The organism is Bacillus cereus group sp. Bc031 (assembly GCF_027716265.1).
Lineage (GTDB): Bacteria > Bacillota > Bacilli > Bacillales > Bacillaceae_G > Bacillus_A > Bacillus_A paranthracis.
In genome coordinates this window covers 57,672-173,014 of record NZ_JAQFUL010000001.1, presented here as the reverse complement: position 1 = coordinate 173,014, position 115,343 = coordinate 57,672, and the positions used below count along the sequence as shown (strand labels likewise).

Below are 115,343 nucleotides of genomic sequence, written 5' to 3'. Positions count from 1 at the left end.
GGTAAAACACGTGGTGAAACGCCATCTTCTGTTACTTCATAACGCTTGAAGTATGCTTTATTTTCACGTTCTGGTAATTCCGCTTCTAAATCAAGCTTACCACGACGAATTTCCACTTTATCTAACTTAAGTGGTTCTACTGTCTGTTTCCCTAAAGAAAGCTGTAAATCTGTTAAGAAAATAACAGGTACTTGATATTCTTCAGATAAGTTAAACGCTTCTACAATATCATAGAAAGCTTCTTCCACTGTACTTGGCGCCATTACGATTTTTGGAATTTCACCGTGCGTACCGTAAATCATTGCCATTAAATCAGACTGCTCTTGTTTCGTTGGTAATCCTGTACTTGGACCACCACGTTGTGTATCAACAATTACTAATGGCGTTTCTGTAATGCCTGCTAAACCAATCGCTTCCATCATTAAAGATAGACCTGGACCAGCAGATGCAGTTAATGTACGAACACCAGCATAGTTTGCACCGATTGCCATTGTACAAGCTGCAATTTCATCCTCAGTTTGGATTACTGTTCCGCCGACTTTTGGCAATTTTTTAATTAAGTATTCCATAATTTCAGATGCAGGTGTAATTGGATATGCAGACATAAAGCGAGCACCACCAGCTACTGCACCAAATGCGATCGCATCGTTCCCAATCATAAACATGCGCTTCTGACCATCAGCTTTTTCAAGCTGCATCATGTTTACTTTCTCACCTAGTAACTCTTTCATATATTGAGAGCCGCGCTTAATTGCTTCCATGTTCTTTTGAACGACTTGCTCTCCTTTACGACCAAAGATCTCTTCAACAACATCTAAATAAGCTGTTTCATCTAATCCTAATACCGCACTTGATGCTCCAACAGCAACCATGTTTTTCATTAATGATGTGCCTAATTCTGAAGCAATATCTGTAAACGGTATCACATATAGATTTACATCTGTATTGTCAGGTATTGTCGGATTAAATTTCGCATCTGCAACTACAATCCCGCCCGGACGTAGTTCGTGGAAGTTAAACTCAATTGTTTCTTGATCAAAAGCAATTAAAATATCTAAATCATCTGAGATCGCGCGTACTTCTGTTGTACTTACACGAATTTTATTATTTGTATGGCCGCCTTTTATACGTGATGAGAAGTGGCGGTAACCGTATAGGTAATATCCTAATCGGTTTAATGCAATACAGAAGATTTCTCCTGTACTTTCAATTCCTTCACCTTGTTGGCCTCCAACTTTCCATGAAAGTTGACTAATCATCTCCTACACCCCTTTTGGCTGCATTCATTGTAGTGTATTTTTTTACAGTAATAGTTTAGCATTTTTTATGCAAATAAACTACAATGGACGCAAATTATGCCTCTTCTGATTTCCCTGAATCTTTAGTATAAAGCTATTTTGTTTTTCATTCTAGTATTAGGTCTTAAAAAAAGCAATAATATCAAATGAATTAATTCTAATTTTTCTGGATTTTTAAAACAAAAATTTTAAAAGCTTATATGTTCAACAAAATTATCATATAAAAATCGCTCTACAGTAGATGCAGCATAGTGTTTACAAAGCTCGTTCATTACATTTTCATAATCTCGATACGCTGATACATTTACAACTGTTTCTACTATCCCATCAAAATCCGAACCAAACCCTATATTGTTCTCTCCACCTAATGAACAAATATATTCGATATGTCTTACTATATCTGCTACATTCGCTTGTTTTTCATTTGTTAGAAACTGCGGTACAAAAGTGACACCGATCATGCCATTTCGCTTTATAAGAGCTTTAAGTTGTTCATCGTTTAAATTACGTGGGTGCTGACAAAGTTTCATACAATTTGAGTGGGAAGCAATAGGATTTTTTGCAATTTCAATCACATCCCAAAAACTTCTTTCATTCAAATGAGACACATCAGTCCATACATGTAACGCATTCAGTTCTTGTACAACATGTTTACCAGAAGTCGTTAAACCTGCCCCACGTGTCTCTAGCGCACCATCAGCTAATAGATTGGCATAATTCCATGTTAGTCCAAAAGAACGTACTCCTAGGCGATACAACAACCGTAATTTCATTGCATCTTTTCCAATTGCTTCGCATCCTTCTAATGTTAATATCGCTCCAATCTCGTCCTGTTTTAACATGTTCATATCATCTTTTGTCTGAATAAACTTCACACCTGGTAAGGATAAAATTTCATTATAAAAAATATCTACCATTTGCAATGCTACTTCAAATCGGTTTTCATATGCCACTGTTTCTGGCACATATATAGCAAAACATTGTATACTTCCTTTTCTGTTCTTTAACTGTTCAAATGTAATATGTAATTGCGAATCATGTTTAAAATCCTTTTTCCCTTGTGCACTCCATAACTGAAGAAGCACATCACAATGAGCATCAAAAATTTTCATTTTCATTCCTCCATTATAAAAACAACCTGTTTGCATACTGCAAACAGGTTGTTTAAACTTAACGAGGTTCTACAATTAATTTTATTGCTGTACGTTCTTCCCCATCAATCATGATATCCGTAAACGCTGGGATACAAATCAGGTCCAAACCACTAGGCGCTACAAATCCTCTTGCAATTGCTACTGCCTTTACCGCTTGGTTCAATGCACCTGCACCAATGGCTTGAATTTCTGCTGTTCCGCGTTCGCGAATAACACCTGCAAGTGCACCAGCTACAGAATTAGGGACCGACGTTGCTTTAACTTTTAATATTTCCATTCCGCGTTTCCTCCTCGTTTCTATAAAAAGTATTAGCAATTATTTCACTTTAACTTATATTCACGAGGAATGACACGTATTCCTGCTAAATTTCTGTAATTTTTCTAAAAAATTAAAAAATAATAATTTATCTAAATTTTAATAGGAATTACTCAAAAAATGGCTGATCATCATTAATTAAGATACGCTCAATTTTCTTAGCTTTTCCCGTATTAGGGTCCACATCAATTAGCACTGCACTTAATTGTGTTCTACCATTTGTCACTTCAAATCGTACTGGTAAGTTTGTTAAAAACTTCTTCAATACTGCTTCTCGGTCCATACCTAAAATTCCATCGTACGGCCCTGTCATACCAACATCTGTGATATATGCCGTTCCGCTTGGTAAAATGCGATTATCTGCTGTAGGAACATGCGTATGTGTACCTACTACCGCTGTAGCACGACCATCTACATACCAACCTAACGCTTGTTTTTCGCTTGTAGTTTCCGCATGGAAATCAACAAAAATAATATTCGTACGTTTTTTCGCAATGTTAATTAATTCATCCACTTTACGGAATGGACAATCAATTGGAGGAAGGAACGTACGTCCTTGTAAGTTAATAACTGCAACTTCTGTTCCATTACAGTTCACAAAAATAAGCCCTTTTCCTGGAGTGCCTTCTGGGAAGTTAGCTGGTCTTGCAAGATATTTTGCATCATCAATAAATTCAAATACTTCACGGTTATCCCAAGCGTGATTTCCAAGTGTAACCGCTTGTGCTCCGCATTCTAAAAAGTTTCGGTATATTTTTTCCGTAATTCCACGTCCACCTGCTGCATTTTCCCCATTAATAATGGTTACTGTAGGTGTATATTTCTTCTTTAATGCCGGTACGTATTGTTGAATCATACCTCTACCAGGAGATCCTACTACATCCCCAACAAATAATATTCTCATATGTCTTACCCTTCCTATGTACTACATTTTTTATTACTATAGCTTCAAGTAATTATCTTACAATATATTTATTATAAGTTTGTTTCACTTGTATGCTAGGTATAACTAATTTCCTTTATTTTAACCAATTCCAACACAAAAAAATAAAGTGGTGTTTCACCACTTTATTTTGCGTATTCCACTGCACGTGTTTCACGAATAACAGTTACTTTAATATGCCCTGGGTAATCCAGTTCATTTTCAATACGTTTTCGAATATCACGAGCTAAACGATGAGCTTCTAAATCATCAATTGTATCTGGTTTTACCAGAATACGAACTTCTCGTCCTGCTTGAATTGCGAAAGATTTTTCTACGCCTTCATAAGACTCTGAAATCTCTTCTAACTTTTCGAGACGACGAATATAGTTCTCAAGTGTTTCACTACGAGCTCCAGGTCTTGCAGCTGATAATGCATCTGCTGCTGCAACTAAAACTGCAATGATAGAAGTTGGTTCTGTGTCCCCATGGTGAGATGCAATACTGTTTATAACTACAGGATGCTCTTTATATTTCGTTGCGAGTTCAACACCAATTTCAACGTGGCTACCTTCTACTTCATGGTCAATCGCTTTACCGATATCATGTAATAGACCAGCACGTCTTGCTAGTTTTTCATCCTCACCAAGCTCTGCTGCCATAAGTCCAGTTAAATATGCAACTTCCATAGAGTGTTTTAAGACGTTTTGCCCGTAACTTGTACGGTATTTTAAGCGACCTAAAATCTTAATTAAATCTGGATGTAAACCGTGAACACCCACTTCAAACGTTGTTTGCTCTCCGACTTCACGAATATACTCGTCCACTTCACGTCTTGATTTTTCGACCATCTCTTCAATACGCGCTGGGTGAATACGTCCGTCCTGTACTAGTTTATCAAGAGCGATACGAGCTGTTTCACGACGAATTGGGTCGAATCCAGAAAGGATAACCGCTTCTGGTGTATCATCGATAATTAGGTCAATACCTGTTAACGTTTCTAACGTACGAATATTTCGACCTTCACGTCCGATAATACGTCCCTTCATTTCGTCATTTGGAAGATTTACAACCGAAACGGTTGTTTCAGCAACATGATCAGCTGCACATCTCTGCATTGCAAGAGATAAAATCTCTTTCGCTTTCTTATCCGCTTCTTCTTTCGCACGAACTTCACTTTCTTTTACCATTACGGCAATTTCATGAGAAACTTCACTTTCTACTTTACCAAGAATAATTGCTTTCGCTTGTTCGCGTGTCAGATTGGAAATGCGCTCTAATTCTGTTTGTTGCTTTTGAACTAACTCTCCCACTTTGCTTTCCAACTCTTCAATCTGTTGTTGTCTCGCTACAAGAGAAGCCTCTTTCTTTTCTAACTGTTGCTCGCGTTTATCGAGCGTTTCGTCTTTACGATCAAGGTTCTCTTCTTTTTGCATTAAACGATTTTCTTGTTTTTGTAATTCGCTTCTACGGTCACGAATTTCTAATTCAGCTTCTGTACGAAGTGTATGAATTTCATCCTTTGCTTCTAAAAGCGCTTCTTTCTTAAGTGCTTCAGCCTCACGATTCGCTTCGTCTAGAATACGTTTCGCTTCATTGGCTGCACCATTAATCTTCGCTTCAGCAATAGACTTTCGAACAAAAAAGCCAACAACTGCACCGACTGTTGCAAGCAAAATGGAGATGAGTATCCAAACTGTACTACTCATGATTTCACCTCCCCTTGCTATGAATGAAAAAAGACTGTCGGCATGTACATTGAATACCAACATACAGCAAAGACCGTCGTCCCGCTTTTTTAAGGGACTTTCTTCATTTCACAATTAAAATGTCATATTATTATTTCGGCAAGATTTAAGTCTTACTCCGAATATTACTTCTCTTCTTGAGAAGAGTGTTTCGTATATAAGAAAAAATATACATTCTCATTGTATCTATCGCAATTTTCATTGTCAAGCGTTGTCTACTTTTACTTTCTTTACCTTCAGCTCTAATTTATATAGGAATTTAAAAAGCAGAGAGTATATTATCCTGGAAAACCTTAGTAAATTCCAGTTTATTCATGTAAAACACGCATATATCCCTCTGTACACATACTGTTTTAGATGGATTAAATATTTTATCTCCAACGATATACAACGCTTTCATAATGATACAAAAATAAAAGACACGAAGCCGTGTCTTTTATCCCACTTTAATCAAGAAGACTTGGATCTTCCATATCTTCAGCACCTGAATCTTCGCTAATTCCGTGATGCTCACGAATAAAGAAGGCAATTTCTTCTCTTAAATCCGTATTTTCTTTTAAGAACTGCTTCGAATTTTCACGACCTTGCCCTAAGCGTTCTTCATTATAAGAGTACCAAGCACCGCTCTTTTGAACGATATCAAGTTCAGAAGCCATATCTAAGATTTCACCTTCTCTTGAAATACCTTCTCCGTACATAATATCAACTTCCGCAACACGGAATGGTGGTGCCACTTTATTTTTAACTACTTTTACTTTTGTTTTATTACCAACAATGTCGTTACCTTGTTTTAATTGCTCCGCACGACGTACTTCAAGACGAACAGTTGAATAGAATTTTAACGCACGACCACCTGGAGTTGTTTCTGGGTTTCCGAACATAACCCCAACTTTTTCACGAATTTGGTTAATAAAGATTGCGATTGTTTTTGATTTATTGATTGCACCTGAAAGTTTACGAAGTGCTTGAGACATTAGACGAGCTTGTAAACCTACGTGTGAGTCACCCATGTCTCCTTCAATCTCAGCTTTTGGTACAAGAGCTGCTACAGAGTCAATTACGATAATATCAACCGCACCACTTCGTACAAGTGCTTCTGCGATTTCTAAACCTTGCTCCCCTGTATCAGGTTGTGATAATAGTAATTCATCGATATTAACACCTAATTTTTGTGCATATACAGGATCCATTGCATGCTCCGCATCGATGAATGCTGCTTGTCCACCTTGACGCTGCACCTCTGCAATTGCATGTAATGAAACTGTTGTTTTACCTGAACTCTCAGGTCCATAAATCTCGATAATACGGCCACGTGGGTATCCGCCTACCCCTAATGCCACATCAAGTGCTAAAGAACCACTAGAAACTGTAGAAACTCTACGCTCCGCTTGTTCTCCTAATTTCATAATTGAACCTTTACCGAATTGCTTCTCTATTTGTTTTAACGCCATATCTAATGCCGCTTGACGATCACTCATTCAAAATTCCTCCTTAACTGAATTGCTAATCTTATTATACCTATTTTCAATTCAATTTGCCAACAAAAATCGAACATTTATTCGATTTTTTTATTTTTCATTAAATATAACCACATTTAACCATTAAAAAAAGCTAAAAGAGACTTATATCTCTTCTAGCTTTTTATACAAATGATAAAATCCATATTTTGCTGAGCGTTCCCTAATTTGTTGACGACTTCCGCTTAAATTTAGAGGAAAGACTACAGTTGGTTCATCTTTAATCGCCAATCCAACAAATACAGTTCCCGGCTCTTTATGTTCTGAAGCATCTGGTCCTGCTACCCCAGTGAAACTAATTCCGATATCCGCTTTTAATAATTCTCTAACATTTTCAGCAAGATAACGAGCACATTCTTTACTAACTGCACCGTCAGTAGACAAGACTTCCTCAGGTACATGTAATACATGTTGTTTCACATCATTATGGTAACAAATGACACCGCCTTTAAATACGGAAGACACACCAGCGTTTTCTGTTACTTGATTACCAAAGAGACCACCTGTTAAACTTTCCGCACACGCTAAAGTTAATCCTTTTTTCTTCAATAACTCTATCGCCTTATAATGTAGAAACTCTTGGTCATACCCGTAGAAAAATTCTCCAACTCTTTCTAAAATCAAATCTTCCACATGCTGAATGAGTTTCTCCGCTTCATGAGCATTTTGATGTTTAGCCGTTAAACGTAATGTCACTTCTCCATCATTGGCAAGCGGGGCGATTGTCGGATTCGTTTGTCCATCAATTAAATCTTGAACTTTCACCTCTAATTGAGATTCCCCAATTCCGAAAAAGCGAAGCACGCGAGAATAAATGTTTTCTCCTGTTGTAAAGTTACGTAAAAAAGGCTCCACATAACTTACATACATCGGCTTCATTTCTTTCGGTGGTCCTGGTAATAAAATATAAACTTTTCCGTTCTTATTTAATCCCATACCAGGTGCCATACCATGATCATTTGCAAATACAGTCGCTCCATCCAAAACGAGCGCCTGCTTTTTATTATTCTCCGTGAACTCTCGACCTGTTCGCTTAAAGTAATCGCTTATTGATGCTAATGCCTTTTCATCATATACAAGCTCTTCCGCTAAGCTAGACGCTATTGTTTCCTTCGTTAAATCATCTTTTGTCGGTCCTAATCCACCTGTGAAAATGAGCATATCCGCACGTTCTTCTGCAACTTCAATCGCCTGCTGCAGTCGCTTGTTATTATCACCAACTACAGTATGGTAGTACACGTTAATTCCAATTGAAGCTAACTTTTCAGACAAAAACTGGGCGTTCGTATTTGCAATTTGTCCAAGTAATAATTCTGTTCCAACCGCAATAATTTCAGCGTTCATCCCAATTCCCCCATAAACTTCTATTTTGAGTTTACAAAAGCAGCTCTATTTTTCCAGAAATAATCCCATCCTGAAATAACAGTAAAAATTAATGCAATCCATATAAAGATATCAGCAACTGGAATATGGATTAAATTTAAAGGTACATCGTGTAATAAATATGCCGCAATCGCGATGATTTGTGTCCACGTCTTAATTTTCCCTAGCTGATTTGCCGCAACTACTTCCCCTGTTCCAGCAAGTACAAGACGTAAACCAGTGACCGCAAACTCACGGCTTATAATGACAATAACGATCCAAGCAGGTACGTATTGCATCTCAACTAACGTGATAAGTGCCGCTGAAACAAGTAATTTATCAGCTAACGGGTCAAGGAACTTCCCTAAATTCGTTACAAGATTATACTTTCTTGCGTAATGTCCATCAATCCAATCTGTAGCCGAAGCAACAATAAAGATAAGCGCTCCTATTAAATGTTGAATTGGTAAATCAACATCACCAATTGTGTATGAACCCCAATCAAAGGGCGTTAACATAATTACCATAAAAATTGGAATTAAGCAGATTCTAGATATTGTAATTTTATTTGGTAAATTCACAGCTATTCCTCCATCATATCAAAAACATTTGTTCATTGAAAAAAGTCATCGAAGCGATGACTGTTATTGTGCAGGTTGCTCTATCCCTAGATTTTTAATCAAGAATTTTTGATGATAATTCTCTTCTGGATTCAACGGGAATGTAACCACTTGGCCATTTAATTTAAATTCAACATTCGGTGCACTTCCTATATTAAGGTTTACCACTTTCGCTGTTGATAAATCATATTTTTGAGTTTGACCTTCCTCTATTGTTCCACTAAAGATATCATTTCCTGCCTCATTTTTAATACCTACATAACTTGCACCTTTTGTTGTAATTTCTAATTCTAACGTTTTATTGTTATGAATTTCCAAAGTGGACTCCTTACCAGTTGTCCCAACTACTTTGATTTCTTGTTGTCCTGTTGGTTGCGCTGGTTGTTCTTCTTTCTTTGGCTCTTCTTTTTTCGATTCTTCTTTTTTTGGTTCCTCTTTTTTCGGCTCTTCCGCTTTCACTTCATCTTTCTTCGTATCTAACGGAGAGTTTTCCGCTTTTTTAACTTCAATTTTCTCACTTTGAGCATTCGGAACCTTCTCATCACCTTTTCCAGTTAACGCTTGGAAAATAAACCAAATTACCACTCCAACTGCGATTACTAGCAGCGCAACTAAGATTTTCGGCATATGATCTGCAATTGGCCATGATGAAGATTTCTGCATTGTTTCTTGTGTTTTTTGTCCGGTTGACACTTGTGGAACGTCGCGTTTTTCAGATTGTGGTATCGTACTCTGATATTCTACAAGCAGTTCCTCTCCATTTAATCCAACCGCATCTGCGTATTGTTTAATGAATGCACGCGCATAAAAAGCTCCTGGCAATACATCATAATTGCCTTCCTCAATTGCTACTAAATGGCGTTTTTGAATTTTTGTAATCTCATGCAGCTGATCAATAGACAAGCCTTTCGTTCCTCTTGCTTCTTTCAGCTTTTGTCCTAATTCTGTCACTACTAACACCTCAATATTTCTTTAAAAGTCAAACATAGAGAAATTATTTTGCGTACCTTGCTCAATTTCATCTACTAAATTATATTGAATTTCTTCATCATAATCGTTACGCAACTCGATAATATAATCAAAATCATCCAATGTGTATTCTGACTGACTCACAAATACGTCAGGATGTTCCACAACTTTCGTTGCAGGCAATCTCATAATTTCACGAACAAGCTGCCAATGCCTTTCGTTAGCACGCTTTGTTGACACGATTCCATCTAAGATGAAAATATTGTCGTCGCTATACTCATCTTCAATCAATTGACTACGAACAGTTTGCTTAATAAGAGTAGACGATACAAATAACCATCTTTTATTTGCACAAACACTTGCGGCAACAATGGATTCTGTTTTTCCAACACGAGGCATTCCTCGTATACCAATTAGCTTATGGCCTTCTTTTTTCATTATTTCAGCCATAAAGTCTACAAGTAACCCTAATTCATCACGCACAAACCGAAATGTCTTCTTATCATCTGCATCTCGTTGTATGTACCTACCATGTCTAACCGCTAGCTTATCTCTTAGCTTTGGCGGACGATATTTCGTTACCGTTATGTTATCCATCGTATTTAAAATTGATTCTAGTCTAGAGATTTGCTCTTGATTATCACACATAAGGAGTAATCCACGCCTTGCATTATCTACACCATTAATTGTGACAATATTAATGCCGAGCATACCGATTAACGAAGAAACGTCACCAAGCAAGCCAGGTCGGTTTTTATGTATTTCATATTCAAAATACCATTCAATCATCCAAGATCACTCCCCTTGCTTACTTTACACCTACGTACTATATTATATGATTTCACCTTAATAGGGAAGCTAAATGTATAATCTATCCCTTTCAATTATTATACAAAAAAAATAGAGAGGAGAATCCCCTCTCTATTTTTTACTTATGTTGTACAAACTTTACCATTAAGTTTGCGATTGTATGTTGCTCTTGTTCGTCAGCAACTTTCCAAAGTTCAGCTAATAATTTCTCTTGATCGTTGCGTGCTTCTACTTCATTTGCTAAATAATCACCAACACGAAATGCCATATCTGATACAGCACCACCATCAAGACCTTTTCCTTGCGCTTGTTCTAAACGTTCTCCTAAAAAGCTCTTCCATTGATCAAAGTTATCTAAAACTGACATGTGTAAGCACCTCACTACTTAGTAATAGAATCATGCTTAATTTGTACAGTTTTTCATTTTTTATGTAAGAAATTTTTAGCAATGCCACCCGCCATTTACTCCAATAATTTGTCCAGTTATATAAGATGCACCTGGTGATACGAGAAATGACACAGTTTTTGCTACTTCTTCCGGTAATCCTAATCGTCCTAACGGAATCTCTTCCGCAATTTCATTCTTATCCTCTTCTGAAAATACGTTTAACATTTCCGTTTCAATTGCACCTGGCGCCACCGCGTTCACTCTTATTCCACTTAATGAAACCTCTTTTGCTAAAGCTTTCACATATGAATTTTGCGCACCTTTTACCATCGAGTAAAGAACTTCACATGACGCGCCAATTTGTCCCCATATAGACGAAACAAGTACAATATTACCGCTTCTGCGTTGAATCATAGATGGCAATGCCATCGATAATAATTTATAGATACTCTTCACTTGAAGTTCTACCATATCATTCAATTCATCGTTCGTTACATCTGTTACGAGTCCAAAAATACTCTTCCCAGCTGCATATACGATAACATCAAGAGGATGTTCAATTTGTTTCCACAATTGCTCTGCTCCATCAGTAGAAGCTAAATTTGCTTGAACAGGAATTACTTCACCCCATTCTTTCTGCAACTCATTCACTTTCTCTTCACTGTTATTATAATGAACATATACTGTATATCCATCTTGAATTAATTGTTTCGAAATAGCAGAGCCAATCCCTCCGCTCCCTCCAGTTACTAATGCATACTTTTTCATACAATTCCTCTCTTATCTCAACAAAATCTTTTTTCTACAAATAAATAATACCCTCATCTTACAATTTATCAATGATAAGATGAAGGTATTATTATAAAATCTTTTATTTTTTCGGTAAAACCTGGCAAACACTCATTTTTTCTTCTGATAATAGTAATTTGGCTACTTCTTGTAAATCTTGAACAGTTAAACTTTCTAATACAGTCAATGCATCAAACAGACTCGACTCATTAAACGCATATCGTGTAAATTGATTTGCAATATATTCCAGTGAATTCAAGGAACGTAAAAAGCCGCCTATTTTCTTTTTCTTTACTCGTTCTAATGCCGCCTCATCTAATTGATCATAATTTGTATTTAATAAAATACCTTTCAAACGCTCTTCCAGCTCATCAGGTTGCTTCGTATCGCCGCCAACCATTGCAAAAGCGAAGTTATTCTCTTCCGTATAATCATATGAGAACGAATCATCAATGAGTCCTTCGTTATATAAAGATTCGTAATGAACGGAGCTTTTTCCAAATAAATAATCTAGAAGTAACGTAAGCGCAATTTCTTGTTTTAAAAGGGCTTCCCCTTTTTCTTTTAAGTTTGTCGCTTTAATACCAACTAAACATTTCGGAGTTTGTACAGGCATTGAAATAATTTTCTTCTTTTCATTTACCGCATCTGGTTCTTCTTCAAATGAACGTACTATTTCTGGTTGGTTTTTGTAATCTTTTTTTGCTTGATTTTCACGTATCAAATCCATCGTTTTCTCTGGATCAATTGCACCTACAACAAACATCAACATATTACTTGGATGATAAAATGTTTCATAACATTCATATAGTAGGTCTTTCGTAATTTTACTAATAGACTCGATTGTACCTGCAATATCAATTTTAATCGGGTGCTTTACAAACAAGCTATCAATTAATCCAAAGTATAAGCGCCAATCTGGATTATCTTGATACATTTGAATTTCTTGCCCAATAATACCCTTCTCTTTTTCAACTGTTTTTTCAGAGAAGTAAGGCTCTTGTACGAAATTTAACAATGTATTTAAATTTTGTTCTACATTTGATGTACACGAAAAAAGGTAAGCTGTTCTTGTGAAAGATGTGAAAGCATTTGCCGATGCCCCTTGTTTACTAAACAATTGGAACGCATCATGATCTTCTTTTTCAAATAGTTTATGCTCAAGAAAATGAGCAATCCCATCCGGCACACGAATCATTTCTTCTTTACCTAGTGGTACGAATGTATTATCCACAGAACCATATTTTGTCGTAAACGTTGCAAATGTTTTATTAAATCCTTGCTTCGGTAAAATATATACATCTAATCCATTAGGAAGTTTTTCATAATAGAGTGTCTCTTTTAATTGCTCATAAACAATTTTCTCCATTTATTCTCCCTCCGTTCCGTGTAAAAAGTAAATTGTATCTAATTCAATATTTTTAGCAACTTTCACAATCTCTTCTTTCGTCACACTTTCAATACCTGTAAGCCATTCTTCAACCGGACGCGTACGATCTGAAATAATACCATGATACAGCATTTCCACAAATCCACGCGGTGTATCAATTGCTTCTAATATTTGATTTCGAATAACACTTTTCGTTTGATGCATCTCTTCTTCAGAAAAATCACCATTTTGCATTGCAAGCATTTGCTCTTTAATAATCTCAACCGCTTTTTCATAATTTTTCGCTTCGATTCCTGACATGACAAATAATAAACCTTTATGACTTTCAAAGCGAGATGCTGCATAGTACGCTAAACTATTTTTTTCACGAACATTAACGAATAACTTCGAATGAGAAAATCCTCCAAACAATCCATTAAACAATTGCAGCGCAAAATAATCTTCGTCTTTATACGTAATAAATGTACGATATCCGATGTGTAATTTACTTTGTTTTAATTCTTGTTTTTCCACAACTTCTTTTTCTTTATTATTTCTCTTATGAAGAAGTACATTTCTTTCCCTCACAGGACGTGCTGAAATAGAAAAATACTTACTTACAAGATCAACTGCGTTTTCTGAAATATCACCAATAATGTATAGGTCCATTTCATCTTCCGCTAACACTTTTTGATAATATTGATACAAACTTTCATTTGTAATAGAAGAAACACTCTCTTTTTTCCCATTTGCGCTTAAACGATACGGTTCTACTTTGCACATTTCTTCAATTAAACGCTCGTTTGCATAACGCATTTTATCATCATACGTCGCTTCAATTCGTTGTAAGAGCGCTCTCTTTTCACTTTCTACAATAGAAGGCAGAAAACCATTCCCCTCTTTCGCTGGATGTAAAACGATATCCGATAACATAGAAAGCGCTTTTTCAAATAACGGTGGTGCATCATGTAAATATACTTCATTTGCAATGTCTACATAAATAGAGATGATATGATCTTCTCCTTTTTTACTTACATCTACTGCCAAAGAAGATCCGTATAATTCTTCTAAATATTGACGAAGACGAATTACAGAAGGAAGCTTTTCTGTCGCACTTTGCAATACGTATGGCAATAGGGCACGTTCTGTCACCGTCTCCTCATTTAAAGGTGCTTTCAAACGAAATACAAATGTATTTGTTTTATATTTATCAGTTGGAATAATATGTACTCGTAAACCACCTAACTCATGTAACTGTTGTTCCATCAGTTTCATTTATAGCCCTCCTTTACGTATATAGGAATATTCCTCTTCAATATACAGTTTTTAGAAATGAAAAATCAACTTTTCTTCCTCACTATACTTACATTAGGCCCTTTCTAAAAACTGTAATATGTAAGGAACATAGTAAAATTCCGTATTAAATATAGTCTATGTAAAAAAGCCCGCACTAATGTGCGAGCTTTTTTTATACTTATCGTTTTCCTTTTTCATAAGGAGTTCCTAATGCTTTTGGAGCTTCAGAACGACCTACAAAACCAACAAGCGCTAATATTGTGAATACATACGGCAATATCGTTAAGAATACACTTGGAATTTCTTTTAGTACTGGAATTGTACCGCCTGTTATTCCTAATGATTGAGCAAATCCGAAGAACAGAGCCGCTCCAAGAGCACCGAGTGGATTCCATTTACCGAAAATCATTGCTGCTAACGCCAAGAAACCTTGTCCAGTAATTGTAGCACCTGAGAAGTTACCAGAAATCGACATAGCGAAGACCGCTCCACCAACTCCTGCAAACATTCCAGATATAGCAACTGCAATATAACGCATTTTATATACGTTAATCCCCATCGTATCCGCTGCCATTGGATGCTCACCAACCGCACGAAGACGAAGACCGAACGGCGTTTTATAAATGATATACCAAACGACAAACGCTAAAATAATAGCAATATATGATGTTAACGGTACATTAGAGAAAAAGATTTTTCCGATTACCGGAATATCCGAAAGACCCGGAACATCGATTTTTTCAATGCGGTATTGAATGAAATCAGTTTGTCCTTTGCCAAAGATTTTCTTAATCGCAAATACTGTTAAACCAAGTGCTAAGAAGTTAATTGCTACTCCGCTCACTACTTGATCTGCACGGAATGTAATGGATGCTACTGCGTGAAGAAGTGCAAACAATCCACTACCAATTGCTGCAAATAATAATGCAATCCAAGGAGTCATCGATCCCCACGTATCACCCATTAATAACGTTGTAACAATACCAATAAATGCACCAAATAACATTAAACCTTCTAACGCTATATTTACAACTCCAGAACGTTCACTGAACACTCCACCTAACGCCGTAAAAATAAGTGGCGCTGCCGTATATAACGTACCCGTCACAAGAATGGCTAAAATATCTAAAAAGCTCATTTATTTCCCCTCCTTGCTCATGCGTGTAAGTGCCCAGCGTAAAACATAACTGCACGCTACAAAGAAAATAATACATGCAATAATAACGTTAATTAACTCCGAAGGTACATCTGCTTCGAAATTCATTTGTGGTGCTGCACTTTTCAAACCACCAAACAGTAAAGCTGCTAATAGTATACCAAATGGATTATTTCCGCCTAAAAGTGCTACCGCAATCCCATCAAATCCAATACCAGTAAACGAAGACATTGCTGTCATACTTTGGAATGTCCCTAATCCTTCCATAGCTCCACCAATTCCTGCAAAAGCACCAGCAATTGTCATTGATAATACAACATTACGCGATACTTTCATTCCTGCGTATTGAGAGGCATTTTGGTTAAAACCAACCGATTTTAATTCATACCCTAACGTTGTTCTATCTAATAAGAACCACATTACAATCGCAATGATAATAGCCACAACAATTCCCCAGTGTAAACGAGATCCATCTGTCAATGAAGATAACCAATCAGAAGCTAACGAAGCACTTGCTTGTACGTCATAAGATTTTTCATTACCTTCGTGGATAAAACGTTTAATAAGATCATACGTAACATAAAGTGCAATGTAGTTCATCATAATTGTAACAATTACTTCATTTACTTTAAGTTTCCCTTTTAAATATCCAGGTATAAAGCCCCATAAACCGCCGACAATTGCCGCCACTAAAATAGATAACGGAATATGCAAAATTGCTGGTAACGACACTGCATATCCAAACCAAACAGCAGCGAGCCACCCAACTAATAACTGTCCTTCCACCCCAATATTGAAAAGACCTGTACGAAATGCAAATGCTACTGAAAGACCAGCTAATACAAGCGGAATCATCGTACGCAACGTCTCACCGATAGCTTGTGGATTGCCAACCATCCCTTCCCAAAGCGCGGCATATCCAACAATTGGATCATATCCACTAACTAACATTACAATGGCACCAACAAGTAAACCGAAAACTACGGATAACACAGGTACTAAAATATTAATTGTTCGTTCTGTTAAAAATTTTTTAGCCATTTGTGTTCACCTTCTCTTTCCCTGTCCCGCCGGCCATTAATAATCCAAGCTGTTGTTCATTTGTTTCTTTCGCATCCACAATTGCTACAATTTTCCCTTCATATATAACAGCCACTCGATCGCTTACATTTAAAATTTCATCCAGTTCTAAAGATAAAAGCAATACTGCCTTACCATTATCTCTCTGCTCAATTAATTTTTTATGAATAAATTCAATCGCACCTACATCTAAACCACGTGTCGGCTGTGCTGCAATTAGTAAATCTGGATTACGATCTACCTCACGTGCAATAATTGCCTTTTGTTGGTTTCCACCAGATAGAGCGCGTGCTAACGTTTGTTCACTAGGTGTACGTACATCAAACTGTTCAATAAGTGCTTTCGCTTTTTCTGTAATTTTACTAAAATTTAAAATCCCTTTCTTTGAAAATGGATTTTTATAGTATGTTTGTAAAACAATATTGTCCCGAACAGAAAAATCGAGAACAAGCCCGTGTTTATGACGGTCTTCAGGAATATGACCAATCCCCTCTTCTGTTATTCTTCGAACAGGCCAATTCGTTATTTCTTTTCCTTTAATTGCAATAGAACCTGACTCAACTTTTCGTAAACCAGTAATCGCCTCTATTAATTCACTTTGACCATTTCCATCAATCCCTGCAATCCCAACGATTTCTCCTGCACGAACAGTTAAGTCAAGGCCTTTTACAGCAGGTAACTTGCGCGTATCATGAACAATTAGGTTTGCAATAGATAGTACTTCTTCCATTGGTTTAGCTTCTATTTTTTCTGTTTTAAAATTCACTTGACGTCCGACCATTAACTCTGCAAGTTTATGCTCATCCGTTTCCGCTACATCAACAGTACCAATCCCCTTACCTTTACGAATAATTGTACAACGATCGCAAACTTCCATAATTTCTTTCAACTTATGTGTAATAAGGATAATAGATTTCCCCTCTTGCACAAGCTTTTTCATAATTTGAATCAACTCATGAATTTCTTGAGGAGTTAACACCGCGGTTGGCTCATCAAATATTAAAATCTCAGCACCACGATAAAGAGTCTTTAATATTTCAACCCTTTGCTGCATCCCAACAGAAATATCTTCAATTTTCGCATGTGGATCAACAGCCAAACCATACTGTTCAGATAATTGCTTAATTTCTTTTGCCGCTTCTTCAACAGCAATTTTCCCGTTTTCCTTCGGCTCATTTCCAAGAATAATATTCTCTGTAACTGTAAAATTATGAACAAGCATAAAATGCTGATGGACCATCCCAATACCAAGGTCATTTGCTATATTCGGATTTGTAATTTTTACAGGTTTTCCTTTAATTTTAATTTCACCTTGTTCTGGTTGGTACAAACCAAATAGTACATTCATCAATGTGGATTTCCCTGCACCATTTTCTCCAAGTAAAGCATGTATTTCTCCCTGTTTTACTTGCAGCGTAATATCGTCATTCGCTACAATGCCTGGGAATACTTTTGTAATATTGTTCATCTCAATTACGTATTCCATTTTGTTCCTCCTTTTAGCAGGGAACACTCCCTAATTACACTCTATTAAAAGTATTTTTATATATGCAAAGGTTAGTTCTACGAACTAACCTTTGCTATTTCTCTATTATTATTTCTTTAGAGAAGCTTCATATGTTTTATATTCTTCATCAGTTGCAGGGACTTTAATTTCACCGTCAGTGATTTTCTTCTCAAGCTCTTCTACTTTTGTTAAGATTTCTGGATTTACTTTTTTCACATTGTCAGTAGTTTTCGCAATACCAACACCGTCATCTTTTAATCCGAATTCTTCTACTTTACCGCCTTTTAATTTACCGTCTTTCGCTTCTTGTGCTACTTTTGCTACTGCAATATCAACACGTTTTACCATTGATGTTAAAGTTACGTTTTCAGGCATACCTTCTTGATTTTGGTCACGGTCAACACCGATTACCCAAACGTTTTCACCTTTTTTCTTACGGTTTTTCGCTTCTGTGAATACACCGTTACCAGTTGCACCTGAAGCATGATAAATTACGTCAACTCCACCACCGTACATTGCTGAAGCTAATACAGAGCCTTTTTCTGGTTTATCAAATGCATCAGCATATTGTGATACGATTTCGATATTTGGATTTACTGCTTTTGCACCAGCTTTAAAGCCTGATTCAAATTTTGTAATTAATGGGCTTTTTACACCACCAACAAACCCAACTTTATTTGATTTTGTCGTCATCGCTGCTACAGCACCAACTAGGAATGAACCTTCATGGTCTTTAAATGTAATACTTGTTACGTTTGGCTTCTCTACAACTGTATCTACAATCGCAAATTGCTCTTTTGGATATTGTTCAGCTACCTTTGCAATTGATTTTTCCATTAAGTAACCAATACCAAATGTTGTGTTATAATGATCTTTCGCAAACTTCGTTAAGTTCGGGATATAATCAGCATCTTTACTTGATTGAAGATAACGATATCCTTCATTTTTCTTTAAATTATTGTCTTTACCGAATTTCGTTAAACCTTCCCAAGCTGATTGGTTAAATGATTTGTCATCAACGCCCCCAACATCCGTAACCATACCAACTTTAAACTCTTTTTTGTCGCTACTCGCTTTATCCGAGTTACCACATGCACCTAACACCGCACTTGCTGCTAATGTTAATGATAATAAAAGACCTGTTTTTTTCTTCATACTAGAAACCCCTCCTGAAATGATTTGTCTATTTTTTATACGCTGCTGTCCCTAACTTCTTGCTGTCACCTCCCTAAAAAGGAACTTACCTACATACGTTTTCTTAGTACGTGGAAGCTAAACTTATCAGCTCTAAAGTAATTGATAGAATATAAGATTGGCTCATCATTTTGATCATAGTGCATTTGTTTTAATACTAGCAGTGCCGTTTCCGGTTCACATTCCAAAATCGGTGAGATTTTCGGATGATAGCCAATTGGCTCAATATGAGCAACTGCGTATGTGATACGTTTGTGCGTATTGTTATGTATCACTGTAAGCAATGATTCTTCGTTGTATCCCGATAAATCTGGCAAGATTTCTTTTGCAAGTTTATCGATACAATATACAACAGGTTCCCCATCTGCTGTACGCACACGCTCAATCATCACTGCATTAAAACCATCTTCACTATTAAACTTCTCTTTTTCTTCTTCTGTTAAACTTGTTGTAGATGATGATAAAAAGATAGTTCCTGGTGTTTTCCCCACACTAGAAATCATATCTGTAATACTAGAAAGTTGTTCAATCCCAGAAGAAAATAGCGGTTTTGCATTTACAAATGTTCCTACACCATGTCTACGAATGACAACATTTTCTTCTTCTAAAATACGCAGCGCTTCCCTTAAAGTCGCTCTACTTACGCCAAGTTCTTTCGCTAAATCAAACTCTGATGGCAACTTTTGTCTTTCTTTGTAAGCCTCATCTTTAATCTTTTCTTTGATGTGATCAATCACCCGTAAATATAGGTGACGACTATCGGATTTTACTGACATAAGACTCCCCCGCATTTCAATTATTCGACCTCTGATGTAAGACTTCTTTTCTCTTTTTTCAACTTACAACATAATAAAAATTGCTAAATACTAAAAATAAGCATAATTGTCGAATAAATATTAATAATTTTTTTTAAAAAATTTTCACTCTTTACTGCATAAAAAAAACTTTGCACCATAAACATTCCTCATAGCGAGAAAAAGTTCGGCACAAAGATCTCTTACATCCTTTGTTACACACTTTTCCCCTCATAGTCTAGCAATTCATGGTTGCCAGGTAGAAACTTATGGACCTTATCTCCAAGATTATATGAGGCAGTGATTCTTTTCGAAGTAATCTTACCACTTGCTCCCATACTTGTCAACAAAATTTAACATTTTTCTACATGAAATATCGAACATTCACAAAAAACCACACCAAAGTATTCGTATTCTAAAGAACCACCTTAAATGTAAGCCCTTTCTTTATCGCTGGATATAGTATATAACAAAACCAGCATATAAAAAAGCCTAATTGTAAAAACAATTAGGCTTTTTTTATGAACTTTTTTCTTGTACATCATTAATGAGCACTTCTCGTGGTTTACTACCTTCATAAGGACCTACTACACCATTCATTTCCATTGCATCAATTAAACGGGCAGCACGCGTATAACCAACTCTAAACCTACGTTGCAACATAGAAACAGAGGCTGTTTGCATTTCCACTACGAGCTGAACTGCTTCATCATATAATTCATCTTCTACTTCCTGCTTCGTATCAGGAACATCTTGCGGGATCATATCTTCTTGATATTGCGCTTTTTGCTGACCAATAACATATTCTACAACTCTCTCAACTTCATCATCTGATAAAAACGCACCTTGTACACGTACAGGCTTCGATGCACCAATTGGTATAAATAGCATATCTCCACGACCTAGCAGTTTCTCTGCACCACCGCCGTCAAGAATTGTACGAGAATCTGTTTGAGAAGAGACAGCGAATGCAATACGTGATGGAATATTCGCTTTAATAACTCCCGTAATGACATCAACTGACGGACGTTGCGTTGCAATAATTAAATGAATACCGGCAGCACGAGCCATTTGCGCTAGACGCATAATCGCATCCTCTACATCCGACGAAGCAACCATCATTAAATCTGCTAACTCGTCCACAATTACGACAATATAAGGTAATTCCGGTTGTTTCGCTTCTGATTGATTATTATGCTCTTTTATATAATCATTATATCCTTCAATATTTCGCGTGCCACTATGAGCAAATAACTCATAACGGCGCTCCATTTCACTTACAACTTTTTTCAATGCTTGCGATGCCTTTTTCGGATCCGTTACAACTGGTGTTAACAAATGAGGCACACCGTTATATACATTTAACTCTACCATTTTCGGATCAATCATCATTAATTTTACTTCATGTGGTTTTGCACGCATTAAAATACTAACAATAATACCGTTAATACATACACTTTTCCCGCTACCTGTCGCACCTGCCACTAGCAAATGGGGCATTTTATTTAAGCGGGCTAATACAGCTTCACCTGTAATATCTCGTCCAAGCCCTATTAACAACTTCTCTTCCGGATGATTGTTAGCTTTAGAATCAAGAACTTCTCTAAGCGTTACCATGGAGACTTCTGAGTTCGGAACTTCAATTCCTACAGCTGATTTCCCGGGAATAGGCGCTTCAATACGAATGTCTTTCGCCGCTAACGCAAGTGCTAAATCATCACTTAAACCGACGATTTTGCTTACCTTTACTCCCATATCAGGATACACTTCATATTTTGTAACTGCAGGACCTCTATGTACTTTTGTTACTTTCGCTTTCACTCCAAAACTTTGGAAAGTACGTTCTAATTTACGAGCATTCTCATAAATTTCCGCATTTTCATTTGTAACTTGCTTATTCTTTGGAAATTTCAATATATCAAGCGCAGGAAGCTTGTAATCTTTATTTTCTACATTTGAAAATTGCATAGGAGGTGCTTGTGTTTCCCCCTCTAGCGATTCAACGATTTTTTCTCCACGCTTTTTCTTCGGCTCTTCAACTGGTGGAGCCTCTTCAATAAACGGTGAAGTGATTAACTCTTCTTCCTCTACTTCAATTCGTTTATCCTCTTCTTCATTTACAGGATAATTCTCAGTGAAATTCGAAATAATCGGAGGATCAATTGAGATTTCTTCCATCGGCTCAATAATTTCTTCATGTTCTGCAGCACGTTTGCTCCTTGTGCTTCTTGTTGTTTTTTTCTTTTCTGTTTGTTCAGCCGTTCTTTTGGCTCTCCAATCTTTATAGTCCCCTTGCATCACTTGAAATTGACTTCTAAGAATTCTACCAACTGGAGCTAACACTTCTCCAATATGCTTATTTGTTATACAAAGTATACCGAGAATAACTAAAATAATACCAATAATATAAGCTCCAACTTCGTCAAATAAGAAGTAACAAGTGGCGAACATAAGTGCACCAAACATGCCACCACCTAAATGAACGCTATCTGGCCCTTTTTTCATTTCAAGAAAGAAATTATCTTTCGTACTTACAATAACAGAAGTATTTTGCACTGCTCCATCTTTCGTAAGAAGGTTAAATAATGTAATATGACTAAACATTAATATCGCCAATACTATTAAATAAAAACCGATTAACCGTTTATTTAAAAGGTTCGGCCATCCACGTTTTATAACGAATGAAACGGATAAAGCTATTACACCTAACACACCAATTATGTACCACTCACCAAAGAAGAAGCGAAAAAATAACACAAACGATTTTCCTACAACGCCTAGCTGTAAAATCGTAATGATTGAAAGTGCAAAAAGAGTTAAACCGACGATTTCATAATACAAAGTTGGCTTTATCGTACGTCTTGCCTTTGCCTTCGTCCCTCTTTGCTTTTGTTTTGCCATTTCTTCACCTCGTGATCTACATATAAGTAAAAATCCCTAAAAAACTCTGCTTATATGTTTGTTTTATCTATTTTTTCAGGTCTTTATATCTTCTATTTTTACACTTCTTGTAAAATGTTAAATAAACAGAAGAAAGCAGCCCTCTCATGGCTGCTCAACCGTCTTGTTTTTTATATTATACCATAGCTTCTAAACAAAATCCTTCTTTTTGCTAAAAGGTTATTTTCTGTCCCGGCTCAAACTCTAAGTAGTGAAGCGGATCGGTACTTAACACACGTACAATAGAATAACTCCCATGTTCTTCTTCTGAAACCATTAATTCAACACCATTTATATTTACGACTTTTTGACTTTCACATTGCGAATAATCGGCTGGATACACGAGTTGCTCTGGCATAATTGTATATAAAATCATTGTAACATTGTCCCTTCTGCATGATCATCCGCGCGATTATCTATTAATTCGTTTAATTTTCGGATTGCATTTCCGATACCACCGACATCATCTATAAGACCATACTTCACTGCATCTCCACCAATTACATTCGTACCAATATCTCGCGTCAAATTTCCTTTCGCAAACATAAGCTCTTTAAAACGATCTTCCGTTACTTTCGAATGCTTCGTCACAAATCGAATGACTCTTTCTTGCATTTTATCTAAATACTCAAATGTTTGCGGCACCCCTATAACAAGACCTGTTAGACGAATCGGATGAATTGTCATCGTCGCAGTTTCCGCAATAAATGAATAGTCAGTAGAAACGGCAATCGGCACACCGATAGAATGCCCTCCACCTAAAACTAAAGATACTGTCGGTTTTGAAAGTGAAGCGACCATCTCAGAAATTGCTAGCCCAGCTTCAACGTCACCTCCAACTGTATTTAACACTAAAAGCAAGCCTTCAATTTTCGGATTTTGTTCAATCGCAACAATTTGCGGAATAATATGCTCATATTTTGTTGTTTTATTTTGCGGTGGCAACTGAACATGACCTTCCACCTGTCCAACAATTGTTAAACAATGAATACGTGATTCATTCATTTGCGGTACATTCGTTTGTCCAAGCTGCTGAATTTTTTCCACTATTGAAGCTTCTTTTCCGGTTTCTTTCGGCTCAGCCTCTTTCTCTTCATTTGTATAACGATCACGTTCTGTCATATCGCATCCCCTTTCACTCGTATATAATTAGTATTTCTTAAGTTATAAATTTCATTCGATAGAGTGAAAAAAGAAAAAAAATCACCCGTAAAGGTGATTTTTTTTATACTTCCATAATAATCGGTAAAATCATAGGTTTTCTCTTCGTCTCTTCGTACAAGAACTGCCCTAATAATTCACGAATATTTTGTTTTAACATAGACCATTCAATTGAATATTCTTTAATTGATTGCTCAACAATCATACGTACAATCTCCGTAGAGCGGTCAATTAACGCTTCTGATTCACGTACATATACAAATCCACGTGAGATGATTTCTGGACCAGAGATAATTTTCTTTTCATCTTTACCCAGTGTTACAACAACTACTAATATTCCATCTTGAGATAACATTTTTCTATCTCGAAGAACGATATTACCAACGTCACCTACACCTAATCCATCAATTAACACATTACCAGCTTGCACTTTGCCAACTAAGTTTGCTTCATCGTCACCAAAAGCAATTACATCGCCTTTTTCTACAATAAAGATATTTTCTCTTGCAATACCTACATCTTCAGCTAAGTATGCATGTGCTTTTTGCATACGGAACTCACCATGTACGGGTACAAAATATTTCGGTTTCATTAAATTTAACATTAATTTTAATTCTTCTTGGCTACCGTGACCTGAAACGTGAACTTTTCTTTCACCGTAATAAACAACTTCAGCTCCCGCTCTAAATAACAAGTCAATAATTTTTGATACAGATATTTCATTACCTGGAATTGGAGATGCCGCGATAATAACCGTATCACCTTTACGAATTGAAATTTGTTTATGAGCTTGCTTTGCCATTCTAGAAAGGGCTGCCATCGGTTCACCTTGGCTACCTGTCGTTAAAATAGCTACCTTTTTCTCTGGGAAATTGTCTACTTCTTGTAGTGAAATAACCATACCTTCTGGAACATCTAAATAACCAAGACGTCTTGCGATATCTACCACTTTCACCATACTACGTCCTACAACCGCTACTTTTCGTCCTGTTTCAGCAGCTGCATCAAATACTTGTTGAATACGATGTACATTCGATGCAAATGAAGCAACGATAATACGTCCTTCTGCGCCGTAGAACACTTTAGAAATTTCTACACCAACTTCTTTTTCAGAACCGGTATAGCCTGGACGCTCAGCATTTGTACTATCAGATAATAAGCATAGAACGCCTTCATTTCCGATTTGAGCCATTTTCCCAAGGTCTGCTCCACTATTTCCAATTGGAGTTTGATCGAATTTAAAGTCTCCCGTATATACGATCGCACCTTTTGATGTATGGAAACAAACACCAACAGAATCTGGAATACTATGTGTCGTTCCAAAGAATGACACCGTTGTAGTATTGAACTCTACTGTTGAATTTGAATCGATTGTTTTTAAATCTACACGGCCTAACATACCCGCTTCGCCAAGTTTTTCTTGTATAAGTCCTACCGTTAATTTCGTTGCATACACTGGAATTGATAATTTACGAAGTACGTAAACAATGCCACCAATATGATCTTCATGACCGTGAGTAATAAATAAACCTTTTACTCGCTCTTGGTTTTCTACTAAATATGTAATATCAGGAACAACGATATCAATTCCAAACATTTCATCTCCCGGGAACATTAACCCTGCATCTACAATAAAGATTTCAGAATCAATTTCAACACAGTACATGTTTTTCCCGATTTCACCTACTCCACCAAGAGCAAATACTTTAACAGACTCATTCTCTTTTCTCTTCATGTTGTTGCCTGGTTTAAAAATCTTTCAAACACTGATTTCACTAAAATTGCAGAGATACCAGGGGAAACTCTACAACCACCATATATTCACCGTCCAAGACGAATGTCCTTACCGTTATGCGATATCATGTCCTTGTTTATTTTTTAAACCAGGTTTCACCTCTCTTTCATTATATAAATCAAATATCTTATTCGATATGATATGAAAATGTAATCAAATTATAATTTTTACCAATTTTGCTAAGCATACCCGTACTAAGCTACTTAGCCATATTATACCTGATACAAGAAATAGAACACAAGTTAAATCGTGCGAAAGAAAAAGGAAAAGAACGCATTCCCAACAAACTTATCGAACTGATGTCCTTGATATTTACTCCGATTTCGTACCCCATATCGTTTTAAAGAAATAGCTATAAATACTCTAAATTTATTTCATAATATAGATTTTAAAGACTTATTTTTCTAGAATTGAACAAAAATACTTATAAAATGGAGTTTTTTTATGAATTACGTCATATTTGAAGTAATTACTCTCAAAAATAGAATTGGTACTTTATTACGTTTATATAAGCGTTCATTCTATAAATAACTATGACTTTTTAATTCCTTTAAAGGGTTAAGATTATTTTCTTTTACATGTTGCAATATATAATGAAAAACCAGTTAATGATCTTATAAAAACATATATAGGCAAGATAAGAAAAGAGAGGGAAAGACTTTCATACAAATAAAAAATGACCTAGTTCTATACTAGGTCATTTTTTATTAACGAGGGATAGATTGCATAACAGATTGTAACGTTACTCTTTCTTCTTCTGTTAATGGAAGAAGTGGTAAACGTACAGAACCTACATCTAATCCAACCATTTGTAACGCTGTTTTTACTGGTGTTGGACTTGGCGCCATAAATAATGAATCCGTTACTCTTACAAGTAATTGATGTAATTTTTGCGCCTTCTTAAATTCACCTGCTTGGAACGCTGCAATCATTTCTTGCATTTCATTTCCGATAACATGAGATGCTACAGAAACGATACCTTTCGCTCCAACTGCCATAGCTGGTAGCGTTAAACCGTCATCACCGCTGTATACTGCAAAGTCGTCCGCTGTTTTTTCAATGATTTCTGTCATTGTTAGCACATCGCCGCCTGCATCTTTAATCGCAACAATGTTTTCTATTTCTGATAAACGAACAACTGTATCAACGGAGATTTGTACAATAGATCGTCCTGGAACGTTATATAGCATAACCGGAAGCGGCGTGCTTTCAGCAATTGCTTTAAAGTGCTGATACATTCCTTCTTGACTCGGTTTGTTATAATACGGTGCTACTAGCATTACTGCATCAACACCAACCTCTGTTGCTTTTTTCGTTAAGTCAATAGAAGCATGCGTATTATTGCTACCTGTTCCAGCGATTACGGGCACCCTTTTATCGACAACAGATACGACATGGCGATATAACGCTACTTTTTCTTCTGAAGTTAATGTAGGAGATTCTCCTGTCGTTCCTCCTACCACGATTGCTGTTGTACCGTTATCAATTAAATAATTTACCAATTTCGTTGTCTTTGCAAAATCGATATTGCCGTTTATATCAAACGGTGTTACCATCGCGGTTGCAATTGTCCCAAAATCTATCATGGTCTCACTCCTTATTGTTCCAGTTGCTTTTCTTTTGAAAGCTCAAACGCACTATGTAATGCATTTACAGCCTCCACTAAATCAGTTTCTTTTACAAGAACCCAAATAGTTGTATGACTATCTGCTGATTGCAGAATTTGAATACCTTTTTCAGCTAAAGCTGTAACGATTTTCGCAGTAACCCCTGGGTATCCTGCCATTCCAGCTCCTACAATAGATACTTTCGCACAATGCTCTGTCACAATTGGCTCATATCCAAGGTTTTGTAATAGTTCAACTGCACGATTTGATACATTATCACTCACCGTATAAGCTACCCCAGTAGGTGAAATGTTAATTAAATCGACACTGATTCCTTCATTCGCCATTTCTTTAAACACATGCTGCTGCAAATCATATGCTGTTTCTTTTGCAAGTACTTTAATTTGCGTCACATTTGATACATGTGCAATACCTGTAACAGGACGTTCTTCTACATCACGGCCTTTTGTAGCGCCGTCAGATGCTGAAATAAGCGTACCTTCACTATCAGAGTACGTAGAACGTACACGAAGCGGTACTTTTGCATGCATCGCAATTTCAACTGCACGTGGATGAACGACTTTTGCACCTTGGTATGCCATGTTACAAATTTCGTTATACGTTACAGTTTGAAGATGACGTGCATCTTTTACAATGCGAGGATCCGCAGTCATCACACCTTCTACATCTGTGAAGATATCGATATATTCAGCATGAAGCGCAACACCTAAAGCTGAAGCTGAAGTATCACTACCTCCGCGTCCAAGTGTTGTCGTATCACCTTTTTTCGTTTGTCCTTGGAATCCTGTCACAACGATTACATCTACATTTTCTAGCTCTTCGTGTATACGATCACAATTCATTTCAATAATCTTAGCATTTGTAAAATCATCATTTGTTACAAAACCAGCTTGTGCACCATTTAATGCCGCCGCTTTTATACCGTTCTCATTTAACATGTTAGAGAAAACGATTGCTGAGATTAATTCTCCGCATGATAATAATAAATCTTGCTCACGATTAGAAATGTGAGATTCCTCTTGATTTACAAGACTTAACAACGTATCAGTTGCATATGGTTCACCTTTACGACCCATAGCAGATACGACAGTCACTACTTTATAACCCGCATCTAGCGATTTTTTTATATGATGAAGCGCATGCTTACGTCCATTTTCATCACGTACAGATGTGCCACCAAATTTTTGAACAATAATTTTCATATTTTGCACCTTCTCTTAGCCGTTTACACTAATTGTAATTTTACTAAGCGCTCTGCAATTTGAACAGAATTCCATGCAGCGCCTTTTAATAAGTTATCAGATACGACCCAAAGATGGAATCCTTTATCGTTATTTAAATCTTTACGGATTCTTCCAACGAATACTTCGTTTTTACCTACTGCAGTAGCTGGCATTGGATATAATTGCTCTTCTGGGTTATCTTGCAGAACGATACCTTCCGCATTTGCAAGTAAGTTCTTTAATTCCTCTACTGTTACGCCCTCTTTTTCTACTTCAATGTAAACAGACTCAGAGTGACCTGATACAACTGGTAAACGTACACATGTTGCCGCTACTTCTAGCTCTGGCATATGCATAATTTTTTTCGTTTCATTAATCATTTTCATTTCTTCAAATGTAAATCCATTATCTTGGAACTTATCAATCTGTGGAATCGCGTTGAAAGCAATTGGGAAATGTTTCTTATCACCTGATACAGGTAAAACATTCGCCTTCACTTCTTCACCATTTAAGATTGCTTGTGATTGTTCATGAAGTTCTTCAATCGCTGCCGCACCAGCACCTGATACAGCTTGATATGTGGAAACGATTACTCGTTTTAAACCATATTGCTGACGAACTGGCTCAAGAGCTACTACCATTTGAATTGTAGAACAGTTTGGATTTGCAATAATACCGTTATGTTCTTTTAAGTCGTTTTCATTTACTTCAGGTACAACAAGTGGCACGTTTTCTGTCATACGGAATGCACTTGTATTATCAACAACAATCGCACCGCGCTTTGCTGCTTCTGGCGCTAATTGTTTTGATACAGATCCACCAGCACTAAATAGTGCGATATCTACTCCTTCAAAACTTTCAGGAGTTGCCTCTTGAACTGTAAATTCTTCGCCTTTAAATACAAGTTTCTTACCTGCAGATCGTTTAGATGAAAGTAACGTTAACTTCCCGATTGGAAATTCTCGTTTCTCTAAAGTATTTAACATTTGTTCACCAACTGCGCCGGTTGCTCCAACTACAGCGACATGAAAAGTTTTTTGCTTTTCCATCACTATGCCCCTTTCTAGATACCAATCCTTCTATAACTTAGAATGAGAAGGAGTATAGAATACCCCTTCTAATCTTAATAACGTTAATTTTATCATATTCTACAGTAAGAATGATGGTTTCATCAAAAATTGTCCGTTTTTTTTCGTTTTTTAATTCATATATCTGAATTTTTCTACGACAACCGGTTGCAATTGCTTCCCTTGCAGTGCTTCTAATACTGTATCTTCAAGCAGCTCCATGCGTGCTACCATTGAGTTCGGTTTTTTCTCTGGTGCGTCTTGACCGAATGGGACGAAGTAGATGTTTTTTGTGGCCATTAGGCGCATGAGATTTACTCCATTAAGCCCTAAAGCATCATTCGTCGAAACGGCTAATACGACAGGCTTGCCATTTCTTAGCGTCGCTTTTGCTGCCATTAGTACTGGAGAGTCTGTCATTGCATTCGCAAATTTACTCATAGAATTTCCTGTTAAAGGAGCAATTACCATACAATCTAATGGGATTTTAGGTCCAAGTGGTTCTGCGCCAACGATTGAATTAATCGCTTTAAAACCTGTTACTTCTTCAATCTTTTTAATCCATTCTGCCCCTTCGCCAAATCTCGTATTTGTTGATTGAACAGTGTAAGAAACAACTGGACGCACTTCAGCTCCCTCAGCAATTAACTTTTCTAAATGAGGCATTACTTCTTCGTACGTACAATGTGAACCCGTAAAACCAAACCCTATTCTTTTCCCTTTTAAATTCATTCCCCATTCTCCTTTCTTGCGATTACATCTTCTGCTAATAACTGAGAAAGAACGTTCGCTAAAATTTGTCCTGCTGTTTTTGGAGCAACAATACCTGGCAATCCAGGTGCTAACAGCGCTTTGACTCCTCTTTTTTCTGCATATCTAAAGTCGGTACCGCCTGGTTTAGAAGCTAAATCAATTACTAACGTATGAGCCGGCATTTTTGAAATGACATTCGCTGTCACAACGAGATGTGGAATTGTATTAATGACAATATCGATATCCCCTACTTCTTTCTCAATGTTCTGCATATGAAAAGGAGAAAACATCATTTCTGTAATACGTGCAATATGTTCCGATCGTCTTGCTCCAACTTTGACATGGGCTCCTAATGATTGAAATGCTCTGGCAACGCTCATCCCTGTTCTACCAAATCCTAAAACCATTACATTAGAACCATGAATTGTATAGTCGGTATGTTGAATTACCATCATTAATGTACCTTCTACAGTTGGTATAGAATTGTAGATTGCCACATCATCACGATCAAATAATTTAATTAGTTTACGGTTTGTAGTAGATACGAGATTTTCCAAGTAAGGCGTACCAATACCTGAATATATAGTAAAATGTTCTGGTGTATTTTCAATTTGTTCTTTCGTTATAGAAACTTTTTCATTTGAAAAAATAGTATCTACTTCTCCCTTGGCATTTGTACCTGCAACTGGCAAAATAATTGCATCTAAAGAAGTGAAATCTAAATTTTGTATACTTTCTTTTGCTGCCCCTGTGAAGCCATGGTCTAACTGATCAAACCCTATCAATGAAAGTTTCGCATCCAATTCAACGAGCTTGCGAATTACTTCTAGCTGTCTTGCATCTCCTCCTATGACAGCAATATGCATCTCAGTCAACATTCCCTAATTCACCTTCTTTTTCTGTCATTTATAAGAAAAGTGCCTACTTTTTCTTTTTCCTCCACATCATATGTAATGTACGAGTTTTAGGTGATTGAAAAACCAAAAGCACCTATCATGTATCCCGCTATTTGTATGTAGGAAGGCCCTACCTCAAAATTCGGCATAGGAAAGATATTCTGTTGGATTTTGCTCTGAGTAAAATGAACAAAAAAAGATGACCAAAATGGCCATCTTTCACTTCGAATTTGAACGATCTGTAATATCACAAAGAATCATATCATGCCCCACTTTTTTAATTTGCCTCCATGCTACTCTTATTTCTTGTGGTTCCTTTTTGAAACCTCCCCATTTCCCAGCAGGTATAATAAGAGCCTGTATTTGTCCATCCTTCTCATCAACCTCTAAATCCACATAACCTAAAACCCCCATTTTTTCTGCTCTTTCTAAATTAACAATTTCTTTCCCGCTTAGTTCACTTAATCGCATACTCTCACCCCTATCCAAATTATTCATTTAAGTTATCCATAATTAGTACCTATTCTATATACCCACAAAAAATAACCGTATCTCATTTAAAAGAGATACGGTTATTTTTAAATCATATATAGTAATTACAGTTTTATTCCTTTTGGAAGTTTTCCATCTGGACTAATTAATGCTGCAGAAAATTCATCTGTAAACATGTTACGAATTAACTCATCTACATTTTCTTTTGTTACCGTGTTTACACTTTCAATAATCTCATCAAGTGAACGGTGCTTACGAAGTAGCAATTCATTTTTACCATTACGGCTCATACGACTATTCGTACTTTCTAAACTTAACATTAAGTTTCCTTTTAATTGTTCTTTACTATTCATAAGCTCTTTTTCTGTAATACCTGTATTTTTCAATGTTTCTAATGTTTCTTGCATTGTTTCATACAGTGTATCCAATTGTTGGCTACCTGTTCCACCATACAGCGTTAACATGCCTGTATCTTCATAAGAAGAATGGTAAGAGAATACTGAGTAAGCTAACCCGCGTTGCTCACGTACTTCTTGGAATAAACGGCTACTCATACTACCGCCTAAAACGTTATTTAATACAATTAAGTTATAAATATCTTCGTGTCCCATTTGTAAGCCTTTATATCCTAAACATAAATGAGCTTGTTCTGTTTCCTTTTTACGTGCTACCTTATTAAAATGGAAAATTGGGCTATGTACTTGTTCACGGTTTTTCGTTCCTTCATAACTACCGAAATATTGCTCTACTGTTTGTAAAAAGGCTTCATCAATATTTCCTGCAATTGATACAACTACATTTTCAGGTGTGTAATGATCCTTAATATATTGACGTAGCGTATCACCTGTAAACGTATTAAGCGTTTCTTCTGTTCCTAAAATAGGATATCCAAGCGGATGCGTTTCATATGTTGCTTTCGTTAACATATCATGCACAATATCATCTGGAGCATCTTCGTACATTTTAATTTCTTCACATACGACATTCTTCTCTTTTTTCAGTTCTTCTTCATCAAATGTTGAATTAAAGAACATATCTGCTAATACATCTAAAGCATATTTAGCATGCTCATCTAGCACTTTTGCATAGTAACAAGTGTATTCTTTTGAAGTAAAAGCATTCACTTGCCCACCAATGCTATCAAATGATTCTGCAATTTCACGTGCACTACGTGTTTCTGTTCCTTTAAAGAACATATGCTCTAAAAAGTGAGAAATCCCGTTATTTTTTTCATTTTCATTTCTTGATCCTGCATGGATCCAAATACCAATCGCAACCGATCTTACAGTTGGTATATTCTCCATAACTATTCTTACACCATTTTTACAAGTATATTTTTTAATCAAAAACTTTCCTCCTACTGCCAGTTTCTCTAAATAAGTGCTATTATTTAATGATAACAAGTTTAAGGATGAATGTCATGCAAATGTATTTAATCTACACGTTTTTCATCCAGTAATTCTGTTATATTCCCTACTTTATATCCTTGTTCCTTCAATTTTGTAATCATTGTATCTAATGCTTCTGTTGTGGACGAAGTAGGATGCATTAATACGATAGCACCTGGATGTATTTTTCTCATTACTCTCTGCAATAGTACACCTGGCTCAGGTCGCTTCCAATCAATTGTATCAACAGTCCACATAATCGTTCCCATTTGAAAATCATCTGCAATTTTCACGACTTCATCCCGAAAACTTCCACTCGGCGGTGCAAACCATCTTACCTTTTGATTCGTAGCTGCTTCGATCATTCGATTTGTTTTTTGTAACTGATCTCTTATTTCATCAGACGATAACGTTTTCATATTAGGGTGTGTGTAAGAATGATTTCCAACTTCTTGATTTGCATCGACAATCATTTTTGCAAATCGTAAATTTTCTTTCACCCAACGTCCTTCTAAAAAGAAAGTCGCCTTCACATCATGCTTTTTCAATATTTCTAATATATGAGGCAAATATTCATTTCCCCATGCCACATTTATTGTTAACCCGACCATCTTTTTATCCGGATGACCTCTATAAATTGGTGCTGGTGATAAATCTTCTAAGTGGACACTCGGTGATACTTCCTTGAATTCAAGATGTTTTTGAACAAACTGCTTTAATTTCTTCATATTGTTATAGGATGCTTCCATATCAACTTGTCTTCCATTATATCCTGGTGTTGCTTTCCATATCTTATCAATCATCGCATTTTGCGGTGCAATCTCATATTGTTTTGCATGCTTTTGAATTTCTTCATATAAGTGATCCTGTGCAAAAACAGAATAAGAACCTGCACTGACATATAAAAAGAATATACATATGTATGCCAATATACGAGTTTTCATATAAACCCTCCCATTAACTATATAAAAAACCATTTTTCTTCTTATCTTTGTTAATTTGAGCGTTATAATGAAAACTATACCTATACTGACATAAAAATATATGCAAATCATATTTTTACATAACAAAAAAAGCCAGTTAAACTGGCTTTTGCTTATTGCTGCTCTTGTTTGTTTTCTTCTTTAGCAGCTTCTTTTTCTTGCTCTTCTTTTAGCAATACTTTTCTAGATAAATTCACGCGACCTTGCTTGTCAATCTCGATAACTTTAACTGTAATTACATCACCGATTTTCACAACGTCTTCTACTTTACCTACACGCTCAAGTGCAAGTTCAGAAATGTGAACTAATCCATCTTTACCGCTGAATAATTCAACGAAAGCACCGAATTTCTCAACACGTTTCACTTTTCCTTCGTAGATTTCACCTACTTGTACTTCGCGAACGATATCCTCGATAATTTTCTTAGCTTTGTCGTTCATTTCTTGATTTATTGAAGAAATGAATACTGTACCATCTTGCTCGATGTCAATTTTAACGCCAGTTTCTTCAATAATTTTATTGATTTGTTTACCGCTTGGTCCGATAACATCACGGATTTTATCCGGGTTAATTGTCATTGTAATAATCTTTGGAGCGTACGCTGATAATTCAGTGCGTGGCTCTGCAATTACAGATAACATATGATCTAGAATGTGCATACGACCAACTTTCGCTTGTTGTAATGCCTCTTCTAAAATTTCACGAGATAGACCATCGATTTTAATGTCCATTTGTAGTGCAGTTACACCGTGTGCTGTACCTGCTACTTTAAAGTCCATATCACCTAAATGATCTTCCATACCTTGAATATCAGTTAAAATTGTGTAATGCTCACCTGATTTAACTAGGCCCATTGCAATACCTGCAACTGGAGCTTTAAGTGGAACACCAGCATCCATCATTGCTAAAGTACTACCACAAATACTCGCTTGTGAAGTAGAACCATTTGATTCTAATACTTCAGATACAAGACGTACTGTGTATGGGAAATCTTTTTCAGACGGAATTACAGGCTCAAGAGCACGTTCTCCTAGTGCACCGTGACCAATTTCACGACGACCTGGTCCACGCATTGGTCTTGTTTCACCCACACTAAATGATGGGAAATTGTAATGGTGCATAAAGCGTTTTGATTCTTCTACACCAAGGCCATCTAAAATTTGCACATCGCCTAATGCGCCTAATGTACAAATACTTAATGCTTGTGTTTGTCCACGTGTGAATAAACCAGAACCGTGTGTACGAGATAAAATGCCAACCTCTGATGCTAATGGACGGATTTCGTCACCTTTACGGCCATCTGGGCGGATTTTCTCAACTGTAATAAGACGACGTACTTCTTCTTTTACAATTTTATATAAAATCTCATTTACTTGTCCTAATGTATCAACATCAGCTTCTTGCGCTTCGTAATGCTCAATTACACGCTTTTTCACTTCGTTAATTGCATCTTCACGTGCATGTTTCTCATGTACTTGAATTGCAGAATGCATATCCTTCTCAGCCATTTCACGTACAGCTTGGTTAAGATCAGCGTCAACTTCATAAAGTTTCACTTCTGATTTCTCTTTACCTACAGCTTGTACAATCTCTTCTTGGAATGCAATTAGACGTTTAATTTCGTCATGACCAAACATAATTGCTTCTAACATTGTTTCCTCAGGCACTTGATCTGCTCCTGCTTCAACCATGTTAATTGCATCTTTCGTACCAGCTACAACAAGGTGAATATCACTTTGTTCTTGCTGTTCTACTGTTGGGTTGATAACGAATTCGCCGTTAATACGACCAACTGTTGCACCCGCGATCGGACCTTCAAATGGAATGTCTGAAATCGATAACGCTAATGAAGAACCAAGCATAGCTGCCATTTCAGAAGAACAATCTTGATCAACACTCATTACGATGCTGACAACTTGTACTTCGTTACGGAATCCATCTGCGAAAAGTGGACGAATTGGACGGTCGATTAAACGACTTGCCAAAATTGCTTTTTCACTTGGACGACCTTCACGTTTAATGAAACCGCCAGGAATTTTTCCGACTGCATATAAACGCTCTTCATAGTTTACTGTAAGTGGGAAGAAATCTACATTTTTTGCTTCTTTTGATGCAGTTGCTGTAGATAGAACCGCTGTATCGCCATATCTTACTAATACTGCTCCGTTTGCTTGCTTTGCAAGCTGACCTGTTTCAACTGTTAGCTGGCGACCAGCTAAATCTATCGAGAAGACTTGCTTTTCTTGACTCATTTAAGTACCCCTCTCAATTTAAAGTATTCAATTCTTCTATGTAAATGGATAGTATATCACAATATTCTACCTCTAGTATTACCGAAAATGAAGTAAGCTATAAAGAGTAGAAGATATATTTTTACCTAACAAAAAAGCGGGAATATTCCCGCTTCTTTGACTATCGACGTAAGCCAAGCTTTGTGATTAATTCACGGTAACGTGTGATATCGCTATTACGAAGGTAAGTTAGTAAGTTACGACGTTTACCAACCATCTTTAATAGACCACGACGTGAATGATGATCTTTCTTGTGAGTACGTAAGTGCTCGTTTAGAGTGTTAATTTGCTCCGTTAGGACAGCAATTTGAACCTCTGGAGAACCAGTATCAGTCTCATGAGTTCTAAATTGTGCAATGATTTCATTTTTACGCTCTTGTGTTAAAGCCATCCTATTTCACCTCCTATTAATTAAACCCCCGATTACCTAGCAAGCGTCGGTGAGTCGCAATGCCAAGCAATGGTTGTCATAAAGTACATAACATAGAATACTACTTTTCATTTGAAAAAGCAAGTATATTATTTTCGTTCGCAAAATATTCTTGTGCTGTTTTCTTATCTTTTGCGATTTGTTCAACTAACTCATCGATGCCATTGAATTTCTTCTCTTCTCTTATACGCATATGCCACTCTACTGCAACATTTTGATCATATATGTCTTTGTTAAATTCGAATAAGTGCACTTCAATAGATAGTTGGCGCTCATCTTCTTTAAAGGTTGGTTTATATCCAATATTACATACACCATCGTACCATTCATCGTGAACTTTTAATCTCACTGCATAAACACCTACAGGTGGTAATAGATACTCATCACTTAAACCTACATTAGCTGTTGGGAAACCAATTTGACGTCCACGTTTATCACCGTGTACAACCGTTCCTCCTACTGTATATGCTCTACCTAAAATAGATGGAATTTGCTCCATTTCGCCATTTCGAATTAACTTTCGTAATGCCGTAGAACTTACTTTCTCTTCTTGAAATTCAACTTTTTCAATCACAGTCTGTGTAAACTCCCCTCTTGCATGAAATGGTAAAGTCTCCATCTTTCCTTTTCCTAAATGTCCATATGAATAATCAAACCCTGCTACTACATGCTTTACATTTAAACCAATAATATAATCATCTACAAATTGTTGTGGCAATAAGCCTGCAAATGATTCATCGAATTTAACAACATATAATATATCGATTCCTAAACTCTCGACTATTTTTTCTTTATCACACATTGGTGTAATATACTCCGCATGCGCTTCCTTTTTACCTAAAACAACAGATGGATGCGGATAAAATGTCATCACTGCACTTTTATATCCCTTTTCATCCGCTATTTGTTTCGCAGTTCGAATCACACATTGATGTCCTAAATGAATGCCATCAAAAAATCCTAATGCCATTACAGTAGGTGGTAATTCTAATTTATTTTGTTCATGTGGATGAGTTAAATGAATAAGTTTCACGCTTGAATTCACCTTTTTCTGTAATAATCCTTCCAATAATTCATTATAGCTTTAGTTCTTGATTATTCACAAGTACTTTCATCGGCTTTAGCATACCAGGGTGCTTTGGATGGTGCTCATAAATTGCAAGGCAACGATCGTTTTTATCAAACACTGTTATAAATGGCGCCGTTATTTGCAATTCATTTTTTAAGAACATACCATTCTTTATTTTTTCTGCTTGCTTTTCATCTACAACCATTTTTGGGAATTTACTTAATGCTTCATCAATTGAAATGAAGATAGACTCTACTGTTCCATTTTGCACGTTTTCCTCAATTTCTTCAAATGATATGCAATCCTCTAATAAAAATTCACCAGAAGCCGTTCTTACAAGGTGTGACATATGTGATGGAAAACCAAGTTTTTCACCAATCATTACCGCTAATGTTCTTACATATGTTCCTTTACTACACGTTACACGGAAACGGAATGAAATATTTTCTCCTTCAAACACTTCACGATCATCTAGTAATACAAATTCATGAATTGTAATTGTACGAACTGGACGTTCAACCTCTTGTCCTGCTCTTGCATATTCATATAATTTTTTTCCGTTAACTTTTACAGCCGAAAACATCGGAGGCATTTGCTCAATCGTACCTGTTAATGCGGCAAGAACCTCCTCCACTTCTTTACGAGTAATAACACGATCTACATGTTTCGTTTCCACAACTTCACCTGAAGCATCTTCAGTTGTTGTTGAAAACCCTAATGTTACTTCACCTTCATATGTTTTCGTTTCACTTGTTAAAAATTGTGCAATCTTCGTTGCTCGTCCAACACAAATAGGCAATACTCCTGTTACATCTGGATCTAATGTTCCTGTATGACCAATTCGTTTTTCACGCAATATCTTTCTTAATTTAAATACACAATCGTGTGATGTCATGCCTTTTGGCTTATGTAATAATACTACACCTTCCATATATGTTCACCTCATCGTAATTCTTTCATAATCATTACCTAAAACTTATTTTACATTGAAAAAATGGATAGACAAATGTCTATCCATTATTCTTCACGTTTACCTTCTTTATTAATTTCATGTAAAAGTGTATCAATTCGATGACCATATCCGATAGATTCATCAAATTCAAAGGAAATTTCAGGCGTTTTACGAAGACGAATACGTTGGCCAATTTCTGAACGAATGAAGCCTTTTGCCTTCGCTAAACCTTTTAGTGTACTTTCTTTCTGCTCTTCATCACCTAAAACAGAAATATACACTGTAGCAATTTGTAAATCTCCACTCACTTGTACATCTGTTACAGTAACAAATCCGACACGTGGATCTTTAATTTTACGACTGATGATGTCGCCTAATTCTTTTTTCATTTGCTCGCCTACACGGTTTGCACGTAATTTCATAACTCTTCACCTCATTCAATACCATTCCAATTGTGTTATCGTACGTTCAATTTCAGGAAATGAATCGATATACTCAAGTACACGATTCATTTCTTTTTCACAAATAACACGATTTGAGGATACGGAAACAATCGCAATTTCTGTACGTTGCCATACATCTTGATGCCCTACTTCTGAAACAGCTACGTTATAACGCTGTTTCACACGAGTTAACACCCGTTGCAAAATTGCTCGTTTCTCTTTTAAAGAATGCACATCGTAAATCATACACTCAAATGAGAGAGAAGCGATAATCATCGCTTCACTTCTTCCATAATGTACGCTTCAATGATGTCCCCTTCTTTAAGATCGTTGTATTTCTCAATTGTAATACCACACTCATAGTTTTGAGCAACTTCTTTTACGTCGTCTTTGAAACGTTTTAACGTATCAAGTTGACCTTCATAGATTACCACACCATCACGGATAATACGCACGCCGCTATCACGTGTAATTTTACCATCTGTTACGTAACAACCTGCGATTGTTCCAACTTTTGTTACTTTAAACGTTTGACGTACTTCTGCTTGACCGATTACTTTTTCTTCAAATTCTGGATCTAGCATACCTTGCATCGCTGCTTCGATCTCTTCGATTACTTTATAAATAATGCGGTGTAAACGAATATCAACGTTCTCTAATTCAGCTGTACGCTTCGCATTTACATCTGGGCGTACGTTAAATCCAATTACAATTGCATTAGATGCAGAAGCTAAAATGATATCAGATTCTGTAATCGCACCTACGCCTGTATGGATAATTTTAACTTTAACACCTTCAACATCAATTTTACGAAGTGATGCTGCCATTGCTTCTACAGAACCTTGTACGTCCGCTTTCACAATTAAGTTAATTTCTTTTACATCGCCCTCTTGGATTTGTTGGAATAAATCTTCAAGGCTTAATTTAGATTTCTCACCACGTTGAGCAAGTAACGCTTCTTGTGCACGTGATTCACCGATTTGACGAGCTTTCTTCTCATCAGCGAATGCCATGAAACGATCTCCTGCTTGTGGTACTTCGTTTAAACCTGTAATTTCAACAGGAGTTGATGGACCAGCAACTTTTACACGACGACCAATATCACTTACCATTGCACGAACACGACCGAATGTAGTTCCAACAACGATTGGATCTCCTACTCGAAGCGTACCGTTTTGAACAAGTAATGTCGCAATAGTTCCTTTACCTTTATCAAGCTGGGCTTCGATTACAGTACCAGTTGCATAGCGGTTTGGATTTGCTTTATACTCTTCTACTTCACTTACAAGAAGAATCATTTCTAGTAAGTTGTCAATTCCTTCGCCTTGAATCGCAGAAATTGGTACGAAAATTGTGTCTCCGCCCCATGCTTCTGGAACTAATTCATATTCTGTTAGTTCTTGCATTACGCGATCAGGGTTCGCAGCTGGTTTATCCATTTTATTCACAGCAACAATAATTGGTACTCCTGCTGCTTTCGCATGATTAATTGCTTCAACTGTTTGTGGCATAACACCGTCATCAGCTGCAACAACAAGGATTGTAATATCCGTTACTTGTGCACCACGAGCACGCATCGTTGTAAACGCCGCGTGACCAGGTGTATCTAAGAATGTAATTTTCTTGTCATTTACTTCAACTTGGTATGCACCAATATGCTGAGTAATTCCACCCGCTTCACCAGCAGTTACTTTAGAGTTACGGATAGAGTCAAGCAATGTTGTTTTACCATGGTCAACGTGTCCCATGATTGTAACTACAGCTGGACGCTCTTTTAAGTTCTCTTCATCATCTTGCTCATCGATGAATGTTTCAAACTCAGTTTCGCTTACAATTACTTCTTCTTCTACTTCAATACCGTAGTCGTTAGCAATTAACTCAATTGTATCTTTATCTAAATCTTGGTTAATTGTTGCCATAATTCCAAGCATGAAGAGCTTTTTAATAATTTCAGATGGCTCTTTGCTTAATTTCTTAGCAAGATCACCTACTGTAAGACTTCCAGAGAAAGTAATTTTATCTGGTGTTTCTACAGTTTGTGTTTGTTGTCTTCCAGCAAAGTTCTCTTGACGCTTATCTTCGTTTCCTTTGCCTTTTTTCTTTTTCTTATTGCTGTTCTTTTTACTACGAACAACTTTTTCTTCTACTTCAAACTCATCTGCAACAGAAGGTTTTTCAGCTTGATACTCATTATCTAATTTGTTTACTACTTCATCGTCTAACATTGTCATATGATTCGAAACCTCGATATTCATTTCTTTTAGTTTTGTCATAAGATCTTTACTTGAGATATTATGTTTTTTCGCATATTCATGCACTCGAATTTTACTCATACCTTCACCCCCGGTAATTTGTATCGAGCATGCTACGCAGCTTTTTCGCAAAGCCTTCATCTAACACAGCTACAACGACTCGCTCATCTCTCCCAATCGCATGCCCTAATTGTTGTCGATTTTCGACCTTTCTCATTGGTACGTTGTAGTACGTCGTTTTATCCGTGATACGCTTTGTAGTATTTACTGACGCATCCTCAGATAGCAACACAAGTTTTGCCTTGCCACTTCGTACTTCCTTTAAAACGAGTTCTTCACCCGAAATAATTTTTCGAGCCCGGTTTGCTAGTCCTAAAAACGATTTCCAATCGGACACTTATTTCGACTCCTTCTCAACAAGCTCAAGAAGTTCTTCATAAAGAGAACTGTCGATTTTCGCTTTTAGATGATGTTCCAAAACATTTTTCTTTTGAGCTTGAAGAATGCTTTCTTTATCTTTTGATAAATAAGCACCTCGTCCTGATTTCTTTCCAGTTAAATCAATAGACACTTCTCCCTCTTTGGAACGAACAATGCGAACGAGCTCTCGTTTTGATTTCATTTCTTGCGTTGCAACACATTTTCGTAACGGAACTTTTCGATTGCTCATACTCATCACCTCTATTCGATTTCGTCTTCAACAGAATCGAATCCGAATGCGACTACGCTATCTTCTTCTGTTACAATACCAAGTTGTTTCGCATCAGACTCACTCTTAATATCAATTTTCCAACCTGTTAATTTAGCTGCAAGACGTGCATTTTGTCCACGTTTACCGATAGCTAATGACAGTTGGTGGTCTGGAACAACAACTGTTGTTGCTTTTTCTTCTTCATCTACAAGTACTTTCACAACTTGTGATGGGCTTAAAGCATTGGCAACATATTCTACTGGATCATTTGACCAGCGAACGATGTCAATCTTTTCACCTTTTAGTTCGTCTACAATGCGTTGTACACGTTGTCCTTTCGGTCCTACACAAGAACCTACTGGATCTACATCAATGTTCTCTGCATGTACAGAGATTTTAGAACGATCTCCTGCCTCACGTGCTACAGAACGAATTTCAACCGTTCCATCATAGATTTCAGGAACTTCCATTTCGAATAAACGTTTTAAAAGACCAGGATGTGTACGTGATACGTAAATTTGTGGTCCTTTTGTTGTTTTTTCTACTTTCGTAATGAATACGCGAATACGATCATGTGGTTTGTATTGTTCGTTTGGCATTTGCTCACTTACAGGTAATAAAGCTTCTACTTTTCCTAAGCTTACATAGATGAAACGAGCATCTTGACGTTGTACGATACCAACCATGATATCTTCTTCACGGTCACTAAACTCAGAGTAAATAACACCACGCTCAGCTTCACGCACTCGTTGTGTTACAACTTGTTTTGCAGTTTGTGCTGCAATACGACCGAAATCTTTTGGTGTTACTTCAATTTCTAGTACGTCACCATCTTGATAGTTTGGATTAATTTGTCTTGCTTCTTCAACAGAAATTTCAAGACGTGGATCAAACACATTATCAACAACGTCTTTACGTGCTAAAACTTGGATTGTTCCCACTTGTGGGTTAAAGCTCACACGAACGTTTTGTGCTTGGTTAAAATTGCGTTTATAAGCAGAGATTAACGCTGCTTCAATCGCATCAATAATAATATCTTTGCTAATTCCTTTTTCTGACTCTAATACGAGCAAGGCATCTAACAACTCAGTGCTCATGAAGATCCCCCTTCTAACTAAAACGTAACAGCAAGTCGCGCATTTGCAACTTTGTCCATTGGAATTTGGATTTCTTTTTTACGTGTTTTAATTGTTAATAATAGTGTAATTGTAGTACCATCGTAGGAAAGCATTTTTCCTTCAAACATCTTTTCACCATCAATCGGCTCATATGTTTTAATTGCCACTTGTTTTCCTACCGCTTGCTGGAAGTCTTTCTCTTTCTTTAATGGACGTTCTGCTCCAGGAGATGACACATCCAAAAAGTAAAGATGAGGAATTGGATCCTCTTTATCTAAAGCTTCGCTTAAACGTTCACTCACCGCACCGCATTCTTCAATGTCGACTCCCTTTTCAGAATCGATGAATACGCGTAAGAACCAGTCTTGTCCTTCTTTCACATACTCTACATCTACAAGTTCAAGATTTAACTCTTCAACAATTGGCTGCGCAAATGCTTCTACAACTTCTGTGACTTTCTTATCCATAAACAGCCTCCTTCCTGCCGCCATGTACCATTCACAAGAAAAGACCCCGTCCATAGAACGGTCTATCTTATTCTTTCTCGTTAGCTAACAAAAGCCCCTGCCGTTAAGCAGGGAATATCTGTCTTAGTATTACCAAATTTAAGAAGTAAAACTTGTAACAAAATATGTATATACGACAGAAATTTCTTACCTCTCCACATCAATAAAATGTAGATAGTAACACGAAAGAGTGGGTTTCCCCACTCTTCTTTTCACACAATATACATGACATGGTTATCTCGGTTAATAGTATACCATACCAAATGTTGATTTGCAAAGACTTTTCCTACCTATCAGAACAGCGATAACTGGTTTTGATCCGGCAAATCACCTAAACAACCTTGACTATCTAAATACTCAATAATTGTTTTCGAAACCTTACTACGCTGCTGCAAGTCTTCTTTTGATAAGAATTCTCCATTTTTGCGTGCTTCCACAATACTTAAAGCTGCGTTTGTACCAAGACCAGGCACCGCATTAAATGGAGGGATTAATGAGTCTCCATCAATAATAAAGTCTGTTGCATGTGAGCGATATAAATCCACCTTTTGGAATGAGTATCCACGCTCACACATTTCAAGTGTCATTTCTAGTACAGTCAATAAACTCTTCTCTTTCGGTGCTGCATCTAAACCTTTTTGCGCAATTTCATCAATTCTTGCACGTATAGATGCTGAACCTTTTGCCATCGCTTCTACGTCAAAGTCATCTGCACGAACCGTAAAGTATGCCGCATAGAATAAAAGCGCGAAATGTACTTTAAAGTATGCGATACGCACAGCCATAAGTACGTAAGCAGCCGCATGGGCTTTCGGGAACATGTACTTAATCTTCTTACATGAATCAATATACCAACCTGGTACATTATTACTTTTCATGTCCTCTTCCCATTCTTCTGGTACACCTTTACCTTTACGTACTGACTCCATGATTTTGAAGGCTAATGATGGGTCTAAACCTTGATAGATTAAATATACCATGATGTCATCACGACAACCGATAACTTCACTCAGCGTACATGTACCGTTATAAATTAACTCGTTTGCATTACCAAGCCATACGTCCGTACCATGTGATAACCCAGAAATTTGGACTAACTCTGAGAACGTCGTCGGTTTCGTCTCTTCTAACATCTGTCTTACGAATTTCGTACCAAACTCTGGTATACCAAGTGTACCTGTTTTACAGTTAATTTGTTCCTCCGTTACACCTAACGATTCTGGCCCTGAGAAAATTTTCATTACTTCTGGATCGTCCGTTGGGATTGTTTTTGGATCAATACCACTTAAATCTTGTAACATACGAATAACTGTCGGATCATCGTGTCCTAGTATATCAAGCTTCAGTAAATTATCATGAATAGAGTGGAAGTCAAAGTGTGTTGTTCTCCACTCAGCACCTATTGAATCTGCTGGATACTGTATTGGTGAGAAATCAAAAATGTCCATATAATCTGGCACAACGATAATACCACCTGGATGCTGCCCTGTTGTACGTTTTACACCGGTACATCCTGCTACTAAGCGGTCAATTTCTGCATTTCGAATTGTTAAGTTATGATCATTTGCATAACCTTTTACATATCCATAAGCAGTTTTTTCCGCAACTGTACCAATCGTTCCTGCACGATATACATAATCTTCACCGAATAGTACTTTCGTATAGTTATGGGCACGTGGTTGGTATTCCCCGGAGAAATTCAAATCGATATCGGGTACCTTATCTCCTTTAAATCCAAGGAACGTTTCGAACGGAATGTCATGTCCATCTTTTACATATGGAATATTACAAGTTGGACATTCTTTATCCGGTAAGTCAAAACCAGAACCTACAGAACCATCATTAAAGAATTCTGATTGCTTACATTTCGGACATACATAGTGTGGTGGTAATGGATTTACTTCTGTAATTTCCATCATCGTTGCAACGAATGATGAACCTACCGATCCACGCGAACCTACTAGATATCCGTCTACTAACGATTTTTTCACAAGCTTATGTGAAATTAAATAAATTACGGCGAATCCATGCCCGATGATACTTTTTAATTCTTTTTCTAAACGAGCTTCTACAATTTCAGGTAACTCTTCACCATAAATGCTACGCGCCATTTTATAACTCATATCACGCGTTTCATCATCTGCACCTTCAATTTTCGGTGTATATAGATCATCTTTTACTGGATGAACATCACCAATTAATGATGCAATCTTTTGTGTATTCGTTACGACAATTTCTTTCGCTACATCTTCACCTAAAAATGAGAAACACTCTAACATTTCATCCGTTGTACGGAAATGTACAGGTGGTAATGAATGTCGGTTTAACGGATTCGCTCCACCCTGTGAACTTACTAAAATTTTACGATACATTGCATCTTCTGGATTTAAGTAATGCACGTTTCCTGTAGCCACAACTGGTTTATCTAACGTCTCACCTAGTTTTACTAAGTTAGAAATAATTGTTTTTAATTGTCCCTCATCTCGAACGAGTTCACGCTCTACTAAATGACGTAACACTTCTGGTGGCATTACTTCAATGTAATCGTAGAACTGCGCAATTTCTTCTACCTCTTCAGGAGCTTTTTGCATCATCGCCTCAAACACTTCACCTTTATCACAAGCCGTTCCTACTAAAATACCTTCACGATACTTTTTTAATAGTGATCTTGGTACTCGTGGTACACGGTAAAAGTAATTTAAATGAGAATATGAAACAAGTTTATATAAATTTTTCAATCCAACATCCGATGTAGCAAGTAATGTCATATGACTTGGACGCCCGCGCTTATATGCATCCCCTTGTCCCATACTATCGTTTAATTGATCGTGATATTCAAAACCTTTTTCAATTACATCTTTTAACATTTTCACTAGTAAGTATCCCGTTGCTTCTGTATCATAAATTGCACGGTGATGCTGAGTTAATTCAATGTCCATCTTTTTACACAACGTATTTAAACGGTGATTTTTCATTTCTGGGAATAAGAATCGTGCAAGCTCTAACGTATCTATTACTGGATTTTTTGTTTTTTCTAAACCAGCTTTTTTAAATCCTACGTTAATAAAGCCCATATCGAAGCTTGCGTTATGAGCAACAAGTGTATGGTCGCCCATCCATTCTTCAAACTTTTTAAACACTTCGTCCACTTCTGGTGCGTCGGTTAACATATCATCTGTAATACCTGTTAATTCAATGATCGTTGCCGATAATGGTTGATGCGGATTTGCAAAAGATTCAAAGCGGTCAATAATTTCGCCGCCTTTTACTTTTACAGCAGCTAACTCAATAACTGTATCATATACAGCTGATAAACCTGTCGTCTCAACGTCGAAAACAACATACGTTTCCTCTGCAAGTAAACGATGCGCTTCGTTATACGCTATTGGTACACCGTCATTCACTAAGTTTGCTTCCACACCATATATAACTTTAATTCCAGCTTTTTTCCCAGCTGAATATGCTTCTGGGAATGACTGTGCAACAGCATGGTCTGTAATGGCAATAGCCTCATGCCCCCATTTACCAGCTTGAGCAACAAGCTTAGAAACTGGAGTAACAGCATCCATTTGACTCATTGGCGTGTGAAGATGGAGCTCTACTCGTTTTTCACCTTCTGGTGCTTTATCTTTACGAGACGGTCCTGTTATTTCATTAATATCATTTGCAATCATTACTAAATCTCGAACAAATGTATCATTTTGAACAGAACCACGAGCCTTCACCCACATTCCTTTTTTCAAGGATTGTAGCATTGGAATATCTTCTTTATCACGTGAGAACATTTTGATCATAATCGAATCTGTATAATCCGTTATTTTTAAAGTTAATAACGTACGTCCACTACGAAGCTCTTTCGTTTCCACATGGAAGACATATCCTTGAACTGTTTTTCTTCTTTCTTCATCTTGAATTTCTCGCATTGGTGTAATCTCTTCATCTGGCTTAATAAGATACCCGAGTGTGATCGGCCCTTCATGCACAACGCTGCTTTCTTCAGCTTGCTTCTTCGCCATTTCTTCCATAGCTTGTATAACACGCTCGCGGTCTTCTTGCTGCGTTTGCTCACGAAACTTTTGCATTTCTTCTGTATTTTGCTGTATATGTGTGTCTAACTGGAAACGCAGGAATCCAAAAGCCTCGTATTGATCCCCTACTGGTTTCGCAACGTTTTTCTTTAAAGCAGTAGATTCCAGCTCATTATTCACATTTATAAGTAACTTCACTCCATTGACCTGCGGAAGCTGCTTCTTTAAATAAGCAAACATAGGTGAAAATGTAATTCGTTCCGTACAAAGTGGCCAATACGCCCTCACTTCTTCTTCAGTAAATTGTTTGTTCTCTGTTTCTAATGCAAATGTTGTTCTTGCAATATGAGAAAATGATTGCTTAAGCTTTGTTTCTAGCAATTCATATAATTCTGTAGGCAAAATACGTGGCACTTGTAAATTAAAATGCCAACTTTTATTCGCTTTATCGATAACGAGCCTTTCAATACCACCGCCTTGTAAATATTGATTTATAAGGTCGTCTGGTATTTGCAACTGCTGGAGCAAAATTTGAAATCGCTCTTTTTGTTCATTTGTTAAAGACATAAGCACTCTCCTTCCATTTGCTATTATAAATTGAAACGTACTACAAAGAAAGATTTCTCCCTTCTTCTTTTACAAAATACGTTTACAAAGAAAGAGAAGGTACCTCATTACGAGGTACCTCTTCCTATTTTAAAATATTAGCAATATATGTTTGAAGTTCTTCTACTTTTACTTCTTCAGACTCACCTGTAGCACGTACTTTCACTTCTACAATACCTTCGTCTGCTTTTTTACCAACTGTCACGCGAACTGGAAGGCCGAATATATCAGCATCAGCAAATTTAACACCTGCACGTTCTGCACGATCATCTAGTAATACTTCATATCCTTGCTCTTGTAATGAGTTGTAGATGTTTTCACCCATTTCACGTTGTGCATCAGACTTCATATTCACTGGAATTACATGCACATGGAACGGTGCAACAGCTTTTGGCCAAACTAAACCGTTCTCATCATTAAACTGCTCTGCAATTGCTGCCACTGTACGAGACACACCAATGCCGTAACAACCCATAATAAGTGGTTGTGTTTTTCCGTTTTCATCTAGGAATGTTGCGTTCATTGCTTCACTATAACGAGTTCCTAATTTAAATACATGACCAACTTCAATTCCGCGTGCGAAAAGAATTGTTCCGTTTCCGTCTGGAGATTGGTCTCCTTCTTGAATGAATCGTAAATCCGTATATTGACTTACTTTAAAGTCACGTTCTGGATTTACATTTACATAATGGAATCCTTCTTCGTTCGCTCCTGAACATCCGTTGACAATTGATGCTACAGCGTGATCAGCAATAATTTCGATATCACCTGTTACACCAATTGGACCTAATGAACCAACTTCACAATTTAATAATTCTTTTACTTCTTCATGAGAGGCAAGCTCAACAACGGAAGCACCGTATACATTTTTCACTTTTACATCGTTTACTTCATGATCACCACGAACAAGTACCACTACTAATTTCTCATCTACTTTAAATACCATAGACTTAATGCACTTTTCAGCTTCGATGTTTAAGAATGCAGATACTTCTTCAATTGCTTTTTGGTCTGGTGTTGCTACTTTTTCAAGCTCTTTTTCTGCTTCGTCACTCTTCGTATACGTAGCTACAACAGGAGCCATTTCGATGTTCGCTGCATAATCAGATGTATCAGAGTATGCAATTGTATCTTCACCAACATCAGATAATACCATAAATTCATGTGTATCTTTTCCACCCATTGCTCCAGAATCAGCAATAACCGCACGGAAATTCAAGCCACAACGAGCAAAAATGTTAGAGTATGCTTTGTATAAGCGATCGTACACTTCATCTAAGCTCTCTTGCGTAGCATGGAAAGAGTATGCATCTTTCATTAGAAACTCTCTTCCACGTAATAAACCGAAACGAGGTCTTTGTTCATCACGGAATTTTGTTTGAATTTGATATAATGTTAACGGTAATTTTTTATACGATTTCACTTCATCACGTACAAGATCCGTAATTACTTCTTCATGTGTCGCTCCTAATGCAAATTCACGAGCGTTACGATCTTTCATACGCATTAATTCAGATCCGTAAGAATACCAACGACCTGACTCTTGCCATAATTCTGCAGCTTGCATCGCTGGCATTAATAATTCTACAGCACCTGCGCGCTCCATCTCTTCTCGAACGATACGTTCTACTTTGTGTAGTACTTTTAATCCAAATGGTAGAAAACTATAAATACCAGAAGCATTTTGACGCATAAAACCTGCACGAAGTAATAACTGATGACTCTTAATCTCCGCATCAGCTGGAACTTCACGTAATGTAGGACTAAATACCATACTTTGTTTCATTTATTCGCACCTCTTCATTTTACTCTTACACGCAGGAAAACCCCTCACCTCGAGTTAGGTGAGGGATTTTATTCTACGAGCTCTATTTCATTATAAGTTTCACTTTATTTTACAAGAAAAACTTACGAATGTCATTCCAAGTTACAACTAACATAAGTAACATTAATAATGCAAAACCAATAAAGTGAACCATCCCTTCTTTTTGACGGTCAATTGGTTTCCCGCGTAACGCTTCAATTAAGAAGAAGAACAAACGTCCACCGTCTAAAGCAGGAACTGGTAGTAAATTAAATAAACCAAGGTTAATACTTAAAACGGCTGCTAAATTTAATACACGCGTAAATCCATAATCTACCACTTGATCTGTAAGATTATAAATTCCTACTGGACCTGACAACTCATTAATAGAGAATTGACCCGTTACTAATTTCACAAGAGATTCAAAAATTAGTTTCGTCCAATAATATGTTTGTTCAAAACCTGATTTAATCGAACCCATTACTGTTTTCTCTACTGGAGTGTAAACACCAATTCTACCAATTTCTTCTTTACCTTCTTTATCAAGCGTTGGCGTTACTTTCACATTAAACTGTTCACTATCACGCTTTACTTGTAACGTAAGTTCTTTATTCGGGTTTTCACGTACAATGGTAACAACATCTTTCCATGTACTTGTGTTTTTCCCATCAATAGCTTGAATTGTATCATTTTCTTTTAATCCAGCTTGCTCTGCTGCACTATTCTCCATCACTTTTCCGACCATTGGTTTGTCAACAGGAACACCTTGTACAAATCCAAGAATCACAAAAATAACAAATGCTAAAATGAAGTTCATTGCAGGACCCGCAAAGATCGTTAAAGCACGTTGACCTAATTTCTTAGAGCCAAACTGTCTATTATACGGAGCAATTTGAATTTCTTCACCGGCAGTAATAATACGAGCCTTCTCATTCACTCGGAATGTTTGAAGCTCTTCCTCGTACTCTTCATAACCCGAAATTGTTAAATTATGCTCTAAATCAGATTGTTCGACTTCAATAACGCGAACATTTGGATACTTTTCATATCCATCAAAAACTAATTTTACAACTTCGTCTTTTTCGTTTAATACAAGGCCAACCTTTTTCCCTGGCTTTAACTCAACTGTATCTGCATCCTCGCCAGCCATTCTTACATAGCCGCCAAGGGGCAGTAATCGAATCGTATACACCGTTTCATTCTTTTCAAATGAGAATATTTTCGGACCAAAACCAATCGCAAACTCACGGCATAAAATACCTGCTCGTTTTGCGAAATATAGATGCCCTAGCTCATGGAAAAATACGAGTGCACCGAAAATTAATATAAAGGCAATCGCTGTATTCAATTCCATACCACCTTTGCTAAATTTGTTCCATCACAAACCGTCTTGTGGTTGCATCAATTTCCAGAATTTCCTCTAAGCTTGGACGTGCAATGACATTGTGATGGTTCATTGCTTTTTCAATGAGGTCTTCCACTGTTAAGAAACCAATTCTCTTTTGTAAAAAAGCTTCAACAGCTACTTCATTCGCTGCATTCATTACAGCTGGCATACTTCCACCTGTTTTTCCAGCTTCATACGCAAAGCGCAAGCAACGGAAACGTTCTTGATTCATTTTCTCAAAATGCAATGTACCCATTTCCCATAAATTTAACTGCTTTGTGTCTGAAAGAGGCAATCGATCAGGATATGTAAGTGCGTATTGAATTGGCACTCTCATATCAGGTGAGCCAAGCTGTGCCATCACACTACGATCTTCAAATTCAACCATAGAATGAATAATACTTTCTTTATGTAAAACAACATCGATTTGCTCATAAGGGATACCGAAAAGCCAATGTGCTTCAATTACTTCTAGCCCCTTATTAATCATTGTAGCAGAATCAATTGTAATTTTCGAACCCATTGACCAGTTTGGATGTCGAAGCGCATCTTCTACGGTCACATGATGCAATTCATCTCTCGTTTTATCACGGAAACTTCCACCAGAAGCCGTTATAATTAGTCGAGAAATTCTTTTTTCATTTTCACCATTCAAGCATTGAAAAATAGCTGAATGTTCACTGTCTACTGGAAGTAACGAAACATTATGTCTTCGCGCTGCTTCCATTACAAGATGCCCTGCAGTTACTAACGTTTCTTTGTTTGCAATTCCAATTGTTTTTTTCGCCTCAATTGCACGAAGTGTCGGTAACAACCCTACGCTACCTACAACAGCATTTACTACAATCTCCGCATCTGGATGTAATGCTACTTCTAAAAGTCCTTCACTACCATATACAATTTTTGTATTACCAGAGACAGCTTGTAATTTTAAAACATCTTCCTCTCTTTGCACAGAGACAATTTGCGGAGAAAATTCTTGAATGACTTTTACTGCATAGTCAATATTTTTCCCTACAGAAAAAGCAACGAGACGGAATTGGTCTGGGTGCGAGCGTAATACATCTAAAGTTTGTGTACCAATTGATCCGCTTGCACCTAATAAACTAATGTTTTTCATGACTCCAACCCCTCGTTCATTTATTAATTGTATTGTAATAAGAAGTAGAGAATTGGTAAAACGAATAACCAACTATCTGTTCGATCTAATATACCACCATGTCCAGGTAAAATTGTACCTGAATCTTTTACGCCATAATGACGTTTAAATGCAGATTGTACTAAATCACCAATTTGTCCAAAAATAGAAATGATAATTGTCAGCACAATTAAAATTACTACATTCGATTCCACTGGGAAGAACATGTTGTAAACAAGCGCCACAATAATTCCACAAACGATGCCGCCTAATGAACCTTCAATCGTTTTATTTGGACTAATTTCTGGCCATAATTTTCTTTTTCCTAATGCTTTTCCTACGAAATATGCACCTGAATCAGTAGCCCATATAACAAATAATGCGCAAAACACATATTTAATTCCTAAAATTCTCGTTTCATTCAAATATAAGAATCCCATTGCAACATATGTTGTCGCCATTAGTAAAAATGAAGCATTATCAAAAGTAAATGTATTCTTAGAAAGGACTGTATATGATAAAAGTAATAGAACAATCACAAATGTGATTTCTAATTTACCTAATCCAATCCAAGTAAACAGTTCTGATGCACTACTTGGAATTAAAATAATCCATAATAATACTGCAGCTAAAACTGTTGGTACTGAAATAAGCGTAAGCTTATTCATACGAATTAATTCATATAAACCTATAGAAGCAAGTGCATACACTAAAACCGTAAAAGGCACGCCACCGTAAATTACGATGGGAATGAATAGCGCGGCAGCAACCACTCCAGTAATAATTCTCTGTTTCACTACCAAACCCTCTCTTTCTACACGCCTCCGAATCTGCGCCCTCTATGCTGAAAGTCTGTAATCGCATTTAGCAAATGTTCCTCGGTAAAATCTGGCCAATACACATCTGTAAACCAAAATTCCGAATATGCAATTTGCCATAACATGAAATTACTAATACGTAGCTCTCCGCTCGTACGGATTAACAATTCTGGGTCAGGTAAAGAACTCGTCATTAGGTAGGAAGAAAGCATTTCTTCGCTTACATCTTCAACACGAACTTTTCCTTCCTCACTATCTTTCATCATATGTTGCACAGCAGAAACGATTTCATCTCGACTTCCATAGTTTAACGCGAAATTCAGAATTAATCCCGTATTCTCTTTCGTCTCTTCCATGGCCTTCTCCATCGCTCTGCGTGTATGCGTAGGAAGACGATCTTGTTGCCCTATTACACGGACTTGTACGTTCTCTTCAATCAATTCTGGTAAAAATGTACCTAAAAATTCTTCTGGAAGCTTCATTAAATAATCAACTTCCTTTTTTGGTCTTTTCCAGTTCTCAGTTGAAAAAGCATAAAGAGTTAATACTTTCACATTAAGTTTGCTTGCAAATTTTGTGATTTTCTTTACAACTTGCATGCCTTCATGATGTCCCGCAATACGAGGCATCGCTCTCCTCTTTGCCCACCTTCCATTACCATCCATAATAATGGCAATATGTTCTGGGATGTATCCTTTTTTCACTTCTTCAACGAGATGATCAAACGATGTGTCCTTTTTACCTTTAAAAAAAGGAAAGTTTTTAAACATCATTCATACCCTCCAACAAGCAGACGTATGCCTAAAAGTGTAAAAAGACCCCCTTAAGAAGAGGGTCATATTTGCGAAAGTATCGCTATTACACTTCCATGATTTCTTTTTCTTTGTTTTTTGCGATTTCGTCAACTTTTGCAATATATTTATCTGTTTCTTTTTGGATATCTTCAGTATATCCTCTTAAATCGTCTTCTGTAATCTCGCCAGCTTTTTCAAGCTTCTTAAGATCATCGTTACCGTCACGACGTACGTTACGAACAGCAACTTTTGCTTCTTCAGCATATTTTTTCACAACTTTTACAAGATCACGACGACGCTCTTCTGTTAATGCAGGGAATGCAATACGAATTACAGTTCCATCATTAGAAGGGTTTAAGCCTAAATCTGCTTTTAAAATTGCTTTTTCGATATCACCGATAGAAGTTTTATCATACGGTTGAATTACAAGTAAACGTGCTTCTGGAACTGTAATGTTCGCTAATTGCACAACTGGTGTTGGTGCACCATAGTAATCAACTTGTACTTTATCTAATACAGACGCGTTTGCACGACCAGCGCGAACTGTTGCTAATTCGCGTGAATAAGCAGCAACCGCTTTTTCCATTTTTTCATTTGCAGACTTCAATACTTGTTGTCCCATATTTATTTCCCCCTTACAACTGTTCCGATATTTTCGCCTAACACGGCACGTTTAATATTCCCTTTTTCCATAACTGAGAATACAATTAATGGAATATCATTATCCATACATAGAGAAGAAGCTGTAGAATCCATTACACCTAAACCTTCTTTTAATACATCTAAGTAAGTAAGTGTTTCGTATTTCGTAGCTGTTGGGTCAATAGATGGATCTGCATTATATACGCCATCCACATTGTTTTTCGCCATTAAAATTACGTCAGCTTCAATTTCCGCTGCACGTAATGCTGCCGTTGTATCTGTAGAGAAGTATGGGTTACCAGTACCTGCTGCAAAGATAACAACACGTTTTTTCTCTAAGTGACGAACTGCTTTACGACGAATGTAAGGCTCTGCCACTTGACGCATTTCAATTGAAGTTTGTACGCGAGTTTGAATTCCGATGTTCTCCAAGCTATCTTGAAGAGCTAATGAATTCATAACTGTCGCTAACATGCCCATGTAATCCGCTCCTGCACGATCCATGCCCATCTCACTTCCAATTTTTCCACGCCAAATGTTACCGCCGCCAACAACAACAGCAACCTCTACATCTAGTTCTGCAATTTCTTTCACTTGTTCCGCAACTGACTTAATAACAGCTGGGTTGATTCCAAATCCTTGCTCGCCAGCTAAAGCTTCTCCACTCAGCTTTAAAACGACACGATTATATTTCGGTTTACTCATAATGAACCTCCAATTGCTTACATCTTTATTTTAAAAAAGGGAACACAATGTGTTCCCTAATCTGTATTAGTTACTACCTTTTACTTGGTTCATTACTTCTTCAGCAAAGTTGTCTTCGCGTTTTTCTATACCTTCACCAACAGCGTAGCGAACGAATCCTTTTAATGTTGCGCCTTTAGACTCAACGAATTGACGAACTTTCATATCAGGGTTTTTAACGAATGCTTGGTCAAGTAAGCAAATCTCTTCGAAGAATTTGCCTAGACGGCCTTCAACCATTTTTGCAACGATTTTTTCAGGCTTGCCTTCGTTTAATGCTTGTTGTGTTAATACTTGACGCTCATGCTCAACTTCTTCAGCTGTTACAGCATCACGATCGATGTATTTTGGGTTAACTGCAGCGATGTGCATTGCTACGTCTTTAGCAGCCGCTTCATCAGTAGAACCTTCAAGAACTGTTAGAACACCAATGCGTCCACCCATGTGTAGGTAAGCACCGAATGCATCTGCATCAGTTTTTGATACGATTTCGAAACGACGAAGTGTAAGCTTTTCACCAATTTTAGCGATTGCTTCGTTGATGTGCTCTTCAACTTTTTTACCGTTTTCCATTGTTTGAGCCATAGCTTCTTCAACGTTAGCAGGCTTCTTAGCTAATAGGTGAGCAGCTAATTCTTTAATTAATGTTTGGAAACCTTCGTTTTTCGCAACGAAATCAGTTTCAGAGTTTAATTCTAAGATTAAACCGTCGTTACCGTTTGTTTCGATGAAAGTTAAACCTTCAGCAGCGATGCGGTCTGCTTTTTTAGCAGCTTTCGCGATACCTTTTTCACGTAAGAAGTCAATTGCCTTCTCCATGTCGCCGTTAGTTTCTGTTAAAGCTTTTTTGCAGTCCATCATACCTGCGCCAGTTTTTTCACGTAATTCTTTTACCATTTGTGCAGTGATTGCCATACTTTTCATCCTCCTAAAATATGTATTTATACCTTTTATAAAGGTGTTTATACCTTAAAAAAGGTGATAAAAGGCCGAACCCCTTATCACCTTTCCAACTTTGTTACGCAGTAACAGTTTCTTCACCTTGTTTTGCTTCAAGGATCGCGTCTGCCATTTTAGATGTAAGAAGTTTTACAGCACGAATTGCATCATCGTTCGCTGGGATAACGTGATCGATTTCGTCTGGATCACAGTTTGTATCAACGATACCGATGATTGGAATGTGTAATTTGCGTGCTTCAGCAACTGCAATACGCTCTTTACGAGGGTCTACTACGAACAATGCACTTGGAAGACCTTTCATATCTTTAATACCGCCTAAGAATTTCTCAAGACGCTCTAACTCTTTTTTAAGTTGAACAACTTCTTTCTTAGGTAGTACTTCGAAAGTACCATCTTCTTGCATTCTTTCGATGTCTTTAAGACGCTTGATACGCTTTTGGATTGTTTGGAAGTTAGTTAAAGTTCCACCTAACCAACGTTGGTTAACGAAGTACATACCAGCACGAGTTGCTTCTTCTTTAATAGCTTCTTGTGCTTGTTTTTTAGTACCTACGAATAAGATGTCTCCGCCTTCAGCAGCGATGTCACGCATAACTTTGAAAGCTTCCTCAACTTTTTTCACAGTTTTTTGTAAGTCGATGATGTAGATACCGTTACGCTCTGTGAAAATGTAACGCTTCATTTTTGGGTTCCAACGACGAGTTTGATGTCCGAAATGAACACCAGCTTCAAGCAATTGCTTCATAGAAATTACTGACATAATATAGTTCCTCCTAAATGGTTTTTGATATCCTCCGTTTACTTCATCTCTAAGCGAAACTACAAACGTAGCACCAACACTTAAATCAGTAAACGTGTGTACTTTGTACTGACACCACTGCTTACTATATCATACTGAAATATTACAATCAAGTCGAAAATGCGAACAATGTAAAACTTTCTTTGTTCATACTCGAATTCTAGTATTACCAACCTACATTTCTTTTAAGCAAAAAAAGTGAAATGCAATTCATGGCCTTTCAAAAAAATGCGATTATGACGCTATGTACGAACAACATCAATCTGTTATACAAAAAACTCTCCTCAAAAAATGAGAAGAGTTTTATAAATTAGTTTGTTTTTAATTTAGCAAGTTCATGTAAGAATTTGTCGTTTAGTACTTTAATGTATGTTCCTTTCATACCTAAAGAACGCGACTCAATTACACCAGCACTTTCTAATTTACGAAGTGCATTTACGATTACCGAACGAGTGATTCCTACGCGGTCAGCAATTTTACTTGCAACAAGTAAACCTTCTGTTCCGTTTAATTCTTCGAAGATGTGCTCGATTGCTTCTAACTCACTGTAAGATAATGAGCTGATCGCCATTTGAACAACAGCTTTGCTACGTGCTTCTTCTTCAATTTCTTCTGCTTTTTCACGTAAAATTTCCATACCTACAACAGTTGAGCTGTACTCAGCAAGAATTAAATCATCATCTAAGAACTCTTGACCAAGACGAGCTAAAACTAATGTACCTAGACGCTCACCGCCACCAACGATCGGTACGATTGTAGTTAAGCCTTGACCAAATAATTCTTTATTTTCTACTGGGAATGCTGTGTAAGCACTGTTTACATCTAAGTTTGAAGATGTTTCTGTAATGTTGAATAAGCTTTGTGTATACTCTTCTGGGAATTGACGCTCTGCAAGCATTTGTTTCATACGCTCATTCTCGATTTGTTGGTGAATTGCATAACCTAGTAATTTACCACGACGGCTTACTACGAATACGTTCGCTTCGATTACTTCACACATTGTGTCAGACATTTCTCTAAAGTTTACAGGCTTTCCTGCTGCGCTCTGTAATAACGCATTTAATTTTCTTGTTTTTGCTAATAATTCCATTTCAAAAGTTCCTCCTACATGTTACTCACATATTTTTTCATCACTTGGAAACTAGGGCGAGTCACCTGATGACACTATTACAAAATAAACTGGCTCACATCTTTATTTTTAGCAATCGTTGCTAATTTTTCCTCAACGTATTGAGGCGTTATCGTTATTTTCTCTAACGTAATTTCAGATGCTTCAAACGATAAATCTTCAAGGAGCTTCTCCATAATCGTATGAAGTCTTCTTGCTCCAATATTATCTGTATCCTGATTAACTTGATAAGCAATCTCAGCAATCTTACGAATAGCTTCGTCTGAAAATTCAATTTCTATACCTTCAGTCGCTAATAAAGCAATATATTGTTTAATTAACGCATTATCAGGCTCGATTAATATTTTAACAAAATCATCCGTCGATAATTTTGTTAATTCTACTCGAATCGGAAATCTCCCTTGTAATTCCGGAATCAAATCTGACGGTTTAGACATATGAAACGCTCCAGCTGCAACGAATAAAATATAATCCGTTTTTACTGATCCGTATTTTGTCGCAACATTTGATCCTTCTACAATTGGTAAAATGTCACGTTGCACACCTTCACGTGATACATCTACACTATTCGACTGCTTACCAGCAATTTTGTCAATTTCATCGATAAAAATAATCCCGAGCTGTTCAGCACGATAAACAGCCTCTTGTGTAACTTCATCCATATCAATTAAGCGCTGTGCTTCCTCATTTGTCAAGACTTTTCTTGCTTCTTTTACAGAAAGTTTACGTTTTTTTGTTTTTTTCGGCATAAAACTTCCTAATGCATCTTGAAAATTCATCCCCATTTGTTCCATGCCAGTTCCTTGCAGCATATCGAACATGGAAGACTGTTGTTCAGTCACTTCAATCGATACAATTTCATCTTCAAGAAGTCCTGCAGCAAGCTTTCTTTCCACATCTTGACGTTTCTTTTCGATTTCAACATCTTCCTGTGAATCTGTTGTTTGGTTCGAATTTTGAGCGCCACCAAATAGCATTTCTAATGGGTTTTTAAATCCAGATTGCTTCTCCGGACTCGGCACTAAAATTTCAACAAGACGTTGGTTCGCTTGTTCTTCTGCTTTGTCTTGTACTTTTACTACCATTTCTTCTTTCACAATGCGAACTGACGTTTCCACAAGGTCACGTACCATCGATTCTACATCTCTACCTACATATCCAATTTCTGTAAATTTCGTAGCTTCAACCTTAATAAAAGGTGCTCCAACGAGTTTCGCCATTCGTCGTGCTACCTCTGTTTTACCAACACCTGTCGGTCCAATCATTAAAATATTTTTAGGTGCAATTTCATCACGTAGATTTTCAGCTAATTTACTTCGGCGGTATCGATTTCTTAAAGCTACAGCAACCGCTTTCTTCGCATCCTTTTGACCGATAATGTATTGATCTAATTTTTCCACAATTTGACGCGGAGTAAAATGTAAATGCATATAAAATGCCTCCCTTACGATTCTACAATTCTTCCACAATTATATTGTGGTTTGTATACACACAAATATCGCCTGCAATGTCTAAACTCGCTTTCGCAATTTGCTTCGCTGTTAAATGTTCACTTGCATATTGTTTTAAAGCACGACCTGCTGAAAGCGCATAATTTCCGCCAGATCCAATTGCTAAAATACCATCATCCGGTTCAATCACTTCTCCCGTACCTGAAACAAGGAGCATCGTTGTTTTATCCATGACAATGAGCATCGCTTCTAGCTGACGTAACATTTTGTCACCGCGCCATTGCTTCGCCATCTCAACAGCAGCACGCTGCAAGTTTCCATTATACTCTTCTAATTTCCCTTCAAACATTTCAAAAAGAGTAAATGCATCAGCAACTGAACCTGCAAAACCAGCTAAAACTTTCCCTTGAAAAAGTTTACGAACCTTACGAGCTGTATGTTTCATTACAACAGCATTTCCCATTGTCACCTGGCCATCTCCAGCCATTGCACATTCTCCATTATGATGAACTGCAAATATCGTTGTAGCGTGGAAATTTCCCATAGAAAAAACTCCTTTATATGTTTTTATAGCTTTAAAAGCAATTTATGCCCGTGGGTGATGCTTCATGTAGACAGAACGCAATCTTTCTTTAGAGACATGGGTATAAATTTGTGTCGTAGACAAATTTTCATGACCGAGTAGCTCCTGTACAGTACGTAAATCTGCCCCTTCATCTAACATATGTGTAGCAAATGTATGCCTTAACATATGAGGACTTATACGCATTGTCAGTGAAGCTTTCTTAATGAGTTCATTTAATACATAGCGTACTCCTCGACTTGTCAGCGGCGTGCCTTTCGCATTTAAAAATACCATATGAGATTGTTCTTCAGTTTTCTTGGCTAACTGTTTTCTCCCGTTCTCTATATAAGTAAATAAAGCATCTTGTGCATAGCTCCCGAACGGAATATACCTTTGTTTTTTTCCTTTTCCCATTACTAAAATTGTTCCCACCGCAAAGTCAATATCGGTAAGTTGTAAATTGACACATTCACTCACACGGATCCCGGTCGCATACATCAACTCTAATAAAGCTTGATTCCTTTGACCTAACGGGGTTTCCGTATCAGAAACTTCAAATAATTCCTCTAATTCTTCAGCATATAAAAACTTTGGGATTGACAATTCTTTTTTGGGGAGTGACGCAAGTGCAAACGGATTATCCTTCCGATAACCTTCACGCATCAAAAAACGATATAAACTTCGTAAGCTTGATACTTTTCTTGCGACAGATTTACGGGCTAACTTTTCATCGTGCAACGTCGTTAAGTACAAACGAACATCCGCGTATGTAATATCTAAAAAAGAGGATATGCCTTCTCGCTCCATAAATTGCACAAAATGTTCTAAATCATTTTGATAACTTGCAATTGTATATTTTGAATAATTTCTTTCAATTTGTAAATATCCAACGAATAATTGTAACAATTTCTTCACATTCACACAATTCACCTCAATAAAGGCTACTAAATCGTATCACAACTTAGTAGCCTTTGCAAGAAATTTAACTAAATATTTACAAAATTTCGAATCGTTTCTAAAGCGCGTGCTGCATAGGCTTCATTACGTTCTGCTTTTTTCTTAATTTTCTTCTCTAACGGTGCAAACAGACCGAAGTTTGCATTCATTGGCTGGAAGTTTTTCGCGTTTGTCGCAGTAATATAATTCGCCATACTTCCCATTGCAGTTACAGGTGGCAATACAACCGGCTCTTCACCTTTTACAAGTCGAGCAGCGTTGATACCTGCTAGCAATCCTGAAGCCGCCGATTCAACATACCCCTCTACTCCAGTCATTTGACCAGCGAAGAATAAATCATCACGTTGTTTATATTGGTATGTTGGACGAAGTAAGTTAGGTGAATTAATAAACGTATTACGATGCATTACACCATAACGTACAATCTCTGCGTTTTCCAGTCCCGGAATCAACTGTAACACTTCTTTTTGCGGTCCCCATTTTAAATGCGTTTGGAAACCTACGATATTGTATAACGTACCCGCTGCATCATCTTGACGTAACTGAACAACAGCATATGGCGTTTTCCCTGTTTTTGGATCTTCTAATCCAACAGGTTTCATCGGTCCAAATACTAGTGTTTGTCTTCCTCTACTTGCCATAACTTCTACCGGCATACAACCTTCAAAGAAAATTTCTTTTTCAAATTCTTTTAAAGGTACTGTTTCAGCAGCGATTAAAGCCTCGTAAAAACGGTCAAATTCCTCTTCCGTCATTGGACAGTTTAAATATGCCGCTTCACCTTTATCGTAACGAGATTTTAAATACACTTTATTCATATCAATGCTGTCTTTCTCAACAATCGGTGCTGCTGCATCATAGAAATAAAAGTAGTCTTCACCCGTTAATTCTTTTAATTGCGCAGAAAGATCAGGCGACGTAAGTGGACCTGTCGCAATAACAGTAGGACCTTCTGGAATTTCAGTGATTTCTTCATTCACCACAGTTACGTTCGGATGATTTTTCACATATTCCGTTACTTTTGCTGCAAATTCATGACGATCTACCGCTAAAGCCCCTCCTGCTGGTACAGAACACTCATCAGCTGCACGAATAATAACAGAATCCATTAAACGCATTTCTTCTTTAATAACACCAACAGCATTTGTTAATGTGTTTGCGCGAAGCGAGTTACTACATACTAATTCTGCAAATTTATCTGTGTGATGAGCTGGCGTTTGCCTTACCGGTCTCATTTCGTATAATCTTACTTGGACACCACGTTTTGCAATTTGGTAAGCTGCTTCACTTCCTGCAAGACCTGCGCCAATGACGTTTACTACTTGTGTTGTCATATATTTATCACCTTTCCTTTTCTTCCCGAAAAAAATGTGAGCAGTTACGCTCACATTTGTTGTTCTTCTTCATAATCACACGAAATACATTGTACTTGTACGCCTTTTTTCAACTTCTTCTCTACTAGCATACCTTCACACTTCGGACATTTACGGCCAATCGGCTTATCCCAAGATACAAAGTCACACTCTGGATACGTACCGCACCCATAGAAAAGACGTTTCTTTTTATTACTACGACGTTCAATAATTTGACCTTTATCACATTTCGGACAAGTAACACCGATTTCTTTCACAATCGGTTTTGTATTACGACAATCTGGGAAATTCGAGCAAGCCATAAATTTCCCGTATTTACCCATTTTAAAGACCATTGGGTGATTACATAATTCACAATCTTCCCCAGCTGGTTCATCTTTAATTTCCACTTCACGCATTTCTTTTTCCGCTTTTTCTAAACGCGGTTCAAATCCTACGTAGAAATCATCAACAATTTTTACCCAATTCGCATTTCCTTCTTCTACTTCATCGAGGCTTTGCTCCATGTTAGCAGTAAATTCAATGTTAATAATCTCCGGGAAAAACTCTAAAATAAGTTCAATTACTATTTCACCTAGTTCAGTTGGAACGAAGCGTTTATTATCCAAACCTACATATCCACGTTTTTGAATCGTTTCAAGTGTCGGTACGTAAGTCGACGGTCTTCCAATTCCAAGCTCTTCAAGTGTTCTTACTAAACGAGCCTCTGTATAGCGCGGCGGAGGTTGTGTAAAGTGTTGCTTCGGTTCTAAATCCTTCGAAAATACGGTTTCCCCTACTTCTAAAGGTGGCAACATCTTATCCTTTTCTTCAGCCCCATCATCTTTCGACTCTACATACACTTTCATAAATCCTGGGAACTTTACAACAGATCCACTTGAACGGAACTGAACATTATTATTAATGAGTCTCGCTGTCACAGTATCCATTATAGCAGACGCCATTTGACTTGCAACAAATCGCTCCCAAATCAATTTATACAATCGAAGTTGGTCACGACTTAAGAAACTCTTTAGTTCCTCTGGCTTTCTCATTACCGAAGTAGGACGAATTGCCTCATGCGCATCTTGTGCGTTCGACTTCTTCGTTTCTTTCTTCTTTTCTGTTCCTATGTATTCCGTACCAAACGCCTCAGTAATGTACGTACGTGCCTCTGTTTGAGCTGTTTCTGAGATACGTGTTGAATCAGTTCTCATATACGTAATAAGACCTACAGTTCCTTGTTTTCCAAGATCAATTCCTTCATACAATTGCTGCGCAAGCATCATCGTTTTCTTTGCTCGCATGTTTAACTTACGCGCCGCCTCTTGTTGCAAGGAAGATGTTGTAAATGGTAATGCTGGATTACGTTTTCGCTCTTTTCTCGTTACATTTTCAACTGAGAACGCATTATCTTTCAGCCGTTCAATTATTTCATTCACTTGTGTTTCATTCGTTAATTGAACTTTTTCACCATCTACACCGTAAAAGCTTGCTTCAAATGTGTCTTTCCCTTTCACAAATTCTGTCTTAATTGTCCAGAATTCTTCAGGCTCGAAACTTTGTATTTCTCTTTCACGTTCGATAATTAAACGAACTGCTACAGATTGTACGCGTCCTGCACTTAATCCTTTTTTTACTTTCTTCCATAATAAAGGACTAATATTATAACCAACAAGACGATCTAGTATACGTCTTGCTTGTTGTGCATCTACTAAATTCATGTTAATCGCGCGAGGATGTTTGAATGATTCTTTTATTGCATCTTTTGTAATCTCATTAAACACAACTCGGCAATCTGATTCAACGTCCACATTTAACGTATTGGCTAAATGCCAAGCAATAGCTTCCCCTTCGCGGTCTGGATCGGCCGCGAGATAGACTTTCTTTGCTTTTTTTGCTGCTGATTTTAAGTCTTTTAAGACGGGACCTTTACCACGAATGGTAATATACTTCGGGGTGAAGTTGTTCTTTACTTCTATCCCCATTTGGCTTTTAGGTAAATCGCGAACGTGTCCCATAGACGCGACAACTTTGTATTTTTTCCCTAAATATTTCTCAATGGTCTTCGCCTTAGAAGGCGACTCCACGATTACGAGGTAATCTGACATGCTAGTGCCTCCTTAAGAGGTGGATTCAAGTCTTCATTAATCTTATTGATTTCTCTTGTTTTTGTCAATCAAGAATGAATATACCATACAGTGCCTATCTACCATTTGTCAATAATTGTTTAATAAAAACATAAAAATATAAGGTTAATTTAAAATCTCTTCCAGTATATCCTCTGCATTTCTTACTAGTTTCGCTCCTTGTTGAATGAGATGATTTGTTCCTGATGCACTATCTATAAATATAGGTCCAGGCAGTGCAAATACCTCTCTATTTTGCTCTAGAGCAAGGTCTGCGGTAATAAGTGTTCCACTTCTTGATTTCGCTTCTACAACTAAAACACCTTTACTTATGCCACTAATAATTCGATTCCTTTTTGGAAAATACCATTTTTTCGGTGCATAGTGCGGAGGATACTCTGTTAATAACAATATATATTCATTCCACACTTCATATAAATATCGATTCTCTCTTGGATATATATACGATAATCCATGTCCTAGTATCGCAATTGTTGGGCAATGCCGTCTTACTGTAATTTCATGAGACATCGCATCTATCCCTCTTGCAAATCCACTGACAATAAGCCATTCTTTTTCTAATAATGGATGTAAAATAAATTTCAAACTTTCATATCCATATAAAGTCGGTTCTCTCGTTCCAACAACCGCTAATTTATTCACTTTATTGAGAAAATCTTTTTCTCCTTTTCCATATAATACAAAGGGAGGATCTTGTATTTCACGTAATAATTTTGGATAATCTTCATCCCATATTGTCATATAAAAGAATCGATTTTTCTCTAAATAAGATATATATTGTGGGAGATTTGAACTTTGAAGAAAATTTACTAATTCTGAAGATTTTTTCGAGGATATTCCAGTGTAACATTCAATTTGTTTTGCATTAAAATTGTATATTTCCTTCAATTCTGGATCGACATGTAATAGCCTCTCTATCGCCTTCCAATGGTCTGCTAACAAGTAATGAAGATGTAATAATCGTTCTCTTTTCATCCTAATTCTCCTTACCCATAATTTTTATTATGTTAACAAGAACTTTGTAAAAAGACACCTTCAAGCAAGAAGGTGTCTTTCAACAGATTAGTAGTTTTTACAAGTCTCAAATAGACCTTTTTCTTTTAAGACAGAGATTAGCGTTTCACCCATAACTGCTGGAGTTTCCGCTACTTTAATACCACAAGCTTCCATCGTTTTAATCTTTTCTGCAGCAGTTCCTTTACCGCCAGAAATGATTGCACCAGCATGACCCATACGTTTGCCAGCAGGCGCTGTTTGGCCGCCAATGAAGCCTACAACCGGTTTTGTCATATTAGCTTTCACCCATTCAGCTGCCTCTTCTTCCGCTGTACCACCGATTTCACCAATCATAATTACAGCATGTGTTTCTTCATCTTCATTAAATGCTTTTAACGCATCAATAAAGTCTGTACCGTTAACAGGGTCTCCGCCGATACCTACAGCCGTAGATTGACCAATACCTTCTTGTGTTAACTGATGTACAGCCTCATACGTTAATGTACCAGAGCGAGATACGATACCTACATGACCTTTTTTATGAATGTACCCTGGCATAATACCAATTTTACATTCATCAGGTGTGATAACACCTGGGCAGTTCGGTCCAAGTAAACGTGTATGTTTACCAGCCATATATCTCTTTACATTTACCATATCTAATACAGGAATTCCTTCAGTAATACATACTACTAAATCAATTTCTGCATCAACTGCTTCCATAATTGCATCAGCCGCAAAAGCGGGTGGAACGTATACAACTGAAGCGTTTGCGCCTGTTGCTTTCACTGCATCTTCTACAGTATCAAATACTGGTACACCTTCAATATCAGTGCCACCTTTACCTGGCGTTACACCACCGACAATTTTCGTACCGTATTCTATCATTTGCTTTGTGTGGAATAACCCTTGAGAACCTGTAATACCTTGAACAATAACTTTTGTATCTTTATTAACTAATACGCTCATTTTTCTCCCCCGCTTTCTATTAGCCCACTAGTGAAACAATTTTTTGTGCACCGTCTGCCATAGATTCTGCTGCAACAATATTTAAGCCAGACTCATTTAAAATTTTCTTACCTAACTCTACGTTTGTACCTTCAAGACGTACAACTAAAGGCAATTCAAGACCTACTTGTTTCGTTGCTTCAATAACACCTTCTGCAATAACATCACACTTCATAATGCCACCAAAAATGTTAACGAAGATACCTTTTACATTTTTGTCAGAAAGGATAATTTTGAATGCTTCTGTAACCTTTTCAGCTGTCGCACCGCCACCAACATCTAAAAAGTTAGCTGGATCGCCATGGTAATGTTTAATGATATCCATCGTAGCCATCGCTAAACCTGCACCATTAACCATACAACCGATATTTCCATCTAAAGGAATGTAGTTTAAGTCATATTTAGAAGCTTCGATTTCTTTTGCATCTTCTTCATCAAGGTCACGAAGTTCTAAAATATCCTTATGGCGATATAAAGCATTAGAATCAAAGTTTAATTTCGCATCTAATGCCATAACTTTACCATCACCTGTTGTAACAAGTGGGTTAATCTCTGCGATAGAGCAATCTTTTTCGATAAAAGCACGGTATAAGCCCATCATAAACTTCACAGCTTGTCCTACAAGCTCTTTTGGAATATTGATGTTAAATGCAATTCGGCGTGCTTGGAAGCCTTGTAAGCCTACTGCTGGATCAATATATTCTTTAAAGATTTTTTCAGGTGTTTTTTCTGCTACTTCTTCAATTTCTGTTCCGCCTTCTTCAGAAGCCATTAAAACAACTTGAGAAGTTGCACGGTCTAAAACAAGACCTACATAATATTCTTTTTTAATATCGCAACCTTCTTCGATAAGTAAGCGTTTTACTTCCTTACCTTCAGGACCTGTTTGATGTGTCACAAGTGTAGTTCCTAAAATGCTCTCTGCATATGTACGAACTTCATCTAAATTTTTTGCAACTTTTACTCCGCCAGCTTTGCCGCGTCCACCAGCGTGAATTTGTGCTTTCACTACACATACATCCGTTCCTAATTCTTTCGCCACTTCTACAGCTTCTTCTACTGTAAATGCAACCTTCCCGTTCGGAACGCTAACCCCATAGCTTCTAAGGACTGCCTTACCTTGGTACTCATGGATATTCATGGTCCCATCCTCCCCTGTTTTCCTGTTTTACTCGAAAAGTTTTTTAATGTTTAAAAAACATTACATTGCCATTGTATAAGATGATTGGCACGCTGTCTACAATAAAGTGTCAGAAAACTGAAATCGCTTTATTCTTTTTGGAAAATAGTAATGTTTATATGTCAAAATACAAAATAAGCTGCGTTTTCGCAGCTTATTTTTGAATCATATCTTTAATTGGCGCAAACGATTTTCGATGTTCTTCTAATATGCCATGCGCTTCAATCGCTTCTAAATGTTGTTTTGTGCCATATCCCATATGTTGTTCAAATCCATATGCAGGATACTTTTCTCCAAGCTCTTTCATCATACGATCTCTCGTTACTTTCGCAATAATGGATGCAGCTGAAATAGAAATACTTTTTGCATCACCTTTAATAATAGATGTTTGCGGAATTGGTGTAGGGAGTTTCATCGCATCAATTAATAAATATTGTGGTGTACAAGATAAATTCGCAACAGCATCTAACATCGCTTGTTTCGTCGCTTGATAAATATTTATTTCATCAATAACTTGCGGTGATACAATTCCAACTCCAATTGCAATTGCTTGCGCTTTAATTTCATCATAAAAACGCTCACGTTTCGCTTCACTCAACTTTTTCGAGTCATTTAACCCCGGAATATAAAAATCCTTAGGAAGAACGACAGCTGCCGTCACAACAGGCCCAGCTAACGGTCCACGACCTACTTCATCTATACCTGCGATATATGTGAGACCTTTTTCACGTAATGCATTTTCATATTTAGACATTTCTAGAAATTTTTCTTTTTCCTTTTGTGCTAACTCTTTTTGTTTATACCACTTCGAAATGAGCTTTTGTACCCCTTTTCGCTCATCTTTCATTAATATCTGAAAGCGGTCGTCCTCTTCACTCATAATTTCTTGTAGTAAATGTTCCGCCTCTTGAATCATCACTTTTTGCATTCATGCCACTCCCTTTATATACAAAAAAGAAAAGACGTACAAACGCACGTCTTATACTTCTTCTACTTTTTCTGCATCTTCTGTCTGCTCTGCAAACTCTTCTGGTGTTTCAAACGTCATTTTTCCAAGTTTGCCACCACGAAGCTCACGAAGTACAAGTTCAGATGTTTTATCATAATCAATCATTCCGCCGCCCATTAAACAGCCTCTATTTTTTCCAATCGCATCAAATAACTCCACGATATCTTCTGGAATGTCATTTAAATTATAGCGCTCTTTTAATCGCTCTGGGTAATGTTTCTCCATAAAACGTAGCGCATAAACAGCTACGTCTTGTAGATTTAAAATAGAATCTTTAATTGCACCAGTCGTAGCTAGACGTAATCCAACTAATTGGTCCTCAAATTTAGGCCATAGTATACCTGGTGTATCAAGTAATTCCATTTCCTTCCCAACTTTAATCCATTGCTGAGCTGTTGTCACACCAGGACGATCTCCTGTTTTAGCAATATTTTTCTTCGCTAACTTATTAATCAACGTAGATTTACCAACATTCGGTATCCCCACAATTAATGCACGAATCGCTCTCGGTCTAATACCTTTTGCAACCATTTTATCAAATTTCTCTTTCACTAACACTTTACAAGCCGCTGCAATTTCCTTCATACCTTGTCCAGCCTGTGCGTTAATTGAAATTGCCATATGGCCTTTTTCTTTAAAATATGCGATCCATTGCTTTGTTAAACGATCATCTGCCATATCCGCTTTATTTAAAACAACAAGCCTCGGTTTATGTGTAATAATCTCATCGATCATCGGATTTCGAGAAGATAAGGGTAATCGAGCATCTACAAGCTCAATTACAACATCAATTAACTTTAATTTTTCTGTTACTTGGCGTCTAGCCTTTGCCATATGTCCCGGGAACCATTGAATTACCATGTTGCCACCTTCTTTTTCTTTTATTTCACAATACGAGCATCTTTTAACGGCCAATATAGTATATTTGCCTTTCCAATCACTTGGTCCATTGAAATTGTACCAATCGAACGGCTATCTTTACTAAAACGACGATTATCGCCTAAAACAAATAATTGACCTTCTGGAACAGTTTTCTTTCCTGTCATTTCTTCAAGAGTGAAATCATATGTAAGCGGTCCGTCAGCAATTTGTTTTTTCTGCTTGTCTAAATACGGCTCCTCATAAGCCTTTCCGTTAACATATAGTTTATCATTACGATACTCTATTTCATCGCCTGGCAGGCCGATAATACGCTTAATATAATCTTTATCTTCCGTTGCTCGGAATACAATAATATCAAATCGTTTCGGATCTCCTATGTGATAACCAATTTTATTAACAATCATTCGATCGCGATCATGTAATGTAGACGCCATCGATACTCCATCTACGAGAATTGGCGCAAAGAAAAACTGTCTAATAACACCTGCTAATACAACAGCTATCAAAATTGCCTTGATCCATTCCCAAAGTGAACTCTTTTCTTTCTTCATGCTTTTCCCCTCCACGATTATGTAAGCTGATCGTATTATATCAAAATTTTATATAGATTGGAAAAAGGGAGCTTGTGCATTTACAAGCTCCCATACATGTCTTATCGAATTTCTTTAATACGTGCTTTTTTACCGCGAAGGTTACGTAAGTAGTATAACTTAGCACGACGTACTTTACCACGGCGAAGTACTTCGATTTTCGCGATTCTTGGCGTGTGAACTGGGAATGTACGCTCTACACCTACACCGTAAGAAATCTTACGAACTGTGAATGTTTCACTGATTCCGCCACCACGACGTTTAATTACAACACCTTCGAAAAGCTGAATTCTTTCACGAGTTCCCTCAACTACTTTTACGTGTACACGTAAAGTGTCTCCAGGACGGAATGAAGGAAGGTCAGTTTTTAATTGGCCTTTTGTAATTTCTGCGATTAATTGTTGCATATTAAATTCTCTCCTTTAAACAGATGCTCTTATAAAGTCTAAATAAATTACAGCGGAACATCGTTAATACGGCTACTGATTTCAGCAGCACAAGTGTTATAATAGCATATTGCTAAGGCTGTTGCAATAGAAAATATATCAAGCACTTATTTGCCTTCTTTAATCTGTTCTAGCCACTTCTTTTCTTGCTTAGACAATTCTCGTTCTTCTAGTAAATCCGGTCTACGCGTGTACGTACGACGCAACGATTCTTTATGTCGCCATTCATCAATATTTTTATGATTTCCCGACATTAATACATCTGGCACTTTCATACCACGAAAATCAGCTGGACGTGTATAATGAGGATGCTCTAATAAACCTGTACTAAACGAATCCTCGACTTGTGAAGCATGATTTCCTAGTACTCCTGGAAGGAGACGTACGACACTATCAGTTATAACCATAGAGGCTAACTCTCCACCCGTTAATACATAGTCACCGATAGAAATCTCATCTGTTACGAGATGTTCACGAATTCGTTCGTCATATCCTTCATAATGCCCACATACAAAGATTAAATGTTCTTCCTCTGCAAGCTCTTCCGCTTTCTTCTGAGTAAACCTTTCACCTTGCGGACACATTAAGACAACTCGCGGCTTCCGCTCTGTCTCTTTCGTTAAATCTTCTACAGCATCAAAAATAGGCTGAGGAGTTAACACCATCCCAGCGCCGCCACCATACGGATAATCATCCACACTATTATGCTTACTCGTTGTATAATCGCGGAAATTGACAACACGAAGCTCTACCGCTTCTTTTTCTTGTGCTTTCTTTAAAATTGAAGATCCAAACACACCTGTAAACATATCTGGAAACAAAGTTAAAATGTCAATTTTCATTATAGTAGCCCTTCCATTACATGAATGGTTACTAATTTATTCTCAATGTTAACTTGAAGCACAACATCATCAATATAAGGAATTAACAAATCTTGACCTTTTGGACGTTTAATTACCCAAACATCATTTGCACCAGGAGATAGAACTTCTTTTATTGTCCCTAGCGCTTCTCCTTCTTCCGTTACAACGTTGCAACCAATAATTTCATGATAGTAGTATTCACCTTCAGCTAGTTCGCCTAATTGATCTTCAGGCACTTTTAAAAGAGAACCTTTAAACTGTTCTACTTCATTTACATTCCCATATCCTTCAAATGTCAATAAATCAAATGTTTTATGTTGACGATGAGAAGTAATCTTTACTGGGAAAGGCTCTCCACCTTTTTCATTCGATATGTATAACGTATTCCCTACTTTATATCGCTCTTCTGGAAAATCCGTACGAGAAACCACACGAATTTCTCCTTTTACGCCATGAGTATTTACAATTTTTCCTACGTTAAACCATTTTGTCATAAACAGTATGTCACCCCTGGTTTCTATATAAATTAAGCATCCCCATTTCACATATGGAACATGCAACTTCTCTTTAAATGTTAAAAAAGGGAGAGGAATAACTCCTCGCCCTTTTTACGTTTATTGAATTTCCAGTGTTACTTTTTCACTATTGTGATGTCCCACTGAATACAAGAGCATTCGAATTGCTTTCGCAACTTTCCCTTGTTTTCCAATGACTTTTCCAACATCCTCAGGATGTACAGTTAATCGATACTTTATCTCTCCGTTGTAAAGTTCCTGTGTAACTTTTACATCTTCAGGATAATCGACAAGAGGCTTGACAATCGTCTCGACTAACTTCTTCATAGTCATTGCCTCAATTACTTACCTTGTTTAGATAAGTGGAATTTCTCCATGATACCTTGGTTAGAGAATAAGTTACGAACTGTATCAGATGGTTTAGCACCATTTCCTAACCATTTTAATGCTGCTTCTTCGTTGATCTTAACTTCAGCTGGTTGAGCAACCGGATTGTAAGTACCGATTTCCTCAATGAAACGTCCGTCACGAGGAGAACGAGAATCTGCAACAACTACACGATAGAAAGGAGTTTTTTTAGCTCCCATACGTTTTAAACGAATTTTAACTGCCATTTATAAAGCACCTCCGAATTTATTTCACACAGATAATTATATTAGCAAAAAGACTATTGCTTTGTAAAGTATTTTTTCTTAACAGAGCCATCTTTTTTCCTTACATGAATGGAAACTTCAATCCACCTAGTCCTTTTTTCTTACCTTTTTGCATTCCAGTCATCGTTTTCATCATTTTTTTCATATCATCAAATTGCTTGATTAAACGATTGATTTCTTGTACCGTTGTACCGCTACCTTTGGCAATGCGTTTTTTGCGACTAGCATTGATTATTTCCGGTTGTTCTCGCTCTAATTTAGTCATAGAACGAATAATTGCCTCAATATGCCCAATTTGTTTTTCATCAACTTGTGCATTTTTCAGCCCTTTAATTTTATTTGCACCAGGAAGCATTCCTAACAATTCATCAAGCGGTCCAAGTTGACGCACTTGTCCAAGTTGTTCTAGGAAATCGTCAAGTGTAAACGAAAGCGTACGCATTTTTTGCTCAAGTTCTTTTGCTTTCTCTTCATCAACTGTAGCTTGCGCTTTTTCAATTAATGTTAAGACGTCTCCCATCCCTAAAATACGGGATGCCATACGTTCTGGATGGAACGCTTCAAGTGCATCTAGTTTTTCACCCATACCAGCAAATTTAATTGGCGTATTTGTAACAGCTTTAATAGACAATGCCGCACCACCGCGCGTATCACCATCCAGCTTCGTTAATACAACCCCTGTTAAACCTAGCTGTTCATGGAAACTTTGTGCAACATTAACCGCGTCTTGTCCTGTCATCGCATCGACAACAAGGAAAATTTCATCCGGTTTCGCAACTTCTTTCACTTTCGCTAATTCATCCATTAGTTCTTCATCAATATGCAGGCGACCTGCTGTATCAATTAAAACATAATCATGATGATCTTCTTTCGCTTTTGCAATCGCTTGTTTCGCAATTTCAACAGGACTTACTTGATCTCCTAAAGAGAATACAGGCATGTCCAATTGCTTCCCTAATGTTTCAAGCTGTTTAATCGCTGCAGGACGGTAAATATCCGCCGCAACAAGCATCGGTTTACGATTATGCTTTTTACGAAGCAAATTCGCAAGCTTACCTGTCGTCGTTGTTTTACCTGCACCTTGCAGACCAACCATCATAATAACAGTCGGTGGCTTATTAGCAACAGCAATTTTGCTTTGCTCTCCGCCCATAAGTTCTGTAAGTTCTTCCTGTACAACCTTAATTACTTGTTGTCCAGGTGTCAAACTTTTCATTACATCTTGTCCGACAGCACGTTCAGATACACGCTTTACAAAATCTTTTACTACTTTAAAGTTAACGTCCGCTTCTAAAAGAGCTAGACGAACTTCTCTCATCATTTCTTTCACATCGGCTTCAGAAACTTTTCCTTTGCCGCGGATTTTTTGCATCGTCTGTTGAAGTCGGTCGGCTAATCCTTCAAATGCCATATTGCCGCCCTCCTAATCTAATTTTTCGATAGCTTCAACAACTTGTTTCATTTCTTCATTCACATGCTCTTCTTCGCTGATTAGCTGTTTTAGCTTTGCAACAAGTCGCTGTCGCTCTTGAAACTTTTGAAGTAATACTAATTTTTCTTCATATTCTTCAAGCATCGCTTCAGTCCGTTTAATGTTATCATACACGGCTTGGCGACTTACATCAAATTCTTCCGCAATTTCACCAAGAGATAAATCATCTAGATAATAAAGCGACATATAACTTCTTTGTTTTTGCGTTAACAACGATTGATAAAAATCAAATAAATAGTTCATTCTCGTTGTTTTTTCGAGCATGTTGGATCATCCTTTGTTAAGTGATTTCCCTTTACATGAATTAGTTTACATGGAGTACAAAAGAGTGTCAAGTTTTTTTCTTAACATCTCATATTTTTATAGAAAAAGAAGCGGAAAATACCGCTTCTTTCACTTATACTTCTTCTGTTTCTACTAAGTTCGCAAATAAACCATATACATATTGTTCTGGATCGAACTGTTGCAGATCATCCATTTGCTCTCCTAATCCAACGAATTTCACCGGTACATCCATTTCGTTACGAATTGCTAATACAATACCACCTTTAGCAGTTCCATCTAACTTCGTTAAAACAATACCAGTCACATTCGTTGCTTCACGGAATGTTTTCGCTTGACTTAAACCGTTTTGTCCTGTTGTTGCATCAATAACAAGTAATACTTCATGAGGAGCTCCTGGTACTTCACGCTCAATTACACGCTTTACCTTCTCTAACTCTTTCATTAAGTTTACTTTATTTTGTAAACGTCCTGCTGTATCACATAGTAATACATCTACTTTACGTGCTTTTGCAGCTTGTACAGCGTCATACATAACCGCTGCTGGATCAGACCCTGATCCTTGTTTAATCACTTCTACCCCAACGCGATCGCCCCATACTTCTAATTGTTCAATCGCTCCAGCACGGAATGTATCTCCTGCTGCTAATAAAACAGACTTACCTTCTGATTTAAACTTATGAGCCATCTTACCAATTGTTGTCGTTTTACCTACACCATTCACACCAACAAATAAAACAACTGTCAAGCCATCCTTTTGCTCATTAATTTCATTAGTAAAATCACTGTCACCTTTATAAATCTCTATTAATTTTTCCGAAATAACAGCTTGTACTTCTTTTGGATCTTGAATATTACGACGTTGCACTTCTTCTTTCAGCTGGTCGATTAATTCCATCACTGTCGAAACGCCTACATCTGCACCGATTAAAATTTCTTCTAATTCTTCGAAGAAATCTTCATCTACTTTACGGTAACGAAAGACTAAATCATTTACTTTATCTGCAAACGAATTTCTCGTTTTTTCTAATCCTTGTTTAAACTTCTCTGTTACCGTATCTGTTTGTTTTGAAATTTTTTCTTTTAGTTTTTTAAAAAAGCTCATACTGTCCCATCCTTTCTATTTGCTTGCAACTAGTTCTTCTCCATCATCTAAACGAACCGAAACAAGTTTAGATACCCCTGACTCTTGCATTGTTACACCGTACAATACGTCAGACTCTTCCATTGTACCTTTTCTATGTGTAATTACAATAAACTGTGTCTCATCACTAAATTTCTTTAAATACTGAGCAAAACGGGCAACGTTTGCCTCATCAAGAGCAGCCTCTACCTCATCTAATACACAGAATGGGACTGGGCGTACTTTTAAAATACCAAATAGCAGCGCAATTGCCGTTAAAGCACGCTCTCCACCTGAAAGTAAACCTAAGTTTTGCAGTTTCTTCCCTGGCGGTTGCGCTACGATATCAATACCCGTATTTAATAAGTCCTCTGGATTCGTCATAACTAAATCCGCTCTACCGCCTCCAAATAATTCAGAGAACACCGATTGAAACTCCATTCGAATTCCTTCAAACGTAGTAGAAAAGCGTTTTTTCATTTCTTCATCCATTTCAGTAATAAGTTGGTGCAATGTCGTTTTTGCTTCTTCTAGATCATCTTTTTGCTCTAGTAAGAATGTATGACGCTCTGCCACACGCTCATACTCATCAATTGCTCCTAAGTTTACTGTACCTAGCTCTTCGATGGAGAGTTTAATTAGTTTCACCTTTTTACGTGCATCCTCAGCAGGCATCACCATTGTATACTTCAGTTTTGCCGCTTCAAATGAAATCGTATATGTTTCACGTAAATGTTGTAATCTATTTTCTAACTCTACATCAAGTCGGTTTATTTTTACCTCTTGATCTTTCAACATCTCAAGAATGTATTTATGTTTACCTGTTGTTTCTTTCAGGTTACGCTCTAACTGTTCTACTCTCTCTTGTAACGATACACGTTGTTCACGACGAGAGCGAATTAACTCTGAAGTTTGATTACGATCATATGCTTTCTTCTCAATCATATTCGTAATTTGTTCTTCACCACTTGAATTCGATGTCATTTCTTGTTTTAAGAATGCTAAATCCTCTTTCGTTTTGACAAGCGTTGCATCGGTTTCTTCTTTTTCCTTCGTCAATCGTTCTACTTTTTCTTTTTGATTAGATAAGCGTTGTTGCTTTTCAGCTGCTAACACTTTTAACTCAGTCATTTCTTTTTGAACTTTTTCTTTCGAAGAATGTTGCTCACTTTTTTGTTTTGTTAAAGCTGTGATTTTGCTATCTAATTCCGTAATCTCTGCCTGAAGAGTCGCTAAAATCTTTTCTAACTCTTCTTTACGGCCTTGCATTTTCACTTGGTCTTGCAAGAACCCTTCAATCTCTAAATCGTAAATAGATAACCGATCATTAATACGATGTTCTTCTAATTCTAAGCGACTAATTTCTTCTCTTAATTTCTGTTCATCTACACGCTCTGCTTCTACACTTTGCCTTAGTTCGCGTATTTGCACTTCTTTTTCTTGAATCTCTTGTTTTACTGCTTTAACAAAGTTTTCTAACTTCGTTGTTTTTTCTTCCATATCAGTTAACTTACTCGTCCACTCTTCTAGTTCACGTTGACGTCCTAATAAAGATGATTTCGCCTGTTTTACCGCTCCACCCGTCATAGAACCGCCAGGGTTTACTACATCACCTTCGATTGTTACAATGCGATAACGGTATTGCAATTGTTTCGCCAACTCATTCGCTCCGCGTAAATCTTTTGCAACAATAACAGTACCTAATAAATTTGAAACTACATTTTCATATTTATTGTTATATTTCACGAGTTCTGCTGCCACACCTACAAACGATGGGTGCTGATTTACAATACGTAATTGCTCAAATGATAACGATCTACCTTTAATAACAGCTTGCGGTAAAAACGTTGCTCGTCCATGTTTATTTTGTTTTAAAAACGCAATTGCATTACGAGCATGTTCTTCTTTTTGTACAACTATATGCTGCATCGCTGCACCTAGAGCAATTTCCATTGCAATTTCATATTCTTTCGGTACCGTTAGCAGTTCTGCAACAGCACCCTCAATACCTTGCAACCTATTTTCTCTAGCTTTTAATACTTCACGTACCCCTTGATAGAAACCAGAGTAGTCCTCTTGCATCTCTTCTAGCATTTCTTTTCGAGAACGTGCCTGTTGTACAAATTGATATGCTTGATACAGTTTTGTTTCGTTTTCACTATACTGCGCCTTGCATTTCCCAAGTGCCGCTTCTGTCTTTTGTATATTCGAAAGGATTCCAGCTACTTTTTCTTTTACTTGTTCATAACTTTCCACAAGTTTTGTCTTTTTCGCTGTAATTTCCATACGCATTTCTACATATTTCGCATTTTCTTCATCAAGGCGTTCATTTTTTGAGTTTTGTTGTTTAGATTGTTCTTCAATCATAGATAACTCATTACGATGACTAGCTTGTTGATTTAAAAGTTCAATATAGTCACCTTTTAAATTCTCAATTTGCTCTTCTAAATTGTCAGCAAACATTGCAAGTAATTGCTCATTATCATGCAATTTCGTCTCCAACTCTTTTACATGATTTACAAATTGCATCAATACTTCTGTACTCGATTCAATTTCACCATCATAACTTGTAGCTTTCTCTGTTAATTCAACAATTAACTGTTCGAGTTGTGCACAATGCGTCGTTGCATTTTGCTTTCTCTCTTTTAATAGCTCACGCTGTCCTTCTAACTTTTCTAGTTCTTTACTAGAAAGCAAAAGTACTTCTTGCAGGGAATCTACAGACTCATCTACTGCTTGTAATTGGCCTCGTAATTCCTCTAGCTCTTCTTCACCTTTTTGTAAATGCGTTGACATTTTCGCTTCTTCGTTTTTATTATGCCCAAACTGATTTCGAAGCGCTTCCCATTTCTCATGTAATTCTTCAATTTCATGTACAATAAGCGCCGCTTCTACTTTCTCTAATTCTTCTTTTTTCTCGAGATAATCCTTTGCAATAGAAGCTTGTCTTTCTAAAGGTTCTACTTGACTACTTAATTCGTGAATTATATCTTGTACACGATTTAAGTTTTCTTGTGTGTCTGCTAATTTACCTTCAGCTTTCTTTTTACGAAGTTTGTATTTCAGCACTCCCGCCGCTTCTTCAAATACACCACGACGTTCTTCTGATTTACTACTTAAAATTTCTTCAACTTTCCCCTGGCTAATAATCGAAAAAGCTTCTCTTCCCATACCAGAGTCCATAAATAAATCGATAATATCTTTCAACCTGCATGATTGTTTATTAATATAAAAATCACTATCACCAGAACGAGATACACGACGCGTTACACACACCTCATTATATTCAATCGGTAAACGTTGATCTTCATTATTTAAAGTTAATGTTACTTCAGCAACATTAACCGCTCTTCTCGTATCACTACCTGCAAAAATAATATCTTCCATCTTTGCACCACGTAATGATTTTGCCGATTGTTCACCAAGTACCCAACGAATGGCATCAGTAATATTACTTTTCCCGCTTCCATTAGGTCCTACTACAGACGTTACACCTGGGACAAAATCGACAGATACACGCTCAGCAAAAGACTTAAATCCTGCTATTTCTAATCTTTTTAAAAACACGAAAGGCCTTCCTCCTATTCTCCGTTGCTATAAATGTTGTTTATACAAAAACAAACGATTATACGGATTTCATTTCCTTACATTGATAAACGAAAGGAAAGTTTCATTCTATGCACAAGGAATCCCCCTCATTCAAAGGGGGATTCCTTATAGTTGTTCTTTTAACTTTTTCAACGCTTCTGCAGCAGCTTGTTGCTCTGCTTCTTTTTTCGACTTGCCACTACCAAGACCTAAGGCCACGTTATTTAACGTAACACGTGACACAAATTCTCGATTGTGAGCCGGTCCTTTTTCTTGCAAAATTTGATACTCAATATTGCCACTACCATCACGCTGAATCAACTCTTGTAATTGACTCTTATAATCCATCACATGAGAAAAAGCACCTTCATTAATTTTAGGGTATACAATTTCTTTTAAGAAGCCCCATACTGTTTCTAACCCTTGATCAAGATAAAGGGCACCAATAAACGCTTCAAAGACATCCGCTAATAAAGCTGGTCGTTCACGTCCGCCTGTCATTTCCTCACCTTTTCCTAATAAAACTAGGCTACCAAATGACAACTCGTTTGCAAAACGAACAAGAGATGGTTCACATACAATAGCTGCACGTAGTTTTGTTAACTCTCCTTCGCTCATTGTCGGATATTTTTGAAACAGATACTGCGATACAGTAAGTTCCAATACTGCATCTCCAAGAAATTCGAGACGCTCATTGTCTTCATGCGGTTTTTTTCGATGCTCATTCACATACGATGAATGCGTAAATGCTTGAATCAATAATTTTTCATCTGTAAACGTAATACCTATTTTTTCTTGAAATACTTTAAACGCTTCACGATATTTTGTTTCGTATTTTTTTTCTCTATATTTACGGTACGGCATAGGTCCCTCCAGATATAAGCCGAGAAGCCCCGCTAAAAAACGGGACTTCATTCAAGCATTATAGATGACTCTCTATGTAAGTCACAGCATCGCCAACAGTAGCAATCTTTTCAGCATCTTCATCAGAAATTTCCATTTCGAATTCGTCTTCTAATTGCATTACAAGTTCTACTACATCTAGGGAGTCTGCTCCTAAATCTTCCTTGAAGCTTGCAGCTGGTACTACTTCTGTTTCTTCTACTCCTAAACGATCAACGATAATTTTTGTTACACGCTCTAAAACATCTGCCATTCCATTCACCTCCCCTCAAATATTATATTAAATATTGTCCAAAAAAACTAGCTGAAATCGATTCTTTTATTACATTACCATACCGCCATCAACATTTAACGTTTGACCTGTAATATATTTGCTTTGATCAGAAGCAAAAAACGTTACAGCATTTGCGATATCTTGCGCTTCACCAAACTGAGCTGCAGGAATTAATTTTAACATTTCAGCTTTTATATTTTCATCTAATACGTCTGTCATATCTGTCGCAATAAATCCAGGAGCAATTGCATTTACAGTAATATTGCGGCTTGCTAACTCTTTTGCTGATGTTTTTGTTAATCCGATTACACCTGCTTTAGCAGCAACATAGTTTGCTTGTCCTGGGTTTCCCGTTACTCCGACAACAGAAGCGATATTTACAATACGTCCATGACGTTGACGCATCATATATCGAGATACTGCCTTTGTACATAAGAATACACCTTTTAGGTTTGTATTAATAACTGTATCCCATTCTTCTTCTTTCATACGCATTAATAAATTATCTTTTGTTACACCTGCATTATTTACAAGAATATCAACTTGTCCAAATACATCTACAGTTTGTTTCACCATATTTGTAACGTCTTCAGCATTTGCAACATCTGCTCTTACTGCAATTGCATCCGAACCTAATTTCTTTATTTCATCAACTACTTCATTTGCCTTTTGCTCGTTACCAGCATAATTTACTACAACATTTGCCCCTTGTTTTGCTAAATCAATCGCAATTGCGCGACCAATTCCACGTGAAGCACCCGTTACTAATGCTACTTTCCCTTTTAACATCAGTTTTCTCCTCTCAAATTCGAAATGGTATCTTGTAATGTCTCTTCATCGTATATCGCGTATGCTTTCACTGATGAATCAATTGACTTCATAAGTCCAGCAAGTACTTTCCCAGGTCCAATCTCAATAAATGTATCTACCCCTTGACTCACCATATATTCAATGGATGGATACCATAAGACAGGCGAATAGAGCTGCTCGATTAGCTTTTCTTGAATATGTGCACCACTTGTAATAACGTCTGCTGTTACATTTGCGATTACCGGAATATTCGTATCTTGAATTGTAATTTCATTTAAGACACTTTGGAATTTCTCCGCCGCTGGCTTCATAAGCGCAGAGTGGAACGGTCCACTTACTTTAAGCGGAATTGCTCTCTTTGCACCATGTTCTTTCGCTCTTTGAGAAGCAATCTCGACTCCTTGCTTTGTTCCAGAAATCACAATTTGCTTCGTACTATTCATATTAGCAATTTGTACTGCATACCCTTCACTTGTTACTTCTTCTGTAACTTGTTTCAGCATATGTGGATCAGCACCTAAAATAGCCGCCATTGCACCTTCTCCGCCAGGAACAGCTTCTTCCATATATTCCCCACGTTTCCTTACAGCATATACTGCATCCTCAAAAGTTAATGCACCTGCTGCTACAAGAGCGCTATACTCACCTAAACTATGCCCTGCGACAAAGTCTGGTGTAATATCATACTCTTTTAAAGCTGTCAAAATAGCAAAACTCGTTGTTAATAAAGCAGGTTGCGCATTTGTTGTTAACGTAAGCTTTTCCTGCGGCCCTTCAAAAATCACTTCTGAAAGTGAGTCTTGCAACACCTCATCTGCTTTTGCAAATACATTTGCAACCTCTTTATTATTCTCTGCTAACTGTTTACCCATTCCAACTGCCTGTGAACCTTGGCCCGGAAAAAGAAATGCTAGTTTTCCCATTTCAAATCCTCCTCTTATTGGAGTGGCTCTTTCTCCATTACGCTTGAAATAGTAGGAATAACTTCTTTCGCTACCATTTCTCTCGTTTGACGAATCGCACTAAATATTGATTGGTCATTGGAAGAACCGTGAGCCTTAATGACAGGAGCTTTCAATCCAAATAACGCGGCTCCTCCATACTCCGAATAATCCATTTTATCTTTTAATACCACAAGTTTTGGTTTTAATACCGCCGCTGCTAATTTGCTCGTAAACGAACTCATTAACTGCTCTTTTAACATAGAGAATAATGCAAGTGCTGTTCCTTCTAATGATTTCAGTGCTACATTCCCTGTAAAACCGTCACATACAACAACATCTGCTACACCTTGCAATAAATCTCTTGATTCAACGTTCCCAACAAAATTAATTGGCGCATCTTTAAGCATTGCAAAGACTTGTTTTGAAAGCTCGTTACCTTTACCATCTTCTGTTCCAACGTTTAAAAGTCCAACGCGAGGATTTTTAATTCCTCTTACTTTCTCAGCGTATACAGATCCCATTACTGCATATTGATATAAATGAATTGGTTTTGCATCAACGTTCGCTCCAACATCTAACATAACAAAACCTTCTCCATCAACAGTTGGCATTGTAGGGGATAAAGCTGGTCGCTCAATTCCTTCCATACGACCTACAACAAACAATCCAGCCGCCATTAAAGCTCCTGTACTACCAGCTGATATACAAGCATCCGCTACACCGTCTTTCACTTGCTGCGCCGCAAGTACCATTGAAGCTTGTTTTTTTCGACGAACCGCTCTTACTGGTTCATCTGTCGATTCGATTTTTTCGTCTGTATGAAGTATAGTAATTCGTTCTTCACTCGTTAAGTATTGACGAATTTCCTCTTCTTTCCCCACTAACGTAATATGTAAATCAGAATATTCCTTAATAGCTTTCATTGCTCCTAGTACGACAGCCTTTGGAGCATGATCGCCGCCCATTGCATCTATTGCGATTTTCATAAGTTGTTACCTTCCTCACTATAATTACTAGATCGATACATTTCAAAAGTGCCTGTAAAAACAAGTTCTTCTCCAACGAAGCTACGCACTTTGACAACCGTCCGCCCTTTATCATTCTCTACATCTTCCACGCGCGCTTTTGCAACAACACGCTCTCCTAATTTTACAGGACGAATGTATCGAATGGTAGACTTTGCAGTTAAAGCTAATTCTTCATCAATAACCGCAACAGCTAGTGAGTTTGCTTGTGCAAACAAATGATGCCCACGGGCAATTTGATTTCTTTTAAATACGTGTTCTACCTTCACTTCAAAAATAGAAATCGCATGTCTATCTAATTCTATATCAATAATTTCTCCGACAACCTCTTCTAACGGTAAAGATTTCACATCTTCTTCATGTTGCTTTGTAGCTACATGTTTAATTCTTTCTCTTAATTCAGGAATAGATAATTCCATACGATCAAGACGTACAGTTTGTATACTCACTTGAAATTTCTCTGCTAAATCTTCATCCGTAATAAAAGGATTCGTTTCTATCGTTTGTTGTAATAATTCTTGTCTTTCTTTTTTACTTCTTCTTTTTTTCATACCGCACCATCCATTTTTATGACTAGGTACTAACAGTAGTATATAATCATTAAAAGTAGAATGCAACAAAAACTTTTGTTGCCTCCCTTTAATCGAGCTTCTCTCCCTGGAACACACCTGTCCCGTCAAGATACGTACGCAACGACGCATATTGATCATTATGCCAAAACGCTTCTGAATCTACTAGTAACGCCGCATCTTGTCTAGCTGTTTCTAGCGCCCGATAATCATGTACCATATCAGCAACCTTGAATTCTGGTAAACCACTTTGCTTACTCCCAAAGAAATCTCCAGGACCTCGTAATTCTAAATCTTTTTCTGACAATACAAATCCATCATTCGTTTCGGTCATAATACGCATTCGTTCTTTTCCCGTTTCCGATTTTGGATCCGCGATTAATAAACAATACGATTGTTCACTACCACGCCCAACACGGCCTCTTAGCTGATGAAGCTGTGATAAACCGAAACGCTCTGCATCATAAATAACCATTACAGTCGCATTCGGTACGTTCACACCCACCTCAACAACTGTTGTCGACACAAGAATTTGCACTTTATTTTCACTAAATTGCCCCATTATCTCTTCTTTTTCTTGAGATGATAATCTTCCATGCATTAATCCGACTTGACATTTCCCCTGATAATGATGAGTCAGCATACTATGTAAGTCGATTGCATTTTGTACATCAAGTTTCTCAGATTCTTCAATTAGAGGACAAATAACATATGCTTGTCTTCCTTTTTTTATCTCTTTCTCTACAAAACCGAGAACACGATCTAACATGTCATGTTTTGCCCAGTATGTTTCAATTACCTTTCTACCAGCCGGCATCTCATCGATTATAGAAACATCCATCTCTCCAAATGCAGTAATTGCTAACGTACGTGGAATTGGTGTTGCTGTCATAAATAATACATCTGGACTTTCACCTTTCTCACGTAAAACTCGTCGCTGCGCTACACCAAATCGATGTTGTTCATCAGTAATCACGAGACCTAACCTATGAAAAATAACTTCATCTTGAATTAAAGCATGCGTTCCAACAAGGATATCTATTTCTCCTTGTTCTAATTTTGCCAAAATCTCTCGGCGTTTCACACCTTTAACTGAACTTGTTAACAATTCAACCTTCATACCAAAGTGCGAGAACGTCTCTGCGAGCGATTGATAATGTTGTTCTGCTAAAATTTCTGTTGGAACCATTAAAGCACCTTGATAATGCGCTAATTTCGCTGCATAAAGACCAATTGCAGCGACCACCGTTTTACCAGAACCTACATCACCTTGCAACAGACGATTCATTCGATAAGGAGATGTCATATCTTTCATAATTTCATCTACAACTCGGCGTTGCGCACCAGTTAATGGAAACGGAAGTGCATCGATAAACTCTTGCAATTCTTCTGAAGGAATTTCTTTTTTCGTCCCTTTCGAATTTTCCCTCTCCATTTTTCGTAACGTTTGCATTTTTAACTGAAATAAGAAAAACTCCTCATATACAAAACGGCGACGCGCTTGCTTCAAATCTTCCTGACCTGTTGGAAAATGCAACGCCCGAAGCGCTTCATAACGCGGCAATAATTTATATCGACTTAGCAATCCATCAGGTAACACTTCAACTATAGAATCTCCATACTCTTTTAACGCTTGTGCAATAAAACGGCGCATCTGTTTTACTGTAAGTTTCCCTTTCACTGAGTACACAGGCTCTACTTCTTGTTGACGTACAACCGGTCCAAAATGAAGTTCTGATACCGCAATCGTTTGACGATGCTGATCCCATTTACCAGTAATCGTTACCGTTTCATCTAAATTTAACTTCTGCTTATAGTACGGCCTATTAAAACATACAGCTGTAATTAAATAACGACCTACGAGGACACGAACCGTAAGACGCGACTTCTTCTTCCCATAATATTGCAGTAAAGGAGCACTATGAACTTTTCCCTCTACTGTTACACGTTCATCATGCTTTACTTCAGCAAGATCTTTCATCGCATAGTCTTCATAACGGTACGGAAAATGTTCTAATAGATGAGAAACTGTATAAATTCCCATCTCGTGTAGTAATTCAGATGTTTCTCCTCCGATTCCCTTTACATCCGTAACAGGAACTTGTACAACTTCATTCAAGGTTCTCACGCTCCGTCACATTATTTTTTGATTCATTATCCATTAACATGATTGACATCTGTAATCGCTCTCTTTCACCCTATATATTCTATCATAGGCATTCTAAGAGAAACTACTCAAATCCCTCATAAACAACACGAAAGAAAAGAGCCTCACTATTAGCAGCAAGGCTCTTTTTTATCTTCAATATGCTAGCCTTTTGAATAAAAACTAGTAATAAACTTCATATTACTACTTATTATCCATTAGCAAGTAAGTAATCCATTTATTTTCAAAACGAATTTTTTCTTATTCTACAGAGAAGATGAAAGAATACACCGGTTGGTTTCCAGCATGTACTTCTACTTCTGCATCTTCAAAATTCTCTTCTACAAATTCAACTAATTCAGCTACCTCTTCATCAGTTGCATCTTCACCTTGTAGAATCGTTACGATTTCAGAATCTTCATCAATTAGTGCTTCTAGTAATTGCTTCGCAGCCCCTACTTTTTCAGCATTTGTTGATACGATTTTTCCATCTGCGATACACATGAAATCATCTTTTTGAATTGCCACACCATCAATTTCCGTATCACGTACAGCATACGTAATTTGACCTGTTTTCACATGAGATAAAGCTTCTTTCATGTTTTCTTCATTTTCCTCTAGCGTTCCAACTGGATTAAATGCTAACATTGCAGCCATACCTTGAGGAACTGTTTTTGAACGAACTACAATCACTTCTTGATCCACAACTGACGCTGCTTGTTCTGCTGCCATTACGATATTCCCGTTGTTCGGTAAAATAATGATTTTTTCAGCGTTTGCTTCTTCAATCGCCTTCACGATATCCTCAGTACTTGGATTCATCGTTTGGCCACCTTCGATAACTTTCGTCGCGCCAATGCTTTCAAATAAAGTTTTAATACCAGATCCCATAGCTACAGTTACGATACCGTACGGTTGTTTCTCTTTAGGCTGGCTAGTTGGCTCAGGCGTCATAGCAGGCTCATCTAATAAAGCGGTATGCTGTTCACGCATATTCTCTACTTTAATCTTGATTAAACTACCGTAACGTTGTCCGTAGTTCATAGCGTCTCCAGGATGTTCTGCATGAATATGAACTTTTACAATTTCATCATCAGATACAACTAGTAGTGAATCACCATACACACTAATATCTTCACGGAATTTTTGTTCAGAGAAATTATGTTCTTTCACTTTATCAGCTTCTAATTTCACCATGAACTCCGTACAATATCCATACTTAATATCTTCTGTACTCAATTGGCTTTGTACACTACGGTGATGTTCTGCGCGCACCATTTCATTCATAGATGGTTGGGCAGGTGCATCAGAAGAAATCGTTTCTCCTTTTAAGTCAGCTAAAAACCCTTCGTAAACTACTACAAGACCTTTACCACCGCTATCTACAACGCCAACTTGTTTTAATACAGGTAATAAATCTGGCGTACGATTTAACGATGCATTTGCTTCTTTCACAACGTCTTCCATAAACAAAACAAAGTCGCGCTGTTTTTTCGCAACTGTTACTGCATATTTACCCGTTTCTCTTGCAACCGTTAAAATCGTTCCTTCAATCGGTTTCATAACCGCTTTGTAAGCCGCCTCTACTCCAGCTTCTAAAGCTGCAGCAAAATCAACTGTTGTTAATTCTTCTTTTTGTTCAATGGATTTCGAGAAACCACGGAACAACTGAGATAAAATAACTCCAGAGTTACCACGAGCTCCCATTAATAATCCTTTGGCTAAACTTACGCCGACTTTACCAGCATGTTGTGAAGGATTTGCTTTCACTTCACGTGCGCCTGAAGTCATAGATAAGTTCATGTTTGTACCGGTATCGCCATCTGGAACTGGAAATACGTTTAATGCATCAACAAGCTGAACATTATTCGTTAAATTATTCGCTCCTTGAATGATCATTTGTGATAAACGTTTTCCATCAATTTTTTGAATTGACACAGATTTTCCTCCTTAATGCACATTACAAGTTTATTACTTTAACTCCTTGTACGTAGATGTTTACAGAATCTACTGCTAGTCCTACAGTTTGATCTAATGTATATTTCACTTTCGTCTGCACGTTATGTGCTACTTCTGAAATTTTCGTACCATAGCTCACAATAATATACATATCAATATGTACTTCATCTTCATCTTTACGAACAATAACACCTCTAGTGAAATTTTCTTTTCGTAAAATGTCTGTTAATCCATCTTTTAACTGATTTTTTGATGCCATACCTACGATACCGTAGCAATCTACCGCGGCACCTCCAGCAATTGTTGCAATTACATCTGTACTAATATCAATTTGACCGTACTTCGTTTTAATTTCAATTGACATCTCGTTTTCCCCCTTCATAAATGGTGAAAGTGAGTTAGACTACTTTAGTTACTATCATATAATCTTTTTAAAGAAAATTCCATCGTTCTTTCTTTTTCACTCTCATATTTTATGTTGAAAACTACACTTTTTTATGATGAGCAAAATAGTCCATTGTTATTATACAACATGTATCACTATAATATGTCAAGCAATTTTTCTTGATTTCAACTTTTCTTCATTGACATATAGTGTCAAGTAATTTTTCTTGATTTCTTTTTTCTACAGTGTTGCATTCTCTTTTTAGTTGTGTTAAATTATAGTAGTGTTTTTAGCATCGCATAAAAGACTAACATTGAAAAATTACGTATGGTAAGGTATCAAGGGAGGGAAATATAAATGGCTCGTGTTTGTGCTATTACTGGAAGAAAAGCTCGTTCTGGTAACTCTCGTTCTCACGCAATGAACGCTACAAAACGTAAGTGGGGCGCTAACCTTCAAAAAGTTCGCGTACGCATCGACGGAAAAGTTCAACGTGTTTACGTTTCTGCTAGAGCATTAAAATCTGGCAAAATCGAACGTGTTTAATAATAAAAAAAAGAGCCGCTAGGCTCTTTTTTTACTATACCAATGGAAAAAGCACCGGTAATAGGTGCTTTTTTTAATCTTTTTTGAAGGTATTTAACATGGCACGAACAATTCCACCAAGAAATTTAGGTAACTTAATTGTATAAAATCTCATGGTTTCCCTCCTAATCCCCATTACTCCACTTGGTCACTATATGATGTAAGGAGCAAAATTGTTTCTTTAATCAGTGCTTCTTATCACCATTAATATGCCAGAAGTAAATGAAAAAGTACCTTTTTCCTCAACGAGTTCATTACTAATACAAAGTGTGGATCCCCACTCTATTTTTTTATTCGTTAGAGGATATTTAAAACCAAGTAATGTAATCCCTTCCACTATTTCAGTAACAGGCACAAAAGATACATAAGGGAAATTTTTATTTTCTTCAATTATATGTGTACCTACTCTTTTTACACTTATTTCATTTTGATTGTCTACAATACACATCTCTATTCCTACTTCTAATCCTTTTAAAAGCATTTGTATATTCGCTAAACCGTGATCAAGTCTTCCGCCAGTAGCACCAAAAATACGAATGAGTGCCGGCTTTTGTTCTAACGCCCAGTTAATCGCAATTTCTAAATCAGTTTGATCTTTTTCACGAGGAACAATATGTAAATCATTTGTTTGTTGCCCCATCCATGCTAATTCTTCTTCCGTAACCGAGTCATAATCTCCAAACGCAACAGCAGGAGTAATACCTCTTTTTAATAAACGATATACTCCTCTATCAACTGCCGCCCACACTACTTTCTCATTTTCATATGAAGAAAAATCTGCACAATATTCCGCGGGTCCTCCCGCTAAAATATGAATAATCATGTTTCCTTCCCCTTCTATTGTAAAAAGGCAATCTGCCATTCGGTAGATTGCCTTTTTATATATTTTTTCTCTACCCTTTATAAATAGTGAAAACTTACTACACTAGAAGATTCACTGGGATAAAGACTCGTTCATTCATTATCCACGAATGACACGAATTGCTTCACCGCGGTCTTTTTGATTGTATACTGCTGACCCAGCTACAAGTACATTTGCTCCTGCTTCTACACAAAGTCTTGCTGTTTCAGCGTTTACACCACCATCAACTTCAATTTCTACTTCTAGATTGCGCTCTTTAACCATTTCTGCAACTTGTTTAATTTTCGGTAATACAGAATGGATAAATTTCTGCCCACCAAATCCAGGGTTTACTGTCATAAGTAATACCATATCAATATCTTCTAATACATGCTCAATCACTGAAACTGGCGTATGCGGATTTAATACAACTCCTGCTTTAATGCCATGAGATTTAATTAACTGAATTGTACGATGCAAATGAGGGCACGCCTCTACATGAACAGTAATAATATCCGCTCCCGCTTTTGCGAAAGTCGGGATATAGTTATCAGGATTTTCAATCATTAAATGTACATCTAACGGTAACGATGTGATCGGACGAATTGCTTCTACAATTAATGGTCCAATCGTAATATTTGGTACGAAATGTCCATCCATTACATCGACGTGAATGTAATCCGCCCCGCCTTTTTCTACATCTTTAATCTCTTCCCCTAATTTTGAAAAATCTGCTGATAAGATCGATGGTGCAATTTTAATCATAACTAATACCTCGGCTTTCTCTCTCTAATTTCTTCTACAAATTGTTTGTAATTCTTATAACGATATTCTGTAATCTTCCCCTCTTCAACCGCAGCCTTCACAGCGCATTTCGGTTCAGAAAGATGTGTACACCCTCTAAATTTACAGTATTGGCTCGCTTCTTTCAACTCTGGAAAACAATATGTAAGATCTTCTACCTCTATATCTATGAAATCGAGTGAACTAAAACCAGGTGTATCTGCAACTAGTCCGCTTCCAATCGCAATTAATTCTACGTGTCTTGTCGTATGTTTCCCGCGTCCTAAATGTGAGGAAATATCATTCGTTTTCAGTTCTAATTCTGGACGTAAGACGTTAAGCATAGAAGATTTTCCAACACCAGATTGCCCCGCAACGACGGAAACACAACCTTCTAAGAATGGTTTTAAAATGTCAATACTTTCCGATGTATTTATAGAAGTAAATAATACATCATATCCCATCTCACGATAGTCATTTGCATAAGATTCAACAGTCTCTCTCATTTTTTCATCTACTAAATCCATCTTACTAATGCAAATAATCGGCTTAATGTTATGATATTCAATCAGCACTAAAAATCGATCTAACAGTCCCGGATTAAAATCTGGTTCTACTGCAGAAAATACGAGTATCGCTTGATCAACATTAGCAATAGGAGGCCTAACAAGTTCATTTTTTCGATCAAATACTTCAAGCACGTATCCTTCACTTGGATTATCAGCCTGAAAAACAACTTGGTCTCCTACCAATGGTGTAATTTTATTTTTTCTAAACACACCACGCCCGCGACATTGTGTAATCCCTTCTTCATGCTGCACATAATAAAATCCACTTAGAGCTTTTACAATTTTTCCTTCTGGCATATAATTCTCCTTTATTCTGTATAAAGTGAAGCTGTAATTCCTATTGAATGGATTATCATTCTTTAAATAAAGATTTCAAAACCCGTCATATATACAAGTTAATACGTTTAATCTACCATTAAATTTAAAATATTATTTATAACAGTATCACTTTTATAGCTTTTTGAACCATATATTTTTGCCTGTTATACGGTCCACTATATGTAGACAGCATAACAGGCAGGAGTAATACATTCCATTCCCTCTAGAAAGAAAATGGAATTCATTATTATTGAGTTGGATATGGTACTTCTTTGTCAATAATCGTTACACCATCTCGTACAATTTTATAGTGTCCTTTTGTACCTTCTTGAATTACAAATTCTAATGAAATAGTTGCCGACTCTGAAATTGTTCTAGTTTCAATTGGTCTATCCATTTTTTGTTGCATATCTTCTTTATAAATTTCTATCGTTTGCGGTTTTTTCTCACCTATTATAGAAGACTCATACGGAATAGAAATATTATCCACTTTCACTGTTTTCGTTACTTTCGGCTTAGGACCATCTGAAATAACAATCGTCACTTTATCTCCTTCTTTTAACGGCGTTCCTGGTTTTGGAGATTGCGAAATTACAAGTCCTTTATCAACAGTATCGGAATACTCTCGTTTTATATCTGGAGTTAGTTTCCTCTCATTCAAATAACCATTGACACTGTTTTCAGTCCATCCTGAAAAGTCACCTGGTCTAATTTGATAAGGACCTTTACTTACCCAAATTTTCAGGTCTTGTTCCGCCTCTACTACCATTTGATCTGGCGTCGGAATTTGCTCAACGATTTCACCTTTTGGTCTATCATTTTCAATATAATTTATTGTAACTTGTTTATATTTTTCTTCTAATTCAGACCTTATGCTCTCAAAATCTTTCCCTGTAAGATCACTCATCTTACTTTTCTTTTTTCCACCTGATTGATAGATAGTAATTTTAGAGTTTTCTTTCACGACTCTTCCTGCCACAGGGTCTGTTTTTATGACATCACCAGTTTCAACATCATCTGTATATACAATATTAGGTTCCGTAACCTCAAAACCTTTTTCAACTAATGTATTTACTGCTGTCGTATATTTCATACCAGACACATCAGGGACTTTTACATCTTTTGGAATAAAGAATCCTGGAATAACAGTAAGCGCTAACGTTATTCCGATTGCTAAAAGTAAAAATATTGTAATTAAAATTTTGAGCCATTTATTACTTCGTTTTTTCTTCTTATTTAAATCCGTTTCTTCTTTTCTTGTCTGTTCATCCACTTTACTTCCTTTTAAAACAATTGTTTCATCAGTAACGTTTTCAAATAATTGTTCTTGTTGAATAATCGGAATCGCTTTTGTCGCTTCCATATCTTCCGGTATGTAAAATGGCTGCTCATTTATCCTCTCTGGATATAGCGCCGTTTCAATATCTCGTTTCATCGCATTGGCAGATTGATATCGATGAAACGGATCTTTCGCAGTTGCCTTTAATATAATATTTTCGACACTTTGCGGAATATTTTCATTCCATCTTTTTGGAGACGGAATTTCACTTTGTAAATGTTTTAAAGCTATAGCAACAGCAGATTCACCAGAAAACGGTTGTCTTCCTGTTAACAACTCAAACATAACAATCCCTAGGGAATAAATATCTGATTGTTTATTTGCTATCCCGCCACGTGCTTGTTCTGGTGATAAGTAATGCACCGAACCGAGTACTGAATTTGTATGTGTAATTGTTGTTGCACTTGTAGCTGTCGCAATTCCAAAATCTGTTACTTTTATTACTCCATCAGCTCGAATTAAAATATTGTGCGGTTTAATATCACGATGCACAATTTCAAAATGATGGGCGTGTGCCATGGCGGATGTTAACTGCTCCATAATATCAAGAGCTTCTCCTATCGATAACATCCCTCGCTCAATTATGTATTGCTTCAATGTTTGTCCTGGTACATACTCCATTACAAGATAATATATACCATCTTCTTCTCCGACATCATACATATTCACAATATTTGGATGCGACAACGTTGTAACAGACTGCGCTTCTCGATGGAAACGTTTAATAAACTCTTCGTTATTTGAATAGTCGAGTCGTAATATTTTTACCGCTACATCCCGGCCCAGTATATCATCATGAGCTAAATATACATTGGCCATTCCACCGCCACCAATCATTTTCAGCAGCTTATAACGGTCATTTAAGCGTTTTCCAATCAGCACGTTGCACTTCACCTACTTTCGTTTGTCGAACCCGCATAATCAATCAGAACAAGGGTAATATTATCTTCCCCACCACGATCATTCGCCAATTGAATGAGACGTTGCCCCTTAGTTTCTAGCTGTTCATTTAACTGTAAAATTTGTTGCATATCAGCAATAGAAACTTTGTTAGATAATCCATCAGAGCAAAGAAGTAACTGATCATCTTCCTCTAGCACCAACGTTTTAACATCTAATCCGACTTTCTCTTCTGTTCCTAATGCCCTTAATAAAACATTCTTTTTCGGGTGATATTCTGCGTCTTCTTTTGAAATTTCACCATGTCTCACAAGTTCATTTACAAGTGAGTGATCTTCCGTTACAAGCGAGATTTCTCCCTCTGATACCATATAACAACGACTATCCCCTATATGACCTATTGTCACAAAGCTCGGCGTACAAATTGCTATTATAAGTGTTGTTCCCATGCCATTACATTCTACATGTTGCTTAGAGTACTCATATATACGCTCATTAATAATCCCAACACTAGTATGTAACCACTCTTCTACTTTTTTTGGCTCATTCATATTATGCGTTTGCTTCCAATAATCATGGAATAATTGAATGGTCATCGAGCTAGCTACATCACCAGCTCGATGACCTCCCATTCCATCTGCTACTACCGCTAAAATATTTCCATCTAAATTATGAAAAACTCCTGCACTATCTTCATTATGTTGACGAACTTTTCCTTTATCTGATAGAAACACGGCTTTCATCTCGTCACCTCGTCTCTTCTTTGCGCTCCTTCGCACGCAACTGACCGCAGGCTGCATCAATATCATGACCTTGTTCACGGCGAATCGTTACATTTACTCCACGATCTTTTAACGTTTTTTCAAACAAGAAAATTTGTTCACGTGGCGTACGTACATAATCACGTTCAGGTACGTAGTTTACCGGAATTAAGTTCACATGACATTTTACACCTTTTAAGAGCGCAGCAAGTTCTTCAGCGTGCTCAACTTGGTCATTTTCTCCTCCAAATAGTCCATATTCAAAAGTAATACGACGCCCTGTTCTATTTACATAGTATTTAATAGCTTCCATCAAATCTGGTAGCTTATAAGCACGGTTAATCGGCATTAATTTTGAACGTAATTCTGAGTTTGGAGCATGCAGTGAAATCGCAAAATTAATTTGTAAGTCTTCTTCAGCGAACTTATAAATTTTCGGGATAATTCCACTTGTCGAAACTGTCATATGTCTCGCACCAATATGAAGTCCTTTTTCATGGTTAATGATGCGTAAGAATCCCATTAAATTATCGTAGTTATCAAATGGTTCTCCAATTCCCATAACGACAAGAGAACTTACACGTTCTTCTGATTCATCAAGTGCACGTTGCACTTCTACTACTTGCGCTACAATTTCTCCAGCTTCTAAGTTTCGCTTTAAACCGCCAAGCGTTGAAGCACAGAACGTACATCCAATACGACAACCTACTTGCGTTGTTACACAAATGGAATTTCCATATTCATGTCGCATTAATACCGTTTCAATAGAATATCCATCGTATAATTGGAATAAGAATTTAATTGTTCCATCCGAAGACGTTTGTTTTACTAACGTATTTAAAGTAGTAATATCAAAGGAATTCGACAATTTTTCACGCAATCCTTTAGAAAGGTTTGACATATCCTCATAATTTTTTACACGTTTTTTATATAACCAATCAAAAATTTGTCCAGCACGGAACTTTGGTTCTCCTTGCTCCTTTAACCAATCTTGCATTTCATGAAGTTGTAAAGAGTAAATTGATGGTTTTTTCGTTTCTAAATTTTTCTTTTGTTTTCTCACAGTCGTTTCCACGATGCTACACCTTCTTCCTTAAACAAGCAATATAAAAGCCATCTGTTGCAAAATAATGCGGTAAAATTTGTACTTGACCTTCATCAATATACGGACTTAACTTTTCTGGCATACGCTCTTTTATCGTAGTATCCCACTCAAACTCAGGATGCTCTTGTAAAAATCGTTCTATTACTTGTTCATTTTCTATTTTTTCAATTGTGCACGTACTATAAACAAGGCGACCACCTTGTTTTAATAACGGTGCGATTTTTTCTAGTATTGCAAGTTGGATCGTCGATAATCTTTCACTATCGCCTTTATCTTTACCTAACTTAATATCAGGCTTACGTCTAATTACACCAAATCCAGAACATGGGGCATCTACTAATATTTTATCAAACGTTTCATTTGCAAAATGTTCTTGCACTTTTCTAGCATCTAATGCCTTTGTTTCGACATTTCCTAGACCAAGTCGCTCTGCTTGTTGTTTAATTAAACGTACTTTGTGTGCATGTAAATCAAGGGACATGACTTGACCAGTTCCTTTTAATCGCTCTGCGATATGTGTTGTTTTTCCACCTGGAGCAGCACAACTATCAAGAACTACATCTCCCTCATCTGGTTCTAAGGCACGTGCTACCAGCATAGAACTTTCATCTTGAATAGAAAGAAAACCTTTTTTAAACGCATCTGTGTGCGCTACATTCCCTTTTTCAATTTGAATTGCATCATCTGATAAATCGCCACGCTTCGCTTCTATACCTTCACTAGCTAATAATGCAATTGCTTCTTCTACTGTTATTTTATCAACATTTACACGCGCTGTTGGTACAGGCGGTAACATGTTCACTTCACACATTTTCTCAGCAGTTTCTAAACCATATTCTGAAGTCCACTCTTGGACAAGCCAAATTGGATGACTTGTGGCAATTGCCAAACGTTCTACTGGATCTTTGATTTCATCTACAGAAGGTACACCTTCTCTTTGAATCGAACGTAATACACCGTTCACCATACCAGCAATTCCTTTATGCCCGCGACGCTTTGCAATCTCAACGGCTTCATGAATAGCCGCTCTTTCAGGCACTCGGTCTAAATAAATCATTTGATATAAAGATAAGCGAAGTAATACTCTTACCCACGCTTCAACTTTCTTTTTTAAAAAAGGCTGTAAATAATAATCTAATGTATCACGACGTTGGATTGTTCCATATACAATCTCAGTTAGTAAACCAATATCTTTTCTATCAATTGTACTTTTTTCAATTAGATTATTTAAAAGTAAGTTACTGTATGCACCACTTTTTTCTACTTGAATTAAACCATCAAGAGCTAATTCACGAACATTTTGTCTCATGCATTTTCTCCTAACTTTGTTCCAATTTCAGGTTTTGTTCCACGTAAAAATTGTGAACAGCTCATACGCTTTTTACCAGAAGGTTGCAATTCTGTAATTTTAACACCCGTTTCATTACCAGTTGCTACAACGAAACCATCTTCTTCGATCGCAACAATCGTACCTGCTTCAGCTGATTTCGTTACGGGGACTTTTTCTCCCCACCATACTTTAACAACTTGTCCTGCTAAAGTTGTATAAGCAACTGGCCATGGATTCAATCCGCGAATGTGATTGTATACTTCTTCACCTGTTTTTGTCCAATCAATTTTCTCTTGCTCACGTTTTATATTATATGCAAACGTTACTTCTTCCTCGTTTTGTTTAATTGGTTCTAACTTACCTTGAATTAGTAAAGGTACTGTTTTAGATAGAAGATGTGCCCCTGCTTCACTTAACTTATCAAATAACGAACCTGTCGTTTCACGCTCTTCAATTTCCACTTCTACTTGCGTTAAAATATCACCAGCATCCAATTTTTCTACCATATACATAATTGTAATACCTGTTTTTTCTTTCCCTTCCATAATTGCATAATGGATTGGTGCACCGCCACGAAGTTCAGGAAGTAAAGAAGCGTGGACGTTAATACATCCATACTTCGGTGCTTCTAAAATTTCATTTGGTACAATTTGACCGAACGCAGCTGTTACAATTAAATCTGGCTCTAATGCCAATACTTTTTCATATTCGTCTTTTTCACGAATTCTTAACGGCTGTAACACCGGAATACCATGCTTTTCTGCTTCCACTTTAACAGGTGTAGGTGTTAATACTTTTTTTCTGCCTACCGGACGATCTGGTTGCGTAACAACACCTATTACATCATAGCCATCTTCAATAAGACGACGAAGCACCGGCACTGAAAAGTCCGGTGTTCCCATAAATACTACTTTTATCATTTAAAAACCGCTCCTTTTAATACCTATTCTAATTCATTTTCCTCATAATATCTTGTCACTTTCGATGTAAATAACACACCGTGTAAATGATCGATTTCATGTTGAATTGCACGCGCTAAAAACCCTTCTGCTTCTAGTAAAAATACTTTGCCTCGACGATTTTGCGCACGCACTTTAATATAATCCGCACGTTCCACTTCACCATAAAGTCCCGGGAAGCTTAAACAGCCTTCGGGACCTACTTGTTCACCACGTTTTTCTAATATCGATGGATTGATTAACTCAATTTTCCCAGTATCATCACCGATATCAACTACCGCCACTTGCAAGCTTACCCCTACTTGAGGCGCAGCTAAACCGACTCCGTCCGCAATTAACATTGTTTCATGCATATCTTTCAACAATTTCACTAACTTTTTATCAAAGTTAATTACTCTTTCACACGGTGTTTCTAACACTTCATTTGGATGCTTTACTATTTCTAAAACTGCCATATTTCCCTCCGCTACATTAACATTGTTGGATTAAAATCAATTGAGATTTGTAGCTCTTTTTGCATTTCTGCTTGATAATGTTCATTTACCATTTTGAGCACGTTCTTTAAGTTTGGTTCCCGTTTGTATTTTATCATGCATTGATAACGATATCTATCTTTTATCCTTGGAATTGCTGAAGCAACCGGTCCTAACACCATCGTTTGCTGCGAACAGTGTGTCCGTAAATGACCGACAATTTTTTCCGTCACTTGTACTGCTTTTAATAATTCCGGATGAGATACCGTCACAAGTACAACATAGTAATAAGGTGGGTATTGTCTCGTTCGCCTCATTTGCATTTCTTGATCAAAAAACACATCATATTGTTGGTTCTTTGCTAACTCTATACTATAATGTTCTGGCGTATACGTTTGAATTATAACTTCCCCTGGCAATTCATGTCGGCCTGCTCGTCCACTTACTTGCGTCAATAACTGATAAGTCTTTTCACTCGCCCGGAAATCAGGTAAATGAAGCATCGTATCAGCAGTTAAAACACCAACAAGCGTTACTTTCGGAAAATCTAACCCTTTTGCAATCATTTGTGTTCCAAGTAATATATCTGCTTTTTCTTCCCCGAACGCCTTTAATAATTTCTCATGCATCCCTTTACGACTCGTCGTATCTACATCCATTCGAATGACTCGTGCCTCTGGAAATAGTTTTGTAATTTCTTCTTCTACCTTTTGCGTACCTGTACCAAAGAAACGAATGTATGTACTTTGACAAGCAGGACACGCAGTCGGCATATTTTCTTCGTAACTGCAATAATGACATTTTAAACGATGATTCATTTTATGATATGTCAGCGAGATATCACAATGCGGACATTGTACAACGTACCCGCAATCACGGCACATAACAAATGTAGAATGACCTCTTCTATTTAAAAAGAGCACCATTTGTTCTTTCTTTTCTAACCGATCTGCTATTTTTTCATGCAGTGCCTTTGAAAACATGGAGCGATTCCCGTCACGAAGTTCTTCACGCATATCAACAATCTCTACTGTCGGTAAAGCTTGTTCGTTCATACGTTTTTCCATCGTCAGTAATTCATACACACCTTTTTTCGCTCTTGCAAACGATTCAAGCGTCGGTGTTGCACTACCAAGAACGATAGGGCATTTATGATATTGTCCTCTCCACACAGCTACATCCCTTGCATGATACCTCGGATTATCTTCTTGCTTGTAGCTCGATTCATGTTCCTCATCAATGATAATAATCCCTAAATTTTCAAAAGGAGCAAATACAGCTGAACGTGCACCAACTACGACTTTCACTTCTTTTCTTAAAATCTTACGCCATTCATCATATTTTTCTCCAACAGACAGCGCACTATGAAGAACTGCAACTTGTGAGCCAAATCTACCTTTAAAACGATCTACCATCTGAGGCGTTAGTGCAATTTCAGGAACAAGTACAATAGCTTCTTTTCCTTTCTCGAGCACCGCTGCTATAGATTGTAAATATACTTCTGTTTTTCCGCTTCCTGTAACACCATATAGTAAAAATGGATTGTAAGTTTCATTTGTAATTGATGATAAAATCGGTGTAATAACTTGCTTTTGTTCCTCAGTAAGTGGGAATGGTTTCGTTTGTTCAAAATCGTCATCGTCATACGGATTTCGGTACACTTCCACATACTTTTCTGAGAGTAGTCCCTTTTTAACAAGTGCTTTAATTGGAGCATCTGTTATTTGTAACTCTTCTGTTATTACTTTCAACGGTACACTTTTATAATTTTCCACAAAATAATAGAGGACATCTTGTTGTTTTTTACTTTTCAGTTCAAATGCTGCTAATTCTAATTTATCTTCTGGCAACTCCGGTTGAACGACTCTTTGTTTCTTCTTTTGTACCTTATCTTTTACTTGATAAACGACTTCAATCGTGCCATGTTTAATTTCTTGTTGAATCGTGCGGTATAGCTGTGGCTGCGTCTCAATCGCTTCCCAATCTATCGCTTCTTTGTCCTGAAATAAAAACAGTAGTTCAGGTGCTACTTCTTCTTGTTTACGAAGTTGTAGACGTTTTTTATATGTTGCTTTTATCGCCGTTGGAAGCATAACTTGAAAAGCTGAAATCATATAACATAACGTTTCACTTGTAAGCCAATACCCTAGCTTTAACAACTCTTCATTTAAAACGGGTGTTACATCTAAAATTTCATGAATTGTCTTTAACTTCTTACTTTCTACTTCAACCGAATCTTTAATCCCAATAATAAAACCTTGCAATTTCCTTGGGCCAAACGGAACTACTACACGCATGCCTGTCTGGACAATATCTTCCCATTTTTTAGGAATAATATAATCAAATGGTCGATCTGTCTGACGTGCAGGTACATCAACAATTACACTTGCAAATTTCATAGACGATCATCTTCTAACATTATTTCAATTTGCTTTAATATTTCACGAGCAACCTCTTTCTTCGTTAAAAGTGGCAACTCTATAACTTCTCCATCTTTTCTATACATTGTTACAATGTTCGTATCTGTACCAAATCCAGCTCCTTGCGCCTTTACATCGTTTGCAACAATCATATTCGCATTTTTCTCACGTAATTTTTTCGTTGCATATTCCTCTACGTTTGTCGTTTCAGCCGCAAAACCGATAAGTAACTGTTTGTCTTTCATCTCACCTAACGTTTTTAAAATATCTACTGTTCTCTCAAGTTCAATTACAGCATCGCCATTTTTCTTTTTCATTTTATTATCATGAACATATTTCGGACGATAATCTGCAACCGCTGCTGTTTTAATGACAACATCTACGTCTTCATAATGTTGAATAACCGCCTCTAACATATCTTGTGCAGATTCCACTTGCACCGTAGTTACATGTAATGGTGGATGTAATGCTGTCGGTCCCGAAACGAGTATAACATCAGCGCCTAAGTTCGCTGCCACTTCCGCAATCGCGTATCCCATTTTTCCAGAAGAAAAATTAGTCATAAAACGGACTGGATCAATCTTTTCACGAGTTGGGCCAGCAGTTATTAATATTCTTTTTCCTTGTAGTGGTTTTTGCTCTGAAAAAGCCTCTTCTAACCGTGCAATAATCGCTTCAGGTTCTTCTAATCTTCCCTTCGCTACATAACCACACGCTAAAAAACCTTCTCCAGGCTCAATAAATGTATATCCTAACGTTTTTAACGTCATCATATTTTTTTGAACAATTTTATTTTCATACATATGCACATTCATAGCAGGTGCAATCCACACTGGGGCTGTAGTAGCTAACAAAGTAGTTGTAATCATATCATCTGCAATACCGTTAGCTAACTTTCCAATACAATTGGCTGTAGCAGGTGCAACAAGTACAACATCTGCCCAATCTGCTAAATCGATATGAGCAATAACAGCTGAGTCTTTCTCATCGAATGTATCCGTATATACATCATGGCGAGAAAGCGCCTGGAATGTAAGAGGTGTAACAAACTTCATTGCCGACTCACTCATCATTACTTTTACAATAGCACCAGATTGTGTCAATTTACTCGTTAACGCAGCCGCTTTAAAGACCGCAATGCCTCCTGTTACACATAAAAGTATCTTTTTCCCTTTTAGCATATGGCTCGTCCTCTTTCTTTTTCAAACTTATAATACTGAAACAAGATTATCAGCTCATCAGTATCAATATTTCTTCCCTACCGTAAAAAAATAACAACCTACTTGTAAATAGGTTGTTACCGTTACATAGAAAATTATAAAGTCTATGTTTTAAATTGTCGAAGACAAAGTCTTATTCAGTTACTTTATCTTCACTTGGTACGTAGCTTAACGCTTCCATATCGATTTCTTCTAATGCTTTACCTACACATTTATGAGAAACTGGTTTTTCTACAACACAGTTATTAGCAAGTTGCATTTCGCGCGCACGTTTTGCAGCCACTGTTACAAGTGTATATTTAGAATCGATTTTTGTTAATAATGAATCAATTGATGGATTTAACATAATTATAGACCCTCCGTCATTTCTTTATAATATTTTGCTACTCTTTCGCGGCGGCAATGTTCGCCAACCACAATTGCTTTAATTCTTTCACAAGCTAGTTCAACTTGGTCGTTTTCTACAACGTAGTCGTAAGCGTCCATCATATCAATTTCTTCTTTCGCTACCGTTAAACGATTTTCAATAACATCTTCAGTTTCTGTACCACGACCGACAATTCGGTTCTTTAGTTCAGATAAACTTGGAGGTGCTAAGAAAATAAATACACCTTCTGGGAAAGCTTTCTTAACTTGAATTGCTCCTTGCACTTCAATTTCTAAGAATACATCTTTTCCTTCTTGTAATGTTTTTTCAACATAGTCAATTGGTGTTCCGTAATAATTACCTACGAACTCAGCCCACTCAAGTAATTTTTCATTACGAATCATTTCCTCAAATTCTTCTCTCTCTTTAAAGAAATAATCCACACCATCCACTTCACCTTCACGTGGCTTACGTGTCGTTACTGAAATGGAGTACTGAAAACGTGTATCCTCATGACTAAACAGCTCTTTTCGAACCGTTCCTTTACCAACCCCAGAAGGTCCTGAAAGAACGATGAGCAATCCTCTTCTACTTCTCATAAATATGTAAAACCTACCCTTCCTCACTTAACTCTTCTTTATTATTCAAACGATGTGCAATCGTCTCTGGCTGAATTGGACTTAATACAACATGCCCATCATCCATAACAATAACCGCCCTTGTTTTTCTCCCATACGTAGCATCAAGCAAAGCATTATGTTCGCGTGCTTCCTGTACTGTTCGTTTAATAGGAGCTGACTCCGGACTTACAATAGCAATAATTCGATGAGCAGATACAATATTTCCGTATCCAATATTTAAAAACCGCATGGCCATAGTTTGCGCCTCCTAGTAAGTCTATCCGATTTCTCCACCACGTATAACTTTATATATTTTTTGAAAGCTACTCAATATTTTGTACTTGTTCACGAATTTTTTCAAGGTTATTTTTCATTTCTACAACATATTTTGAAATTGTTAAGTCATTTGCCTTAGAACCAATCGTATTAATTTCTCTATGCATCTCTTGCACGATGAAATCCATTTTCCTTCCAACAGGCTCTTCAATCTGCAGTGTTTCACGGAATTGTTCTAAATGACTTTGCAAACGAACTAACTCTTCGTGAATATCACAACGCTCAGCAAAAATTGCAACTTCTGTTAGCAATCTTTGTTCATCTAGATCTTGATTATGTAATTCCTTTAAGCGATTTTCTAATCGTTCACGATATTTTTGTGTAACAATTGGTGCATGCGGAATAATAGCATTTACACAATTATGAATCTCTTGTAAGCGATACGCTATATCTTTATGTAATCGTTCTCCTTCGCCATCTCTCATCGTTTTTAACATATGAGCAGCTTGGCGAACAGCCTCATATAAACTGTTCTCAAATTGTTCATTTACGTTTTCTACCTCTTCAATCGCTGTTACTTCTGGCATTGCCATTAATTGCTCGAGTGTAATAGAATCTTGTAATTGAAATTTTCCTTTTATATCTTCCATAATCGATTGGTACTGCTCAAGAAGCGACCAATTCACACTTAATTTTCTTTCAACAAGCCCTTCACCCGCTATACTAATAGACACTTCAATACGTCCACGGCGAACTTGCTGTGCAATTATTTTACGAATTTTGTCTTCAAATACCGTCATTTGCTTCGGTAGTCGAATACTCATCTCTAGAAAACGGTGGTTCACCGATTTCATTTCTACTGTAATTTGAAAAGTATCACTCTCTACTTTCGATCTTCCAAATCCTGTCATACTACAAATCATTTTTTATCACATCCAAGCCATGAAATAACTCAATGAAAAAGGTAATAGAGACAAGGCTCTACTACCTTCTGTAAATTATATCACATTTTCATATCATTGACTATTTCAAGTTTAATCCCTTCTTATATAATATTGGCTTTTCCTTCTTCCCCTTCTTCCCTGTTAATAAAGAGCCTACTAATAAGAAGGTCGGAATTGACGATAAACCTCCAATTAACAACCAATCTCTCGCTTGTATTGGCATCGTGCTAAAAATCGGTTGTAACGGTGGATAATATATAACGACTAGCATGAGTAGTAATGAAATGATAACCGCTCCTACTAAATACACATTTCCAAACGGATTGCGGTGGAAAACAGAATGCTCACTTCGGCAATCAAATACATGAATCAGCTGAGCAAGTACCAATGTTGCAAACGCTACAGTTTGTGCATATTTCAGTTCATTTGAATGTTGATTATACGCAATAATAAATGCTACTAGCGTCACTGCCCCAATTAGAAAGCCACGACTTATAATTTTCCAGGCAAGCCCTCTAGCAAATACCCCTTCTTTCGGATGACGCGGCGTTCTCTTCATCACGTCTCCCTCGGCCTTATCCAAACCTAACGCCATCGCCGGTAAACCGTCAGTAACTAAATTCACCCATAAAATTTGAATTGGAACCATCGGCAGCGGTAGTGCAAGTAACATGGCAAATAACATGACCAAAATTTCTCCAACGTTCGATGCTAATAAATAACGAATAAACTTACGTATGTTCTCGTATATATTTCTACCTTCTTTAATTGCTGATTTTATCGTAGCGAAATTATCGTCCAGCAATACGAGAGATGAAGCTTCTTTTGCAACATCTGTCCCTGTAATTCCCATCGCTATCCCAATATCCGCAGTTTTTATAGCTGGAGCATCGTTTACTCCATCACCTGTCATCGCCACTATATGTCCTTTATTTTGCAACGCCTTAACAATTTTTAATTTATGTTCTGGTGATACACGAGCAAATACATACGTATCTTCTACAACATTTTCTAATTCTTCTACATCCATAGTTGCGAGTTCTACCCCTTCAACAACGCGTCCACCTGGTGGTAAAATGCTTAATTGTTCTGCAATCGCCATTGCAGTCACTTTATGATCACCTGTAATCATCACTGTTCGAATACCAGCTTCTCTGCACTCTTTTACTGCCTGCTCTACTTCTGGTCTTGGCGGATCAATCATTCCTTGTATTCCAACTAACATAAAATCTTTTTCAACATCTCTTTCATGTTCAATTGAGTCTGTTACTTTTAAAGGCTTAAAAGCAACTGCAATTGTTCGAAGTGCTTGACTACCTAAGCTATGAATAGCCGCCTGTACTTCTTTTCTATACAACTCACTTAATGGTTGCTGCTTATCCCCCCATAAAATCGTTTGACTCATTTGCAGAAGGACATCTGGTGCTCCCTTCGTAACGACAAACTTTTTCCCCTCTCGATCTCGTACAATAACACTCATCATTTTTCGAGTTGAATCAAACGGAAATTCACGAATAATTTCAAATTTCCCTTTCAGCGCCTCACGCGTTATCCCCGCTTTCATTGCTGCAGCTACAAGCGCCCCCTCAGTTGGATCTCCATCTAATACATACGCCTTTTTCTTTTGAATAATATTTGCGTTATTACATAGCGAACCAAATGTAAGTAGTTGATAAAGTGATTTCGTCTTAGCTGGATTAATTTCTTTTTCACCTTTCATAAAAGAGCCATTAGGTTCATACCCTTGGCCTGTCACTTTCCACAATTCTCCACCTGACCACATATGTGTTACCATCATTTTGTTTTGCGTCATCGTTCCTGTTTTATCAGAGCATATGACAGAAGCACAGCCTAACGTTTCTACTGCTGGTAACTTCCTTACAATTGCTCTCTTTTTTATCATACGCTGTACACCAAGCGATAAAGCTACTGTAACGATTGCTGGTAACCCTTCTGGAATAGCAGCAACAGCTAGCGACACGCCAGCTAAAAACATATGATATACTTCATTCCCTTGATACACACCAGCTAACACGACAAGCGCTGTCAAAATAAGAGCCACAATAATTAATATTTTTCCAAGTTGCTCTAATCTTCTTTGCAATGGTGTTTCCATTTGCTCTGCATTTTGCAACATATTTGCAATTTGGCCCATCGCTGTATTCATACCCGTTGCTACAACGACTCCTGTTCCAGACCCTCGTGTAATCATCGTACCCATAAAAGCCATATTTTTTTGATCACCAATTGAAACATCTTGCCCTTGCAACGCTTCTACTTTCTTCTGCACTGGAACTGACTCTCCTGTTAAAGCTGATTCTTCAATATATAAACTCGACGCCTCAACAAGACGTACATCAGCTCCAATACGATCGCCACTAGAAAATTTAATAACATCACCTAAAACGAGTGCTTTAGACGGTGCCTTTACCCACTTTCCATTTCGCAGTACAGTTACTTGCGGGGCGGCTAGCTCTTTTAAAGCTTCCAATGACTTTTCAGCCTTTCTTTCTTGAAAAAATCCGAGAATACCATTGATAATAACAATTGCCACAATCGCAATAGAATCAATGTATTCCCCTAAAAAAGCCGAAACGATTGTTGCACCAAACAAAACAAGCACCATAAAATCTTTAAATTGCGCCAAAAATACCATTAGTGCAGAAGGCCTCTTTGCTTCATCTAGTTCATTTGTACCAAATTTTTTAATTCGCCCTTCTGCTTCTTTCTCTGTAAGTCCAACCTTCACATTCGTATTCGTTCTTTCTTCCACTTCATGTGCACGCATTCCATACCAGTTCATCCTGCTATCGACCTCCTGATTCCAGACATACTCTATTGAAAGCTTATTCAGCCTCGTCCAAAAAAATGCTATAATTAACTTTTAGTTAGAAAGGAGTGTTCATTTATGGCATTCGATGGATTATTTACAAGAGCGATTACACATGAAATTGCAAATTCTCTTTACACGGGAAGAATTTCAAAAATATATCAACCTTCAAAATACGAGATTTTATTACATATTCGAGCAAACGGAAAAAATCAAAAACTGATTCTTTCCGCTCATCCGACATATGCACGTTTACACTTAACAAATCAAAATTATGATTCACCTGCACTTCCGCCAATGTTCTGTATGCTTCTTCGTAAGCATTTAGAAGGTGGATTCATTGAAAAAATTGAACAAATTGATTTAGAGCGTATTATTCAAATTACCGTTCGTAGCAGAAATGAAATTGGTGATGAATCGCTAAAAACATTAGTAATTGAAATTATGGGACGACATAGTAACATCATTTTAGTAGACACAAAAACAAACAATATTTTAGATAGCTTAAAACACGTTTCCTTAGCAGTAAACCGACATCGAACTGTATACGCTGGAGCTGAATATATTGCACCACCAGCACAACATAAAATTAACCCACTTCAGATCGAAACAAATGATGAATTTATTAGACCGCTGGACTTTCTATCTGGAAACATGGATAAACAGCTAGTCGGAACCTTTACCGGAATATCACCGTTATTCGCAAAAGAAGTAGTGAAAAAAGCAGGTATGGTAAATGAAAAAGCATTAGCTGACGCATTTTTCTCCATACAAAAACCATTATTAACTCATACATATTCACCAACAATGACTACTTCAAATGGGAAAGAATTCTTTTATCTTTTCCCTCTTGCGCACTTAGCTGGAGAAGACAAGACATTCTCATCTGTTAGTGAATTGCTAGACCGTTTCTTTTTTGGAAAAGCAGAGCGTGACCGTGTAAAACAACAAGCTCATGATTTAGAGCGCTTTATGCAAAACGAAAAAAATAAAAATGAGAAAAAACTCATTAAACTAGAAAAAACATTACAAGATGCTGGAAAAGCAGATAAATATCAACTATTTGGAGAACTACTTACAGCCAATATGTACGCTTTGAAAAAAGGCGATAAAGATATTGAAGTCGTTAACTATTATGATGAAAATGGCGGAACTGTAAAGATCGCATTAGATCCTTTAAAAACGCCATCTGAAAATGCACAACGCTATTTCCAAAAGTACCAAAAAGCGAAAAATTCCGTTGTTGTTGTAGAAGAACAAATCGAAAAAACAAAGGAAGAAATTCTTTATTTTGATAGCTTACTTCAACAAATGGAAGCTGCTTCTTCAAAAGATATTGAAGAAATTCGTGAGGAATTAGCTGAAGAAGGTTATATGCGCAATCGTAAAACGAAAAACGGAAAGAAAAAGCCTACTAAACCAGTATTAGATAAATATGTAGCAAGTGATGGCACAGAGATTTTCGTCGGTAAAAACAATAAACAAAATGATTATTTAACAACGAAATTTGCCCGTCGTGATGAAATTTGGTTACATACGAAAGATATACCTGGTTCTCACGTTGTCATTCGTTCTTTAGAACCTGCTGAAGAAACTTTACTAGAAGCTGCCAAAATTGCTGCTTATTACAGTAAAGCAAAAGAGTCTAGTTCTGTACCTGTTGATTTCACCAAAATACGCCATGTGAAAAAACCGAGTGGTGCAAAACTTGGTTTTGTTACGTACGACAATCAGCAAACTGTTTATGTAACACCCGATGCTGATACTGTAATGAAATTAAAAGCTTAAATAAAAAAATGCGTTGCTTATAAGCAGCGCATTTTTTTATTCGTTCCAACTAGTTCATATACCCATTCACTAATTCATAACATCTTTCTTTTGTCATCTTGTATTTCTCTTCTGAAGCATCTATACGTCTCATCGTCCCGTTATTTGTATCAGTACCAATTGCTTTAACCTTACTTTCCTTTTCTTTAACCCACGCAATTTGTTTCGTTTTTAATGACTGAAATGCATCAGGGGACATCGTATTTTTTAATGTACTGTAAATTTCATTTAGTTTATTATCCCACAGTTCATAATTTCCTTCTATTTCATTTACTATGTCATTTGTTGACATGACATTTGTATGTTTTTCTTGGTTTTCTAGAGCCGCTAACTCATTTAAAACTTTAGTTTTACCTACTGCTGACGAAGTTTCTTTTTTAGTCTGCTTCTCTTCTTTAGAAATAGCATGCGTACTCATGCTATTTTCCTTAATGTTTTCGTGTTCTTGACTATTATTTTCTTTCGTTTCTTTTTCCTGCTTTTGCTCATCTAAATCATATGTAATAACCGATGTTTTTGCATCTACAGCAATTAATCTAGCATTTTCTTTAAAAATATATTTTTTGTCACCACTGTTCTCCTCTTTAACAAAATCGACATTCTTAAAGCCTCGAATTTTCAGAAACTCACTAGCTTCTTCCTTCGTAAGTTTTAAATCTCTCGGTGTATGCGATGACCATTTATCCATTAACCATTTTCCATCTTTATAAACGAAAATAAATTCCCATATCTCTGCTTCATTTCCCATATCATTTGAAGGTATAATCGTTTCAATCGTTAAATTTTTATCTTTCTGTGTATACGTTAATCTCATTTCTGGTTCAATATTAATAGGGAATGGCAACATATCTGTCTCTCTAGATCTATTAAATGTTTCAAGCGAATTAGGAAGCTGGTTCTCTACAAATTTTTCTGTAACCAATCCCTTAACTCCTTTTTTCGCTGTCGCCAAATCTCCTGGATTATTTCGACTCCATCCATTTTCTTTTTCCATCTCACTAAATGCATTTGCTATTGCATCTACACTCTTTCTTACAATCTTTTTCGCTTCTTTTTCTGTCACTTCTGGGGCTTCATCAAGCTGTTCAATCGTTTCATTTGCTTGAACTTTGATTTCACTTTTTTCACACCCTGTTACAACTAGCATACTAGCAGCGAAGCAAAATGACATGACTTTACTTAATTTCTTCATATACTCACATTCCTTATTCCTATTTATTCGTTACGCACCTTTATCTACAAGAAAACATAACGACCTCTTATTATACCAATTATCACCATTTATTTATACAAAAAATATAATATTAGAATTGAAAGATTATAATAAGCAAGTTTACATTACTGTATAAATTTTTGACATCCTCATTTTATATTTGTCTAGGTTTTTTGACACAAAACTCCCGCTTCTCTTTTATTGTCAATAAGTATATTGGCACAAGTTTTGCTTTATTAAATATAAAAAGGAGGCATTAAAATGAATATAAGAATAACTAATATCCAAAAACAACTACATAAGTACGTAATTGACGGGTTACTTATTACAAAAAAAGAAAACCGCCAATATGCAACAGGCTTTACAGGTAGTGCTGGCGCCGTCTTAATCTCTGCCGATCAAGCTGTTTTTATAACAGATTTCCGCTATGTAGATCAAGCAAAATCACAAATAAAAGATGCTGAAATTATTATGCATAAAGGAAATTTAGAGGAAGAAGTTGCAAATCAAGTGTCAAAATTAAACATTCAAAAACTCGGAATTGAAGAAAACAACATGACATTGCAACAATATAAAAACTTGCAAAAGTACGTACAGGCGGAAATGATTCAAGTTTGCGAAATTATCGAAAATATTCGTATCATTAAAGACACGCCTGAAATAGAAATAATGAAAATTGCAGCTAATATTGCGGACGAAGCATTTCACCACATTCTTACGTTTCTAAAACCAGGAATAAGTGAAAATACTGTACGAGATGAATTAGAGTTTTTCATGCGAAAAAAAGGTGCTGCATCTTCATCATTTCAAATTATTGTAGCTTCTGGTGTTCGTTCTTCCCTTCCACATGGAGTTGCATCAAATAAAATAATTGAACGAGGCGACATCGTTACATTAGATTTCGGTGCACTTTACGACGGATATTGTTCCGATATAACACGTACTGTAGTAATCGGGGAACCATCAGAAGAATTCAAAAAGATATACAATATTGTACTTGAAGCATTAAAACGCGGGACTGAAGCGATTAAACCTGGAGAAACTGCAAAACGTATCGATGATATAACGAGAAACTACATTACTGAGCATGGATACGGTCAATATTTTGGACATTCTACTGGTCATGGTCTTGGATTAGAAATTCATGAACCTCTCCGCCTATCCCAAGAAAGTAAGGCTACTTTAGAAGAGGGTATGGTCGTTACAGTTGAACCAGGTATTTACATACCGAACTGGGGCGGTTGTAGAATTGAAGATGATATTGTCATTACAAAAGACGGATATGAAGTTATTACAAAATCAAATAGAGAACTAATTGTAATCCCTTGTTAATATTTTGAAATTTCCAACAGGATTTTTTCTCTGCACATAGAATTCCTTCTCTGGAGTATTCGTTTCAAGAGGGGGAATTGTAATTGAACTTTGTAATCGATAAAATAGATGGTTTACATCCTGAATTTTCCAAACTAGTTTCCATGATGAATTACGCTCGCTATACAACAATGCAAGCGGTGGAAGATTTAACAATGGAAGAACTTGATTATTTATATAATGAGGAAGCAAATTCAATCGGCATGCTATTATATCACATGGCTGCTGTTGAATTTTACTACCAGATTCATACTTTTGAAGACCGCGAACCAACGGAGGCCGAACTAGAAAGATGGTTACCTGGCCTCGAGTTAGAAGCTCTTGGACGTAAGGAAATAAAAGGAAACTCTATAGAATTTTATATTGATACATTACAAGAAGTACGTTCCAAAACAATTGAAACATTCCAATCGTTACCTGATGAATGGCTGTTTAAAACGACAGACTTTTGGTATGACAAACAAGCAAATAACTATTTTAAGTGGTTTCACGTATTTGAAGATGAAATCAATCATCGCGGACAAATTCGTTTAATTAAGAAGATGCAAAAAGCTCATTCAATAAAGTAAGAAAGTGCCACCAGATAAGGTGGCACTTTCTTCTATTATTCATTAACGAATAGCTTTTCATTTACTGTTTTAGTGACTACCGCTACCAACATTAAAATGCAAATTAAATATAGCAATTTCGTAATAAATAACCACCCTTGAAACATTACAATTCCATCTATTATCTCATTTCCCTTCAGTAACAAAAACGGAATCGTACTAATTATCATGACAAACTCAATACTGAATACAATTTTCTTTTTTCGGCTATATGCTTTCCACTCATCCCAGCGATACATAGGAGCAAAAATCAATACTCCTATACATAATATAACTGGTACCCATTCACTTTTTAAAAATTGCCCTGAAATAACTGATAATAGTAAACAAACGAGCACACCATAATAACCTATTTTCTCTCTCATTCGTACTCCCCCATTCTACTTCTCCTTTAATATGTAACTTGCTATGCTTATAACAATTCTTAGAAAAATAACTACTACAATTACAATATAAAGACTTTTTGCAGACGACATCCATTCTTGAAAAATAGACATTTTCTTCATTTGTTTCTGACCCTCTATTAAAATAACTCCTACGAATAATGAACAAACAACGATGATACCTATCATAATTCCAATACTTTTCTTGCTATATTGTTTCATATCATCCCAGTTATATAAAAGTATAAGTACAAACCCAAAAACAGGTATAATACTGATCCATTCATTGCTTGTAAACAAATTTAAAATGATTAATAGACTACAAGAGAGAATAAAGCCCCAAAACCCAATTATTTTGCGCATAAGCCCTCCTTTAATTCCATTTTTAGGATTAATTGTATTTTAACATCCATTTTTTTAACCTTGCCACTACGGTACATGAAATTTTGGTTTTTCGGTTTCCTATACTCACATACTCTCCCTACTTTCATACAATAAACTACACGAATGCCTAAAGGATGTGAATGTTATGGGAGTTGAATTAACGCTATTACACGCTCTCTATGTTATTTGTTTACTCACCATTATTACCTTTTTTATTTTCCGAAAGGATACGACGATTATTTGTATCGTTTTCATCTTTTTATTAGCATTAACTGCTACAAGTTCTATCCCTCTTGCCGTTAGCGGCATTTTTCAAAGTTTTATTTACGCTATTACTGAGCTATTACCAACTATATTAATCATTTCCATTATCGTATCCATGAGCAATTTACTCGTTCATACTGGCATAAATGATACAATGATTTCACCATTTACAAAGATGATTCGTACCCCTACCCTCGCCTACTGGATTATCGGTCTTTTGATGATGACAATTTCTTTCTTCTTTTGGCCTTCTCCAGCTGTTGCCTTAATGGGAGCTATTTTATTACCGGTTGCTGTACGTGTCGGCCTTCCGCCAATTGGAGTGGCAATTGCTATGAACTTATTCGGTCATGGGATTGCTTTATCCGGCGACTTCGTTATACAAGGCGCACCAAAATTAACCGCAGACGCTGCTGGTCTTCCTGTTTCTAGCGTTGTTTCTGCAAGTGTTCCACTCGTTATCATTATGGGCATTGTGACAACTTCCGTCGCTTTTTTCTTCTTACGAAAAGAATTTCATACAGGCTTATCTATACAAGAGTCTATTTCATCAACTGCGTCTTCTAAAACACTCACTTCATTATCTACTCGGACAAAAAAATGGCTCGCTATTTGTATTCCGATCGTATATGCCATCGATATCCTTTGCATGATTCAATTTAAACTACAAGGAGGCGACGCAACTGCACTTATCGGCGGAACAACTGTTATTATGATTATCATCATTTCTCTCATCGCCTACAAAGGTAATGGACTGAATAAAACGACCGATTACTTTATAGAAGGGCTCCAATTTGGCTTTAAAATTTTCGGACCAGTTATTCCTATCGCTGCACTCTTTTATTTAGGAGATAGTGGCTTTGTGAAAATTATCGGGGACTATTTACCGAAAGGTTCACACGGAATCATTAACGACTTAGGCATCGCTTTATCTCAAACTGTTCCTTTAAATCAATATGTATCGGCAGGGACATTAACTATCGTTGGTGTCATTACCGGCTTAGATGGATCAGGTTTTTCAGGTATATCACTTGCTGGTTCCATTGCCAATCTTTTCGGAACAGCACTTGGCCATGGAACAGCTACATTAACAGCACTCGGGCAAATTGCAGCTATATGGACCGGGGGCGGGACGTTAATTCCTTGGGCACTTATTCCTGCCGCTGCGATTTGTAAAGTCGATCCATTTGAACTTGCACGTCGAAACTTTTTACCAGTTATGATTGGCTTAATTGTCACCACGAGCGTTGCGATGTTTATTCTATAGCGTAAGCAAGTGTTCTCTTGCTTACGTTTTTTGCTTGTAAAATTCATCATGAA

Annotated in this window: 107 protein-coding genes and 1 riboswitch (1 of these 108 only partly in view); of the genes, 5 read left to right on the top strand and 102 right to left on the bottom strand. The window is 37.0% G+C overall.

Annotation, left to right across the window (positions count from 1 at the left end; genetic code table 11):
* The 82 genes from PDQ33_RS00830 to PDQ33_RS00425 all read right to left on the bottom strand — a co-directional run.
* Positions 1–1,259, bottom strand: the 5' portion of a protein-coding gene (locus PDQ33_RS00830; protein WP_270394073.1) for a 2-oxoacid:acceptor oxidoreductase subunit alpha. It extends 499 nt beyond the left edge of the window; only the first 1,259 of its 1,758 coding nucleotides appear in the window; the start codon lies at positions 1,257–1,259; the stop codon falls past the left edge of the window.
* Between the two features lie 227 nt (positions 1,260–1,486).
* Complete coding sequence (locus PDQ33_RS00825) at positions 1,487–2,410, bottom strand: dipeptidase (protein WP_000688035.1); 924 nt, start codon at positions 2,408–2,410, stop codon at positions 1,487–1,489.
* Positions 2,411–2,468: 58 nt separating this feature from the next.
* Positions 2,469–2,729 carry a stage V sporulation protein SpoVS gene (gene spoVS / locus PDQ33_RS00820; protein WP_000404341.1) on the bottom strand — a complete coding sequence of 87 codons (261 nt, stop codon included), beginning with the start codon at positions 2,727–2,729 and terminating at the stop codon, positions 2,469–2,471.
* Between the two features lie 148 nt (positions 2,730–2,877).
* Entirely contained in the window at positions 2,878–3,672 is a 795-nt protein-coding gene (locus PDQ33_RS00815) for a TIGR00282 family metallophosphoesterase (protein WP_001221095.1), read from the bottom strand.
* A 164-nt stretch (positions 3,673–3,836) separates the two neighbouring features.
* Positions 3,837–5,399 (bottom strand): ribonuclease Y, encoded by a 1,563-nt coding sequence (rny, locus tag PDQ33_RS00810; RefSeq protein WP_270754381.1) that lies wholly within the window; start codon positions 5,397–5,399, stop codon positions 3,837–3,839.
* Between the two features lie 485 nt (positions 5,400–5,884).
* Complete coding sequence (recA, locus tag PDQ33_RS00805) at positions 5,885–6,916, bottom strand: recombinase RecA (RefSeq protein WP_001283859.1); 1,032 nt, start codon at positions 6,914–6,916, stop codon at positions 5,885–5,887.
* A 144-nt stretch (positions 6,917–7,060) separates the two neighbouring features.
* Positions 7,061–8,299, bottom strand: a complete 1,239-nt coding sequence (cinA, locus tag PDQ33_RS00800) for a competence/damage-inducible protein CinA (protein ID WP_061131608.1) — start codon at positions 8,297–8,299, stop codon at positions 7,061–7,063.
* A gap of 20 nt (positions 8,300–8,319) precedes the next feature.
* Complete coding sequence (gene pgsA, locus PDQ33_RS00795) at positions 8,320–8,898, bottom strand: CDP-diacylglycerol--glycerol-3-phosphate 3-phosphatidyltransferase (RefSeq protein WP_061131607.1); 579 nt, start codon at positions 8,896–8,898, stop codon at positions 8,320–8,322.
* Between the two features lie 63 nt (positions 8,899–8,961).
* Entirely contained in the window at positions 8,962–9,888 is a 927-nt protein-coding gene (locus PDQ33_RS00790; RefSeq protein WP_000137486.1) for a helix-turn-helix domain-containing protein, read from the bottom strand.
* A 21-nt stretch (positions 9,889–9,909) separates the two neighbouring features.
* Positions 9,910–10,695 carry a DUF3388 domain-containing protein gene (locus PDQ33_RS00785; RefSeq protein WP_000574107.1) on the bottom strand — a complete coding sequence of 262 codons (786 nt, stop codon included), beginning with the start codon at positions 10,693–10,695 and terminating at the stop codon, positions 9,910–9,912.
* A gap of 139 nt (positions 10,696–10,834) precedes the next feature.
* Entirely contained in the window at positions 10,835–11,083 is a 249-nt protein-coding gene (locus PDQ33_RS00780; protein WP_000114454.1) for a DUF3243 domain-containing protein, read from the bottom strand.
* Between the two features lie 75 nt (positions 11,084–11,158).
* Complete coding sequence (gene ymfI, locus PDQ33_RS00775; protein WP_000759622.1) at positions 11,159–11,872, bottom strand: elongation factor P 5-aminopentanone reductase; 714 nt, start codon at positions 11,870–11,872, stop codon at positions 11,159–11,161.
* A 103-nt stretch (positions 11,873–11,975) separates the two neighbouring features.
* Positions 11,976–13,262, bottom strand: coding sequence for an EF-P 5-aminopentanol modification-associated protein YfmH (gene yfmH, locus PDQ33_RS00770; protein WP_270754387.1), 1,287 nt, complete (start codon positions 13,260–13,262; stop codon positions 11,976–11,978).
* Complete coding sequence (gene yfmF, locus PDQ33_RS00765; RefSeq protein ID WP_270392313.1) at positions 13,263–14,537, bottom strand: EF-P 5-aminopentanol modification-associated protein YfmF; 1,275 nt, start codon at positions 14,535–14,537, stop codon at positions 13,263–13,265.
* A 199-nt stretch (positions 14,538–14,736) separates the two neighbouring features.
* On the bottom strand, positions 14,737–15,696 hold the full coding sequence (locus tag PDQ33_RS00760) for an ABC transporter permease (RefSeq protein WP_000008842.1): 960 nt from the start codon (positions 15,694–15,696) through the stop codon (positions 14,737–14,739).
* Positions 15,697–16,755 (bottom strand): ABC transporter permease, encoded by a 1,059-nt coding sequence (locus PDQ33_RS00755; RefSeq protein WP_001074499.1) that lies wholly within the window; start codon positions 16,753–16,755, stop codon positions 15,697–15,699. It abuts the gene before it with no gap.
* Positions 16,748–18,280: an ABC transporter ATP-binding protein gene (locus tag PDQ33_RS00750; RefSeq protein ID WP_270754388.1), complete on the bottom strand. Its 1,533-nt coding sequence runs from the start codon at positions 18,278–18,280 to the stop codon at positions 16,748–16,750. The genes PDQ33_RS00755 and PDQ33_RS00750 overlap by 8 nt, the downstream gene beginning before the upstream one ends.
* 108 nt (positions 18,281–18,388) lie before the next feature.
* On the bottom strand, positions 18,389–19,456 hold the full coding sequence (locus tag PDQ33_RS00745; protein WP_000730594.1) for a BMP family lipoprotein: 1,068 nt from the start codon (positions 19,454–19,456) through the stop codon (positions 18,389–18,391).
* A gap of 89 nt (positions 19,457–19,545) precedes the next feature.
* Positions 19,546–20,271 carry a GntR family transcriptional regulator gene (locus tag PDQ33_RS00740; RefSeq protein WP_270754389.1) on the bottom strand — a complete coding sequence of 242 codons (726 nt, stop codon included), beginning with the start codon at positions 20,269–20,271 and terminating at the stop codon, positions 19,546–19,548.
* A gap of 232 nt (positions 20,272–20,503) precedes the next feature.
* Positions 20,504–20,605: riboswitch (purine riboswitch) on the bottom strand.
* Positions 20,606–20,808: 203 nt separating this feature from the next.
* Positions 20,809–23,190: a DNA translocase FtsK gene (locus tag PDQ33_RS00735; protein ID WP_001118775.1), complete on the bottom strand. Its 2,382-nt coding sequence runs from the start codon at positions 23,188–23,190 to the stop codon at positions 20,809–20,811.
* A 211-nt stretch (positions 23,191–23,401) separates the two neighbouring features.
* On the bottom strand, positions 23,402–23,605 hold the full coding sequence (locus tag PDQ33_RS00730; RefSeq protein WP_000605025.1) for a YlzJ-like family protein: 204 nt from the start codon (positions 23,603–23,605) through the stop codon (positions 23,402–23,404).
* On the bottom strand, positions 23,602–24,351 hold the full coding sequence (gene tepA, locus PDQ33_RS00725) for a translocation-enhancing protein TepA (protein ID WP_000139815.1): 750 nt from the start codon (positions 24,349–24,351) through the stop codon (positions 23,602–23,604). Before tepA ends, PDQ33_RS00730 begins: the two co-directional genes overlap by 4 nt.
* A gap of 103 nt (positions 24,352–24,454) precedes the next feature.
* A complete protein-coding gene (locus tag PDQ33_RS00720) occupies positions 24,455–26,125 on the bottom strand; it encodes a ribonuclease J (RefSeq protein ID WP_061131605.1) in 1,671 nt (556 codons plus the stop codon).
* Between the two features lie 767 nt (positions 26,126–26,892).
* Entirely contained in the window at positions 26,893–27,771 is an 879-nt protein-coding gene (gene dapA / locus PDQ33_RS00715; RefSeq protein ID WP_000564761.1) for a 4-hydroxy-tetrahydrodipicolinate synthase, read from the bottom strand.
* 11 nt (positions 27,772–27,782) lie between these two features.
* Positions 27,783–29,015 carry an aspartate kinase gene (dapG, locus tag PDQ33_RS00710; RefSeq protein ID WP_000692473.1) on the bottom strand — a complete coding sequence of 411 codons (1,233 nt, stop codon included), beginning with the start codon at positions 29,013–29,015 and terminating at the stop codon, positions 27,783–27,785.
* 23 nt (positions 29,016–29,038) lie between these two features.
* Positions 29,039–30,085 (bottom strand): aspartate-semialdehyde dehydrogenase, encoded by a 1,047-nt coding sequence (asd, locus tag PDQ33_RS00705; protein WP_000414848.1) that lies wholly within the window; start codon positions 30,083–30,085, stop codon positions 29,039–29,041.
* Between the two features lie 150 nt (positions 30,086–30,235).
* A complete protein-coding gene (dpaB, locus tag PDQ33_RS00700; protein ID WP_001049480.1) occupies positions 30,236–30,835 on the bottom strand; it encodes a dipicolinate synthase subunit B in 600 nt (199 codons plus the stop codon).
* Positions 30,832–31,734 carry a dipicolinic acid synthetase subunit A gene (gene dpaA, locus PDQ33_RS00695; protein WP_000954725.1) on the bottom strand — a complete coding sequence of 301 codons (903 nt, stop codon included), beginning with the start codon at positions 31,732–31,734 and terminating at the stop codon, positions 30,832–30,834. Before dpaA ends, dpaB begins: the two co-directional genes overlap by 4 nt.
* 237 nt (positions 31,735–31,971) lie before the next feature.
* The gene (locus tag PDQ33_RS00690) at positions 31,972–32,223 is read right to left on the bottom strand and encodes a YlmC/YmxH family sporulation protein (protein ID WP_001239753.1); all 252 of its coding nucleotides are present in this window, start codon (positions 32,221–32,223) and stop codon (positions 31,972–31,974) included.
* Positions 32,224–32,348: 125 nt separating this feature from the next.
* Complete coding sequence (locus tag PDQ33_RS00685; RefSeq protein ID WP_270754396.1) at positions 32,349–33,590, bottom strand: M16 family metallopeptidase; 1,242 nt, start codon at positions 33,588–33,590, stop codon at positions 32,349–32,351.
* Positions 33,591–33,676: 86 nt separating this feature from the next.
* Positions 33,677–34,576: a polysaccharide deacetylase family protein gene (locus PDQ33_RS00680; RefSeq protein ID WP_270754398.1), complete on the bottom strand. Its 900-nt coding sequence runs from the start codon at positions 34,574–34,576 to the stop codon at positions 33,677–33,679.
* A 152-nt stretch (positions 34,577–34,728) separates the two neighbouring features.
* Positions 34,729–36,867 (bottom strand): polyribonucleotide nucleotidyltransferase, encoded by a 2,139-nt coding sequence (gene pnp, locus PDQ33_RS00675; protein ID WP_270754401.1) that lies wholly within the window; start codon positions 36,865–36,867, stop codon positions 34,729–34,731.
* A gap of 160 nt (positions 36,868–37,027) precedes the next feature.
* Positions 37,028–37,297: a 30S ribosomal protein S15 gene (gene rpsO, locus PDQ33_RS00670; protein WP_001229392.1), complete on the bottom strand. Its 270-nt coding sequence runs from the start codon at positions 37,295–37,297 to the stop codon at positions 37,028–37,030.
* 100 nt (positions 37,298–37,397) lie between these two features.
* The gene (gene ribF, locus PDQ33_RS00665) at positions 37,398–38,369 is read right to left on the bottom strand and encodes a bifunctional riboflavin kinase/FAD synthetase (protein ID WP_270754402.1); all 972 of its coding nucleotides are present in this window, start codon (positions 38,367–38,369) and stop codon (positions 37,398–37,400) included.
* 43 nt (positions 38,370–38,412) lie between these two features.
* Positions 38,413–39,336, bottom strand: coding sequence for a tRNA pseudouridine(55) synthase TruB (gene truB / locus PDQ33_RS00660; RefSeq protein ID WP_061131602.1), 924 nt, complete (start codon positions 39,334–39,336; stop codon positions 38,413–38,415).
* 86 nt (positions 39,337–39,422) lie between these two features.
* Positions 39,423–39,779, bottom strand: a complete 357-nt coding sequence (gene rbfA, locus PDQ33_RS00655; protein WP_000776443.1) for a 30S ribosome-binding factor RbfA — start codon at positions 39,777–39,779, stop codon at positions 39,423–39,425.
* A 15-nt stretch (positions 39,780–39,794) separates the two neighbouring features.
* The gene (locus PDQ33_RS00650) at positions 39,795–40,076 is read right to left on the bottom strand and encodes a DUF503 domain-containing protein (RefSeq protein ID WP_000582364.1); all 282 of its coding nucleotides are present in this window, start codon (positions 40,074–40,076) and stop codon (positions 39,795–39,797) included.
* On the bottom strand, positions 40,073–42,133 hold the full coding sequence (gene infB, locus PDQ33_RS00645; RefSeq protein WP_000036342.1) for a translation initiation factor IF-2: 2,061 nt from the start codon (positions 42,131–42,133) through the stop codon (positions 40,073–40,075). The genes PDQ33_RS00650 and infB overlap by 4 nt, the downstream gene beginning before the upstream one ends.
* A 4-nt stretch (positions 42,134–42,137) precedes the next feature.
* On the bottom strand, positions 42,138–42,449 hold the full coding sequence (locus PDQ33_RS00640; protein WP_001286523.1) for a YlxQ family RNA-binding protein: 312 nt from the start codon (positions 42,447–42,449) through the stop codon (positions 42,138–42,140).
* Positions 42,450–42,722, bottom strand: coding sequence for an RNase P modulator RnpM (rnpM, locus tag PDQ33_RS00635; protein ID WP_000071128.1), 273 nt, complete (start codon positions 42,720–42,722; stop codon positions 42,450–42,452). It lies immediately after the preceding gene.
* A gap of 11 nt (positions 42,723–42,733) precedes the next feature.
* A complete protein-coding gene (nusA, locus tag PDQ33_RS00630; protein ID WP_000102609.1) occupies positions 42,734–43,840 on the bottom strand; it encodes a transcription termination factor NusA in 1,107 nt (368 codons plus the stop codon).
* Positions 43,841–43,857: 17 nt separating this feature from the next.
* Complete coding sequence (gene rimP, locus PDQ33_RS00625) at positions 43,858–44,328, bottom strand: ribosome maturation factor RimP (protein ID WP_000359097.1); 471 nt, start codon at positions 44,326–44,328, stop codon at positions 43,858–43,860.
* Positions 44,329–44,660: 332 nt separating this feature from the next.
* Positions 44,661–48,962: a PolC-type DNA polymerase III gene (locus PDQ33_RS00620; protein ID WP_270754406.1), complete on the bottom strand. Its 4,302-nt coding sequence runs from the start codon at positions 48,960–48,962 to the stop codon at positions 44,661–44,663.
* 124 nt (positions 48,963–49,086) lie between these two features.
* Positions 49,087–50,787 (bottom strand): proline--tRNA ligase, encoded by a 1,701-nt coding sequence (locus tag PDQ33_RS00615; RefSeq protein WP_270754407.1) that lies wholly within the window; start codon positions 50,785–50,787, stop codon positions 49,087–49,089.
* Positions 50,788–50,896: 109 nt separating this feature from the next.
* Positions 50,897–52,153, bottom strand: coding sequence for an RIP metalloprotease RseP (gene rseP / locus PDQ33_RS00610; RefSeq protein ID WP_001090249.1), 1,257 nt, complete (start codon positions 52,151–52,153; stop codon positions 50,897–50,899).
* A gap of 16 nt (positions 52,154–52,169) precedes the next feature.
* Positions 52,170–53,312 (bottom strand): 1-deoxy-D-xylulose-5-phosphate reductoisomerase, encoded by a 1,143-nt coding sequence (gene dxr, locus PDQ33_RS00605; RefSeq protein WP_270754408.1) that lies wholly within the window; start codon positions 53,310–53,312, stop codon positions 52,170–52,172.
* 23 nt (positions 53,313–53,335) lie between these two features.
* Positions 53,336–54,127, bottom strand: a complete 792-nt coding sequence (gene cdsA / locus PDQ33_RS00600) for a phosphatidate cytidylyltransferase (protein WP_000813584.1) — start codon at positions 54,125–54,127, stop codon at positions 53,336–53,338.
* A 17-nt stretch (positions 54,128–54,144) separates the two neighbouring features.
* The gene (gene uppS, locus PDQ33_RS00595; protein ID WP_000971301.1) at positions 54,145–54,921 is read right to left on the bottom strand and encodes an isoprenyl transferase; all 777 of its coding nucleotides are present in this window, start codon (positions 54,919–54,921) and stop codon (positions 54,145–54,147) included.
* A gap of 85 nt (positions 54,922–55,006) precedes the next feature.
* Positions 55,007–55,564: a ribosome recycling factor gene (frr, locus tag PDQ33_RS00590; RefSeq protein ID WP_000531500.1), complete on the bottom strand. Its 558-nt coding sequence runs from the start codon at positions 55,562–55,564 to the stop codon at positions 55,007–55,009.
* Positions 55,565–55,566: 2 nt separating this feature from the next.
* Positions 55,567–56,289, bottom strand: coding sequence for a UMP kinase (gene pyrH, locus PDQ33_RS00585; RefSeq protein WP_000042663.1), 723 nt, complete (start codon positions 56,287–56,289; stop codon positions 55,567–55,569).
* Positions 56,290–56,355: 66 nt separating this feature from the next.
* Positions 56,356–57,243, bottom strand: a complete 888-nt coding sequence (gene tsf, locus PDQ33_RS00580) for a translation elongation factor Ts (RefSeq protein WP_001018580.1) — start codon at positions 57,241–57,243, stop codon at positions 56,356–56,358.
* Positions 57,244–57,346: 103 nt separating this feature from the next.
* Positions 57,347–58,048 (bottom strand): 30S ribosomal protein S2, encoded by a 702-nt coding sequence (rpsB, locus tag PDQ33_RS00575; RefSeq protein WP_000111483.1) that lies wholly within the window; start codon positions 58,046–58,048, stop codon positions 57,347–57,349.
* Between the two features lie 349 nt (positions 58,049–58,397).
* A complete protein-coding gene (gene codY, locus PDQ33_RS00570; protein WP_000421288.1) occupies positions 58,398–59,177 on the bottom strand; it encodes a GTP-sensing pleiotropic transcriptional regulator CodY in 780 nt (259 codons plus the stop codon).
* A 77-nt stretch (positions 59,178–59,254) separates the two neighbouring features.
* Entirely contained in the window at positions 59,255–60,646 is a 1,392-nt protein-coding gene (gene hslU, locus PDQ33_RS00565; RefSeq protein WP_270754409.1) for an ATP-dependent protease ATPase subunit HslU, read from the bottom strand.
* 22 nt (positions 60,647–60,668) lie between these two features.
* The gene (gene hslV / locus PDQ33_RS00560) at positions 60,669–61,211 is read right to left on the bottom strand and encodes an ATP-dependent protease proteolytic subunit HslV (RefSeq protein ID WP_000526271.1); all 543 of its coding nucleotides are present in this window, start codon (positions 61,209–61,211) and stop codon (positions 60,669–60,671) included.
* Between the two features lie 42 nt (positions 61,212–61,253).
* Positions 61,254–62,153, bottom strand: coding sequence for a tyrosine recombinase XerC (gene xerC / locus PDQ33_RS00555; RefSeq protein ID WP_001101225.1), 900 nt, complete (start codon positions 62,151–62,153; stop codon positions 61,254–61,256).
* Between the two features lie 65 nt (positions 62,154–62,218).
* A complete protein-coding gene (trmFO, locus tag PDQ33_RS00550) occupies positions 62,219–63,523 on the bottom strand; it encodes an FADH(2)-oxidizing methylenetetrahydrofolate--tRNA-(uracil(54)-C(5))-methyltransferase TrmFO (protein ID WP_001998091.1) in 1,305 nt (434 codons plus the stop codon).
* Between the two features lie 50 nt (positions 63,524–63,573).
* Entirely contained in the window at positions 63,574–65,652 is a 2,079-nt protein-coding gene (topA, locus tag PDQ33_RS00545; protein ID WP_001286973.1) for a type I DNA topoisomerase, read from the bottom strand.
* A gap of 144 nt (positions 65,653–65,796) precedes the next feature.
* Positions 65,797–66,666 carry a DNA-processing protein DprA gene (gene dprA, locus PDQ33_RS00540; RefSeq protein ID WP_061131599.1) on the bottom strand — a complete coding sequence of 290 codons (870 nt, stop codon included), beginning with the start codon at positions 66,664–66,666 and terminating at the stop codon, positions 65,797–65,799.
* Positions 66,667–66,753: 87 nt separating this feature from the next.
* Positions 66,754–67,656 carry a succinate--CoA ligase subunit alpha gene (sucD, locus tag PDQ33_RS00535; protein ID WP_000115178.1) on the bottom strand — a complete coding sequence of 301 codons (903 nt, stop codon included), beginning with the start codon at positions 67,654–67,656 and terminating at the stop codon, positions 66,754–66,756.
* Positions 67,657–67,675: 19 nt separating this feature from the next.
* Positions 67,676–68,836, bottom strand: a complete 1,161-nt coding sequence (gene sucC / locus PDQ33_RS00530; protein ID WP_147776301.1) for an ADP-forming succinate--CoA ligase subunit beta — start codon at positions 68,834–68,836, stop codon at positions 67,676–67,678.
* A 193-nt stretch (positions 68,837–69,029) separates the two neighbouring features.
* Positions 69,030–69,803, bottom strand: a complete 774-nt coding sequence (rnhB, locus tag PDQ33_RS00525; protein WP_270392328.1) for a ribonuclease HII — start codon at positions 69,801–69,803, stop codon at positions 69,030–69,032.
* Positions 69,804–69,854: 51 nt separating this feature from the next.
* A complete protein-coding gene (ylqF, locus tag PDQ33_RS00520) occupies positions 69,855–70,745 on the bottom strand; it encodes a ribosome biogenesis GTPase YlqF (RefSeq protein WP_000236700.1) in 891 nt (296 codons plus the stop codon).
* Positions 70,746–70,765: 20 nt separating this feature from the next.
* Positions 70,766–71,317: a signal peptidase I gene (gene lepB, locus PDQ33_RS00515; protein ID WP_000711857.1), complete on the bottom strand. Its 552-nt coding sequence runs from the start codon at positions 71,315–71,317 to the stop codon at positions 70,766–70,768.
* Positions 71,318–71,418: 101 nt separating this feature from the next.
* A complete protein-coding gene (gene rplS / locus PDQ33_RS00510; RefSeq protein ID WP_001186516.1) occupies positions 71,419–71,763 on the bottom strand; it encodes a 50S ribosomal protein L19 in 345 nt (114 codons plus the stop codon).
* 146 nt (positions 71,764–71,909) lie between these two features.
* Positions 71,910–72,644: a tRNA (guanosine(37)-N1)-methyltransferase TrmD gene (gene trmD, locus PDQ33_RS00505; protein ID WP_000686892.1), complete on the bottom strand. Its 735-nt coding sequence runs from the start codon at positions 72,642–72,644 to the stop codon at positions 71,910–71,912.
* Positions 72,644–73,159, bottom strand: a complete 516-nt coding sequence (gene rimM, locus PDQ33_RS00500; protein ID WP_000170268.1) for a ribosome maturation factor RimM — start codon at positions 73,157–73,159, stop codon at positions 72,644–72,646. The genes trmD and rimM overlap by 1 nt, the downstream gene beginning before the upstream one ends.
* 120 nt (positions 73,160–73,279) lie before the next feature.
* Entirely contained in the window at positions 73,280–73,507 is a 228-nt protein-coding gene (locus tag PDQ33_RS00495; protein WP_000737403.1) for a KH domain-containing protein, read from the bottom strand.
* 14 nt (positions 73,508–73,521) lie between these two features.
* Positions 73,522–73,794: a 30S ribosomal protein S16 gene (gene rpsP, locus PDQ33_RS00490; protein ID WP_000268750.1), complete on the bottom strand. Its 273-nt coding sequence runs from the start codon at positions 73,792–73,794 to the stop codon at positions 73,522–73,524.
* 100 nt (positions 73,795–73,894) lie between these two features.
* Positions 73,895–75,244 carry a signal recognition particle protein gene (gene ffh / locus PDQ33_RS00485; RefSeq protein WP_000863461.1) on the bottom strand — a complete coding sequence of 450 codons (1,350 nt, stop codon included), beginning with the start codon at positions 75,242–75,244 and terminating at the stop codon, positions 73,895–73,897.
* Between the two features lie 12 nt (positions 75,245–75,256).
* Entirely contained in the window at positions 75,257–75,589 is a 333-nt protein-coding gene (locus PDQ33_RS00480) for a putative DNA-binding protein (RefSeq protein ID WP_000891062.1), read from the bottom strand.
* Between the two features lie 133 nt (positions 75,590–75,722).
* Positions 75,723–76,712, bottom strand: coding sequence for a signal recognition particle-docking protein FtsY (gene ftsY / locus PDQ33_RS00475; protein ID WP_000007646.1), 990 nt, complete (start codon positions 76,710–76,712; stop codon positions 75,723–75,725).
* Positions 76,713–76,727: 15 nt separating this feature from the next.
* Positions 76,728–80,297: a chromosome segregation protein SMC gene (gene smc, locus PDQ33_RS00470; RefSeq protein WP_061131598.1), complete on the bottom strand. Its 3,570-nt coding sequence runs from the start codon at positions 80,295–80,297 to the stop codon at positions 76,728–76,730.
* A gap of 147 nt (positions 80,298–80,444) precedes the next feature.
* The gene (rncS, locus tag PDQ33_RS00465; RefSeq protein WP_001146876.1) at positions 80,445–81,182 is read right to left on the bottom strand and encodes a ribonuclease III; all 738 of its coding nucleotides are present in this window, start codon (positions 81,180–81,182) and stop codon (positions 80,445–80,447) included.
* 58 nt (positions 81,183–81,240) lie between these two features.
* Positions 81,241–81,474: an acyl carrier protein gene (acpP, locus tag PDQ33_RS00460; protein WP_000786062.1), complete on the bottom strand. Its 234-nt coding sequence runs from the start codon at positions 81,472–81,474 to the stop codon at positions 81,241–81,243.
* A 69-nt stretch (positions 81,475–81,543) separates the two neighbouring features.
* Complete coding sequence (fabG, locus tag PDQ33_RS00455) at positions 81,544–82,284, bottom strand: 3-oxoacyl-[acyl-carrier-protein] reductase (RefSeq protein ID WP_000911784.1); 741 nt, start codon at positions 82,282–82,284, stop codon at positions 81,544–81,546.
* Positions 82,284–83,228 carry an ACP S-malonyltransferase gene (gene fabD, locus PDQ33_RS00450; protein ID WP_000516951.1) on the bottom strand — a complete coding sequence of 315 codons (945 nt, stop codon included), beginning with the start codon at positions 83,226–83,228 and terminating at the stop codon, positions 82,284–82,286. Before fabD ends, fabG begins: the two co-directional genes overlap by 1 nt.
* Positions 83,229–83,242: 14 nt before the next feature.
* Entirely contained in the window at positions 83,243–84,235 is a 993-nt protein-coding gene (gene plsX, locus PDQ33_RS00445; RefSeq protein ID WP_270754422.1) for a phosphate acyltransferase PlsX, read from the bottom strand.
* Complete coding sequence (fapR, locus tag PDQ33_RS00440; protein WP_000747352.1) at positions 84,232–84,825, bottom strand: transcription factor FapR; 594 nt, start codon at positions 84,823–84,825, stop codon at positions 84,232–84,234. The genes plsX and fapR overlap by 4 nt, the downstream gene beginning before the upstream one ends.
* Before the next feature lie 88 nt (positions 84,826–84,913).
* On the bottom strand, positions 84,914–86,962 hold the full coding sequence (gene recG / locus PDQ33_RS00435; protein WP_001006882.1) for an ATP-dependent DNA helicase RecG: 2,049 nt from the start codon (positions 86,960–86,962) through the stop codon (positions 84,914–84,916).
* 288 nt (positions 86,963–87,250) lie between these two features.
* Positions 87,251–88,927, bottom strand: a complete 1,677-nt coding sequence (locus tag PDQ33_RS00430) for a DAK2 domain-containing protein (RefSeq protein WP_270754425.1) — start codon at positions 88,925–88,927, stop codon at positions 87,251–87,253.
* Positions 88,928–88,949: 22 nt separating this feature from the next.
* Entirely contained in the window at positions 88,950–89,312 is a 363-nt protein-coding gene (locus PDQ33_RS00425; protein ID WP_000021109.1) for an Asp23/Gls24 family envelope stress response protein, read from the bottom strand.
* A 378-nt stretch (positions 89,313–89,690) separates the two neighbouring features.
* Here PDQ33_RS00425 and rpmB point away from each other — a divergent pair, with 378 nt between their 5' ends.
* On the top strand, positions 89,691–89,879 hold the full coding sequence (rpmB, locus tag PDQ33_RS00420) for a 50S ribosomal protein L28 (protein WP_000124776.1): 189 nt from the start codon (positions 89,691–89,693) through the stop codon (positions 89,877–89,879).
* A 73-nt stretch (positions 89,880–89,952) separates the two neighbouring features.
* Here rpmB and spoVM read toward each other — a convergent pair whose 3' ends face one another.
* From spoVM to PDQ33_RS00335, 17 genes are all read right to left on the bottom strand, one after another.
* Positions 89,953–90,033 carry a stage V sporulation protein SpoVM gene (gene spoVM / locus PDQ33_RS00415; RefSeq protein ID WP_001213599.1) on the bottom strand — a complete coding sequence of 27 codons (81 nt, stop codon included), beginning with the start codon at positions 90,031–90,033 and terminating at the stop codon, positions 89,953–89,955.
* 66 nt (positions 90,034–90,099) lie between these two features.
* Positions 90,100–90,780: a thiamine diphosphokinase gene (locus tag PDQ33_RS00410; protein ID WP_001998094.1), complete on the bottom strand. Its 681-nt coding sequence runs from the start codon at positions 90,778–90,780 to the stop codon at positions 90,100–90,102.
* A 99-nt stretch (positions 90,781–90,879) separates the two neighbouring features.
* On the bottom strand, positions 90,880–91,524 hold the full coding sequence (rpe, locus tag PDQ33_RS00405) for a ribulose-phosphate 3-epimerase (protein WP_000589966.1): 645 nt from the start codon (positions 91,522–91,524) through the stop codon (positions 90,880–90,882).
* 2 nt (positions 91,525–91,526) lie between these two features.
* On the bottom strand, positions 91,527–92,408 hold the full coding sequence (rsgA, locus tag PDQ33_RS00400; RefSeq protein WP_001113936.1) for a ribosome small subunit-dependent GTPase A: 882 nt from the start codon (positions 92,406–92,408) through the stop codon (positions 91,527–91,529).
* A gap of 268 nt (positions 92,409–92,676) precedes the next feature.
* Entirely contained in the window at positions 92,677–94,650 is a 1,974-nt protein-coding gene (gene prkC / locus PDQ33_RS00395) for a serine/threonine protein kinase PrkC (RefSeq protein ID WP_000904769.1), read from the bottom strand.
* Positions 94,651–94,658: 8 nt separating this feature from the next.
* Entirely contained in the window at positions 94,659–95,411 is a 753-nt protein-coding gene (locus tag PDQ33_RS00390; protein ID WP_000648697.1) for a Stp1/IreP family PP2C-type Ser/Thr phosphatase, read from the bottom strand.
* 4 nt (positions 95,412–95,415) lie between these two features.
* A complete protein-coding gene (gene rlmN, locus PDQ33_RS00385) occupies positions 95,416–96,504 on the bottom strand; it encodes a 23S rRNA (adenine(2503)-C(2))-methyltransferase RlmN (protein WP_000450543.1) in 1,089 nt (362 codons plus the stop codon).
* Between the two features lie 4 nt (positions 96,505–96,508).
* Positions 96,509–97,843: a 16S rRNA (cytosine(967)-C(5))-methyltransferase RsmB gene (gene rsmB, locus PDQ33_RS00380; RefSeq protein ID WP_001249672.1), complete on the bottom strand. Its 1,335-nt coding sequence runs from the start codon at positions 97,841–97,843 to the stop codon at positions 96,509–96,511.
* Positions 97,840–98,784 carry a methionyl-tRNA formyltransferase gene (fmt, locus tag PDQ33_RS00375; protein WP_000598790.1) on the bottom strand — a complete coding sequence of 315 codons (945 nt, stop codon included), beginning with the start codon at positions 98,782–98,784 and terminating at the stop codon, positions 97,840–97,842. Before fmt ends, rsmB begins: the two co-directional genes overlap by 4 nt.
* Positions 98,785–98,807: 23 nt before the next feature.
* Complete coding sequence (gene def, locus PDQ33_RS00370) at positions 98,808–99,278, bottom strand: peptide deformylase (protein WP_000279468.1); 471 nt, start codon at positions 99,276–99,278, stop codon at positions 98,808–98,810.
* Between the two features lie 11 nt (positions 99,279–99,289).
* Positions 99,290–101,695, bottom strand: a complete 2,406-nt coding sequence (gene priA, locus PDQ33_RS00365) for a primosomal protein N' (protein WP_000666727.1) — start codon at positions 101,693–101,695, stop codon at positions 99,290–99,292.
* A complete protein-coding gene (coaBC, locus tag PDQ33_RS00360) occupies positions 101,692–102,897 on the bottom strand; it encodes a bifunctional phosphopantothenoylcysteine decarboxylase/phosphopantothenate--cysteine ligase CoaBC (RefSeq protein ID WP_000911757.1) in 1,206 nt (401 codons plus the stop codon). Before coaBC ends, priA begins: the two co-directional genes overlap by 4 nt.
* 172 nt (positions 102,898–103,069) lie before the next feature.
* The gene (gene rpoZ, locus PDQ33_RS00355) at positions 103,070–103,282 is read right to left on the bottom strand and encodes a DNA-directed RNA polymerase subunit omega (protein ID WP_000933970.1); all 213 of its coding nucleotides are present in this window, start codon (positions 103,280–103,282) and stop codon (positions 103,070–103,072) included.
* A 2-nt stretch (positions 103,283–103,284) separates the two neighbouring features.
* On the bottom strand, positions 103,285–103,902 hold the full coding sequence (gmk, locus tag PDQ33_RS00350; RefSeq protein WP_001257738.1) for a guanylate kinase: 618 nt from the start codon (positions 103,900–103,902) through the stop codon (positions 103,285–103,287).
* Positions 103,903–103,915: 13 nt separating this feature from the next.
* Positions 103,916–104,179, bottom strand: coding sequence for an extracellular matrix/biofilm regulator RemA (gene remA, locus PDQ33_RS00345; protein ID WP_001251458.1), 264 nt, complete (start codon positions 104,177–104,179; stop codon positions 103,916–103,918).
* Positions 104,180–104,246: 67 nt separating this feature from the next.
* Positions 104,247–105,122, bottom strand: coding sequence for a YicC/YloC family endoribonuclease (locus tag PDQ33_RS00340; protein WP_000564125.1), 876 nt, complete (start codon positions 105,120–105,122; stop codon positions 104,247–104,249).
* Between the two features lie 100 nt (positions 105,123–105,222).
* Positions 105,223–107,946 (bottom strand): calcium-translocating P-type ATPase, SERCA-type, encoded by a 2,724-nt coding sequence (locus tag PDQ33_RS00335; protein WP_270392338.1) that lies wholly within the window; start codon positions 107,944–107,946, stop codon positions 105,223–105,225.
* 105 nt (positions 107,947–108,051) lie between these two features.
* Here PDQ33_RS00335 and PDQ33_RS00330 point away from each other — a divergent pair, with 105 nt between their 5' ends.
* Complete coding sequence (locus PDQ33_RS00330; protein WP_000863254.1) at positions 108,052–109,761, top strand: Rqc2 family fibronectin-binding protein; 1,710 nt, start codon at positions 108,052–108,054, stop codon at positions 109,759–109,761.
* A gap of 49 nt (positions 109,762–109,810) precedes the next feature.
* Here the strand turns inward: PDQ33_RS00330 and PDQ33_RS00325 are convergent, their stop codons facing one another.
* A complete protein-coding gene (locus PDQ33_RS00325) occupies positions 109,811–110,992 on the bottom strand; it encodes a lysozyme inhibitor LprI family protein (protein WP_000736514.1) in 1,182 nt (393 codons plus the stop codon).
* Positions 110,993–111,274: 282 nt separating this feature from the next.
* Between PDQ33_RS00325 and PDQ33_RS00320 the strand changes: the two genes are divergently transcribed.
* Positions 111,275–112,345, top strand: a complete 1,071-nt coding sequence (locus PDQ33_RS00320) for a M24 family metallopeptidase (protein ID WP_061131597.1) — start codon at positions 111,275–111,277, stop codon at positions 112,343–112,345.
* 83 nt (positions 112,346–112,428) lie between these two features.
* Positions 112,429–112,953: a DinB family protein gene (locus PDQ33_RS00315; RefSeq protein ID WP_270754430.1), complete on the top strand. Its 525-nt coding sequence runs from the start codon at positions 112,429–112,431 to the stop codon at positions 112,951–112,953.
* A gap of 35 nt (positions 112,954–112,988) precedes the next feature.
* Here PDQ33_RS00315 and PDQ33_RS00310 read toward each other — a convergent pair whose 3' ends face one another.
* Together PDQ33_RS00310 and PDQ33_RS00305 are read right to left on the bottom strand one after the other, a co-directional pair.
* On the bottom strand, positions 112,989–113,357 hold the full coding sequence (locus PDQ33_RS00310; protein WP_001208265.1) for a YoqO family protein: 369 nt from the start codon (positions 113,355–113,357) through the stop codon (positions 112,989–112,991).
* 15 nt (positions 113,358–113,372) lie between these two features.
* On the bottom strand, positions 113,373–113,738 hold the full coding sequence (locus tag PDQ33_RS00305; RefSeq protein ID WP_001226108.1) for a YoqO family protein: 366 nt from the start codon (positions 113,736–113,738) through the stop codon (positions 113,373–113,375).
* A gap of 166 nt (positions 113,739–113,904) precedes the next feature.
* On the opposite strand from PDQ33_RS00305, the gene PDQ33_RS00300 reads away from it, so the two are divergent.
* Positions 113,905–115,290, top strand: a complete 1,386-nt coding sequence (locus PDQ33_RS00300; protein WP_270754431.1) for a hypothetical protein — start codon at positions 113,905–113,907, stop codon at positions 115,288–115,290.
* The last annotated feature ends 53 nt before the right edge of the window (positions 115,291–115,343 follow it).

Coding starts and splice junctions, on each gene's coding strand:
- PDQ33_RS00825 (WP_000688035.1), bottom strand. CDS start 2,410: ATGAAAATTTTTGATGCTCATTGTGATGTGCTTCTTCAGTTATGGAGT.
- spoVS (WP_000404341.1), bottom strand. CDS start 2,729: ATGGAAATATTAAAAGTTAAAGCAACGTCGGTCCCTAATTCTGTAGCT.
- PDQ33_RS00815 (WP_001221095.1), bottom strand. CDS start 3,672: ATGAGAATATTATTTGTTGGGGATGTAGTAGGATCTCCTGGTAGAGGT.
- rny (WP_270754381.1), bottom strand. CDS start 5,399: ATGAGTAGTACAGTTTGGATACTCATCTCCATTTTGCTTGCAACAGTC.
- recA (WP_001283859.1), bottom strand. CDS start 6,916: ATGAGTGATCGTCAAGCGGCATTAGATATGGCGTTAAAACAAATAGAG.
- cinA (WP_061131608.1), bottom strand. CDS start 8,299: ATGAACGCTGAAATTATTGCGGTTGGAACAGAATTATTACTTGGACAA.
- PDQ33_RS00785 (WP_000574107.1), bottom strand. CDS start 10,695: ATGATTGAATGGTATTTTGAATATGAAATACATAAAAACCGACCTGGC.
- PDQ33_RS00780 (WP_000114454.1), bottom strand. CDS start 11,083: ATGTCAGTTTTAGATAACTTTGATCAATGGAAGAGCTTTTTAGGAGAA.
- ymfI (WP_000759622.1), bottom strand. CDS start 11,872: ATGAAAAAGTATGCATTAGTAACTGGAGGGAGCGGAGGGATTGGCTCT.
- yfmH (WP_270754387.1), bottom strand. CDS start 13,262: ATGGAGAAAATTGTTTATGAGCAATTAAAAGAGACACTCTATTATGAA.
- yfmF (WP_270392313.1), bottom strand. CDS start 14,537: ATGAAACTGATGGAACAACAGTTACATGAGTTAGGTGGTTTACGAGTA.
- PDQ33_RS00760 (WP_000008842.1), bottom strand. CDS start 15,696: ATGAGCTTTTTAGATATTTTAGCCATTCTTGTGACGGGTACGTTATAT.
- PDQ33_RS00755 (WP_001074499.1), bottom strand. CDS start 16,755: ATGGCTAAAAAATTTTTAACAGAACGAACAATTAATATTTTAGTACCT.
- PDQ33_RS00750 (WP_270754388.1), bottom strand. CDS start 18,280: ATGGAATACGTAATTGAGATGAACAATATTACAAAAGTATTCCCAGGC.
- PDQ33_RS00745 (WP_000730594.1), bottom strand. CDS start 19,456: ATGAAGAAAAAAACAGGTCTTTTATTATCATTAACATTAGCAGCAAGT.
- PDQ33_RS00740 (WP_270754389.1), bottom strand. CDS start 20,271: ATGTCAGTAAAATCCGATAGTCGTCACCTATATTTACGGGTGATTGAT.
- PDQ33_RS00735 (WP_001118775.1), bottom strand. CDS start 23,190: ATGGCAAAACAAAAGCAAAGAGGGACGAAGGCAAAGGCAAGACGTACG.
- PDQ33_RS00730 (WP_000605025.1), bottom strand. CDS start 23,605: ATGATTTTATATACAATTATGCCAGAGCAACTCGTGTATCCAGCCGAT.
- tepA (WP_000139815.1), bottom strand. CDS start 24,351: ATGACAGAACGTGATCGTTATACAAATGAAGAGAAAGAGGCTGAGCCG.
- PDQ33_RS00720 (WP_061131605.1), bottom strand. CDS start 26,125: ATGAAGAGAAAAGAGAATGAGTCTGTTAAAGTATTTGCTCTTGGTGGA.
- dapA (WP_000564761.1), bottom strand. CDS start 27,771: ATGATAGATTTTGGGACAATTGCAACCGCGATGGTAACACCGTTTGAT.
- dapG (WP_000692473.1), bottom strand. CDS start 29,015: ATGAAAATTATTGTTCAAAAATTTGGTGGCACATCTGTACGTGATGAA.
- asd (WP_000414848.1), bottom strand. CDS start 30,085: ATGGAAAAGCAAAAAACTTTTCATGTCGCTGTAGTTGGAGCAACCGGC.
- dpaB (WP_001049480.1), bottom strand. CDS start 30,835: ATGAATTTAAAAGGGAAAAGAATAGGGTTTGGTTTTACGGGTTCACAT.
- dpaA (WP_000954725.1), bottom strand. CDS start 31,734: ATGTTGACTGAGATGCATATTGCTGTCATAGGAGGAGATGCAAGACAG.
- PDQ33_RS00690 (WP_001239753.1), bottom strand. CDS start 32,223: ATGCGATTAAGTGAACTAAGCGGGAAAGAAATTGTTAATTTAGAAAGA.
- PDQ33_RS00680 (WP_270754398.1), bottom strand. CDS start 34,576: ATGAAAACTCGTATATTGGCATACATATGTATATTCTTTTTATATGTC.
- pnp (WP_270754401.1), bottom strand. CDS start 36,867: ATGAGTCAAGAAAAGCAAGTCTTCTCGATAGATTTAGCTGGTCGCCAG.
- rpsO (WP_001229392.1), bottom strand. CDS start 37,297: ATGGCTTTAACACAAGAGCGTAAAAATGAAATCATTGCACAATTTAGA.
- truB (WP_061131602.1), bottom strand. CDS start 39,336: ATGGAAGGTGTAGTATTATTACATAAGCCAAAAGGCATGACATCACAC.
- rbfA (WP_000776443.1), bottom strand. CDS start 39,779: ATGAAATTACGTGCAAACCGTGTAGGCGAGCAAATGAAAAAAGAATTA.
- PDQ33_RS00650 (WP_000582364.1), bottom strand. CDS start 40,076: ATGATTATCGCTTCTCTCTCATTTGAGTGTATGATTTACGATGTGCAT.
- infB (WP_000036342.1), bottom strand. CDS start 42,133: ATGAGTAAAATTCGAGTGCATGAATATGCGAAAAAACATAATATCTCA.
- rnpM (WP_000071128.1), bottom strand. CDS start 42,722: ATGAGCAATCGAAAAGTTCCGTTACGAAAATGTGTTGCAACGCAAGAA.
- nusA (WP_000102609.1), bottom strand. CDS start 43,840: ATGAGCACTGAGTTGTTAGATGCCTTGCTCGTATTAGAGTCAGAAAAA.
- rimP (WP_000359097.1), bottom strand. CDS start 44,328: ATGGATAAGAAAGTCACAGAAGTTGTAGAAGCATTTGCGCAGCCAATT.
- PDQ33_RS00620 (WP_270754406.1), bottom strand. CDS start 48,962: ATGTCTTTAACAAATGAACAAAAAGAGCGATTTCAAATTTTGCTCCAG.
- PDQ33_RS00615 (WP_270754407.1), bottom strand. CDS start 50,787: ATGAAACAAAGTATGGTATTTAGTCCTACATTACGTGAAGTTCCAGCT.
- dxr (WP_270754408.1), bottom strand. CDS start 53,312: ATGAAAAACATTAGTTTATTAGGTGCAAGCGGATCAATTGGTACACAA.
- uppS (WP_000971301.1), bottom strand. CDS start 54,921: ATGATGTTTAAAAACTTTCCTTTTTTTAAAGGTAAAAAGGACACATCG.
- frr (WP_000531500.1), bottom strand. CDS start 55,564: ATGGGACAACAAGTATTGAAGTCTGCAAATGAAAAAATGGAAAAAGCG.
- pyrH (WP_000042663.1), bottom strand. CDS start 56,289: ATGAGTAAACCGAAATATAATCGTGTCGTTTTAAAGCTGAGTGGAGAA.
- tsf (WP_001018580.1), bottom strand. CDS start 57,243: ATGGCAATCACTGCACAAATGGTAAAAGAATTACGTGAAAAAACTGGC.
- rpsB (WP_000111483.1), bottom strand. CDS start 58,048: ATGTCAGTAATTTCTATGAAGCAATTGCTTGAAGCTGGTGTTCATTTC.
- codY (WP_000421288.1), bottom strand. CDS start 59,177: ATGGAATTATTAGCAAAAACAAGAAAATTAAATGCGTTATTACAGAGC.
- hslU (WP_270754409.1), bottom strand. CDS start 60,646: ATGCATTTACATTTTACTCCGCGTCAAATTGTGGAAAAATTAGATCAA.
- hslV (WP_000526271.1), bottom strand. CDS start 61,211: ATGGGAAATTTCCACGCTACAACGATATTTGCAGTTCATCATAATGGA.
- trmFO (WP_001998091.1), bottom strand. CDS start 63,523: ATGACAACACAAGTAGTAAACGTCATTGGCGCAGGTCTTGCAGGAAGT.
- topA (WP_001286973.1), bottom strand. CDS start 65,652: ATGTCAGATTACCTCGTAATCGTGGAGTCGCCTTCTAAGGCGAAGACC.
- dprA (WP_061131599.1), bottom strand. CDS start 66,666: ATGAAAAGAGAACGATTATTACATCTTCATTACTTGTTAGCAGACCAT.
- sucD (WP_000115178.1), bottom strand. CDS start 67,656: ATGAGCGTATTAGTTAATAAAGATACAAAAGTTATTGTTCAAGGTATT.
- sucC (WP_147776301.1), bottom strand. CDS start 68,836: ATGAATATCCATGAGTACCAAGGTAAGGCAGTCCTTAGAAGCTATGGG.
- rnhB (WP_270392328.1), bottom strand. CDS start 69,803: ATGCAAAAAGTGATGATTCAAGAGGCGGAACATTTACTACAAGAAATT.
- ylqF (WP_000236700.1), bottom strand. CDS start 70,745: ATGGTAATTCAATGGTTCCCGGGACATATGGCAAAGGCTAGACGCCAA.
- lepB (WP_000711857.1), bottom strand. CDS start 71,317: ATGAAGAAAGAAAAGAGTTCACTTTGGGAATGGATCAAGGCAATTTTG.
- rplS (WP_001186516.1), bottom strand. CDS start 71,763: ATGCAACAATTAATCGCAGAAATTACAAAAGGCCAATTAAAAACTGAC.
- trmD (WP_000686892.1), bottom strand. CDS start 72,644: ATGAAAATTGACATTTTAACTTTGTTTCCAGATATGTTTACAGGTGTG.
- rimM (WP_000170268.1), bottom strand. CDS start 73,159: ATGACAAAATGGTTTAACGTAGGAAAAATTGTAAATACTCATGGCGTA.
- PDQ33_RS00495 (WP_000737403.1), bottom strand. CDS start 73,507: ATGAAGAAGTTAGTCGAGACGATTGTCAAGCCTCTTGTCGATTATCCT.
- rpsP (WP_000268750.1), bottom strand. CDS start 73,794: ATGGCAGTTAAAATTCGTTTAAAACGTATGGGAGCTAAAAAAACTCCT.
- ffh (WP_000863461.1), bottom strand. CDS start 75,244: ATGGCATTTGAAGGATTAGCCGACCGACTTCAACAGACGATGCAAAAA.
- PDQ33_RS00480 (WP_000891062.1), bottom strand. CDS start 75,589: ATGCTCGAAAAAACAACGAGAATGAACTATTTATTTGATTTTTATCAA.
- ftsY (WP_000007646.1), bottom strand. CDS start 76,712: ATGAGCTTTTTTAAAAAACTAAAAGAAAAAATTTCAAAACAAACAGAT.
- rncS (WP_001146876.1), bottom strand. CDS start 81,182: ATGCCGTACCGTAAATATAGAGAAAAAAAATACGAAACAAAATATCGT.
- acpP (WP_000786062.1), bottom strand. CDS start 81,474: ATGGCAGATGTTTTAGAGCGTGTAACAAAAATTATCGTTGATCGTTTA.
- fabG (WP_000911784.1), bottom strand. CDS start 82,284: ATGTTAAAAGGGAAAGTAGCATTAGTAACGGGTGCTTCACGTGGAATT.
- fabD (WP_000516951.1), bottom strand. CDS start 83,228: ATGGGAAAACTAGCATTTCTTTTTCCGGGCCAAGGTTCACAGGCAGTT.
- plsX (WP_270754422.1), bottom strand. CDS start 84,235: ATGAAAATCGCAATAGATGCAATGGGCGGCGATCATGCTCCAAAGGCT.
- fapR (WP_000747352.1), bottom strand. CDS start 84,825: ATGAAAAAAAGAAGAAGTAAAAAAGAAAGACAAGAATTATTACAACAA.
- PDQ33_RS00425 (WP_000021109.1), bottom strand. CDS start 89,312: ATGTCAATTGAAATTAAAACGAAGTACGGTCAAATTGATATTAGTACA.
- rpmB (WP_000124776.1), top strand. CDS start 89,691: ATGGCTCGTGTTTGTGCTATTACTGGAAGAAAAGCTCGTTCTGGTAAC.
- spoVM (WP_001213599.1), bottom strand. CDS start 90,033: ATGAGATTTTATACAATTAAGTTACCTAAATTTCTTGGTGGAATTGTT.
- PDQ33_RS00410 (WP_001998094.1), bottom strand. CDS start 90,780: ATGGCAGATTGCCTTTTTACAATAGAAGGGGAAGGAAACATGATTATT.
- rpe (WP_000589966.1), bottom strand. CDS start 91,524: ATGATTAAAATTGCACCATCGATCTTATCAGCAGATTTTTCAAAATTA.
- rsgA (WP_001113936.1), bottom strand. CDS start 92,408: ATGCCAGAAGGAAAAATTGTAAAAGCTCTAAGTGGATTTTATTATGTG.
- PDQ33_RS00390 (WP_000648697.1), bottom strand. CDS start 95,411: ATGAAAGCCGTGTTTCTATCAGATAAAGGAAAAGTTCGTCAACATAAT.
- rsmB (WP_001249672.1), bottom strand. CDS start 97,843: ATGAGACAAAATGTTCGTGAATTAGCTCTTGATGGTTTAATTCAAGTA.
- fmt (WP_000598790.1), bottom strand. CDS start 98,784: ATGATAAAAGTAGTATTTATGGGAACACCGGACTTTTCAGTGCCGGTG.
- def (WP_000279468.1), bottom strand. CDS start 99,278: ATGGCAGTTTTAGAAATAGTAAAGCATCCAAATGAAGTGTTAGAAACA.
- priA (WP_000666727.1), bottom strand. CDS start 101,695: ATGAAATTTGCAAGTGTAATTGTTGATGTACCTGCACGTCAGACAGAT.
- coaBC (WP_000911757.1), bottom strand. CDS start 102,897: ATGCTAAAAGGGAAAAAGATACTTTTATGTGTAACAGGAGGCATTGCG.
- rpoZ (WP_000933970.1), bottom strand. CDS start 103,282: ATGTTAAATCCATCAATTGATTCATTATTAACAAAAATCGATTCTAAA.
- gmk (WP_001257738.1), bottom strand. CDS start 103,902: ATGAGAAGTAGAAGAGGATTGCTCATCGTTCTTTCAGGACCTTCTGGG.
- remA (WP_001251458.1), bottom strand. CDS start 104,179: ATGGCCATGCGGTTTTTAAATATTGGATACGGAAATATTGTATCTGCT.
- PDQ33_RS00340 (WP_000564125.1), bottom strand. CDS start 105,122: ATGATTTGTAGTATGACAGGATTTGGAAGATCGAAAGTAGAGAGTGAT.
- PDQ33_RS00335 (WP_270392338.1), bottom strand. CDS start 107,946: ATGAACTGGTATGGAATGCGTGCACATGAAGTGGAAGAAAGAACGAAT.
- PDQ33_RS00330 (WP_000863254.1), top strand. CDS start 108,052: ATGGCATTCGATGGATTATTTACAAGAGCGATTACACATGAAATTGCA.
- PDQ33_RS00325 (WP_000736514.1), bottom strand. CDS start 110,992: ATGAAGAAATTAAGTAAAGTCATGTCATTTTGCTTCGCTGCTAGTATG.
- PDQ33_RS00320 (WP_061131597.1), top strand. CDS start 111,275: ATGAATATAAGAATAACTAATATCCAAAAACAACTACATAAGTACGTA.
- PDQ33_RS00310 (WP_001208265.1), bottom strand. CDS start 113,357: ATGAGAGAGAAAATAGGTTATTATGGTGTGCTCGTTTGTTTACTATTA.
- PDQ33_RS00305 (WP_001226108.1), bottom strand. CDS start 113,738: ATGCGCAAAATAATTGGGTTTTGGGGCTTTATTCTCTCTTGTAGTCTA.
- PDQ33_RS00300 (WP_270754431.1), top strand. CDS start 113,905: ATGGGAGTTGAATTAACGCTATTACACGCTCTCTATGTTATTTGTTTA.